The following is a 113,941-nucleotide window of genomic DNA, read 5'->3' on the forward strand; positions in this document are numbered from 1 at the left end:
ACCCAATACTTTCGAGCAACAATCGGCATTCAAACTACCTATCGGCTTGTGCGAAATAACTTGACCAGCACAGTGTCCCAGTCTAACGTCGGGTATCGAGTCTTCAGGTATTCATCTAGGTAATGTTCAATGATGAGATGACAGGACAGGACAGAAAGTAGCCGAGCAACTCATAGTCCACGTTCTCAAGGCGTTGCCATGTGACATTGCCGTCTCGGATGTCACCCACCAGCGGAGGAAGACCGGTTCGCTTCATACGATGTCTATCACGTGAAATGACCGGCCGCCGATCGGCGGTCGTCCTTGATGGATGGGTTGGGCCGCATTACTGTGAAATGTCTGAGCCGACTGGAGAGGGGGCGCGTTCTTGGTCATGACCGGCGCAGTTTAGACGTCAAGCAGTTATTCTGCAATTTCCCAGCATCAAATCGGCCTCGAGCCCCCCTACCGCCTTCGCAAGCAGCTATCAAAACAGAGCGAACGAAAACAGGTGGCAACCCTCAGTGCCCCATCTTCGACGCGACCAGAAACCTCGACACCATGTTGCAGGCGTCAATGGTGACCATCACGTTCACGGTCTGACGATCGTCCGGATAGCTGGGCAACGGGTCGAAAAGTGCGTCACGCCACCGAAGCATGCAGCCGCAGTCCAAGCGCCTGTGCGACCTTGAGAACGGTGGCAAAGCTAGGGTTTCCGTTTTCGCTCAGCGCCTTGTAGAGGCTTTCGCGACTGAGGCCGCTGTCGCGAGCGACCTGTGTCATTCCTTTTGCACGTGCCACGTCGCCCAAGGCGCGGGCGATGCCGGCGGCATCGTCGGGCGCATCGGTGAGCCATGCGTCCAGGTAAGCCGCCATCTCCTCGGGCGTCCGAAGTTGCTCGGCCACGTCGTAGGGAACCGTTTTGGTTTTTGCGGATGCGGTATTTGAAGCGGTGGGCATTTCAACAACTCCTAAAGATTTCTGGCAAGCGCTATCGCGGAACGGATGTCGCGCTGCTGGCTCGATTTGTCACCGCCAGCCAGAAGCACAATCAGTTCACCGTCGCATTCCGTGTAATACACCCGGTAGCCAGGACCGAGATCAATTTTCAGTTCCGATACGCCGTCGGACAAATGCCGATGTTGACCGGGGTTGCCATGCGCCAGGCGGTCAACACGCACCTGGATACGTGCGCGCACTGCCTGATCCTTGAGGGCGTTAATCCATTCCAGGTAAACCGCAGTGGTCTGCACGTTCATAAGAAATTGTATCCTATGGACTACATCAGTGATGGCAGCTATTTCAGGTATTAAAACCATTCAAACCCAACGGCCCTGTACGTATCGACGCTTGATGGGGAAATCAGCCCCTGCCCCCCGCCCCACCTACGCCAGAAGCTATCAAAAACAGAGCGAAATACGGCGATCCGGCCAGTATCTTGGGGCGGCCAAGGCAGCCCACTTCAAATCGCCTGGACACGCCCCATGTCCGGCCGCCGCAACCACTCCTGCAACTCATCCACCAGTTGCGCGCTCGCCATGACGGCGGTGCGCCAGGCTTTCATGCGGCTAGCCAGGTCGGTGCCGTAGCGCATAAAGTCGTTGCGATCGGGCGGCTTGCCGTTGGGCAGCGTTTTGACCCAAGCCGGATCGGGCGCCAGCAGCACCATGTTGTCCAGAAAGGGGGTGGAGCCGTGACGCCACTTCAGGCCTTTGTCGAGCCAGCCGGGCACCACGGCTTTCTGAAAGTGCGGGTACAGCACCAGGCCCGCCGGTTTCGAGTCATTTTTACCTGCAGCCCTCGTCCCGCTTGCGCTACCAGCTATAAAAAACAGAGCAAGTGGGCAGGCGGACAGCCCTCAGTGCCCCATCCCAAGCGCCACCAGAAACCTCGACACCATGTTGTAGGCGCCAATCGTGACCATCACATCCACAGTCTGGCGTTCGTCCAGGTGGCTGCGCACCTTGTCGTAGAGCGCGGTCGGTACCTCGATGTTGCGCGTCACCACGTCGGTCAGTGTGATCAGCGTGTGTTCCAGATCGCTCAGGCCAGGGCCCAGTTTTTCGGGATCGCCGAGTGCGTCAATTTTTTCCTGCGTGGCGCCGGCTTTTATCGCGATCGGCACATGGGCTTCGTACTCATAGGTGGCGCGGTTCAGCACGGCGACACGGATGATGACGAGTTCGCGCAAATCGGCAGGCAAGGTGTTCTTGTTGCGCACCGCCGTCAACAACTGCTCCCAGCCGTGGGCCATGGGTGGGCTGTTGAGCAGCACCTGGTACAGCGGTGAGACGCGGCCGCGCTGGGCGGCGATGGTGGCTTCCTGTTCGGCCAGTTCGGGCCGGGAGCCGGGGGTGATCGGTGCGATACGCATGGGAAATCCTTGAAATGAAAACGGTCAGTCGCAGCGCACGGACATGCCGCCGTCCACCACCAGTTCGGCGCCGGTGATAAAACGCGCTTCGTCCGAGGCCAGAAACAGGACCGCGTTGGCGGTGTCGCGGCCGTCGCCCATGAAAGGCAGTGGAATCCGCGCCTGGCGTTGTTTGAGGATGGCCTGCACGTCGCCGCCGGTGCGCTGTTTGGCCAGGCGCACATCGACCATGGGTGTGTAGAGCTGGCCGGGGATCACGGTGTTCACGCGTATGCCCTTGCCGGCGTACTGCACCGCCACCACGCGCGAGAACTGGATCACGCCGGCCTTGGCCGCGGCATAAGCGACTTGTGGCGCGCCGGTCCAGCGTGTGGCCGAGGTGGAGGCCAGGTTCACGATCGCGCCCTGCCCGGCCTGCTCCATCAGCGGCAACACGTGTTTGCAGGTGAGGAAGACACTTTTGAGGTTGCGGTCGATTTGTGTGGCCCAGACTTCTTCACTCATCTCGACCGGCCCGCCGGCGGCCGAGCCACCGACGTTGTTGACCAGGATGTCGATGCCGCCGAAACGCGCGACACAGGCCGCGACGGTCGCGGCGATCGATTCGCTGCTTGTCACATCACAGATGCCGGTTTCAATCTCGCCGCCGGCCGCGCGCGCCAGGGTGACGGTTTCTTCCATGCTTTCCGGGTTCAGGTCCACCGCAAAAACACGCGCGCCTTCTTCAGCCAGCCGCACCGCGATCGCGCGGCCATTGCCCCAGCCGGGACCCACGGAACCGGCGCCGGTGACCAGCGCCACTTTGCCTTCAAGTCTTTTGCTCATTGTTTATTCCAGAAGGGTTAACCGAAGGGCACTCATACCCTGCCCACAAAATCTGTCATCCCGGACTCGATCCGGGATCCATGCCGCACCGGACCACGAGGCATGGATTGCGGGTCAAGCCCGCAATGACAAAGTCAGGCCTCATACCACCATGGGTGTGTTGGCGCCGTCCATCGCGACGATGGCGCCAGTAACGTAGCTGGCGCGTGGCGAAGCCAGGAAAACCGCCACGTTGGCGATTTCCTCGGGCTCCGCCGGACGGCCCAACGGCAGATTGACGCCGGGTCGACCCGGCTCGGGCCGACCTTCGGTTTGCGCCAGCCGGGTTTCGGCGTCCAGCCGCGCGCGCAGCCGTTCGGTCAGCACCTGGCCCGGATTCAGCGCGTTGATGCGCACGCCCTTGCTCGCATAGGCGGCGGCCAGACCGGCGCTGACCAGCATCAGCGCGGCATTGGCGGCACCGCCGGCCAGGTGTGTGGGGTTGGCGACCTTGCCGCCGGCGCCGACGATGTTGATGATGACGCCGCTGCCGCGCTGGCCCATGCGCTTGACCAGCGGATCCATCATGTGGATGTAGGTGAAATACTTGGCCTGCATCGCGTCGTGCCAGGCCTGCGGATGCAAATCAGCCGGCGCCGTGCGTTTGGCCGCACCCGCGCAGTTGACCAGGATGTCCACCGGTCCATGCGCCGCTTCCACCGCATCGAGCGCGGCCTGGGCGGCGGCCGCGTCCTGCAGGTCGGCTGCAAAAAAGGCGATGCGCCAGCTGGCTTCAGGCAAAACCTGCTGCAGGCTGGACGCGGCAAGTTTGAGGCCGTCCTCGCTGCGCGAGACCAGGCTGACTCTAGCGCCCTCCTGGAGAAAACCCAGCGCGCAGGCGTAGCCTATACCCTTGCTGGCGCCGGTGACCAGCACATGTTTTCCGTCAAGCTCCAGATTCACAGCTCAGCCTCGCTTGACCAGCAGGCCACCGTCCACCGGGATCAGCACGCCGGTGATGTATTGCGCCTCGTCGGAGGCAAGGAACACCGCGGTATTGGCCACGTCCCAGGCCGTGCCCATGCGTTGCATCGGCACCAGCGCCTCGCGTTCGGCGCGCACCACTTCGCGCGAGACACCTCGCTCCTTGGCACGTCGCTCGATGGCCATGGGCGTGTCGATCAGGCCCGGCAGGATGGCGTTGGCGCGCACGCCAAAAGCCGCGTTTTCCATCGCGATGTGCTGGGTCATGGTGTTGACCGCGCCCTTGCTGGTTTTGTAGGTCAGGGTCGGGCGCGCAGCCATCGACGAGGTCGAGGAGATGTTGATGATGCTGCCGGATCTTTGCGCAATCATGTGCGGCAGCACGTGTTTGCAGGTCATGAACATGCCCTTGAGGTTCATCGCCATGATGGCATCCCAGATCGCCACTTCCAGGTCCACCGTTTTCTTGTCCCCACGCGACTGGCCGACGTTGTTATGCAGGATGTCGATGCGGCCATAACGCCCCACGCAGGTGTCGGCAATCTTTTTGCACTCGTCCTCCTGCGTGATGTCGGCCACCAGGATGGAGGCCTGGCCCCCGTAAGCCGCCAGTGCGTTGCCGGTTTCCTGGGCCCAGGCTTCGTTGATGTCCACCAGCAGCAGGATCGCGCCTTCCTGCGCAAAACGCTCCGCGGTGGCGCGGCCGTTGCCCACGGTGTCGCCGGGCTGCTGGCCCGCGCCGACGATGATGGCGACCTTACCGGCGAGCCGGCCCTTGCTTGTTGTCATATGCTGCTGTCTTTCAGGATGGGGACCCGGGTGCCGGGGCATGCACTCCGCGACCGTTCGTCGGAGCTTGTCGAAGGGGTTCGACAGGCTCAACCCGAGCGGGGAATACCAAAAATCAGTCGATGGTGAGCTTGCCTTCGAGCACGACCTTGCGCCAGCGAACTTCTTCTGCGCGCAAATAGGTCGTCAGTTCCTGCGGCGTGCCGACGGCGGCGACCAGGCCTTCACTCTCAACACGGGTGCGGAACACCGGCGCCTCGGTCGCCTTGCGGACGGCGGCATTGAGTTTGGCCACCACGTCGGGCGGCGTGCCGCCGCTGGCGAATACCGCGTACCAGACGTCGGCCTCGTAGCCCGGCAGGCCGGACTCGGCCATGGTCGGCACCTGTGGCCACTGCGGCGAGCGTGCGGTCGAGGTCACGGCTATCGCGCGCATCTTGCCGGCTTCGACAAACTTGCCGACGCCCGCGGCGGTGGCGAACACGAAGTCGATCTGGCCGCCCAGCAGGTCGGTATAGGCCGGGCCGGCGCCGCGATACGGCACATGGGTCAGGTCCACCTTGCCCATCATCTTGAATAACTCGCCGGCCAGGTGCACGGCCGTGCCGTTACCGGAGGAGCCGTAGGTCAGCTTGCCCGGGTTGGCGCGCGCGGCGGCCAGCACGTCCTTGATGGTTTTGTAGGGGCTGTCGGTGCGTGTGACCAGCATGTTGGGGCCGCGGCCGACCAGCGCCACATTGGCAAAGGACTTGTCGGTGCTGTAAGGCAGGTTTTTCACCAGGCTGGTGTTGATGGCATGCGCCGAGGTGGTCAACAACAGGGTGTAGCCGTCGCCGGGCGCCTTGGCCACCATGTCGGAGCCGATGACGGTGCCGCCCCCCGGTTTGTTCTCGACGATTACCGGCTGGCCCAGCTCCTTGGCCATGCCTTCTGCCAGCGTGCGGGCCACCAGGTCGGTGCCGCCGCCAGCGGTGAAGGGCGCGACGATGCGAATGACGCGGGACGGGAAGGCCTGCGCCGAGGCACTGGCGGGCGCCAGGGTCATCAAGGCCGGCAATGCGAAACTGGCAAAGCTGGCCAAACTGCTTATGGTCAGCAGGATGCGGCGACGGGCGCCGGTGTGCAGGGTGTTCATGTCTTTGTCTCCGTTGGAATACCGCGCAAAACAACTCACCCGGCTGGGACCCAGTCTAGACGTCCAAAAGACCTCGGTTATGAATTTTGGGAAAAGCTCTGTTTCCCGGCCTACACACCCGCCGTGGACAAAAGCTCACACAGCCAGCAAGTGCGCCAGCAGCGCACCGGCCTGGGGCGATAACGCATCGACGTCGCGCGCACATACATAGAGCTGGCGCGCCGCCCAGGCATCGGTCAGCGGCAACACCACCAGGCCGAGCCGCGCCTCGTAGTTGCGCGCAATGCCCTCCGGCATGATGGCCAGGCCCATGCCCTCACGCACCATGGCGCAACGCGCCTCGGGATTGGACACCTGGGCCCGCACCCGCAGCGGGCGCGAGATAGTCGCGCCGGCCAGCGTCAGGAACTCGTCCAGGCTGTGGCGTGGGAAATTGCCGAGGAAGTCGTAATCCAGCGCTTCGTCGAGACGCAGGCTGGTGCGTTGCGACAGCGGGTGCCCGACCGGGACCACCAGACCGAGACGGTCGGTGCGGTAAGGCATGGACACCACGCCCGAGGACGGGTGCTCGGCATGGTAGATGCCGATGTCGGCCTGGCCGTCGGCCACCATGCGCGGCACGTCGTAACTGAAGGCCTCGACCAGGTCCACGCGCGCGGCCGGCACCTTGCGCGCAAAGGCGCTGATATCAGCCGGCAGGAACTGAAGAACGGTAGAGGAATTGGCCACGAGGCGGATGTTGGGCACACCACTGCTCGCGAACGCAGCCAGCGATTGCCGGGCCTGCGCCACGTTGCGCAGGATGGCCTTCGCCTGCTGGTAGAGCATGGCGCCGGCCGGTGTCGGTTCTACGCCGCGGCCGTGGCGGCGCAGCAGCGTGGTGCCCAGCCGGCGCTCCAGTTCGGAGATGCGTTTGCTCGCGGCCGAGGTCACCAGGTGAACGCGTTCGGCCGCGCGCGAGAGGCTTTTTTCCTCAATCGCGGCAATCAGGATTTCAAGCGAGGACAGGTCCATGACAGATTATTGGCCTTGTGTGTAATTGCGCTGGATGCGCCGGTGGCAAAACGCTTCGTGCGGTGCGCCGCCCCGGAGCAGCAGCACAGCCGCGCTACACCTGCCTTGCAGGAAATTCCGGGATTTCGCATGCGAGCAGCCGTGCAATTCCGCACAAAACGTGCCTTTCGTCGTAGACGGTCGGGATCAGAAATTCTTGACAATTTTCTTGCGCAACGATTCCGGCAGGCTCAGGTTCGCCGGGTCCCAGCCTTCAATTTCCAGGATCCGGGTCAGGCATTGCTCCATGAGTTCATGAGATTGCGCGGCAGCGGCCGCTATGGTCTCGTGTACCAATCGGTCGTTGGCCATGTCATTGGCGCAGTTCATCTGGTAGTCATGCAACTCGCGCAATTCGAAGAGCGCGCGGCATACTTGCGCCGGGCAGGCGCATTGGTAAACCAGGGACTGATCAATCACTTTGCTCAGTTGAGCGGCGCTGTATGTTTCTTGCATGATTCAGATTCCAGTGGCAGTTTCGGTTTCGGTTTCTGGGGCAGGATTCAGGGCGACACAATCGACGCCTGCATCAAAGCCACGAATGGACACGCGTCCGATCGGCCTAGTGACGGGATGGGTGAAACGGGCCGCTGCGTAGGCTTGTTGGGTTGCGACGACCTCGCGGGCATTGGCCATGCTGCAAAGACGGGCAGCCAGATGCACGCTGGCCCCAATCACGTCGTATTGCTGCTTTTGCCCTGCCCGGCTGGAGTCGCCCACCAGGCCGGCCAGGATCAGCCCTCCCGCCACGCCAATTCCGTAGGGGAAAATCTGCTGGCATCCGTTGTCCGCCAGCTCCACGGCACAACGCATCGCCAGATAGGATTTCCCCATCCCGCGGAAAACGGCCAAAACGCCATCGCCAGTGAATTTGATGACAGAACCTTCATAGTCGCGCACCAGCCTGGCCTGGATGCTCAGGGTCTGATTGAGCTGCCTGAAAAACTCCCGTGGCGGCAGTTGGGTGATCATCTCGGAAGAGCGACGAATGTCGGTAAACAGCACCGTGCCTTCAAAAAGCTCGACCTCGCCGGAGGGATTACGGTCCATGGCGGACAACGCATCCTCGGGCAACAGGTTTTCAAGTCGCGCAGCCTTGATTTCCATCGCGCGGCTGGCCTGTTTTCCCTGGACCAGATTACCGAGTGCGCCCCTGAAACGCTGTATCAAAAACGGTTTTTCGAGGATGGCATCCACCGCGCCGGTGTCGCGGCTCCAGCTGCGCAGCCGCTTGATGGCCGGCCCCGCGGAAGCGATGGCCAGAATGGCCGTGTGCGGAGCGATCATCCTGATCAGTCGACAGCTTTCCAGGCTCTCAGGAAGATCGAAGTGGTAATTGAAAACCACCAGATCCGGCGTGTTGCCAGCCACTGACTGGGCCAAGCCGGAAACATCGGAGATGTGCACGACCCGGGTAAAGCCTTGCGCCTGGATGTCAGCCATCAACATGGCAGCCGTGACCGGATCGTGGTCCATCACCAGCAGTTGCATATTGTTTTCGCTTGCCATTGGCTTGGGGTCCGAACTCTCTTGGTGTCTTGGGCGTGAGGGATGTTTCCTGACTGCCCATGCTCTGAACGACCTTAGCACAGGGTCTGAAGCCGTGCTGGTTGCGCTGGGTCTGCCTGTGCAGAGAACATGCCGTTGCGGTGACTTACAGCTTGTGCAACTGTCCCATGTCCGGCCGCGCCAGCCATTCCTGCAACTCATCGACCAGTTGCGCACTGGCCGTGACGGCGCTGCGCCAGGCCTTCATGCGACCGGGCAGGTCGGTGCCGTAACGCAGAAAGTCATTGCGGTCCGGCAGCTTGCCGTTGGGCAGCGTTTTGACCCAGGCCGGATCGGGCGCCAGCAGCACCATGTTGTCCAGAAAGTGGGTGGCGCCGTGACGCCACTTCAGGCCTTTGTCGAGCCAGCCGGGCACCACGGCTTTCTGAAAGTGCGGGTACAGCACCAGGCCCGCCGGTTTCGAGTCATTTTTACCTGCAGCCCCCGTCCCGCCTGCGTGAGCAGCTATCAAATCAGAAGCGTAATTGAGGTGCAGGTGGTAGTCGGTGATGCCGCCGTCCCAGTAAGCGCCGGGCGGCGCGCCGGGAATGTCGCGCACCGAACGCAGCATGAAGGGGATGGAACAACTGGCCTGCAGCGCCGGGTTGAAGTTGGCCTCGCAAAGTGCCACCTGGCGCGTGCGGTAGTCGCTGGTGGCGAACGGCAAAGGCGCTTGCTGGCTGGAAAAAACCACCCGCTCCAGCCAGGCACCCATGGCCTTGCGGTGCACGCAGTTTGTCAAAAACGCGCCCAGGTAACCGAGCGGTGTGCGCAAGCTGTGTTCACGGCCCAGCAGATGGCGCCCGCGTGAAGTCACGATGTGCAGGCGGTAACGCGGGTGCTGCAGCACCTCCTGCACGCGGCCGCCGTAAAACACCGCCAGGCTCTGGCCGAACTGCTCGCTGACCAGCCGGGCGCTGGGCCGCTTGCGGCCGGGCTCGGGCGCAAAATCCTGCGCAATGTAGTCGTCTTCCAGTCGCTGGAAAGCTTCCACCGGGTTGGTCAGGCAGGCCGTCGCCATGCGCCAGGCGCCGATCGATGCGCCGACCAAGTGCACCGGCTGGTCACTGGCGGCCAGCCACTCTCCGAAGATGAAACGGTCCAGCGGGCCCAGCACCAGGCCCTTGGGGCCGCCTGCCGCGCCCGGCACCACCCGCACGTCCTGCGCTTGCAAGCCATGTTCGGCGATGTGCTGGCGCGCGGTGGGGCCGGCGTAAATGCGGAGGGCTGGCACGGGTCTGATTTCTGGTTGCTATTATTTTGGTAGCTGCTTGCGCCCGACTGTCATGGGCTGAGGGCCTATTTGACTATGAAAAGTGATTCATGGCTGTCTGCAGGGAGACTGCACTATTTCTTGAGTCCCGCCAGCTTGCTGAAGGCAGATTCCATGGCGGTTGATGCTGCGGGTTGCGGCGCCCGGTTCTGCCCGCCGCCGTAATTGCCGCCGCGGTTCGGGTTCTGGCCCGGCCGCACGCCCTCGAAGCGGTTGTCGCGCGGCGCGTCGCGGCGTGCCGGGGCGGCGTCCAGCTTCATGGTCAGGGCGATGCGTTTGCGGGCCACGTCGACCTCGGTCACGCGCACTTTCACGATGTCGCCGGTCTTGACGACTTCGCGGGCATCGGTAACAAACTTGTTGGACAACTGGCTCACATGCACCAAACCGTCCTGGTGCACGCCGATGTCGATGAAGGCGCCGAAAGCAGCCACATTGCTGACCGTGCCTTCCAGCGTCATGCCTTCTTTCAAATCCTTGATGTCTTCGACGCCGTCATTGAAACGCGCCACCTTGAAGTCGGGGCGCGGATCGCGGCCCGGTTTTTCGAGCTCGGCGATGATGTCCTTGACAGTGATCACGCCGAACTGCTCGTTGGCAAACAGCTCGGGTTTCAGCGTCTTGAGCATGTCGGCGCGGCCCATCAACTCGGCCACCGGTTTGCCGGTGTGCGCCATGATTTTCTCCACCACCGGGTAGGTTTCCGGGTGCACGCCAGTCATGTCCAGCGGGTTGCTGCCCGCGGCCTGGCTGCGCAGCCGCAAGAAGCCAGCGCTTTGTTCAAAGGTTTTGGCGCCCAGGCCGCTTACTTTCAGCAAGTCGGCCCGGCTGGCAAAAGCGCCGTTGGCGTCACGCCAGCGCACCACGGCCTTGGCCACGGTGTTGCTCAGCCCCGAAACCCGCGCCAGCAGTGGCACGCTGGCGGTGTTCAGGTCCACACCGACGCTGTTGACGCAATCCTCGACCACGGTGTCCAGGCTGCGCATCAGGTCGCTCTGGTTGACATCGTGCTGGTACTGGCCGACGCCAATCGATTTGGGATCGATCTTGACCAGTTCGGCCAGCGGGTCCTGCAGGCGGCGCGCAATACTCGCGGCGCCGCGCAGGCTCACGTCCACATCGGGCATCTCCTGGCTGGCGAATTCGCTGGCCGAATAAACCGAGGCGCCGGCTTCGCTGACCACGACTTTTTCGATCACCTGTTCGACTTTTGCCATGCCTTTGATCAAATCGGCGGCGAGTTTGTCGGTTTCGCGGCTGGCCGTGCCGTTGCCGATGGCGACCAGGTTCACGCCGTGTTTTTCGCAGAGTTTGGCCAGGGTGTGCAGCGAGCCGTCCCAGTCCTTGCGCGGCTCATGCGGGAAGACGGTGGAGGTTTCGACCAGCTTGCCCGTGGCGTCGACCACCGCGACCTTGACGCCGGTGCGTATGCCGGGGTCCAGGCCCATGACCACACGCGGGCCGGCCGGTGCGGCCAGCAGCAGGTCGCGTAGGTTGTCGGCAAACACCTTGATCGCGACTTTTTCAGCCTCTTCACGCAGGCGGCTGAACAGGTCGCGCTCTATCGACAGGCTGAGCTTGACCTTCCAGGTCCACCCCACGCATTTGCGCAGCAGGTCGTCGGACGCCCTGCCCTTGTGGCTCCAGCCGAGGTGGATGGCGATTTTTCCCTCCGCGATGCTGGGTTTGCCGGGCTCAGGGATCTCGGGCAGCAGCAGTTTGGCGTCAAGAATCTCCAGCCCGCGGCCACGGAACACCGCCAGCGCGCGGTGCGAAGGCACGCGGCCTATCGGCTCGTCGTAGTCGAAGTAATCGCGAAACTTGCTGTTGTCCGTGTTGTTTTCATCCTTGCCGGTGACCAGTTTGGACGCTAGCAGCCCGTCGCTCCACAACCACTGGCGCAGCATCTGCAGCAGCGTGGCGTCTTCGGCCCAGCGTTCACTGAGGATGTCGCGCACACCGTCGAGTACCGCTTGCACTGTGGTGAAGTCGTCGCCGCTTTCCATTTTTTCGGCCTTGACGAAGGCCAGGGCCTCGTCCGCCGGCACCAGTGAGGGGTCGGCAAAAAGTTTGTTGGCCAGCGGTTCTATGCCGGCTTCGCGCGCCATCTGACCCTTTGTGCGGCGTTTCTGCTTGAAGGGCAGATACAGGTCTTCCAGCTCCTGCTTGGTCGGCGCGGCGGCAATCGCGGCCGCCAGCTCCGGCGTGAGTTTGCCCTGCTCGGCGATGTTTTTGAGCACGGCTTCCCGGCGTTCTTCCAGTTCGCGCAGATAGCCGAGGCGGAACTCGAGTTCGCGCAGCTGGATGTCGTCGAGCCCGCCGGTGACTTCCTTGCGGTAACGCGCGATAAATGGCACGGTGGCGCCGCCATCGAGCAGCTCGACCGCCGTTTTGACCTGGTGCTCCTGGACCCTGATTTCTGCGGCGATCTGGCGAATGATTTTTTGCATGGAATTTCTGGAATGCGCTGGGAGAAAGGGGGCGAGTTTGCCACATGCCGCTGCACCGACCGGCGCCCAAAGTCCGCTACCATGTTCACCTCCCCCACCCACTCTTCTCCATCAAGCAGCACACAGGACATTCATGGCAGTCGAACAAGGCAGTGAGCTGGTCAAAGTGGTGGTTTTGCTGGGCGCCGGCGTGCTCGCCGTGCCGCTTTTCAAGCGCCTGGGCCTGGGTTCGGTGCTCGGTTACCTGGCCGCAGGCCTGGCCATCGGCCCCTTCGGCATGGGGTTTTTCAGCGAAGCCGCTACGATATTGCATGTCGCCAAATTAGGCGTTGTATGTTCCTGTTTGTGATCGGGCTGGAGATGCAGCCGACCCGGCTCTGGAAACTGCGTCGCGAGATTTTCGGCTTGGGCCTGATGCAGGTGCTGGTGTGTGGCGCGCTGCTGACGCTGGTCGGCGTGGTCGCTGGGCTCAAGCCGCCGGTGGCCTTTATTGCTGCCATGGGTTTTGTGCTCTCGTCCACCGCCATCGTGATGCAACTGCTCGACGAGCGCGGCGACACCTCGACACCGCGCGGCCAGCGCATGGTCTCCATCCTGCTGCTGGAAGATCTGGCCATCGTTCCGCTGCTGGCCATCGTCGCCTTCATGGAGCCGGACACCGCCGACGGCGTCTCGCGCTGGGTGACTATTGGTGCGGCGCTGGCCGCCATCGTCGGCCTGGTGGCGGTCAGCCGCTGGCTGCTGAACCCGCTGTTTCGCATCCTGGCCAAAGCCCATGCGCGCGAGGTCATGACTGCCGCGGCGCTGCTGGTGGTGCTGGGTTCGGCACTGGCCATGCAGTGGGGCGGGCTGTCCATGGCCATGGGCGCGTTTGCCGCCGGTGTGATGTTGTCGGAATCAACCTTCCGGCACCAGCTCGAAGCCGATATCGAGCCCTTCCGCGGCATCCTCCTGGGCCTGTTTTTCATGGGGGTCGGCATGTCGCTGGACATCCCGCTGGTGCTGGCCGACTGGCCGCTGATTCTGGGCGGTGTGCTGGCCTACATGGTGTTCAAGGGCATTGGCATCTACGCCGTGGCGCGTGTCACAAAATCCAGCCATGGCGATGCGCTGCAGCGCACGGCGCTGATGGCCCAGGGCGGCGAGTTTGCCTTTGTGCTGTATTCGGCTGCGGCGGCCGCCGGCATTGTCGAGGCCAGTATCAACGCGGTATTGACGGCGACCATCATCATCTCGATGGCGCTGACCCCGCTGGCGGTGTTTGCGCTGCGCTGGGTCACACCGGCCGAGCCCGAGCCCGACCTGGACGGCATCGAAAGTGTCGAGGAAGCGCGCGAGATCAAGGGCAGCGTGCTGATCATCGGTTTCGGCCGCTTCGGCCAGATCGCCAGCCAGGCGCTGCTGGCGCGCGGCATCGACATTGCGCTGATTGAAAACGATACCGACATGATCCGTAGCGCGGCGCAGTTCGGCTTCAAGGTGTACTACGGCGACGGCACACGCATGGACGTGTTGCATGCCAGCGGCGCCTCGCATGCGCGAGCCATCCTGGTTTGCGTGGACAAGAAAGACGCTACCACCCGCATCGTCGAGCAGGCCAAGCGCGAGTTTCCGCTGACGCCCATCCTGGCGCGCTCCTTTGACCGGCAGCACGCTATCGAGCTGATCCGCCGTGGCGTGGATTACCAGATGCGGGAGACCTTCGAGTCGGCCATGGCCTTCAGCAGCGCTGCCTTGCGCCAGCTCGGCGTGGCCGATGCCGAAGTCCTCGAGATCGCCGAGGACATCCGCCGCCGCGATGCCGAGCGCCTGCAGTTGCAACTGGCCGGTGACATCCAGAGCGGCATCACGCTGATGCACGGTGGCCGCTGGACCCCGACGCCGCTGACCAAACCCAGAAAAACCGCCAAAGCACTTAACGAAGAGGCCGCGGATGCGATGGAGGACCTGCCGAGGAAGAGCGCATCGCCTGCGGGGCAGTCCGCCAGCCGCTAACGGGGGGCCTGCAGACAGGCTTTTTTCCTACAGACACGCGCGCCTGAGCCGGGGGATGATGAAAGCTTTAATTTTTGGAGTTTCAGCATGCGTATCCGAACCATTGTGTTGATTGTTGCCATTGCGCTGATGGCGGGTTTTGCGGCGCTGAACCTTGACGAATTTACCCGGCCGTCGCTGTTGAGCCTGGGCTTCACCACGGTGCAGGCGCCGCTGGGCCTGGTTTTGCTGGTGCTGCTGGTGGCCGCGCTGCTGGTGTTTCTGGCGACCACGCTGTACATCCAGAGCGCCCATTTGCTTGAAACCCGCCAGACCTCGCGCGAGCTGCACGCCCAGCGCGAGCTGGCCGACAAGGCCGAGGTCTCACGGTTTACCGAACTGCGCAGCTACCTGGAAGCGCAGGCTGTCGCCGCCAACCAACGTGAAGCCACCCATGCCACGGTGCTGACCGAACGCCTGGCACAAACACAGCAGGCCATTGCAGTAAAAATCGACCAGTCCGGCAACACCCTTGCCGCCTACATTGGCGAGCTGGAAGACCGGCTGGAAAGCCGCGATGGTGTTCGCCGAGCGCCCGTGCGCTCAGATACACCGCCGCTAATTTAGTCACCTTGCGGCAGTAAGAAGGCGCCCCCTTTCGCGACCAACGGAATCACCCATCAAAAGGACTCCGGACATGGTTACATTTGCTCCTAAAATCATAGCTGCTTGCGCTTTATCAGCATGGCTGTATGCCACATTTCGGCTGCAAGACCTGTGCACCGCCAGTTCCGGGCCGCAAGTCACACCTGTGCTGGAGCTGGACACCTCCGAAGGCTGCAGTTCCTGCCCCCCCCGGCCGACAGATAGGCCTCGACTTTCAAGGGCAAAGACCTGGTCCTGCAGGCTCTTCACGTTGGCTACTGGGACTACATTGGCTGGGTGGACCGTTTTGCCGCGCCGGCCTATACCCACCCGCAATGCGAAGTCGCCGTCAACAACCGCATGCGCAACATCTACACGCCGCAAGTGGTGGTCAATGGCCGCGACTGGCCGCAATGGGGCAACGCTCAATCGCGCATTTAAGGGTACGCGCGACACCGCGCGTACCCACCTCAGCATCAAACGTCTGGCGGACGACCAGTTCGGGGCGACGGTGACGCTCACAGCCGCCCCGGGCGCCACGCAGCCCGGGGCTGCCTGCTGGACGGTGACCGAACACGGCCACAACTCGAAAGTCAAAACCGGTGAAAACGCTGGCGAATTTTTAAAGCACGACTTTGTGGTGCGCCAGTACATCCAGGCGGGCAAGTAAAAAAAACAACGCCTCACCCACAAAACTGGGCTTTCGCAGCATTGCCGCGACGCCCGGCCATGAGCGCCAGATCAACCTGGTGGTGTTTGAGCCACAAAGCGGCAAAACCCTGCAGGCGCTGAGCCTCCAATGCAAGGCTTGATAATCCGCCTATAAGAAAAACGCTTTTGTTGCTGGCCTCGCACCTGGCGGTGCTGCTGACCGGTTTTGCGCTGGGCATTTACCTGCTGCCCATCCTGACTGCGCCCATGACCCCTTCCGAGGCATTGGTCCAGTCGATTGCCGGCCAATCGCATTTTTGGGGCCAGTTTCGCCGTGACCTCACCGGCAGTAACCTGTTGCACTGGGGCGAAGGCGAAATCTCCGTGGACAAACAAACCATTGCGTTAATGAGCAAGGTCTCGCCCGGCCCCGACTACAAGCTCTACCTGGTGCCGGAGTTTGTTGAGAACGAAGCCCAGTTTCTCAAAGTCAAGGCCCGCTCCGCGCGGCTTGGCGACATCAAGACTTTCGAAAATTTCATCGTGCCGGTGCGCGACGGCGTGGATGTGGCGCAGTACACCATGGTACTGGTCTGGTGCGAGACGTTTTCGGAATTCATCTCGGCAGCAAAATACCGCTAAGCGGTCTCCTCTCCCAGAAGTTTGGGCGCAAATCATGCGTTTCTCAGGGTAAAGCCGATGCGCCTGGACGTGAAGCGGGGCTAATCTCTGGCGCTGACATTACCTTGATCGGATCCTCATGAGCACCTCCCCGCGCCTTTCTTTCACTTGGGCCACCGGCCTGGCCGCAAGCAGCCTGCTTGTTCTGGCGGGATGCGCCGCCTGGGCGCCGCCCGACCCCGTGGCAGTGATCCAGCGCGCCGAAACGGCCATGGGGGGCGGTGCAGCACTCAACACGCTTCGCTACGCAGGTAGCGGCACCGGAGCCACCTTTGGCCAGGCTTACCAGCCCGGCACCTCCTGGCCAAAAATCACCGTCAGCAGTTTCTCGCGGCTGGTGGACTACCGCAATGCCGCCCTGCGCCAGGATGCCGCTGTGACCCGCGCAGAGCCGGCCGGCGGCGGTGCCTTGCCACTGATGGGGCTGGGCGAGCAGCGCAGCACAGGCATGCTGCAGGGCGCCTGGGCCTGGAACATGGTGGGGCCAGCACCCGTGGCATCGCCGGTGGCGCTGGACGGGCGTATCCATGACCTCTGGACCACACCGCACGGCGTGCTCAAAGCGGCGCTCAAAAACAAGGCCACGGCCGGCACTCGCACTGTGGATGGCAGGACTTACACCACTTTGTCTTTTACCGAGCCGGGCCGGTTTGAGGCCACGGCTTACGTCAACGCGGAAAATTTGGTGGAACGTATTGACTCGCGCCAGCCCCATCCGGTGATGGGCGACACCGATTCGGTCATTGTTTTTTCGGCTTACAGAGACTATGCGGGCGTCAAATTTCCCGGCCGCATCCGTCAAACCATGGGGGGCTCGGATATTCTGGACCTTCAAGTGAGCGAGGTGCAGGTCAACCCGGCCAGCGATCTGGTGGCGCCCGAGTTGGTGCGCCAGTTTGCCGAGCGCGTCGCAGTTGAAAAAGCGGCCGAGGGTATCTGGTTTCTGGCCGGTGGCTCACACAACAGCGTGCTGATCGAAATGAAGGACCACACTGTGCTGGTCGAGGCACCACTGTACGACGGCCGTGCCGGCGCGGTGCTGGCCGAGGTGCGGAAACTTGTGCCAGGCAAACCCCTGCGTTATGTTGTCAACTCGCACCACCACTTTGACCATGCGGGTGGCCTGCGCACCGCTGTGGCTGAGGGCGCGACGCTGCTCACCAGTGCCAACGCCAAGCCCTGGTGGGACAAAACGATGGCCAATGCCAACCGCATCCGGCCCGATGCCCTGACCCGCTCAGCGCGCAGCGCCTCTGTTGAAGGCGTCACTGGCAAGCGCACCCTGAGCGACGGCGTGCGTACCGTGGAAATTCATGAAATTCAGGGCAGCGTCCATGCCCAGGGCTTTCTGATGGTGTACCTGCCCGCCGAGAAAATCCTGATTGAGGCCGATGCCTACACGCCCAGCCCACCCAACTCGCCCGCACCGGCCCAACCCAATGCCAACCACGTGAATCTGGTGCAGAACATCGAGCAGAACCGGCTTACGGTGGAGCGCATCCTGCCGCTGCACGGCCGCATGGTGGTTCTCGCTGATCTGATGACGGCGGTCGGCAGGAAATAAAGCCCCCACGGTCGCTCACTGCGTGTAGCCTGCGGCATCTCCCTGCCCCTTTCACAATCAAAGGGGCCACTGCGCCTACGGCCCGGCGAAGCCGGTTCCGCGGCCCTGGCTTGAAGGGAAAACTTCCACCCATGCCGCGCCCGACAGGTTTCAGGCTTCGCGCAGTGCTTTCTTCAATTCTTCGCCGAGCTCGGGCTTGTGCGCAAACGGGCTGGTCGGGTTGCGCGCCTGCATGATGTCTTCCAGCCGCGTCTGCACCGAACCGATCGCCTTGGGATGGCTGTAGATGTAGAACTGGTTGGCAGCCACCGCGTCAAACACCTTCTGGGCCACATCTGCGGCAGTCACCTTGCCGGACCCCACCGCCTTGTCGCTCATGGCCTGGCCGATGAGCTGGCTGCGCGTGGGTTTGGCCGCTTCCAGCTCTCCCGGCCGGTTGCGGTGGCTCTGGCTGATGCCGGTGGGCACAAAGAAGGGGCACAACACCGAGGCGCTGATCTGGTCAGTCACCAGCGCCAGGTCCTGGTACAAGGACTCGCTCATGCTGACCACCGCATGTTTGCTGACGTTGTAAATGCCCATGTTGGGCGCGTTCAGCAACCCGGCCATGCTGGCAGTATTGACGATGTGGCCTTGCCAGGCCGGGTCTTTTTTCGCGGCGTCGAGCATCATGGGCGTGAACACCCGCACGCCGTGGGCCACACCCATCAGATTGACGCCGATGACCCATTCCCAGTCTTTCAGCGTGTTCTCCCAGATCAGGCCCCCTGCCCCCACGCCGGCGTTGTTAAAGACAAAATGCGGCGCACCGAAACGCATAAACACCGCCTGACCCAAAGCTTCGACCTCGGCAGCTTTGGACACATCAAGCCGGAATGGCAGGACCTGCGCGCCAGTCGCTGATATTTCGGCCACCACCTTATCGAGTGCATCTTGCTGCACATCGGCCAGCACCAGGTTCATGCCCAGTCGGGCGCCTATGCGCGCGCACTCCAGGCCAAAGCCCGAGCCTGCACCCGTGAGAACTGCTGTTTTGCCTTTGAAATCCGTGATCATCACTAACTCCTCGATTAAGTCAAATGGGGCGCAGCATCTCGATGTGAGGAATGCCGTCTTCGATATAAGGCAGACCGGCCACCTGGAAGCCGTCTTGCAGGTAAAACTTTTCCAGCCGGGCCTGCGCCCCTATGCGTATCGGCTGCGAACCCCAGTGCTCAAACACACAGGCCACCGCTTGACCCATAAGCACGTGACCCGCACCCTGGCCGCGCAACGCCTGGCGCGTGATGACGCGCCCTATGCTGGCCTCGGAAAACTTCACACCAGGGGGAAAGCAACGCGCATAGGCCACCAGCTCGCCGTCCGCATTGCCCAGAAGATGCACGGCCTCATGGTCGGTGCCGTCCATATCCTGGAAAACGCAGTTTTGCTCGATAACAAACACTTCGGTGCGCAGCTGCAAGACCGCATACAAGTCGCGGGCACACAGGGCGTCAAAGGGCACGGCCCGCCAGTCCAACCCGCTCATGCCGGTGCGACGGCCTTCAGTGCATAACCGATGCGCGGAAAATGCACGTGTACCTTGCCGGCACGCTCATCGGTGCGGCCCAAGGTGTAATGCGTGCGGGTTGCAGCGATCAGTTCGCCCTCGGTCGGCTCGGGTCCAAAAATTTCAGCCGTGATGCTGACGCGACTGCCCAGCGCAATGCCGTGATCGTCCTGGAAGGTGCTGTCGCGCAGCAAACCGCGGCCCACCGCCATGGGCTGCGCCGCGGCCGCAATGGCAATCGCACTGGTGGCGTCAAATTTTTCCATCGTCCCCGGTCCGATGGCGTTCATGCGGGCCATCCATTCGAGCACTGCCGGCGTGTGCTCCAGAATATCGGCGACCACGGGTGTACGTACTTTGGTAAACCACAGCGGGTGATAGGCTGAAAAGTCAGCGATACACGGCACCTGGCCCAACAGGAAAGGCTGGTCGTCGAGCATGTCGGACAGGCGCCGCAAGTAGGACTTGTAAGCTGCTGCCGCGTCCGCCGGGCGCAGGCGTGTCATGTTGAGGCTCATGGCCTTGCGGTCTTCGCCAAAGGCTTGGGCGGCTTCGGGCGGCGCTCCGGCAAACATGTGCGCCGCACCCTTGGGGCCGAGGTTGTGCGCCATGGCAGCCCAGAACAGCGTGCCGTCCGCCCACTGCGCGATGGTGCGCGCCAGACCCTTGGACGGCTCGGGGTAGATCGAGGGCGTGGGCTGCAGGTGCTCCAGCACGTCACAGATCAGCGCGCTGTCGCAATAGATGTCGGCGCCGACCTGCAAGAACGGTGTCTTGCGGTAGCCGCCGGTCAGGGCCAGCACATCAGGCTTGGGCATGATGCTCGGGATCACCACCGACTTCCAGGCGAGCTTTTTGTAGCCGAGGATCAGGCGGACTTTCTCCGAAAAGGGTGAAGTTGGGTAGTGGTGAAGAATCAGATCGGCCATGGGAGCTCCAGTTGTCCGTCATCCCGGGCTTGACCCGGGATCCATGACGGTAGGTGAAAAATGGATTGCGGATCAAGTCCGCAATGACAAGAACCCGTTTTCATTGCGGCATGGCGCGCTGGACCAGCGCGTCGAAATCCACACCTGCGCCCAGCGTGCCAAAGGCTTGTCCCCAGTTGCCGGCCAGGCGCGAATCGCAGAAGGCGCCGAACACGGCGGCGGGTGCGGTCTGGTACAGCAGCGCTGCCTGAACGGCAAGTGCCACGTCCTGCGCCAGCCGGCGCGCCTCGATTTCAGTGGCCATCTCTTCCGCACGTGTTGGCAAGGCAGCGGTCAGGCGGTCCAGCGCGGGGTGCCCGCCTTTGACCGGCGCCAGTTCGTGCGCCAGCGCGGCGGCGGCATCGCCCTTGCGCAGCGCGCGCAGCAGGTCCAGCGCCATGATGTTGCCGGCGCCTTCCCAGATCGAGTTAAGTGGCATCTCGCGGTAGATGCGGGCCATGATGCCTTCTCCGCCCGCCTCCACATAACCGTTGCCGCCCAGGCACTCCATGGCTTCCTGGGCGAAGTGGCTGCCGCGTTTACATATCCAGAACTTGGCAACCGGCGTGAGCAGCCGTGCCATGGCTTGCTCATGGGGGTCGGCTGGATGGTCAAAAGCACGCGCCAGACGCATGGACAGCGCGGTGGCCGCTTCGGATTCGAGTGCCAGGTCGGCCAGCACGTTGCGCATCAGCGACTGGGCGATCAGCGGTTTGCCGAAGGCCTGGCGTTGGGCGCAGTGATTGAGCGCAATGCTCAGCGACTGCCGCATCAGGCCGCTGGTGCCCAAAGCGCAATCGAGCCGCGTCATCGTCCCCATTTCGAGGATTTGCGGAATGCCGCGCCCTTCTTCGCCGACCAGCCAGGCGGTGGCGCTTTCAAACTCCACCTCAGAGCTCGCGTTGGCCTTGTTGCCGAGCTTGTCTTTCAGCCGCTGGATGTGAATGGCGTTGAGGCTGCCATCGGGCAATACCCGCGGCAGGAAAAAACAGCTCAGTCCAGCCGGCGCCTGCGCCAGCACCAGGAAGGCGTCGCACATGGGTGCCGAAAAAAACCATTTATGCCCAGTCAGCCGGAAGCGCCTGCCCCAGTGGTCGCTGCCGTCCGGCACGGCCTGCGTCGTGTTGGCGCGCACGTCGGAGCCGCCCTGCTTCTCGGTCATGCCCATGCCCATGGTCACACCGGTTTTTTCGGAGAACAACTTCAGGGCTGGGTCGTAGTGGCGGCTGGCGAGTTTGGGCGCCCAATCGGCGTGAAGGGCGGCATTGCTGCGCAAAGCCGGTGTGACCGCGTAGGTCATCGAGATCGGGCAGAGTGTCGAGGGCTCGAGCTCGGTAAACAGCATGAACCCCGCTGCCCGCAGAGTATGCGCCCCCACGCTTTTCGCTGCGCGTAATGCGCTGCCCCCCGCGGGGGCTGTACTTGCTTGGGGCGGCCCAGCGCGGCGCACGTCGGTGGTTCCTACGCTTTCCGCCTGGCTTGCCCACGGTGTGCCATGCAAGCCCGCGCCCACGGACAACTTCATCAGCTCGTGATAGCCCGGGTGAAACTCGACCTGGTCCACGCGTCGGCCAAAACGGTCATGGCTGTGCAGCACAGGTGTGTGGAGGTTGGCCAGGCGCGCATGGGCCTGCATGTCCGCGCTGCCGAGTCTGGCGCCCAGTGCCGACAGCTCGGCGGTCGCCAGCGATGGCGCGTTGAATTTCAGTGCATCGCGCAGCGGCCGGTTGGTCTCGAACAGCTTGTAGTCGACCAGCGGCGCTGGCTGGTTGAAGACGTCGTGGGTCATGTGCACATCCTTTCGGCCGCGCAGTAGCCGATCAGACGAGTTTGACCAGTTGCTTGCCGAAGTTCTTGCCTTTGAGCAGGCCCAAAAAGGCCTCCGGCGCGGCGGCAAGTCCTTGTGCAATGGTTTCGCGCGGCTTGAGCTTGCCGGCGCCGACCATGGCGCCGAGCTCCTTCAGCGCTTCGGGCCAGACTTCCATGTGTTCGCTGACGATAAACCCCTGGATCTTCAGCCGGTTGGTCAGGATCAGCTGCGGGTAGCTCATGGGCAGCGGCTGGCCGTCATAGCCCGCGATCATGCCGCACAGCGCGATGCGGCCGAATGCGTTCATGCGCGACAACACGGCGTCAAGGATCATCCCGCCGACGTTTTCAAAATAACCGTCGATGCCGTCGGGGCAGGCTTGCTTGAGCGCTTTGGACAGCGACGCCGCATCCTTGTGCTCTTTGTAGTCGATACAGACATCGAAGCCGAGCTCATCGACGGCGTATTTGCATTTGTCCGGACCACCGGCAATGCCGACAGCGCGGCAGCCTCTCGCTTTGGCCAATGCGCCGAAAGCACTGCCCACCGCTCCTGTCGCGGCGCTGACCACGACCGTCTGCCCGGCTTTCGGTTCTATGATTTTCACCAGGCCGTACCATGCGGTCACGCCGGGCATGCCAACTGCGCCGAGGTAATGCGAAAGGGGCACATGGGTGGTGTCCACCTTGCGCAGCGCACCAGGCTGGTTGGCATCCACCACGCTGTACTCCTGCCAGCCGCCCATGCCAACGACCTTGTCACCCGCGGCGAATTTCGGATTCTTCGACTCGACTACCTCACCGGCGGTGCCGCCGCCCATGACCTGGCCCAGCGCCTGCGGCTGGGCATAACTCTTGGCGTCGTTCATGCGGCCGCGCATGTAGGGGTCCAGACTCATGAAATGGTGGCGCACCAGCACCTGGCCGTCCGCTAAAGCCGGCGTGTCGCTGCTGACAAGCTTGAAGTTTCCCGCGACGGCTTCGCCCGATGGGCGGTTGTCGAGAAGGATTTGCTGGTTGCTGGGCATGGGAGTCTCCTGAAATGCTATAAATTTAAGAGCTGCTCACGCCCACTGGATATGGGCTGGAGCACGATTTGTCTAGTTAAAGACATGGGCTGACTAGTCCGTCGAAATCACGGCATGGAGCGGGTTGACGCCCTTTCCCACGGCCAGGCGCTTGACGTATTTGAAGGTGCCGGTGGCATGCGAACAAATCCGGCCTTCAGCGTCGTACACCGTGCCTTCGGTAAACGCCATGGTCGCGGTGCGGTGGATCAGCCGGCCTTTGGCCGTCAGCTTGCTGCCGTCGCCGGGCGCCGGCCGCATGAAGCTGGTTTTCATTTCGATGGTGACGACCCCCATGTCCTGCTGGACACTTCTAGCAGCCGTCGCCATCACCACGTCCTGCAAGGTCATCAAGGCGCCGCCGTGTGTTACATGAAAGGAGTTCAGATGTTCGGGCAAAGGTGTGTAGTCGATCTGCGAGGCCCCGCCCTCGAACAGCACGAGCTCGAACCCGAGGTGATGAACAAAGGGAATCTCGACGCCGAAGTTCATTCCTAGCCGCCCGTTACAGAAGAAACGCCGCCGTCTACTGCCAGCCACTGCGCGGTGATATGTTTGCCGGCGTCCGACGCATAGAGGACACACAGGCCCTTGAGGTCCTCGTCGTCGCCCAGGCGACCCAGCGGTGCATGGGCAGCTAGTTTTTCCTCGCCCAGGGCTTTGAGCGTGCCGACCGTCATTCGGCTCGGAAAAAAGCCCGGGCAGATGGCATTGACCGTGATGTTGTACTTGCCCCATTCGCAGCCGAGCGCACGCGTGAAGTTGATGACCGCGCCCTTGGATGTGTTGTAGGCCACGGTGGTCATCTCGGGCGGGTTGCCGCCCAGGCCCGCGATGGAGGCGACGTTGATGATGCGGCCGGAGCGGCGCGCAATCATGCTGTGTTTGGCGATGTGCTGGCTCAGTATGAAGTAGCCGCGGATGTTCAGGTTCATGACCTTGTCCCAGGCCTCCACAGGGTGGTCTTCAGCCGGTGCGCCCCAGGCTGCACCGGCGTTGTTGACCAGAATGTCCACCTGCCCCATGCGCTTGATCGTCTCGTCAGCCAAGCCCCGGATATCGGCTTCTTTCGAGCAGTCGGCGGCAATCCAGTCCACCGCGATGCCGGCAGCTTTGAGCGTGGCGGCCGATTCCTCAAGGTCTTCGGCCTTGCGCGAGCTCAGCATGATTTTTGCGCCGGCCTCGCCCAGCGCCTGCGCCAGTTGCAGGCCCAGTCCGCGCGAGCCGCCGGTGACCAGGGCGGTTTTTCCGGTCAGATCAAACAGTTGCTGAATGGTACGGGTCATGGTCGGATTCCTTGCTGTTTGAAAAAGTAGCAGTGAGTGTCGTGCAATACGCCTTGCCCGGCTGTCGCAAGGTGGACGGTGACGGGCTCAGTTTCCGGAGGTCAGGCGTGAGCGCACATAGATCAGCGCGAAGCCGATGGCGGCAACGATCCCGCCACCCACCACCATGGACCAGCCCAGCGCGTCGTCCATGCGCTGCACCGACAGGCCCAGCACCAGCGTGAGCAGGCCGCCATAGATCAGGGCCCAAATCAGCTGTTGCAGCCGGGCAATGGTCTTGCTCGGTGTGGTGCTGCCGGCTTCCTTGAAAAACGCCACTAGAAGGCATCCTCTGGCAGGTCGACGCAGGTCAGGTCACGGTCGCTGACCACCTGGAACCAGGCGCCGATCTTGGGCAATTCGTAGTGATAAAAGTAGCGCACAGCCGCCATCTTACCTGCGGTAGCTGCTATGGATTTTGTAGTATCCGACCGAAGGGTGGCGAGCGCCACGTCCAGCCAGATCCAGGCCAGCACGGTGTGGCCGAAGCCCTGCATGTAGGGCACGGCATTGGCCAGCGCATCCTGCGGATTGCCAGTGGCCCAGGCGGCTTTTGTGACTGCGCCCACCTGATACACGGCTTTGTCCAGCGCGCCGGCATAGGTGGCCAACTCGGGCACCTGCAGGGCACGTTCAATCGTCGCGCTGATGCGGGCCGCCAGCAAGGCAAGGCCTTTTCCACCTTCCATCAGCACCTTGCGGCCCAACAGGTCGGTGGCCTGGATGCCGTGGGTGCCTTCGTGGATCATGTTGAGCCGGTTGTCGCGCCAGTACTGCTCGACCGGGAAATCGCGTGTGTAGCCGTAGCCGCCATGGATCTGGATTGCCAGCGAGTTGGCTTCCAGACACCATTCGCTGGGCCAGCTTTTCGCGATGGGCGTCAGAACCTCCAGCAGCAGGCGCGCATCATCGGCCGCCTGCGCGTCGGCGGTGTGTTGCTCGTCCACCAGACGTGCGCAGTACAGCTCAAGCGCCAGGGCGCCTTCGCAATAGCTTTTCTGGGCCAGCAGCATGCGTTTGACATCGGAATGTTCGATGATGCGCACCTGCGGCTGCGCTGCATCCTTGCCTGCGGGTCCCATGAGCCTGCCTTGAGGACGGTTCTTCGCATAGTCGAGCGAAGCGTAATAGCCGGCCATGCCCAGCATGACAGCCGCCGTGCCGACACCGATTCGCGCCTCGTTCATCATGTGGAACATGCAGCGCAGGCCCTCGTGCGGCTTGCCGACCAGGTAGCCGACAGCGCCGGCAGCCCCGTCCACCGGGTACTTGCCTTCACCGAAGTTGAGCAAGGTGTTGGTGGTGCCGCGCCAGCCCAGCTTGTGGTTCAACCCGGCCAGCGCCACATCATTGCGTACCCCGGTCAGCTGGCCGTCCGCCCCCACCATCTTCTTGGGCACGATGAACAGCGAGATGCCACGCGTGCCGGGAATCAGCTTGCCGTCCGGCCCCGGAATCTTGGCCAGTACCAGGTGGATGATGTTTTCGGTCAGCTCGTGTTCGCCCGATGAAATCCACATCTTGTTGCCGGTGAGCCGGTAACGCGGTCCCAGTGCTTCAGCCTCAAAATCGTAACCATCCGGCACAGCGCGTGTGGTGATGTCGCTCAGCGAGGAGCCGGCCTGCGGCTCGGACAAACACATGGTGCCGGAAAACCTCCCCGCAAACTCATTGCGCGCAAAGACTTCTTTCTGCGCCTCAGTGCCATGCACCAGCAGCAGGTTGGCATTGCCCTTGGTCAGCAGGCTGGAACCTATGCTGACCGAAGCCATGGCGAAAAAGCAGTTGGCCGCCGCTTCAATTGTGTAGGGCAACTGCATGCCGCCTTCGTCGTAATCCTGCGCGGCACTGAGCATGCCTGAGCCGGCATACGCCTTGTGTGCCTCGTGTGTGGCCTGCGGCAGGATGACGGTCTCGCCGTCGAAATGCGGTTCCTGGGTATCGACCAGGCGGTTGAAAGGCGCGTATTTCTCGCGCGCAATACGTTCGCAGGTGTCGAACACCGCGTCAAAGGTTTCGCGCGAATGGTCGGCAAAACGCTCGCGCTGGTTCAGCGATTCGGCGTTCAACCAGTTGTAGAGCAGGAAATCCAGGGTGGGACGAAGAGACATAGACCAAACTTCCTAACTTGTCATTGCGGGCCCGACCCGCAATCCATGCTGCGCAGACCCGTCAATCTGCGTTGTGCCAGCATGGATCCCGGATCAAGTCCGGGATGACAGGACGACAGGCCGTGGATCAGGTTTTACAAAACTTCGAAGATGCCGGCTGCGCCCATGCCGCCACCAATACACATGGTCACACAAACACGTTTGGCGCCGCGGCGCTTGCCTTCGATCAACGCGTGGCCCGTCAAACGCTGGCCGCTGACACCGTAGGGGTGACCAACCGCAATCGCGCCGCCGTTGACGTTGAGCTTGTCCATCGGAATCCCCAGCTTGTCGCGGCAATAGATTACCTGCACTGCAAACGCTTCGTTGAGCTCCCACAGGTCGATGTCGCTGACCTTCAGGCCCAGACGCGCCAGCACCTTGGGAATCGCATAGACGGGGCCAATGCCCATCTCATCAGGCTCGCAGCCGGCCACCGCAAAGCCAAGGAAACGGCCCAGTGGTTTCAGCCCTTTTTTCTCGGCCAGGGTTTCGTTCATCACCACCACGGCGCCGCCGCCGTCGGAGAACTGGCTGGCATTGCCGGCAGAGATCACGCCGCCAGGAATGGCGGGTTTAATGCCGCTGATGCCTTCTTTGGTGGTGCCTTCGCGGATGCCTTCGTCTTTGCTGACAGTCACTTCTTTGGTGGTCAGACCCATCACCGCATCGGCCACACCCATGGTAACGGTGATAGGGGCAATTTCGGCATCAAACAGGCCGGCGGCCAGTGCAGCCGTGGCTTTTTGCTGGCTGGCCGCGCCATATTCGTCCATTTGCTCGCGCGAAATGCCGTAACGCTTGGCGACCTGCTCGGCGGTCTGCAGCATGTTCCAGTAAATCTCGGGCTTGTTCTTGGCGAGCCAGGAATCGGCCAGCATGTGGGTGTTCATTTCCTGCTGCACGCAGGAGATGCTTTCAACGCCACCCGCCACATAGATGTCGGCTTCGCCGGCGATCACGCGCTGTGCAGCCAGCGCGATGGTTTGCAGGCCGGACGAACAAAAGCGGTTGACGGTCACGCCCGACACGGTGATCGGGCAGCCGGCACGCAGGGCCACCTGACGGCCGATGTTGGCACCGGTCGCGCCCTCGGGATTGGCGCAGCCCATGATCACGTCATCCACCTCGCCCGCTTCGATGCCGGCGCGTTTGATGGCATGTTCGACCGCGTGGCCGCCCAGGGTCGCGCCGTGGGTCATGTTGAAGGAGCCCTTCCAGCTTTTGGCCAGGGGGGTACGGGCGGTGGAAACGATTACGGCTGAAGTCATGTGAATCTCCGGAATTAATTAAACGTCTTGCCTTCGGCGGCCAGTTTGGCCAGCAGTGGCGCCGGTTGCCAGAATGCCGCGTCGTCCAGAGGGTTCTGGGCAAACCGCTGCATGCTTTGCACCACATTGAACAGGCCGACCTGGTCGGCGTAGTTCATGGGGCCACCACGGTAGATCGGGAAACCGTAACCCATCAGGTAAACCATGTCGATGTCGCTGGCTTTGGATGCAATGCCTTCTTCGAGGATGTGGGCGGCTTCGTTGACCAGCGCATAAACCAGGCGCTGGACAATTTCTTCGTCGGATATCTTGCGCGGCGTGATGCCCAGCGATGTGCGGTGATCTTCAATCATCTTGATGACCTCGGCATTCGGAACGGCGTCGCGTTTGCCGGGCACATAGTCGTACCAGCCCGCGCCGGTTTTCTGGCCAAAGCGGCCTTTCTCACACAGCAAATCGGCGGTCTTGCTGTATTTCATGCCCGGTTTTTCGGTGTGGCGGCGCTTGCGGATGGCCCAGCCAATGTCGTTACCGGCCAGGTCGCCCATGCGGAAGGGGCCCATGGCCATGCCGAATTTCTCCATGGCTTTGTCCACCTGCGCGGGAGTGCAGCCTTCGTCGAGCAGGAAACCGCCCTGGCGGCCGTACTGTTCGATCATGCGGTTGCCGATGAAGCCGTCGCAGACGCCAGAAACCACGGCGGTTTTCCGGATCTTCTTGCTGACGGCCATCACGGTGGCCAGCACGTCCTTGGCGGTTTTTTCACCGCGAATGACTTCGAGCAGCTTCATCACATTGGCCGGGCTGAAGAAATGCATGCCCACCACATCTTGCGGGCGTTTCGTAAACGAGGCAATCACGTTGACGTCCAGCGTCGAGGTGTTGGAGGCCAGAATCGCGCCGGGCTTCATCACACGGTCGAGTTCCTTGAAGACTTTTTCCTTGACACCCATTTCCTCAAACACCGCCTCGATCACCATGTCGGCGTCCTTCAGGTCGTCGTAGCTCAGCGTGGTGCTCAGCAGGCTCATGCGCTGCTCGTATTTGTCCTGCTTTAGCTTGCCGCGTTTGACCTGGGATTCGTAGTTCTTGCGAATGATGCCGATGCCTTTGTCCAGCGCTTCCTGTTTCATCTCCAGCATCTTGACCGGGATGCCGGCGTTCAGGAAGTTCATGGCAATACCGCCACCCATGGTGCCAGCGCCGATGACGGCGATGGACTGGATGTCGCGCTGCGGCGTGTCTTGCGGCACATCCGGAATTTTGGAAGCGGCACGCTCGGCCATGAAAATGTGGCGCAGGGCGCGGCTTTCCGGCGTGAACATCAGGGCGGTGAATATCTCGCGCTCAAAAGCCATGCCGTCGTCAAATTTCTTCTTGGTGGCTGATTCCACGGCATCGACACACTTGCCCGGTGCCGGGAAGTTTTTAGCCATACCCTTGACCATATTGCGCGCAAACTGGAAATAGGCGTCGCCATTCGGGTGTTTGCACGGCAAGTTGCGCACCAGTGGCAAAGGTCGGGTGTCGGAGATGGCCTGGGCGAAAGCCAAAGCCTCCTCGGCCAGGGATTCGGCAGACGCCGCCATCTTGTCAAACAACTTCTGGCCAGGGATCTGCGCCAGCAGTTCGCTCTTGACGGGCTCGCCACTGACAATCATGTTGAGCGCGGGCTCCACGCCCAGTGCGCGCGGCAAGCGCTGCGTGCCGCCTGCGCCCGGAATCAGTCCGAGCTTGACTTCAGGCAAGGCGACGCTGCAATCAGGTGCAGCAATGCGGTAGTGGCAACCGAGCGCCAGCTCCAGACCGCCGCCCATACACACCGAGTGAACCGCAGCCACCACAGGTTTGGAAGAATTTTCCAGGGCAAGAATCACGCTCAGCAGATTCGGCTCTGCGAGCGCTTTGGGGGAGCCAAATTCCTTGATATCGGCCCCGCCAGAAAAGGCCTTGCCGGCACCCGTCAGCACGATCGATTTGACGGTGGAGTCAGCATGGGCCTTTTGCAGACCGTCCGTGATGCCCACGCGGGTGGCATGACCCAGGCCATTGACAGGCGGGTTCTCAAGTGTGATGACCGCCACACTGCCGTGGACTTCGTATTTCGCTGTCATGTGTTTTTCCTTTGTTGCGTGATTCTCAGCTACTGATCGCCGAAGCCCTGACAGAGCCGGACTGATAGAAATAGTACGACCGTTCTTTTCTTATTGTAGAGAGCTTATGTTGCAGTGCAACCCTGAGGGCCGCCTGCATTGTCCCTGCCGCGACAAAAACCGGCTTGCTGGCAAAGGCTGTGACGATTTTGGCAGCGAGAGAGCCGAGGTGGCCTCGGGGGAGCGGAACCGTACCAAAATACGGTGAGCACCGCAGGCGTCAGATCAGCCCGCGCAGTAGAAAGATTCATAGTCTCTCAGACTTCCAGCCATTCCTTGCGGATATAGGCATCGGCCCGCAGGCTGTCGGGCGTGCCCTGGAACACGATGCTGCCGTGGCCCATGACCAGCGCGCGGTCCGAAATCGCCATGGCAATGGTCAATTTTTGCTCAATCAGCAGTACCGAAATCCCTTTGGCTTTCAGGGTTTGCAGATACTGGCCCACCAGCTCGACAATTTTGGGCGCCAGCCCTTCGGTCGGCTCGTCGATGATGATCAGGTCCGGATCGCCCATCAGCGCGCGGCACAGGGTCAGCATCTGCTGCTCGCCGCCGGACAACACACCGGCCTCGTTATGCTGCCGCTCCCTGAGGCGCGGAAACATCTGGTACATGTCCTCAAACGACCAGCGGCTGCCTTTGCCCTTGCCTTTTTGCCCGAGCATCAGATTCTGGTGAACCGTCAGCGTCGGGAAGATGTCGCGGTTCTCGGGCACATAGCCAATTCCCAAGTGGGCAATCTCGTAGGCCTTGCGGCCGGCGATCTGCTTGCCTTTCCACTGGATGTCGCCCTGGCAATCGACCAAGCCCATGATGGCCTTGGCGGTGGTGGAACGGCCGGACCCGTTGCGCCCCAGCAAGGCTACGATCTCACCGGGCTGGACGTCGAAATGAACGCCATGCAGCACATGGCTCTTGCCGTAGTAGGCGTGAAGGTTTTCTATTTTCAGCATGAAAGGCTCCGACGGGCAGTCCCCAGAAACATGGCCCCCGAGGGGCTGGAGCCTGCGGCTCCACAGCTACTTGAGCAGCTTTGGACAGGCGACAGAGGCGAAGCGTCTCGTGAGCCGCGGCCTGCAAGGCCTCGCGCAGTACACGAAGTGACAAGTGTGGGGGTCATATCAATGGCTCCCCGCCTGAGTGTCGGCGACATGGGAGCCCAAATAAGCCTCCTGCACGCGCGGATTGGCACGCACCGCGTCCGGCGTGTCGAAAGCCAGCACCTCGCCGTACACCACCACGGCAATGCGGTCGGCCAGGCCGAACACCACACCCATGTCGTGCTCCACCGTCAGCAGGGTTTTGCCCACGGTCACTTCCTTGATCAGGTTGATGAAGCGGCTGGTTTCGCTGCGGCTCATGCCTGCCGTCGGTTCGTCTAGCAGGATGACGCCGGCGCCACCGGCAATGGTGATGCCGATTTCCAGCGCGCGCTGCTCCGCATAGGTCAGGTTGATGGCCAGTACATCGCGCTTTTTATCGAGCTTGATCATTTTCATGAGCTCGTCGGCGCGGTCATTCGCGTCGTCCAGGTCGGCGAGAAACTTCAGGAAGGTGTATTTGTAGCCCAGGCTCCAGAGCACACCGCAGCGCAGGTTTTCAAACACACTGAGCTTGGGGAAGATGTTGGTGATCTGGAAACTGCGTGACAGGCCCAGCCGATTGATCTCGAACGGCTTTTTGCCGTTGATGCGTTGGCCACCGAGCAGCACGTCACCACTGCTGGGCTCGAAGCGCCCGCTGATCAGGTTAAACAACGTCGACTTGCCGGCGCCGTTAGGGCCGATGATGCCAACGCGTTCGCCAGCATTCACGGCCAGATTCACGCCGCGGATGATCTCGGTCTTGCCGAAACTCTTGCGCAGGTCTTTCAGTTCAAGTGCGTAGGTCATATTGTTTTCCGCCGGTTCAGCGCGCCGTACAAGACGGAACCAGCGTAAGGATGATCGGCCGCCGCGCAGGGCCGCCCCAAGCAAGGCCAGCCCCCTCGGGGTGCAGCGAAGTACACGCAGTGACAAGCGTGGGGGCTCATAGATTTTCCCTGCGCTTGATTTCTTTTTCGATGTACTCCTGAATGTCGCCCCACTCGACCAGGAACTGGCGTCGCGTGACTTCAAACAGGCCCAGCCCGGTCAGCATCACAAACGCCGAGCCGAACCAGCTATTAAGGTTTTTGACGTCGAGCGTGACGCCCAAAAACTTGAGCTGCGATCCCAGCGTGGTGTTGAGTTGCATGTGGTAGACCATCTCTATCATCGCGCCAGCGCCCGCCAGTAAGACCAGCACCGTGACCGTCATCGCCAGGTAGCTGACCCACAGTTGACGGAGCTTGCCGAAAGCCGCCACGCGCAGGTTCATCATGATCAGGCTTGCGATGCCGCCGGGCGCATACATCACCATGAACAGGAACACCAGGCCCAGGTAGAGCAACCAGGCATTGGTGAACTCGGACAGCAACACCGTTGCCAGCACCATCAGAATGCCGCCGATGATTGGACCGAAGAAAAAGGTGGCGCCGCCCAGGAAGGTGAACAACAAATACCCGCCCGAGCGTGCTGCGCCCACAACCTCGGCCGTGACGATCTCGAAATTCAGCGCCGCCAGGCCACCGGAGATGCCGGCAAAAAAGCCGGCAATGATGAAAGCCATGTACCGCACTTTTTGGGTGTCATACCCGACAAACTCGACCCGCTCGGGGTTGTCTCGCACGGCATTGAGCATGCGTCCCAACGGTGTGCGGGTAAAAGCGAACATGAGACCCACAGCGACAAAGGTATAGCAGGCAATCAGGTAATAAACCTGAATTTGCGGGCCGAAGTTGACACCCATCACGGCTTTGCCGGTGACCCGGTTGCCCGATACGCCGCCCTCACCGCCAAAAAACTCCGGAATCATCAGCGACAGCGCGAAGACCAGTTCGCCCAGCCCCAGCGTGATCATCGCAAAGGTGGTGCCCGATTTGCGTGTGGTGACATACCCGAACAACACCGCAAACCCGACACCGGCCAGACCGCCCACCAGCGGCACGACGGACACCGGTAGCGGCAACGCGCCGTTGCCTACGCTGTTGAGCGCATGAATGGCGAGGAAGGAGCCGAGGCCGGTATAGACCGCATGTCCGAAGCTCAGCATGCCGCCCTGCCCCAACAACATGTTGTAGGACAGGCAGGCAATGATGGCAATACCCATCTGGGACAACACGGTCAGGCTCAGGCCGCTGCCAAATACCATGGGGGCGACCACGAGAAGCACTGCGAACAGCCCCCAGGTTAGCCAGCGCCCGATGTTGAGTGGCTTGAATTGGTAGTGGGTTTTCATGGGTTAGCCCTCCCGCTTGCCGAGCAGGCCGCGCGGCCTGAAGATCAGGATGAGCACCAAAAACAAATAGGGAAGGATAGGCGCCACCTGCGACAACGTGAGTTTGATATACGAGTTGTTGGCCACAGCAGCGCTGAGCGGCAAACCGATCTGCTCGGCCAGGGTGACCAGCGAATAATCGAAAGCCACGGCGAAGGTCTGGATCACACCGATCAGCACAGAGGCCACAAATGCGCCGGACAGCGAACCCATGCCGCCCACCACCACCACCACGAAGATGACAGAACCCACCGTGGCGGCCATGGCCGGCTCGGTCAGGAAGGTGCTGCCACCGATCACTCCAGCAAGACCAGCCAGCGCCGAACCCGCGCCAAACACCAGCATGAACACGCGCGGCACGTTGTGGCCCAGGGACTCTACCGCCTCCGGGTGCGTCAGCGCGGCCTGAATCACCAGGCCGATGCGGGTGCGGGTCAGCAACAACCAGACCGACGCCAGCATGATCACTGCTACCAGCATCATGAAACCGCGGGTGGCGGGAAACGGAGAGCAAACAATGCGCACCGCCGCGTCGGCTGTACTGCACAGCTCGGCGGGCGCGGCGCCCCAGAACAGGCTCAAACCCTTGATCGAATCATTGATCAAGGTGAAAGCCGGTCCCTGGAGGAGTTCGGGCGGGCGGAATTCCACCGCGATGCGGCCCCAAATCAGCTGAACCAGTTCAACGATCACGTAGGACAGCCCGAAGGTGATCAGTAGTTCGGGAACATGGCCGAACTTGTGGACCTTGCGCAAACACTGGCGCTCAAACAACGCGCCCAGTGTGCCGACCACCAGCGGGGCGATCAGCAAGGCTGGCCAGAATCCGACGAATTGGGCCACGGTGTAGCCCACATACGCGCCCAGCATGTAAAAGCTGGCGTGCGCGAAATTCAGGACCCCCATCATGCTGAAAATCAGCGTGAGTCCCGAACTCAGCATGAACAGCAAGAGCCCGTAGCTCAGCCCGTTCAGCATCGAGATGATGAAAAACTCCATTCAGCGTGACCTTCCTCGTCGGTAAAAGTAAAAGAGCCCGATACGGCGACCCGCTCGGGCTCTGTCTTGAGGCGTCGGAATTTACGGACGCTTCATCTGGCAGCTGGTGGGCGTGCTCGACACGTAGTTCGGATACTCCTTGAGCATCGCCAGCGTCATGCCGGTTTTTTCAGGGCTGTACGGGCTCTTGGCATCTGCCTTTTGCCACACCGACATGTAGAGCGGCTGCTGCAACTGATGGTCAGTCTTGCGCATTTCGACTTCGCCGTTGAAACTCTTGACCTTCAGGCCTTCCATGGCGGCCGCCACCTTCACCGGGTCGGTGGATTTGGCCTTGGCCATGGCCGCGCCCAGCATCTCGAAAATGCGGATGGTCGAGCCGGTGTAGAAGTCGTCGTTGTACTTGGTGTTGAATTCCTTCATCCACTTTTCCATCTGCCCACCCATGTTGTAGTGGTTGTAGGCGATCTGGTAGACGCGTCCGGCGCCGTTCTGGCCCAGGGCGGTTGGCGTGCCCGTGACGCCGGCGTAGTAGGTGAAAAACTTGCCGTTGTAGCCATTTTCATTGGCGGCCTTGATCAGCAGCGACAGGTCGGAGCCCCAGTTGCCGGTGATCACGGTGTCGGCGCCCGAGGCTTTGATCTTGGCGATGTACGGTGCAAAGTCACGCGTTTGTGCCAGCGGGTGCAGATCTTCGCCAACAACCTGGATGTCCGGGCGCTTGCGGGCCAGGGACTCTTTGCCGAACTTCACGACCTGATGCCCGTGCGAGTAGTTCTGGTTCAGGAAATAGACCTTCTTGATATCAGGCTGGGTAGCTATGAAGCTCGACATCGCCTCCATCTTCATCGATGTATCTGCGTCAAAACGGAAGTGCCAATAGTTGCACTTGCTGTTGGTCAGGTCTGGGTCCACGGCCGAGTCGTTGAGGTAGATCACCTCCTTGCCGGGGTTGCGCTCATTGTGTTTGGCGACGGCGTCGCTCAAGGCCAGAGCCACCGAGGAACCATTGCCCTGGATGATGTAGCGCGCACCCTGGTCAATCGCGGCTTTAAGGGCGTTGAGGCTTTCCGCAGGACTGAGTTTGTTGTCGATGGTCGAGAACTCAAACTTCACGCCCGCCGGGTTGCCAGCGCCACTAAATTTTTCAGCAAAAAACTGATAGCCCTTGGCCTGGCTGACGCCTACCGGCCCGAGCAGCCCGGTCAGGGGATCGATCCTGACCACTTTGACGGTTTCGCCCTTCTGGGCAAAGGACATGCCAGCGGCCATCATCATGGCCGATGCTGCAACAATTTTCATGGTCAATTTCATCAATGTCTCCTGGTTAACTGATAAGGGCAGCGTACAAGTTTTTGTGCGCTGCAGCGTAGGGGATTGCCCGTAAAAAAATGCTTGGCTATCGCACAGGCGACAAGCCAGGTGCAACGGGTGAATTCGTCATTCCGCCAAGCGGAATGACGCCGCGACCTACACACCGGGCAAGGTGTAGTCCTTGAGCTGTTCGCGCAGCCGTGTCTTGAGCATTTTTCCTGTGGCGCCCAGCGGAATCGCATCGACGAACACCACATCGTCCGGAATTTGCCATTTGGCGGTTTTACCTTCATAAAACTTGATCAACTCCTCGCGCGTGACCTCGGCGCCGGGCTTTTTCACCACGGCGATGATGGGGCGTTCGTCCCATTTCGGGTGCCGCACGCCGATGCAGGCTGCCATGGCCACGGCGGGGTGAGCCACGGCGATGTTTTCGATGTCGATGGAGCTGATCCACTCGCCACCGGACTTGATCACATCCTTGCTGCGATCGGTGATCTGCATATAACCATCGGCGTCGATTGTGGCCACGTCGCCGGTTGGAAACCAGCCGTTGATCAGCGGGTTGCCGCCCTCCCCCTTGAAATACTCGCCGACGATCCAAGGGCCTTTCACATGCAGGTCGCCATAGGCCTTGCCGTCCCATACCAGCTCCTTGCCGTCCTCGCCGACGATTTTCATGTCCATGCCATAGATCGCCCGCCCCTGCTTGAGCCGAATCTTCATCTGCTCGTCTTTCGACATGCCCAGGTGTTTGTTCTTCAGGGTGCAGAGTGTTCCGAGCGGCGACATTTCAGTCATACCCCAGGCGTGCAGCACCTCAACGCCGTAGTCTTCCTGGAAGGCATGAATCATGGCCGGCGGGCAGGCCGAGCCGCCAATCACCGTGCGTTTGAGGGTGGAAAATTTCAGACCCGCCGGTTTCATGTGGCCCAGCATCATCTGCCAGACGGTAGGCACGCCGGCGGCATAGGTCACCTTCTCGTTCTCGATCAGCTCGTACACCGACTTGCCGTCCAGGCCGGGGCCCGGAAACACCAGCTTGGCGCCGGTCAGCGCAGCCGAGTACGGAATGCCCCAGGCATTGACGTGGAACATGGGCACCACGGGAAGAATTGAGTCACGCGCGCTCAGGCACATGACGTCGGGCAGTGCTGCGGCATAGGCATGCAGGATGGTTGAACGGTGGCTGTACAGTGCCGCCTTCGGGTTGCCGGTGGTGCCGCTGGTGTAACACATGCTCGACGCCGAATTTTCATCAAAACTGGGCCAGCTGTAGTTGGCAGAATGCGGGGCGATCCAGGCTTCGTAGCTGCTCAGGTTCGGAATGCCGCTGTCAACCGGGAGCTTGTCAGCGTCACACAGTGCGATGTAGTGTTTGATGGTGGTGCATTTCGCATGAAAGGCCTGGACCAGCGGCAAAAAGGACAAGTCAAAAAACAGCACCTGATCTTCGGCGTGGTTGGCAATCCAGGACACCAGGTCGGGATGCAGGCGCGGATTCAACGTGTGCAGCACGCGGCCGGAGCCGCTGACGCCGAAATACAGCTCAAGGTGCCGGTAGCCGTTCCAGGCCAGAGTGGCAATGCGGTCACCGAACTGCAGCTTCAGCGCATCCAGCGCCCTTGCCACCTGTCGCGAGCGGCTCGCCACGTCACGGTAGGTATAGCGGTGAATATCGCCCTCCACACGGCGCGAGACGATTTCTGCGTCGCCGTGATGGCGCTCCGCAAAATCAATCAGCGACGAAATCAGCAGCGGCTGGCTTTGCATCAAACCCAACATGGTCGTATTCCTTTTTTATCCGGTAAAAAAATCGCTGTTCTGCGACAACGCCGTGGCTGCATGGTAACGCCCACACTCTCCACGTCGCACCGGTAAATCCTTATTTCGCAAGGCTGCGGCTAACGCTGACTATGGCCCGGCACGCGCTGCCGGGCAAGGGATGTCGCCGGTCCGACAATTTCTAGGTACAAACCCGTGACACGGCCTGCTTGCACTGTTTGTGCAAATGTGAACAGGCCCGGGCCCAGCCGGGTGCTGCGGCTGCGGGACAATCAAGCCTATGCTCCTTGAAGAAGCCGCCTTTCCTCACCACCGTTTTCTGCGCGGCCAGCCCTGGTTTGCTGCCTTGCCGGACGACAGCCGCGCCCGCCTTCTTGAGCGCACCCTGACGCAGTCAGGCCGTAAGGGGGATGTGATGCTGGCAGCGGGCACGCCGGTCAAAGGCTGGTACGCGGTGCTGTCCGGCCTGGTCAAGCTGCAAAGCACCTCGTCCGAAGGCCGCGTCTCGGCCTTCCTCGGCGTGCCGGACGGCGAGTGGTTCGGCGAAGGCTCGGTGCTGAAAACCGAGCCCCGGCGTTACGACGTGATCGCGCTGCGCGACACTGTGCTGCTGTGCCTGCCGCGCACCGAGTTCGATGCCCTGCTGGCCGACTGCCTGCCCTTCAACCATTTTCTGGTCACACACCTGAACCGCCGCCTGGGCCAGGCCATGACCATCATCGAGGCCGGGCGGCTGCGTTCGCCCGAGCAGCGGGTGGCCCTGTACCTGAGCCGTGTGTTCTGGCAGGGCCGGCGCCGGCTCGTGCTGTCCCAGGAAGAACTCGGCCATCTGGCGGGCCTGTCGCGGCAGACGGTCAACCGCGCCCTCAAGTCCATGGAGCAACTGGGCTTGGTGTCGCTGGAGTTCGGGCGGGTGGCCATGCTCGACGAGCAGGCGTTGGCGGCTTATGCCACCCGACCCGGCACTGCGCCGGACAAGCCGTCCCCAGCCGCGCCTGATGTTTAACCCTGAAGCCACGGGGCTGTTGGCGACGGGGGACAATCTGAACATGAATGCTGTCATCACAGTTCCCGCTGCGGCCATTCCGGGCCTCACATGGCGCAACCGCTTCGCGGCGCTGGGACCGGACTTTTTCACCGAGCTCCAGCCGACACCGCTGCCCTCGCCTTATTGGGTTTCCCGCAACCAGGCGCTAGCGCGCGAGCTCGGGCTGGACGAGCAGTGGTTTACGTCGCAGGAAGCACTGGCCCTGTTCACCGGCAACAAAGTGGCCGAGAGTTCGCAGCCCTTGGCCAGCGTCTACAGCGGCCACCAGTTCGGGCAATGGGCCGGACAACTCGGTGACGGCCGCGCCATCCTGCTTGGCGAACTGCAAACCGCCGCCGGGCCGCAGGAAACCCAGCTCAAAGGCGCTGGCCTGACGCCCTACTCCCGCATGGGCGATGGCCGCGCGGTGCTGCGCAGCTCGATCCGCGAGTACCTGTGTTCGGAGGCCATGCATGGCCTGGGCATTCCGACCACGCGGGCCTTGTGTGTCACCGGCTCGGATGCCAAAGTGCGCCGTGAAGAAATTGAGACCGCAGCCGTGGTCACCCGTACCGCGCCCAGCTTCATCCGCTTCGGGCATTTCGAACATTTCAGTTACAGCGATCAGCACGAACAGCTCAAAACCCTGGCCGATTTTGTGATCGACAGCTTTTACCCCGAATGCCGCGATGCCGACCAGCCCTACGCGGCACTGCTGCAGGCGGTCAGCGAACGCACGGCCATCATGGTGGCTGCCTGGCAGGCCGTTGGCTTTTGCCACGGCGTGATGAACACCGACAACATGAGCATCCTGGGCCTGACCATCGACTACGGCCCGTTCCAGTTCCTCGATGCCTTCGATCCCGGCCACATCTGCAACCACTCCGACACCCAGGGCCGCTACGCCTACAACAAGCAGCCGAACATCGCTTACTGGAACCTGTTCTGCCTCGGTCAGGCGCTGCTGCCGCTGATGGACGGGCAGGAACAGGCGCTGGCCGCTCTGGAGTCTTACAAAACCGTATTTCCTCAAGCGCTGGAAGGCCGCATGCGCGCCAAGCTGGGGCTGTCCGACATGCTTCCCGGAGACAAGGCGCTGATCGAGGGCGTCTTCAAACTGCTGGCCGCCGACAAGGTGGACTACAGCATTTTCTGGCGCCGGCTAGGCACATTTGAGCCCGGCGCGGCCAACGAGGCAGTGCGCGACCTGTTCCTGGACCGGCCTGGCTTTGATGTCTGGTCGCTACTGTATTCAGAGCGCCTCATGCAGGCAGATAAAGGGCTGCGGGCCGATTTGATGCTTAAAACCAACCCGAAATACGTGTTGCGCAACCATCTGGGCGAGCAAGCCATCCGCGCGGCGAAACTTCAGGACTTTTCCGGAGTCGATACCTTGCTGATGCTGCTGCAAGCCCCATTTGAGGAGCATCCGGGCCAGGAAAAATTCGCCGGGTTCCCGCCCGACTGGGCGTCCTCGATTGAAATCAGCTGTAGTTCGTAAGCAGACTTAAAGATCATCTCAAAAGGTAGCACCATGACCGGTAAAATTCAAAAAACTGACGCCGAATGGAAGGCCGTGTTGGCTGAAAAGGGCGCAGAGCGCGGGGCCTTCGAGGTCACGCGACACGCCGCCACCGAACGCCCCTTTACCGGCAAATTTGAGTCGGTGTGGGACGACGGCAGCTACCACTGCGTGTGTTGCGGCAACGAGCTGTTCGACGCCAGCACCAAGTTCGATGCCGGATGCGGCTGGCCCAGTTTTTCCCTGGCGGTGCCCGGCGCCATCACCGACATTGTCGACCGCAGCCATGGCATGACCCGCACCGAAACCGTCTGCAGCCAATGTGGTGCGCATCTGGGCCATGTTTTTCCCGACGGCCCCACCGACACCGGCCTGCGTTATTGCATGAACTCGGCGTCGCTCGATTTCAAAACAAAATAAGGCCTCCACGCTTGTCACTTTGTGAGCCTGCGGCGGTGCGCTGCTCCTTGGACGAAGAAGAGGGGCGCTGCGCCTGCGGACCTGCAAAGCCGGTTGCGCGGCCCCTGTTGAAAGGGATGGATTCAGCCAGCGCTTCTTTCTCGTTTTTTGCCCGCGATAATTAGATTATGAAAATTCTTTTCGACTTCCTCCCCATCATCCTGTTCTTCGGCATGTTCAAGTACGCCGAAGGCAACACCGAATGGGCTGCGCGCACCGCCACCGAGTGGTTGGGCTTCATGGTTTCCGGCGGTGTGGTCGGCACCGCCGAGGCGCCGGTGCTGCTGGCCACCATGGTGGTGATTGTGGCAACCCTGGCGCAGATCCTCTGGTTGGTCGCACGTGGCCGCAAGATCGACACCATGCTCTGGGTCAGCCTCGGGCTGGTCACGCTGTTGGGCGGCGCCACCATTTATTTCCACAGCGAGGCTTTCATCAAATGGAAACCCACCGTGCTGTACTGGGTCATGGGCGGCGCCTTGCTGGTCGGCCAGCTGGTGTTCAAGAAAAATGGCATCCAGAAACTGATGGGCGCGCAACTGAGCCTGCCCGATGACGTGTGGCGCAAGGTCAACTACAGCTGGATCGCTTTTTTCGCGCTCATGGGTTTGCTGAATCTCTGGGTGGCCTTTAGCTTTTCGACCGCAACCTGGGTCAACTTCAAGCTGTTTGGCGGCATGGGCCTGATGCTGGTCTTCGTCATGGCACAGGCAGTGTTCCTGAACAAACACGTCAAGGCCTGATGATGCAGCTGACCGCCGCGCCGCAACCCGTCCACGCCGTTCGCATTGAGGAACAATTGCGCACCCGCCTGAGTCCCACCCACCTGGAAGTGATTGACGAAAGTGCTTTGCACGCGGGCCACGCCGGCGCAAATGCGCAGGGCTTTGGCAGTCATTTTCGCGTGCGTATTGCCAGCCCAGCCTTTGCCGGCAAAAGCCGCGTGGCACGCCACCGGCTTGTGTATGATGCACTGCAAAATTTCATTGATGAGGGCTTGCATGCACTGGCCATCGAGATCATCGAATCACCCTGACTTTTCGCCACCCGCCGTGCGGGCTGCGATAACCACCCCGATTACCCAAGGAAACTCATGAAAAAACACCTTTTATTCGCTGGCGCCCTGAGCGCCCTGATGACTGTCGGTGCGGGCAGTGCCTTTGCGCAAAACGTCGCCATCGTCAACGGCAAGGCCGTGCCCAAGGCCCGCGTGGACGCACTGGCACTGCAACTGTCGCGGTCCGGCCGCCCAGTCACACCCGAAATGCAGGGCCAGATTCGCGAGGAAGTGATCGCCCGCGAAGTCTTCATGCAGGAAGCCGAGAAACTCGGCCTGTCGTCCACCGACGACTTCAAGACCCAGATAGAACTGGCGCGCCAGGCGATCCTGATCCGGGAGCTGTTTGCCGACTACCAGAAGAAAAATCCGGTGACCGATGCCGACCTCAAGGGTGAGTACGACAAGTTTGTCGCAGCCAATGGCGGCAAGGAATACAAGGCACGCCACATCCTGGTGGAAAAGGAAGACGAAGCCAAGGCCATCGTTGCCAGCTTGAAAAAAGGCGGCAAGTTTGAGGACATCGCCAAGAAGCAGTCCAAGGACCCCGGCTCCGGTGCCAACGGCGGCGATCTGGACTGGGCCAACCCGAGCAGCTATGTGCCCGAGTTTGCCGAGGCCATGGCCAAGCTCAACAAGGGCCAACTGACAGACACTCCCGTGAAAACCCAGTTCGGCTACCACGTGATCCGCGTCGATGACATCCGTACCGCCAAGCTGCCGCCGTTCGAGGAGCTCAAGCCGCAAATTACCCAGCAGATGCAGCAGCAGAAGCTGGGGGCCTTTCAGCAAGGCCTGCGCGACAAGGCCAAGGTGGAATAGATCTCGCCGGGCTTCCCGCCCGGACCCCAAAAAAAGCGGCCCTCAGGCCGCTTTTTTCATGTGCTTATGTAATCACACCCGTGGCGGGTCGGTCTCGCGTGCCGTATGGCGGGGACCGCCGACCGCATTGACAAACGCCTCCAGTGCCTGGTCTGCGCCGCCGTCGGCAAACATCAGGCCCGGATCGGGCTGGCCGTCCGGCAGTGCTGCCGATACGCCGGCTTTGTCGATCAAGGCCCTGGATGCGCCCAGCACCAGAATAGTCTTGCAGTGCCGGTACTGGTCCTTGATGAACTCCATGGTGTGTCCATCCTTGGCCAGGGCGGCCACGGCCGCCTCGCCGTCCGGCAGCACCAGGGCATCGAACAGGAAGCCAGGCTCGTTCTCCAGCGAAGCATCGGCATCCAGCATGTCGCCTTCGTCGCTTGTCACCGGCCCGATGTGCGGAGCGACCAGGCGTGCTACCGCACCCTGCGCCAGCAAGGCCTCCTGAACAGCGACGATAGAAGCGCCGATCACTCCCGGAGCGACCAGAATCGCGACCTTGCGTCCTCTGGGGGAACCATCACCCGGCCGGGCCATCAGCGACAGCGTAGGCGACTTGCTGACTTCGGCCCGCGCCGGTTTGGCCAGTGCGCGTGGCATGGGCGCCGGCATGGTGTCCATGCCCAAGCCGTCGGCCACCTTGCGCGCCAGGTCCTCGGATGCATTGCGCAGCGAGGACACCATGCGCTCACGGATGGCTGGCACCGTCAGTTTGCTGAGTTCGAAACGGAAAGCCGCAGCAATGTGGGCCTGCTCAACCGGCGTCTGGCTTTCGTAAAACAACGTGGCCTGGGTGTAGTGATCAGCAAACTTTTCAGGCTTGCCGCGCACCTTGGCCTGCTCCTCCTTGGCCTGCAACCCCGCTGCCACCGTCACAAAGCCCTGCGCGGAGCCGGCCTGGAAAGGGCAGCCGCCGCCCAGCGAATTGGGCTCGTAAGAAACCCGACCCCGGTGGATCGCCTGGCGGTGCATCCCGTCGCGCTGGTTGTTGTGCACGGGCGCAATCGGCGCGTTGATCGGAATTTCGTGGAAGTTCGGGCCGCCCAGTCGGGAGATCTGGGTATCCACATAGGAGTGAATGCGGCCGGCCAGCAGCGGATCGTTGGAAAAGTCAATCCCAGGCACTACATGCGCCGTGCAGAAAGCGACCTGTTCGGTTTCCGCGAAGAAATTGTCGGGGTTGCGGTTAAGCACCATGCGCCCGACCTTCTGTACCGGAACCAGCTCTTCAGGGATGATCTTGGTTGCATCCAGGATGTCGAAGCTGAAGTTCTCGGCCTGCTCTTCGGTGAATATCTGCAAGCCCAGTTCCCACTCGGGGAAGGCACCGGACTCGATGCGCTCCCACAGGTCGCGGCGATGGAAGTCAGGATCAGCGCCGGAAATTTTCACCGCTTCGTCCCAGACCAGGGAGTGCGTGCCGTATTTCGGTTCCCAATGGAACTTGACGAACACCGACTCGCCGGCTTCGTTGACCAGCCGGTAGCTGTGCACCCCAAAGCCCTGCATGGTGGCGTAGCTGCGCGGAATGCCCCGGTCGGACATGGCCCACATCATCATGTGGGTCGATTCAGGCATCAGTGAAATGAAGTCCCAGAAGGTGTCGTGGGCGCTGGCGGCCTGCGGCATGGCATGGTGCGGCTCGGGTTTGACGGCATGCACCAGGTCGGGGAATTTCATCGCGTCCTGGATGAAAAACACCGGCATGTTGTTGCCCACCAGATCCCAGTTGCCCTCGTCGGTGTAGAACTTGACCGCAAAACCGCGCACGTCGCGTGCCGTGTCCTTGGAGCCGCGCTCGCCCGCAACGGTGGAGAAGCGCACAAACACCGGCGTGATCTTGCCGGCTTCCTTGAATGGCGCGGCCTTGGTGTACTGGGCCAGCGGCTCGTAACACTCGAAAAAGCCGTGCGCGCCGGAGCCGCGCGCATGCACGATGCGCTCGGGAATGCGCTCATGGTCAAAGTGCGTCAGCTTTTCACGCAGAATGAAATCTTCCAGCAAAGCCGGGCCGCGCAGGCCGAACTTCAGCGAGTTCTGGTTGTCGGCGATCGGCACGCCCTGGTTGGTGGTGAGCACCTGGCCACCTGAATCGACGCGCACACGGTCCAGCGGTTCGATGGTGGCGTTCAATCCCTCCAGCGCAGTGCTGCCGGTTTTTTCGGTGCCGTTTTCCTCTGACAGCGTGCTGCCAGTGGCCAGCCGGGACGGCGAATCGACGGTGGCGCCACGCTGGGGGTTGATGGCATTGTCAAAACCGTGTTCGAGCGGTTTGCTGACGTTGTGGGGCATGGCCCGCGCCAGGGCCTGGACTTCGGCCATCTTGCGGGACGGCAGGTCGCCGGCGTCAATGGGTGGGGCTGCAGCGGAACCGCTGTCGGTGTTGCGGGCGGCAGCCTTGGCTGCCGCATGGGGTTTGGGTGATTTAGGCATGGTTTAGGTTCAGGAGGGCAAGAGGCAAAATTGCCAGTACCGACGTTAGGAGGCGATGCGCGGACGCCTTGTAGGACGCCGCCTATGTACGAGGCGGGAATCAGCGAAGCCCTCCGCCTTCCCGCACTTCCCCGGTTGACGGATGTAGCGCCAACCGCTCCAATAGATGGCATACCAACCAACCAGGAGATCGCATGTCCCAGCCCTCGCCTTCCACCACCCGACTGTTGCGCAAACTGCTTGCCGCAGCCGCCTTGTGCAGCGCGACGGTGGCGTTTGCCCAGAATGGAAAGACCGAGGTGTTGTGGCTGGGTCAGGCCGCCACCCGCATCACCACACCCACCGGCAAAGTCATCATGATTGATCCCTGGCTGACGTCCAACCCCAAGACACCGGCCGACTTCAGGGCGCTTACCGGCGTCGGCAAAGTTGACCTGATCCTGGTCACGCATGCGCATTTCGACCACTTCGCCGACGCGCCCGCGCTGGCGTTGATGCACAAAGCCCCGATGTATGGCCCCGCCGGCATGAACCAGACCGTCACCGCCCTGGGCATCCTTCCGGCGGAACTGGCACCGCGTTTCGGCAAGGGCGGCACCATCATGCCCTTCGGCCCCACGGGCGTGAAAATCACCGCCGTGCGTGCCGAACATTCGTCCGAGCTGGCCTATAAAAACCCGGCCACCGGCAAGGATGAGGTGCATGTCGGCGGCGAGCCGGTCGGCTTCATCCTGGAAATGGAAAACGGCTTCAAGATTTGGCACATGGGTGATACCGGGGTGTTCGGCGACATGCGCCTGATTGGCGACATGTACCGTCCCGACCTGGTGCTGATCCCCATCGGCGGCCACTTCGTGATGAATCCCGCAGACGCCGCCATGGCGGTGCGCGACATGATCAAACCAAGATTCGCGCTGCCCATCCACTACGGCACCACCCCCGTGCTGCGCGGCACGCCGGCTGAATTCCTGAGCGCCCTGGGTACGGCCCCCGGCACAGCCCGCATGTTGGTCGGCGAGCCTGGTCAGAAATTCGACTTCTGATGCACTACCTTCTCCGCCCCCTCCTCTGCCTGGGACTGGTCGCCACGCTCGCAGCCTGCGCCACGTCTTCGCCGCCACCCGTCGCCGAGCTGGCGCCTACCGGCAAGCTGCGTGCTGCCATCAACTTCGGCAACCCCATCCTCGCGTTGCGCAATGCCGATGGGACGCCACGCGGCGTGTCGGTCGATCTGGCCAATGAGCTGGGCCGACGCATCGGCGTGCCCGTGGAACTGGTCACCTTCACCTCCGCCGGCGTCTCGGTGGACGCAGTCACCAAGGGGCAGGTGGACATCGGTTTCGTTGCCATTGATCCGGTGCGTGGCGCGGGCATGTACCAGACGGCACCCTATGTGGTGATCGAAGGCGCCTACCTGGTGAAAAACGCCTCGCCCATCACACGCAACGAGGACGTGGACAAGCCCGGCGTGCGAATTGTGGTTGGCAACGCCAGTGCCTACGACCTCTACCTGACGCGGGAGTTGAAAAACGCCAAGCTGGTGAAGGCGCCCACCTCACCGGCCGTGACGGATGTCTTCCTCGCACAGAATGTGGAAGTGGCGGCCGGTGTCAAGCAGCAGCTGGAGGCCGATGCCAAACGCGTGGGCGGCGTGCGCCTGCTGCCCGGCCGCTTCATGGTGATTAATCAGGCCATGGGTCTTCCCAAAGGCCGCGATGCGGCAGCGAGATACGTGGAAAGCTTCATTGAGGAGATGAAGGCCTCGGGTTTTGTGGCTGAGGCCTTGGCGCGGCACAAGATCGAAGGCGCGGCGGTGGCCGGCCCTCATCGCTGAAGCGCCCTGCCTTCAAAACACGCGTTCCCAGCGTCTGAACACGGGGCCGGCCTGGCCAACGCGGGCCGGCTTTTTTTTTCGTGGCCCTGCTACTTTCCTACTTTCCTACTTTTCTTTTCCTCTGCCCCTTATGACATCTGATACCTCCGCCTTCTGGGACTTCCCCTACACCTCCCAACGCATGCCGCTGCTCGCGCGCAACGTGGTCAGCACCTCGCAACCGCTGGCGTCGGCCGCCGGGCTGCTGATGCTGGCGCGCGGCGGCAATGCGGTTGATGCCGCGCTGGCCACGGCCATCACGCTGACGGTGGTGGAGCCCTGCATGAACGGCATAGGCGGCGATGCGTTTGCCATCATCTGGGATGGCCAGCGCATGCACGGCCTGAACGCCTCCGGGCGCGCGCCGCGCCGCTGGACACCGGAACATTTCTCTCGCTACGAGGCCATGCCGTCGCGCGGCTGGGACTCGGTCACCGTGCCCGGCACGGTCTCGGCCTGGCGTGCACTGTCGGACCGATTCGGCACGGTGCCGTTTGCCGAACTGTTCGAGCCAGCGCTGCGTTACGCACGCCACGGCTACATGGTATCGCCCACGGTGCACCGGCAGTGGCAGGCTCAGGTGGTCGAGCTCATGCCGCAGCCGGGCTACCGCGAAGCCTTCGCACCCCAAGGACGCGCGCCCCTGCCGGGAGAGCAGTTCATTTGCCCCGGTCAAGCGCGGACCCTGGAGCGCATTGCCGCCAGCAAAGGCGACGACTTCTACCGGGGCGATCTCGCCAAAGCCATCGCCGACCATGCGCGTAACACTGGCGGGCTGATTGATGAGCATGATCTGGCCGCACATCAGGCCGACTGGGTGGAGCCGATTTCGGTGCGTTACCGCGAGCTCACCTTGCATGAAATCGGCCCCAGCGGTCAGGGCATAGGTGCCCTCATGGCACTTGGCATGCTGCAGCACTTTGACCTGAAGGCGGCCGGCGTGGACTCGGCGCTGTCGCAGCACCTGCAGATCGAAGCCATGAAGCTGGCATTTGCCGACCTTCAGGAGTTCGTCGCCGACCCGGATGCCATGCACACCGTATCGGCTGCTGATTTGCTGAGCAGGTCCTACCTGGCTGCGCGCGCCAAACTCATCGACCCCGAGCGCGCCGCCCCTGCGCGCGCCGGCTCACCGCACAGCGGCGGCACGGTCTATCTGACCGCAGCCGACGAGCGCGGCATGATGGTGTCTTTCATCCAGTCCAACTTCAAGGGTTTTGGTTCCGGCGTGGTGGTGCCCGATACCGGCATCGCCCTTCACAACCGCGGTTGGGGCTTTACCCTCCGGCCCGGCCACCCCAACCAGGTGGCACCGGGCAAACGCCCCTTCCACACCATCATTCCCGGCTTTTTGACCCGCGACGGTCTGCCCCTCATGAGCTTTGGGCTGATGGGTGGGTCGATGCAGGCGCAAGGCCATCTGCAGGTCACCAGCCGCATTGCCGACTACGGCCAGAACCCCCAGGCCGCCAGCGATGCGCCGCGCTGGCGCGTGATGGACGACAACAGCTCGGTGGCGGTGGAATGGAATTTTTCGCAGGAAGCCGTAGCCGGGCTGCGCGCGCGCGGCCATCAGGTCACGGTGGCTCCGCGTTTCAACACCGAGTTCGGCTGCGCGCAAATGGCGATGACCACGCAAAACGGCTACATTGCCGCGTCGGACCATCGCAAGGACGGCTACCCCGTCGGCCTGTGAGCTGCCGTCTGGTCAAGACAGGACTGATTACTCGACGACGATCTTGCGGTCGCGAATCAGCTTGCTCCAGCGGGCGGTGTCGGTTGCCACCATCTTGCCCATCTGCTCAGGCGTGCCGCCAGCAGGCGTGGCGCCCAGGGTGGCAAGCCGCTTTTGCATCTCTGGATCCTGCAATGCCTGATTGAAGGCGGCATTGACGCGGCTGACGATGTCGGCGCCCGCGCCCTTGGGTGCATAGATGCCAAACCAGTTGCTAACGTCGAAACCCTTGAGACCCTGTTCGGCGAGCGTTGGCACGTCGGGCAGGAAAGGCACGCGCTGCGGCGTGGTCACACCCAGCACGCGCAGCTTGCCCTCCTTGATGTTGCTCTGGGAGGTCACATAGTTGTCCATCAACATGTGGACCTGGCCGGACATCATGTCGTTGAAGACCAGTCCGGTGCCGCGGTAGGGAATGTGGGTGATGAACACCCCGGCCTGCGCCTTGAACAACTCGCCGCTGAGGTGGCTGTTGGTGCCGTTGCCGCTGGAGCCGAAATTGAGCTGGCCGGGCTTGGACTTGGCCAGCGCAATGAACTCGGCCAGGTTCTTCACCGGCAGGCTGGCCGGCACCACCAGCACGCTGCTGGTTTGAGCCACATAGACCACCGGCACAAAATCCCGCTCGACGTTGTACGGAATCTTCGGATTGATGATGGGCCCGATGGAATGTGTGCTGCCGGTGGCAATCAGCAAGGTGTAGCCGTCCGGTGCGGACTTGGCCACATGGTCCGAGCCGATGGTGCCGCCAGCGCCGGGCCGGTTGTCGATGACGATTTGCTGGCCCAGTTTTTCCGACGCTTTCAGGCTGATGGTGCGCGCCAGGATGTCGGTGGCACCGCCGGCCGGGAAAGGTACGACCAGGCGCACAGGTTTGACCGGGTAAGTCTGGGCGTTTGCCCCGACACCGATGAAGACCGCGCCCAAACCTACAAACACGCTCAGTAAATATCGCTTCATCGTTGATCGCTCCCGGTTTAAATTGCCTGAAATGAGTAGCATGCTAACTCATCCCAGCCATCATCCCACCCAGCGGCGGGCGTTGTGCCAGAGTTGCATCCACGGGCTGGGCGCGTTGCTGTCCAGCGGCGTCCAGCTCATCTGGATGTTGCGGAACACACGTTCGGGGTGCGGCATCATGGCTGTGAAACGACCATCGGCGGTGGTCACCGCCGTCAGGCCACCGGCACTGCCGTTGGGGTTGGCTGGGTAAGCCTCCGTCGGTTGGCCGTGGTTGTCGGTGAAACGCATGGCAGCAATCGCTTTGGCTGCGTCGCCGCGGTGCGCAAAGTTTGCGTAGCCCTCGCCGTGCGCCACGGCAATCGGCAGGCGGTAACCGGCCATGCCGGCAAAAAACAGGCTGGGCGAATCCAGAACTTCCACTTGACTCAGTCGCGCCTCGAAGCGTTCGCTGCGGTTGGTGGTGAAACGCGGCCAGGCTTCGGCGCCCGAAATGATGTCGGCCAGCTCGGCAAACATCTGGCAGCCGTTGCACACGCCCAACCCAAAGGTGTCTGTGCGGCCGAAGAAAGCCTGAAACTGCGCCGACAGCGCCGGGTTGAAAGTGATGGAGCGGGCCCAACCGATGCCGGCGCCCAGCGTGTCGCCATAACTGAAGCCGCCGCAGGCGACGACGCCGGTGAAGTCGGCCAGTTGCGCGCGGCCAGTTTGCAGGTCGGTCATGTGCACATCGAAAGCCTCAAAGCCGGCCTGGTTGAAGGCGTAGGCCATCTCGATGTGCGAGTTGACGCCCTGCTCGCGCAGGATGGCCACTCTGGGGCGTGACAACATCAGAGCCGGGCTTGCTATTGATTCAGTAGCTACTTGCGTAGTCGGGACATGGGCTAGAGCCGGATTTGATGCCAAAAACACATGCAAACCCGGGTTCAGCGGGTCGCCGGCAGCGGTATGTTCCTGGTCGGCGCAGGCCGGGTTGTCACGCTGCTGGTTGATCTTCCAGCTCACGTTGTCCCAGACCTGATGCAGGTCCTGCAGCTTGGCGCTGAACACCGTTTTGGTGTCGCGCCAGACCTGGACCTGACCCTTGCCAACCTCCAGCGAGGCGTGTTGCGGTCGGGTCTTGCCGATGAAGTGGCTGAACTTCGAAAGGCCATGATCGCGCAAGGTCTGCATGACTTCGTTGCGCACCTCGGTAGACACCTGGATCACGGCGCCCAACTCCTCGCTGAACAGCGCCTTCAGCGTCAACTCCTCGCGGCGCGCGCCGACCTGCGATGCCCAGTTCTTGCTGTCACCACTGTCCATGCGGCTGTCGGAGATGCCGTCGCCTTCGAGCAGCAGCATGTCAATGTTGAGTGACACGCCGACCTGGCCAGCAAACGCCATTTCGCAGGCGGTTGCGAACAGGCCGCCGTCGCTGCGGTCGTGGTAGGCCAACAAGCGGCCCTGGCGGCGCAGGGTGTTGATCGCATTGACGAGGTTCACCAGGTCCTGCGGTTCGTCGAGGTCGGGCACGTCGCCGTCTTCGAGCTCCAGCGTTTGCGCCAGGATGGAGCCGCCCATCCGGTTTTTGCCTTTGCCCAGGTCGATCAGGATCAGCGTGGTGTCAGCTTCCTCGGCGTTCAGTTGCGGCGTCAGCGTGCCGCGCACGTCGGGCAAGGTCGCAAAGGCGCTGACGATCAGCGAGACTGGCGAGGTGACCTTCTTGCTGGCGCCGTTTTCTGACCAGACCGTGCGCATGGACAGCGAATCCTTGCCGACCGGAATCGACACGCCCAGCGCCGGGCACAACTCCATGCCGACGGCTTTCACAGTTTCGTACAGTGCGGCGTCCTGGCCGGACTCGCCGCAAGCGGCCATCCAGTTAGCGGACAGTTTGACCCGTGGCAACTCGATGGGCGCGGCCAGCAAATTGGTGATGGCCTCGGCCACCGCCATGCGGCCAGACGCGGCAGCGTTCATGGTCGCCAGCGGCGTGCGTTCGCCCATGCTCATGGCCTCGCCGGCAAAACCGGCGTAGTCGGCCAGGGTCACGGCGCAATCGGCCACCGGCACCTGCCAGGGACCCACCATCTGGTCGCGGTGCGTCAGGCCACCGACGGTGCGGTCGCCAATCGTGATCAGGAAGCGTTTGGAGGCGACGGTCGGGTGGCTCAGCACGGCAATCGCGCTGGCCTGCAGGTCCACGCCGGTCAGGTTGATGGGCTTGATTTCCTTGTGGAGCGAGGTCACATCCCTGTGCATCTTGGGCGGCTTGCCCAAAAGCACATTCATGGGCATATCTACCGGTAAGGCCTGATCGGCATCCGACAACACCAGCTGCCTTTCCTCAGTCGCCACACCAATCACCGCAAACGGGCAACGCTCACGCTCACAAAAAGCCTGAAACACCGGCAACGATTCCGGCGCGATCGCCATCACGTAGCGCTCCTGGCTCTCATTGCTCCAGATTTCCTTCGGAGAAAGTCCGCTTTCTTCCAGCGGTACCGCGCGCAGGTCAAAACGCGCGCCGCGCCCGGCGTCGTTGACCAGCTCCGGGAAGGCGTTGGACAAGCCACCAGCGCCCACGTCGTGAATTGCCAGAATCGGGTTGGCGGTGCCGAGCTGGGCGCACTGGTTGATGACTTCCTGGGCACGGCGCTCGATCTCGGGGTTGCCGCGTTGCACCGAATCGAAGTCGAGCTGGGCCGCATTGGCGCCCGAAGCCATGGAACTGGCCGCGCTGCCGCCCATGCCGATGCGCATGCCGGGGCCGCCGAGCTGGATCAGCAGCGTGCCGGCCGGGAACAGGATTTTTTGGGTCAGGCGCGCATCGATGGTGCCGACGCCGCCGGCGATCATGATGGGTTTGTGGTACCCCCAGCGCTGGCCGCCGACGGTCTGTTCGTACTCGCGGAAATAGCCCGCCAGGTTCGGCCGGCCAAACTCGTTGTTGAAGGCGGCACCGCCCAGCGGGCCCTCGGTCATGATCTGCAGCGGGCTGGCGATGTGCTCGGGCTTGCCGTAAGACGTATCCGGGCCGTCAAACAGCCGGGAGACGGTAAAACCCGTCAGACCGGCCTTGGGTTTGGAGCCGCGGCCGGTCGCGCCTTCGTCACGTATCTCGCCGCCCGCGCCAGTGGACGCGCCGGGAAAAGGCGAGATCGCCGTAGGGTGGTTATGCGTCTCGACCTTCATCAACACGTGGGTCAACACGCCCTCGGATGTGCTATAACTTTGATAGCTTGCACCCCTTTCTGCATAATGGCTAGAGGCCGATTTGGCATAAAAGCGCTGGACCGGCAGACCTTCCATGACGGAGGCGTTGTCCGAATAGGCGACCACCGTGTGTTGCGGGTGTATTTTTTCGGTGTTGCGGATCATGCCGAACAGGCTTTTGTCCTGGGCGACGCCGTCGATGGTGAAGTCGGCGTTGAAAATCTTGTGGCGGCAGTGTTCGCTGTTGGCCTGGGCAAACATCATGAGTTCGACGTCGGTCGGGTTGCGCTGCAAGCCGGTGAAAGCATTGACCAGGTAATCAATCTCGTCGCCAGCCAGCGCCAGGCCGAACTCGCTGTTGGCGGCCTCAAGCGCGGCCGTGCCGCCGGCCAGCACGTCAATCGTCTGCAGGGGCGCGCCCTGCAGCTCGGAAAACAGGCCCGCGGCCTGCGCCCGGTCGGCCATCACGCTTTCAGTCATGCGGTCGTGCAACAGGGCAGCGACTTCGCTGCGCTGGGTATCGCTCAGGGCGCCCTTGCTGAAAAAACCGGTTTTGAAGCTGACGCGGTACTCGGTAATTCGTTCTATGCGTTTGACGGCCAGCCCGCAGTTGTGGGCAATGTCGGTGGCCTTGGAAGCCCAGGGCGATACCGTGCCGAACCGCGGCGAGACGATGAACAGCAGACTGTCCGCGCCGGCCGCCGCAGCGGGTTCGCCATAACTGAGCAGCGCGCCCAGACTGGCTCTGAGATCGGCAGCCGGCGGGGTTTCGGTGGCCACCAGATGCACAAAACGGGCGCTGATGCCGCTGATTTTGGGTTCGATGGCCTGCAGGCGGGGAAGCAGTTGCTGGACGCGGAAGTCGCTCAGGGCGCTGATACCGTGGGCGTCGCCCTCGAAAGTCGTCAGGTGCAGGGTCACGGTGGCGGTGGCCTTGTGGTTGTCGGCAGGACGCGGGCCCCGCCAAGGGTTTGGCAGCGCTACAGGCCTGCCGGGGTGCTCGTTAACCCTGAATTTTATCAGCGATGCCGGCGCGCCCTGCCTCTGCAATGCTCAGGTGGGATAATCGCAGCATGAGTATTACGTACAAAGATGCAGTGGGCATTGAGGGCATGCGCGTTGCCTGCAAACTGGCGTCCGAGGTGCTGGACTACCTCACGCCTTTCGTGAAAGCCGGCGTCACCACGCGCGAGATCGACAAACTCGCTAACGATTACATGGTTAACGTGCAGGGCACGGTCTCGGCCACGCTGGGTTACCAGCCGTCGGGCTACCCGCCCTACCCGGCTTCGCTGTGCACCTCGCTGAACCACGTGGTCTGCCACGGCATCCCGAACGACAAGCCACTGAAAAAGGGCGACATCATGAACATTGATGTCACCGTGATCACGAAAGGTGGCTGGTTCGGCGACAACAGCCGCATGTACATGATTGGCGATGTCTCGATTGCCGCCCGGCGCCTGTGCAGGGTCACCTACGAAGCCATGTGGCACGGCATCATGCGTGTCAAACCCGGTGCGCGGCTGGGTGACATCGGGCATGCCATCCAGGTGTTTGCGGAAAAACAGGGTTTCACCATCGTGCGCGAGTTTTGCGGCCACGGCATTGGCCAGCGCTTCCATGAAGAGCCCCAGGTGCTGCATTACGGCCGCCCCGGCACACTCGAAGCGCTCAAGCCCGGCATGACCTTCACCATCGAACCCATGATCAACGCCGGCAAACGCGACATCAAGAACGGCGCCGAAAAAGACGGCTGGACCATCGTCACGCGGGACCATTCGCTGTCGGCGCAGTGGGAACACACCGTGCTGGTGACCCCGACCGGCTACGAAGTGCTGACGATGTCGGCCGGCAGCCCGGCCACGCCGGACTTTGTGGCGGCCTACCACGCGGCGTCTGAGCCCGCCACGGCCGACTCGGCCGCCTGAACCGGCGTCGCCGAACCCCGCCGCACGCAGATGCTGTCCGCGCTGCCTTCCTCGCCTGCCATGACCGAAGCGGCCACTTTGCGCGAGCACTACCGCGCTGGTAAAAATGCGCTGCTGGCCTCGCTGGCCGGTAGCGGCTCCTCCACACGCGGCATCCACAGCCTGCTGCGCCGGCTGGCCCGGCACACCGATGCCACCCTGCGCCAGATCTGGCAACGCGCCGATTTTCCGGTCGGCTGCGCGCTGGTGGCGGTCGGCGGATTTGGCCGCGGCGAGCTGTTCCCGAACTCGGACGTGGATGTGCTGCTGCTGCTGCGCGATGACTCGCGGGTGGATGGCAACCCGGCGCTCAAAGGCAAGATTGAAAACTTCATAGGCGCCTGCTGGGACAGCGGCCTGGAGATCGGCTCCAGCGTGCGCACGGTTTCGGGCTGCGTCGAGGAAGCCGCCAAGGATGTGACGGTGCAGACCTCGCTGCTGGAGGCGCGCCTGGTGGCTGGCTCCACCAAGATTTTTGCGGCGCTGGTCACCGAGCTGGACGGCGTACTGGACCCGCAGGCCTTTTTCGTGGCCAAAACGCTGGAGATGCGCCAGCGCCACAACAAGTTTGAAAACACACCTTATGCGCTGGAGCCCAACTGCAAGGAGTCGCCCGGCGGCCTGCGGGACCTGCAACTCGTGCTCTGGGTAGCCAGTGCCGTCGGTTTGGGCAAGACTTGGGACGATCTCGCCCGCAACGGCCTGGCCACTGCTTTCGAGGTGCGCCAGATCAAGGCCAATGAGGCGCTGCTGAGCCTGATCCGCGCGCGCCTGCACCTGATCTCGGGCCGACGCGAAGACCGCTTGGTGTTCGACCTGCAGACCGCGGTGGCGGAATCCTTCGGCTATCACAGTGCCCCCACGCTCGGCACTGGCGTGTCTTCGCTGCCCCCCGAGGGGGCTGTTTCGCCTCGGGGCGGCCCGTCGGCGAAACGGCCCATGGTGCGAGCCAGCGAAGCACTGATGAAGCGTTATTACTGGGCCGCCAAGGCGGTGACCCAGCTCAACCAGATCCTGCTGCTCAACATCGAGGAGCGGATCCACCCGCACACCGCTCCAATGCAGGCCATCAACGAACGCTTCTTCGACAGGGGCGGCATGATCGAAGTCGCCAGCGACGACCTGTACCAGCGCGAACCCCACGCGATCCTGGAAACCTTTTTGCTGTTCCAGACCACGCCCGGCATCCAGGGCCTGTCAGCCCGCACTCTGCGCGCCTTGTACAACACGCGCAGCATCATGAACGCGGGCTTTCGCAGCGACCCGGTCAACCGAAACACCTTCCGCCAGATCCTGCAGCAGCCTGCGGGCATCACGCACGCGATGCGCCTGATGAACCAGACCTCGGTGCTGGGCCGCTACCTGTGGGTGTTCCGCAAAATTGTCGGACAGATGCAGCACGACCTGTTCCACGTCTACACGGTGGACCAGCACATCCTGATGGTGCTGCGCAATGTGCGGCGCTTCTTCATGGCTGAACATGCACACGAATACCCGTCCTGCTCGCAACTGGCCGCCGGCTGGGACAAGCCCTGGATTCTGTATATCGCTGCGCTGTTCCATGACATCGCCAAGGGCCGCGGCGGCGACCATTCCGAGCTCGGCTGCCTGGACGTGCGGGTGTTCTGCCGCCAGCACGACATTCCGGCCGAGGACGCCAAACTGATTGAGTTCCTGGTTGGTGAACATCTGACCATGAGCCGCATCGCCCAAAAGGAAGACCTGAGCGACCCGGAAGTCATTGGCGCCTTTGCCAAACGCGTCGGTAATGAGCGTTACCTGACGGCGCTTTACTTGCTGACGGTGGCCGACATCCGCGGCACCAGTCCCAAGGTCTGGAACGCCTGGAAAGGCAAGCTGCTCGAAGACCTCTACCGCTACACCTTGCGTGTGCTGGGCGGCCGTGCGCCGGATGCCGACGCCGAGGTCGAGTCGCGCAAACGCGAGGCGCTGGCCATGCTGGCCCTGCATGCCGAGCCCTTTGAGGCGCACAAGGCGCTGTGGGACACGCTGGACGTCAGTTATTTCATGCGCCACGAGGCTGGCGACATCGCCTGGCATGCGCGCCATCTGTCGCGCCACGTCGGCACGGCCACCTGCGTGGTGCGGGCGCGCCGCTCGGCCGCCGGCGAAGGCATGCAGGTGCTGGTCTACACACCCGACGCGCCGGACCTGTTTGCGCGCATCTGCGGCTATTTCGAGGAAGCAGGTCTGAGCATCCTGGACGCCAAGGTGCACACGGCAAAACCCCACAAAGGCTCGCCCGGTTATGCGCTGGATACCTTCCAGGTCGTCAGCCCGACCCTGGCCGACCACTACCGCGAACTGGCGGCCATGGTCGAGGCCGACCTGGACCGCACGATTGAACAAAACAAGCCCTTGCCGCCGCCCGGCAAAGGCCGGGTGTCGCGCCGGGTCAAAAGCTTCCCGATTGCGCCGCGTGTTGATCTGCGACCCGACGACAAAGGCCAGCGCTGGCTGCTCAGCGTCTCGGCCAGCGACCGGGTCGGCCTGCTGTATTCGATTGCGCGCGTGCTGGCGCACCACCGCATCAACCTGCAGCTCGCCAAGGTCACCACCCTGGGCGAACGGGTCGAAGACACCTTCCTGATTGACGGGCCGGAACTGCAGCAAAACAAGGCGCAGATCGCGATCGAGACTGAAATTCTGGAAGCGCTCACGGCCTGATTTCACAGTAGCAGCCACTCGGACAGAGGCTCTTGTTTGTTAATTTACTATTTAAATCAATAAGTTAATTGATTTTCTTAAAGTTACACATCATCACTCTTTGAGGCTTGTATGAGGCTGTCAGAGGCAGACAATGAATCCACTGCGGAGGACGCCAGAAAAACATTTGGCAGCCTAGCCTCATCGAACATTGCCACCTCAAGGAGCTTGCCATGCATGCCCAGACCCAAACCCTCTTAAGCCGCGAGCAGCAACTGCTTGTTTCCGGTGAATGCGACGACGACGGCCGGCCATTGGCCCGCCAGGTCTTTTTTGAACCCGACAACTGGCTGGTACCCGAAATCTATGGCGATCTGCTGGCCACCCATGCCGCCTGGCTGGGCAACCGGCCCGAACAGGTCGTGCTGGTTTCCGGTCACAGTTACGGCACCGGCAGCCACCGTTTTTTTTGGCTGATGGGCGACCGCCGCGCCATCGCCGTTCGATCGGCACTGATGAAGGCCGGCGCCGGCGCCAAGCAGGTACTGATCCAAAGCCGGGGGGCCGCCCGACCACTGATCGAGCTTGCCGGTGAGGAGGTCGCGCAGTACCGGCGCCGCGTCACACTGGACTACCTGGACGCGCATGCCGTGACCAGCTCGCCCCTGCCTCTGGAAGGCTCGGCCGACTGGTGGCGCTCCGTCTTCGGCCCTGGCGGCAAGGCGAGGCTGCCGGCTGACCTCCCGGCGCCGCACGGCGGCTGACGCGCGGGGACACAGAACTCAATCGTCTTCGGACGCATCCAGTCCCGGAAACAGCACCTCGGTGAATCCGAACTGGGTGAAATCGCGGATGCGCATCGGGTAGAGCTTGCCGATCAAGTGGTCACACTCATGCTGCACCACCCGGGCATGAAAACCATCGACAGTGCGGTCTATGGGGTCGCCATAGGGGTCGAAGCCGGTATAACGAATGCGTGAATAACGCGGTACCAGCCCGCGCAGGCCGGGCACCGACAGGCAACCTTCCCAGCCGTTTTCCTCTTCATAGGACAGCGGCGTGATCACCGGGTTGAGCAGTACGGTGCGCGGCACCAGTGGCGCGTCCGGGTAACGCGGATTAAGCGTGTCGGTGCCAAAAATCACCAGTTGCAGGTCCACGCCGATCTGCGGCGCGGCCAGGCCAGCGCCTTTGACGGAACGCATGGTGTCGAACATGTCGGACACCAGCAAATGGATCTCGTCGGTGTCGAACTCGGTCACTGACGGGGCAATACGCAGCAGGCGCGGATCGCCCATTTTGAGAATCTCGCGGATGGTCATGGAAGTGTGAAGGTGACGCCAAAACCGCAAGCATACAGAGGACGCGCACCGCGCACGGCAAAATGGGGCATGTCCGAGCCCTTGTCCCCGCCGCCTGCCACCGCCCGCGCCCCACTGCCCGCCGTCGCGCGCTGGTTGTTGCTAGCCGTGGCGGTGCTGAGCCTGGCGCTCGGGTTGATCGGCATTTTCATGCCGGTCCTGCCAACCGTCCCTTTTATCCTGCTCGCGGCCTGGGCTGCCGGGCGCAGTTCCCCGCGTTTGCTGGCCTGGCTGGAAAGCCATCCCAGCTTCGGACCAATGCTGGTGGACTGGCGGCAAGGCGGCGTGGTTGGAAGGCGCGCCAAGTGGCTGGCCACCCTGACGATGAGCGGCAGTGCGGTCCTGATGTTTTTCACCATGCCCAAACGCTGGATGGCCTTGCTGCTGATTGCCAGCATGGCCTGCGTGCTGGTGTGGTTGTGGCGGCGGCCGGAAAATACCAAAGCCGGCGTGCCGCCCGCCTGAAGCGCAGATAGCGCTAAGGCGCTTCCAGTAAGAGCAGCAAACCGGTCTCATCGATCACGGCTATGCCCAACGCCTGCGCCTTGGTCAGCTTGCTGCCGGCTTCCGTTCCGGCCACCACGTAATCGGTTTTCTTGCTGACCGAGCCGGCCACCTTGCCGCCGGCGGCCTCTACCTTGTCTTTGGCCTCGTCGCGACTCAGCGTCGGCAGGGTGCCGGTGATGACAAAGGTTTTTCCCGACAGCGGTTGCGGAGCGCGCGCGGCCGGCTCGCCCTCGGTCCAGTGAACGCCACAGGCACGCAACTGCTCGACCACTTCACGGTTGTGCGGCTGGTCGAAGAAAGTTCGCAGGCTGGTGGCCACGATGGGCCCGACATCGCTCACTTCAAGCAGTTGCTCTTCGCTGGCCTCCATGATCGCGTCCAGCTTGCCGAAGTGGCGCGCCAATTCCTTGGCCGTTGCTTCGCCCACATGCCGTATGCCCAGGCCAAACAGGAAACGCGGCAGGGTAGTTGCCTTGGACTTTTCCAGTGCCTGCAACAGGTTCTGCGCCGACTTGTCAGCCATGCGCTCCAGCCCTGCCAGCGCGGTCAGGCCCAGCTTGTAGAGGTCTGGCAGGGTGCGGATGATGTTGGCATCGACCATTTGCTCGACCAGCTTGTCGCCCAGGCCTTCGACCTCGACGGCGCGGCGATGCGCATAGTGCAGGATGGCCTCCTTGCGCTGGGCACCGCAGAACAAACCGCCGGTACAGCGGTAGTCGGCTTCGCCCTCCTCCCGCACTGCGTCGGAGCCGCAGACCGGGCAGGTGCGCGGCATGGTGAATTGCGGCGAGTCCTTCACGCGTTTGTCGGCCAGCACACTGACCACCTCGGGAATCACGTCGCCGGCGCGGCGCACGATCACCGTGTCGCCGACCCGCACGTCCTTGCGCCTGGCCTCGTCCTCGTTGTGCAAGGTGGCGTTGGTCACGGTCACGCCACCCACAAACACCGGTGCCAGCTTGGCCACCGGTGTCAGTTTGCCGGTGCGGCCGACCTGCACGTCGATGGCCAGTACGGTGGTGATCTGCTCCTGGGCCGGGTATTTGTGCGCCACGGCCCAGCGCGGCTCACGCGTGACAAAACCGAGTTTTTTTTGCAGGGCCAGGCTGTTGACCTTGTAGACCACGCCGTCGATGTCGTAGGGCAACTGATCGCGTTCGCGTGCAATCTTCTGATGAAACGCTATTAATTCAGGAGCGCCTTGCGCAGACTGGGTATGGGCTGCAACCGGAAAACCCCATGATTTCAGGGTCAGCAGCATCTGGAAGTGGGTCTCGAACTGCGGACCGCCTTCTTCCTGCGGCGTGACTTCGCCCAGACCGTAGGCAAAAAAGCTTAGCGGACGCTGCGCCGCGATGCCTGGGTCCAGTTGCCGCACTGCACCGGCCGCGGCGTTGCGTGGATTCACAAAGGTTTTTTCGTTTTTTGCGCCCTGGGCGATTTTTTCGCGCTGCTTCTCGTTGAGCGATTCGAAGTCATCACGCCGCATGTAGACCTCGCCCCGAACTTCCAGAACTCGGGGCGCATCCTCAAGCAGCCGCAGCGGTATCTGCCGGATGGTGCGGATGTTCTGCGTCACGTCCTCGCCGACTTCGCCGTCGCCTCGTGTGGCCGCCTGCACCAGCACACCGTTCTCGTAGCGCAGGCTCATCGCCAGGCCGTCGAACTTGAGTTCAGCGACGTACTCGACCGATGGATCGGACGCGGCCAATCCCAGCTCCTTGCGCACGCGGGTGTCGAAGTTCTGCGCGCCGGTCGCTTCAGTGTCGGTTTCGGTGCGTATGCTGAGCATGGGCATCGCGTGGCGCACGCTGGCGAACTGGTCCAGCGCCGTTCCGCCTACACGCACCGTCGGCGAATCGAGGCTGGCCAGTGCCGGGTGTGCAGCCTCCAGCGCCTGCAGCTCCTGAAACAGCCGGTCGTACTCGGCATCAGGAATGCTCGGCTCGTCCAGCACGTGGTAGCGGTGGGCGTGTTGGTGGAGTTCGCTGCGCAACTCGGCGATACGGTCGGCAGGCGACAGCCCGGGCGACGCAAACAGGTCAGGGGTGGCCATGGCGAAGAAAAAGCAGGTTCAGGAAAACAGCCGCCGGCCCAGCGCCGAGCCGGCCGGCATGTCGCGCTCTTCCAGCGTGTTGTAGAGCTGCTCCAGGTCAGCGTGGATGGCTTCCATGGCTTCTGGCCGTATCGGTTGGCCCTGATCGTCGATGATCACGCCGTCCATGCTGGCGGCCAGCGCAATCGCCGCTTCGCACATGCGCTCAAAGGGCTGCTCGGCGCGCAGCACTTGCGGCACATCCAGCGACAGCGTCAGCTCGCGCAGCGCGGTTTGTTCCGGGTCTTCGGCCATAGCGGCCTGGGTGTCAAAAGACAGGCCCAGTACCGGGGGTGCATGCGGGCCGGACTGGCTGGCCGGCAGCACCATGCGGCCCGGGACGGAACCGGCCACAAAACCAAGCTTGGCCGCGTTTTGCTGCACATAACCGGGGCTCCATGCCGTGTGTTTGGCGCGCAGGGTGAAGCCCAGTTGGGCGTCATGGGCGCTGGCAAAGTTATCGAGTTCGCGCGCGCGCGCCACCTCGTCCATCATGTCGGGGAACTCCGGCTGGCCGTCAATCGCGTCGGCAAACGCCTGCGCTTTCATGACAAATTCCGAAAATTCAATCTGGTTCAGCGCGCCGGTGCGGTTGGCCAGTTGCACGCCGGCCTGAAAGGCACTGTATCGCTGGCCGGCGGCCGGGGTTTCCCAGGCGCCGCTGGCCGGGCTCAGGCCCTCCACCGCAAAGGGTTTGCTGCCCGCGCGGCGCGAGCCAGGCATGGCGGCCAGTGCCGCTTCACCGGACACCACCGAATCGACCCCGATGGGCGCAATCACGTCAATCAACGCGTCCAGGCCCGGCTTTTTCTCGGGCACGGTCAGCGCCGTGAGGGCATCGAGGCTGGAGTCGGTATCGAAGCCGGGTTCCAGGCGCTCGGGCTGCGTGTCCAGAGGCAGGTCACCGCCGGTGGGATCGATGGCGGGGGCCACCGGGTCGGGGGTGGGCTGCATCGGCAGGTTTTTGCGGGCCGACCATGCGCTGTGGGCCACCACGATGGCCAGCAGCAAGCCGCCGATGATCGCCAAACTGATCTGGAGTGTGCTCATGCTGAGATTGCCCCCACGTTCGCCCACTGCGTGTGGCTCTCTGCCCCCTTGGGGGGCCGCTGCGCCTGAGGTCCGGCGAGCCCGGTTCCGCGGCCCCGGCTGGTCTTAAAGCCCATGAGTTGCCTTGCTTTAACGGTCATGCTGCCTCCGCAAACCCAAGGGCTGCTTCCATGTCGACCGCGACGATGCGCGAGACGCCCTGCTCCTGCATGGTCACGCCTATCAATTGTTCGGCCATTTCCATGGCGATCTTGTTGTGGCTGATGAACAGGAACTGCGTTTCCTTGCTCATGCTGGTCACCAGCTTGGCATAACGCTCGGTGTTGGCATCGTCCAGCGGCGCGTCGACCTCGTCCAGCAGGCAGAACGGCGCGGGGTTCAATTGGAAAATCGCGAACACCAGCGCAATCGCTGTCAGGGCTTTCTCGCCGCCTGACAACAGGTGAATTGTCTGGTTTTTCTTGCCCGGTGGCTGGGCCAACACCTGAACGCCAGCGTCCAGAATTTCCTCACCGGTCATCATTAATTTTGCGTTGCCGCCGCCAAACAGGCGCGGGAACATCTCCCCGAAGTGGCGGTTCACCGTCTCGAAGGTCGATGACAGCAGCTCGCGCGTTTCTGCGTCGATCTTCTTGATCGCATCTTCCAGCGTGTTCATGGCCTCGTTCAGGTCGGCCGACTGCGCGTCGAGGAACTGTTTGCGTTCGCGCGCGCTGGCCAGTTCGTCGAGGGCTGCCAGATTCACGGCGCCCAGCGACTGGATCTCGCGGTTGATGCGGTCGATCTCGCCCTGCAGGCCGGTCAGGCGCACATTGCCGGTCTGAATCGACTGCTCGACCGCTGCCAGGTCGGCCTGGGCGTCGCCCAGCAACTGCGCGTACTGCTCTAGCCCCAAGCGAGCGGCTTGCTCCTTGAGCTGAAACTCGGTGATGCGCTGGCGCAGCGGCTCAAGTTCGCGCTCGAGCTGCAAGCGCCGCTCGTCGCTGGCGCGCAGCTTGGTGGTCAGGTCGTCGTACTGGCTGCGTTTGGCGCCCAGGTCGGCCTCGCGCTCCAGCTTCACATTGAGGGCGTCCTGCAGGCCGGCCTTGGCGGCGGCGTCGCTCAGGCGCGAAAGCTCTGCTCTGGCGCGCTCTTCCTCGCTGGCGATCGATGCGGCCTGCTGCGCGGCGATGTCTATGGAACGTGCCAGTTCGTCACGGCGCGAAGCCAGGCTGCGCAGCGCGAACTGCGCCTCCTGCGATTGGCGCTCAAGAGCGCGTTGCTGTTCGCGTGATTCGTTCAGTTTCCGCTCGGCCTCGATGACGCGGTCGTCAAGCTGCGCATGGCGCTCCTGGCTGTCGGCCAGTTGCATGTCGAGTTCTTCGAAACGTGCCTCGGCCGTGACCTTGCGCTCCTGCAAGTCGGCCATTTGCGCGTCGATCTCGCCGAGATCGGCATTGATCTGTTCGCTGCGGGCCCGGGTTTGCTCGGCCAGCTGGGTCAGGCGCAAAACCTCGACCTGCAGCTCGTGCGTGCGGCTCTGGCCTTCGGCAGCTTCGCGGCGCGCCGTTGCCAGACGCTGGGCAGCGTCGGCATAGGCGGCTTCGGCACGAATCAAGGAGCTGCGTACCTCGTCGTTGATCAGGGTCTGGCCGCGTAATTGTTTCTCGAGGTTTTCAATTTCCTGCGCGCGCGCCAGCAAACCCGCTTGTTCGGAGTCCTGGGCGTAAAAACTCACGCTGTGTTGTGTCACCGCATGGCCGGTCTGGACAAAAATTACCTCACCGGCCTGCAACTGCGGGCGCGCGGCCAGGGCTTCGTCGAGACTGGCGGCGGTCAGGCAGCCGTGTAGCCAGTCGCCCAACAGCGCCGCCTGGCCGGCGTCATTGAGGCGCAGCAAGCCGGCCAGAGGTTTCAAGCCGGTGCGCGAGGCCGGTGCCGGCGCTGCAGCTGAAGGCGGTGAATAAAACGAGAGTTTGGCCGGCGGTGTATCACGGCCATCGGTGCCGGCAAAACCACGCACCATGTCGAGACGGCTGACCTCCAGCGCGCCCAGGCGTTCGCGCAGTGCAGCTTCAAGGGCGTTTTCCCAGCCTTGTTCGATGTGGATGCGGCTCCACAGGCCCTGCAGCCCGTCCAGGCCGTGTCTGGCCAGCCAGGGCTTGAGCTTGCCGTCGGTTTTGACTTTTTCCTGAAGCGCCTTGAGTGCTTCCAAACGCGCCGACAGCTCGGCTTGTTTGGCCGACTCGGTGTTGACGGTCTGCTGCCTGGTGCGTCGGTCTTCGTCGAGTTGCGGCACGCTGTCGGTCAGCTCGTGCAGGCGGGCCTCTACCATGTCCTGGTTTTCCTGCGCCGCGCTGAACTGGGTATTGAGGTTGGTCAGGCGCGCTTCGTCAGGCGCATTGAGCGCATTTTTGTCGGCGCTCAGGCGTTCATGGCGCAGGCTGAGGGCACGTGATTGCTCCTCGATGTTGCGCTGGTCGGCGGCCAGCACCTGGATCTGTTGCTGCACCTGGCCGACGCTGGAACGCTGTTCATTGGCTTTGGACTGCGCGGTGCGCAGCGCCTCCTCAAGTGCCGGCAACTGGCCGGCCTGGTCTTCGGACTGCGCGGCCAGCAGTTCGGACTGCTCTTCAGCCTGCAACGCCTGCGCGGCGAGGTTTTCGGTTTCCAGTGTCGCGTCATCCTTGCGGGCGGCCCATTGCGCGGTCTGCTCCTTGAGCTGTTGCAGGCGCTGCTCGACGCGCTGCCGGCCCTCCACCACAAAACGGATTTCGGACTCCAGGCGCCCGACTTCGGCGCTGGCTTCATAAAGCTTGCCCTGGGCCTGGTTGACCTGGTCGCCGGCGGCGTAGTGCGCCTGGCGGATGGTCTCGAGGTCGGCCTCGATGTGGCGCAAATCGGCGATGCGGCTTTCGAGGTCGTTAACCGATTTTTCCGCATCGCCCTTCACCTTGGCCTGATCAGCCTCGCTTTCGGCACGCTTCAAAAACCACAACTGGTGTTGCTTGAGCGTTGCATCGGCGTGCAGCGCGTTGTAGCGCAACGCCACCTCGGCCTGCTTTTCCAGTTTTTCGAGGTTGGCATTGAGCTCACGCAGGATGTCCTCGACGCGGGTCAGGTTCTCGCGCGTGTCGCTCAGGCGGTTGGCGGTTTCGCGGCGGCGCTCCTTGTATTTGGAGACTCCGGCAGCTTCCTCGAGAAACAGGCGCAGCTCCTCGGGCTTGGATTCGATGATGCGGCTGATCGTGCCCTGACCGATGATGGCGTAGGCGCGCGGGCCCAGGCCGGTGCCGAGGAACACGTCCTGCACGTCGCGCCGGCGCACCGGCTGGTTGTTGATGTAGTAGCTGCTGGTGCCGTCGCGCGTCAGCACGCGCTTGACGGCGATTTCAGCAAACTGGCCCCACTGGCCGCCGGCGCGATGGTCGGCATTGTCGAACACCAGCTCGACGCTGGACCGACTGGCCGGTTTGCGGATGTTGGTGCCATTGAAGATCACATCCTGCATTGACTCGCCGCGCAGTTCGGAGGCGCGGCTTTCACCGAGAACCCAGCGCACGGCGTCCATGATGTTGGACTTGCCGCAACCGTTGGGGCCGACCACGCCGACCAGTTGGCCGGGCAACACAAAATTGGTTGGTTCGGCAAACGACTTGAACCCGGATAACTTGATCGAATTGAGACGCACGGCAAACCCTGTTTTTTTATTCGCGCTTTGGAGCTAAGTCATTGATTTTTATAGCGCTTTTTGGATGCGCTGAACCTGCTTCCAGCAATGCAGAGCCTGTAATGTTACCCGAGGCGGGCGGGCGGGCCGCTGTAAAAAAGGGGGATTGTTGCCTCATTGGCTGGCTGCGTAGCCTGCCAGTTGCGGTCCTTTGTCGATTTATGCGAAAAATCGACCTCCAGCCCATGCCCCATGGGCGTGGGCAGCTATGAATTTTGTAGCGTTTCACGGATCGTGCAACTGATGCGCTACGCACACTGGATAATCCGGGCCATGAATCCTCTGTTGAAACGCCTGCAGCCCTACCCCTTCGAGCGGCTGCGCTTGCTCCACGCCGGCGTCACGCCCAACCCCGCCTACCGTCCCATCAGCCTGGGCATTGGCGAGCCCAAACATGCGACGCCGGAACTGATCAAGACCGCGCTCAGCGCCAGCCTGGCCGGGCTGGCGAGTTACCCGGCCACGGCCGGCGAACCGAAACTGCGGCAGTCCCTGGCCGGCTGGATGAATCGCCGTTACGGCCTGGCGCTGGACCCGCTAACGCAGATCCTGCCGGTCAACGGCTCGCGCGAAGCCTTGTTTGCGCTGGCACAAACCGTCATTGATCCCACCCAGCCCGGCGCGACCGTGCGCCGCGCTGGGCCGCCCCAAGCAAGCACAGCCCCCTCGGGGGGCAGCGAACCACACGAAGTGGGGATCGTGGGGGCTCTTGTAGTTTGTCCCAATCCGTTCTATCAAATCTACGAAGGCGCGGCGCTGCTGGCCGGCGCCGACACCTGGTTTGCACCGAGCGATCCGGCGCGCAACTTCGCGGTGGACTGGGCTGCTGTACCGCAAGCGGTCTGGCAAAAGACCCAGTTGCTGTTTGTTTGTTCACCCGGCAACCCGACCGGCGCGGTCATGGGCCTGGACGAGTGGAAGCTGCTGTTCGAGCTCAGCGACCGCTACGGCTTTGTGATTGCCTCGGACGAGTGTTACAGCGAGATCTATTTCCGGGACGAGCCGCCGCTCGGTGGCCTGCAGGCTGCCGCGCAACTCGGTCGCCACGATTTCAAAAACCTGATCGCGCTGACCAGCCTGTCCAAACGCAGCAACGTGCCCGGCCTGCGCAGCGGTTTTGTAGCCGGTGATGCGGCATTGATCAAACCCTTTTTGCTCTACCGCACCTACCACGGCAGCGCCATGAGCCCCATCGTGCAGGCCGCCAGCATCGCCGCCTGGGACGATGAAGCGCATGTGATCGCGAATCGCGCCATGTACCGCGAGAAGTTTGCCAAAGTCACACCGTTGCTGGCCGCCGTGATGGACGTGGCGCTGCCCGACGCCGGCTTTTATCTGTGGGCACAGGTTCCCGCGCATTTTGGCGGCGACGACGCGGCTTTCTCGCGCGAGTTGCTCGCTCTTTACAATGTCGTGGTGTTGCCTGGCAGTTACCTGGCCCGCGAAGCCCGCGGCCACAATCCGGGCGCCGGCAGAATCCGCATGGCCCTGGTCGCTGAAACCGCCGAGTGTGTCGAAGCCGCTGAAAGAATCGTTCAATTTATCCAATCCAACGCCAATCCAAAATGAAACAAGACCAACTCGAAAGCATCATCAACGCCGCCTGGGACGACCGCGCGAACCTCTCGCCGCAGGCCGCTTCGAAAGAAATCCAGGATGCGGTGGAGCACACGATCTCCGAACTCAACGCCGGCCGCCTGCGTGTCGCCACGCGCCAGGGTGTGGGCCAGTGGACCACGCACCAGTGGATCAAGAAGGCCGTGCTGCTGAGCTTTCGCCTGAAGGACAACGTGATGATGCGCGCCGGCGACCTCGGCTTTTTCGACAAGGTGCCGACCAAGTTTGCGCACCTGAGCGAAGAGGAAATGAAGGCCAGCGGCGTGCGTGTGGTGCCGCCTGCGGTAGCGCGCCGCGGCAGCTACATCGCCAAGGGCGCGATCTTGATGCCCAGCTACGTGAATATCGGCGCCTATGTCGATGAGGGCTCCATGGTCGATGCCTGGGCCACAGTCGGCAGTTGCGCGCAGGTCGGCAAAAACGTCCACCTGTCCGGCGGTGTCGGCTTGGGCGGCGTGCTTGAGCCGTTGCAGGCGAACCCGACCATCATCGAGGACAACTGCTTCATCGGCGCACGCTCCGAGATCGTCGAAGGTGTGATCGTCGAAGAAAACTCAGTGGTCTCCATGGGCGTTTACATCGGCCAGAGCACGCCGATTTACGACCGCGAGGCAGACACCGTGACCTATGGCCGCATTCCGGCCGGCTCCGTGGTGGTGTCGGGCAACCTGCCCAAGGCCGGCGGCAAATACTCGCTGTATTGCGCCGTGATCGTCAAGCGTGTTGACGCCAAGACCCGCGCGACCACCAGCCTGAATGACCTCCTTCGTGACTGACTGATTGATTGATCGGAACCCGACGATGACTGCGCCGACCATGAGCACGATGGAACGAATCCTGCGTTTGATGGCCGATAAAAAGGCCTCCGACGTCTATCTGTCGGCACATTCTCCGGCCCTGATCAAGATCAACGGAGAGGCGATCCCGATCAACAACCAGGTGCTGCCGCCCGACGCGCCACGCAACCTGCTTGCCGAGGTGCTGCCACCCGAAAAAATCGAGGAACTGGAGGAGCTTGGCGAGCTCAACATGGCGTTTCCGCTGGCCGGCGTCGGCAACTTCCGCATCAGCGGCTTCAGGCAACGCAGCACCTACGCAGCCGTGATCCGCTATGTGCCCAATGAGATTCCCCGGCTTGACAGCCTGAACGTGCCGCCCATCTTGAGCGAGCTGATCATGGAAAAACGCGGCCTGCTGCTGATGGTCGGCTCCACCGGCGCCGGCAAAAGCACCACGCTGGCTTCCATGATGGACCACCGCAATGCGACCCAACCAGGTCACATCCTGACCATCGAAGACCCGGTCGAATTCTTGTTCACCAACAAGAAGTCGGTGGTGAACCAGCGCGAGGTTGGCAGCGACACCCAATCGCTGCAGGTGGCGCTGAAAAACGCGCTGCGCCAGGCACCCGACGTCATCCTGATCGGTGAGATTCGTGACCGTGAAACCATGTCCGCTGCGATCGCCTATGCGCAGTCCGGCCACCTCTGCCTGGCCACCATGCATGCCAACAACAGCTACCAGGCGCTCAACCGTATCCTGAGCTTTTACCCGGTCGAAGTGCGCAGCACCATGCTGGGCGACCTGGGCGCAGCCATGAAGGCCATCGTCTCGCAGCGCCTGTTGCGCACCCAGGCCGGCGGCCGCGCGCCGGCCGTGGAAGTGATGCTCAACACCAAACTGATTTCCGAGCTGATCGAAAAAGGTGACTTTTCCGGTGTCAAGGAAGCCATGGAAAAATCCATGGCCGAAGGCTCGCAGACTTTCGAGCAGGACATCGCCAAACTGATCGTCAACGGAACTGTCACGCGAAAGGAAGGCATTCTGTACGCCGACTCCCCGACCAACCTGATGTGGCGTCTGGAAAACGATTTTTCCGTGGCTGCCAAAGCGGCCGAGCCGCAAGAGGATCCGGACGACGAGCCTTCGTTCACCGAGATCACTTTGGATGTGAAACACTGAAGATGTCCAGAACGCTTCAGCTCGCCGAGCAACTGATTTCGCGCCCCTCCGTCACGCCCGACGATGCGGGCTGCCAGGCCATCCTCACCGCGCGGCTGCAGTCGCTCGGCTTTGAATGCGAGACCATCATCAGCGGGCCCGACCACTTCCGCGTCACCAATTTGTGGGCAAAGTTTAAAGGCTTCAGACCTGTAGCCCATACCAGTCTTGCGCAGACAGCTCCCGATTTGATAGCAAACGGAGTGCCCCGGACGTTGGTCTTCGCTGGCCATACTGACGTGGTGCCAACCGGCCCGCTCGAACAATGGACCAGCCCGCCCTTCACACCCAGTCACCGAGACGGCGTGTTGTACGGCCGCGGCGCCGCCGACATGAAACCCTCGATTGCGGCCATGGTGGTCGCCGTCGAGGAGTTTTTGGCGGCCAAGCCGCAACCGAATCTGTCCATCGCCTTCCTGATCACCAGCGACGAGGAAGGCCCTTCCGTGGACGGCACGGCCGTCGTGGTGCAGCAGCTCAAGGCGCGCGGCGAGGTGCTGGATTACTGCATCGTCGGCGAGCCGACCTCGGTGGACCGGCTCGGCGACATGATCAAAAACGGCCGGCGCGGCACCCTCAGCGGCAAGCTGAGCGTCAAGGGTGTGCAGGGCCACATCGCCTACCCGCATCTGGCCGACAACCCCATCCACCGCTTTGCACCCGCCCTGGCCGAGTTGGTGGCCACAGAATGGGACAAGGGCAACGAATTTTTCCCGGCCACCAGCTGGCAAGTCTCGAATGTGCACGGCGGCACCGGCGCGTCCAACATCATCCCCGGTGAACTCGTGGTGGACTTCAACTTCCGTTTTTCGACCGAATCGACGGCCGACGACTTGAAAATGCGGTTGGAAGCCATCCTGCAGAAACACCGGCTCGACTACGCCCTGAAATGGACACTGGGCGGCCAGTCCTTTCTGACCACACCGGGCGAGCTGGTGCAAGCAATCAGTGAATCCATCAAGGCCCAGACCGGCGTGGTCACCGAACTGTCCACCACCGGCGGCACCAGCGACGGGCGTTTCATCGCCAGCATTTGCCCGCAACTGATTGAGTTCGGACCGATCAACGCCTCCATCCACAAGATCGACGAAAACGTGCGGGTCGATACGCTGGACCCGCTGAAAAACATCTACAAAGGCGTGCTGGAGCGCCTCGCCGCGCTGTGAGTCCTGCGCAGCCGACGACCGTCATCGCACTGGTCGAATACTGGGCCGACCGACTCGAATCGGCCGGCCTCACGCAGGCTGACGGCTTTGGCCAGGGCACGCTGACGGCCTTTGACGAAGCCGCGTGGCTGGTGTTGTGGTCGCTGGGACTGCCGCTGGACGAGCTCGATGAAGAGGAGAACACCTCTGTCACCCCCGCCGATGCTGAAAAAGTTGCTCTCCTTCTGGAAGCACGCATCAACACCCGCAAGCCCGCCGCCTACCTGACGCGCGAAGCCTGGTTGCAGGGTGTGCCTTTTTACGTCGATGAACGCGTGATCATTCCGCGTTCACTGATTGCAGAGCTGCTGGTTGATGAAAGCATAGACCCCTGGCTCAGCGAGCCGAGCGCCGCGCCGGGCCGCCCCCAGCAAGCGAACGCCCCCTCGGGGGGCAGCGCAGCACACGGAGTGGCAAGCGTGGGGGCTCCAGTTTTTCGCGTGCTGGACCTGTGCACCGGCAACGGCAGCCTGGCCATTCTGGCGGCCATGGCGTATCCGGACGTGGCCGTCGATGCCGCCGACATCAGCACCGACGCGCTGGCTGTGGCCCGCATCAATGTAGACGTCCATGGGTTGCAATCACGCATCACGCTGATCGAATCTGACGGCCTGGCTGCCTGCCCCGGCCCCTATGACCTGATTCTGTGCAATCCGCCCTATGTCAACGCGGCCACCATGGCCGCGCTGCCGGCCGAATTCAGGGCTGAACCGGCGCTGGCGCTGGCCGGCGGCGAAGACGGCATGGACTTCATCAGAAGCCTTTTTCTAAACGCCGCCCGCCATATGAGCGAAAATGCGGTTTTGGTGCTGGAAATCGGCAACGAGCGCGAGAATTTTGAACGCGTCTTTCCCGGGCTGGAGCCCCTGTGGTTCGAGACCAGCGCAGGCCCTGACCAGGTATTACTGCTCACCCGCCAGCAACTGGCCTGAAACCTGCATCCTGGCTTCCACGGCTGTGAATGCCGAACAATTTGTCTGTTTTAAATGATTACCCTTAAAAATGTGGTGCTGCGTCGCGGCGCCAAAGTGATTCTCGACAGCGCGTCTGTCAGCATGAACCCCGGTGAAAAAATCGGCCTGGTGGGGCGCAACGGCGCGGGCAAGTCCTCGTTGTTTGCCATGCTCAATGGCACGCTTCACGAAGACGGCGGGGAGTTTTACATCCCCGCGCAATGGCGTATGGCGCAGGTCGCCCAGGACATGCCAGAGACCGAACAAAGCGCCACAAGTTACGTGATCGAAGGCGATGTGGTGCTGTTGGCCGCGCAGGCTGAGGTCGATGCGTCCGAGGCCAGCGGCGACGGCGACCGCATGGCCCATGCCTACATGGACTTGTACGACTCCGGCGCCCATGACGCGCAGGCGCGTGCACAGGCCCTGATCCTCGGTCTGGGCTTCAAGGTTAGCGAACTCGACAACCCGGTCAACAGCTTTTCGGGCGGCTGGCGCATGCGGCTGCAATTGGCGCGCGCGCTGATGTGCCCGTCCGACCTGCTGCTGCTCGACGAGCCGACCAATCACCTGGACCTGGACGCCCTGGTCTGGCTCGAAGCCTGGCTGCAGCGCTACCAGGGCACCATGCTGGTCATCAGCCATGACCGCGAGTTTCTCGACGCCGTGACCGACGTCACGGTGCATATCGAACGCGCCAAACTCACGCGTTATGGCGGCAACTACAGCAAGTTTGAAGACCTGCGCGCCGAACAGATGGCGCTGCAGCAAGGCGCGTATTCCAAGCAGCAGGACAAGATTGCCCACCTGCAAAAGTTCATCGCGCGTTTCAAGGCTAAGGCCAGCAAAGCCAAGCAGGCACAAAGCCGGGTCAAAGCGCTGGACCGCATGGAGAAAATCGCGCCGCTGCTGGCCGAAGCCGACTTCACCTTCGAGTTCAAGGAACCGGCGAACCTGCCCAACCCCATGCTCTCAATGCAGAACGCGTATTTCGGCTATCCGCCGCCGGAAGACGCGCCTGAAGGCACGCCGCCCACCACCATCGTGCAAAACGTCAGCAAGTCGGTGCTGGCTGGCCAGCGCATCGGCATCCTGGGCGCCAACGGCCAGGGCAAGTCAACACTGGTCAAGACCATTGCGCGGGCCCTGGCCCCCATCAGTGGTGAGATGACCGAAGGCAAGGGCCTGAATATCGGCTACTTCGCCCAGCAGGAGCTCGACGTGTTACGCCCGGTCGACAATCCGCTGGAGCACATGATCCGCCTGGTCAAGGAAGTCACCGCCGCCGGCAAGATGGGCAACCAGCCGACGCGCGAGCAGGACTTGCGCAGCTTTTTGGGCAATTTCAACTTCAGCGGCGACATGGTCAAGCAATCAGTCGGCAGCATGAGCGGCGGCGAAAAAGCCCGGCTGGTGCTCTGCATGATCGTCTGGCAGCGCCCCAACCTCTTGCTGCTTGATGAGCCAACCAACCACCTGGACCTGGCCACGCGCGAAGCGTTGTCAATGGCGCTTAACGAATTTGAAGGCACGGTCATGCTGGTCAGCCACGACCGCGCCTTGTTGCGTGCGGTGTGTGACGAGTTCTGGATGGTGTCCCAGGGCGGTGTGGCGCCGTTTGACGGTGACTTGGACGACTACCAGAAGTATTTGCTGGATTACGCGAAGCGCCAGCGCGAAGAAGCCAAGAAGGCCGGCAGCACACCCGCTGCAGTGGCAGACGCCAGCAAATCAGTCGCTGCCAGCGCACAGCCGACGGCGGTTTCGGGCATTTCTGATACGAAGAAATCGGCCGATAAAAAAGGCGATGCCCAGCGCCGCCAGCAGCAATCGGACAGCACGAAGCCGCTGCGCAAGGAGCAGGAAAAGATTGACCAGCAAATGCAGGCCCTCAGCACCGAGCGTGACAAGCTGCAGGCAGGACTGGCCGGCAGCACCGCAGCCCTTGAGCTGGCCCAGACCGGCAAGCGCCTCAAAGCCATTGACAGCGAGCTGGGCACACTCGAAGAACGCTGGCTGGAGCTGACCGAGCAGATCGAAACGGCGGCGGCCTGACAGCGCTCGGCTTGCGTCGCGCACCTACACCGCTGCGCGGCATTTCGGGCTAAAGTGGCGCCATGCCTACCGCACTTCAAATGGCCTCTGACGACGCCGCCCTCGCTGCTGCCGTCACCCGTAGCCGAAAATTGCTGCACAAACGCGCTGTGGTGGCCGCGGCAGCCAGCGCTGTGCCGGTACCCGGCCTGGACTGGGCGGTCGATGCAGCCATGCTGTCGCGGCTGATCCCCGAGATCAACCGGGAGTTCGGCTTGACGCCGCAGCAACTCGACCAGCTTGATCCGAAAAAACGCGACCAGATTCAGAAAGCCGTCACCATGGTCGGCTCGGTGCTGATCGGCAAACTCATCAGCCGCGACCTGATCCTCAAGGCCGCCACCAAAATCGGCATGCGCCTGACCACCAAACAACTCGCCAAGTACGTGCCCTTCGCCGGCCAGATCGTTGCAGCCACGGTCGGTTATGCAGCGATTCGCTACCTCGGTGAGGAGCACATGAAGGACTGCATCCGCGTCGCGCGCGAGGCGCAGCTTGAGGTGCCCTTGCTCGGGTACTCGGCTTGAGCGCGGCGCGGCATAGCCAGGTGCCATACTGAAACGACAAAGAAAAAAGCGCCTGACTTTACAGTCAGGCGCTTTCAAATTTTGGTGGGGCCTGCGGGGGTCGAACCCACGACAAACGGATTAAAAGTCTCAAAATACCGGCTTTTGGCGCACTCCGGCGAACTGTCACCAGTTCTCAAGTACTTGATTTATATTAATTAATGTTCGCATAAGTCCGTTGACGTTCTTTCTCATTCGCGCTTAAACTGTCACCAGACTGTCACCGTGACAGCCAAACGGACTAAAAAATGAGCGCAGTAAAGACCATCGGACAAGTAATCAATGAGCTGATCCCCGGCAAGTTTGCCAACCTTGGAAAAGTCCTTCCAAGCGGATCACTTGAGGTCAGAAGGCTGAAAAGCAGGGCCGTTCTCTTTTACTGGCGCTCGACCATCGGCGGCAAGACTGAGCGCGTGACTATCGGCCATTACGATTCGGACGCATCGCCCAAAGCCCTAAAACCGACCATCAAGGGCTATTCAATCGCTGCTGCCATGCGGGCCGCTGAAACGCTGGCGCAAAAGCATCAGGACAATAAACCGGCGGGGGGCTACCCTGCCCTAGTCGCCGCCCAAAAGGAAAGCAAGCAAAAAGCCGCCGCTGACAAGCATGAGGCTGCAAAACAGACGCTGCAAAACCTGCTTAATGACTACTGCCACCACCTGGAGGCATTGGGCCGCGTGGCCTTCAAAGATGCCCGCTCGATTTTCAAGCTGCACGTTATCGAGGCATGGCCCAAAATTGCCGCCCTGCCTGCCAACGAGGTGACCGGCGAACAGATCGCCGACATGATGCGCCGCGTGTTGGAGCTTGGGAAAGGCCGCACGGCCAACAAACTGCGCTCCTACGTGAGAGCCGCCTACCAGACCGCCCGCGCCGCCCGCTCTAAGGCCAGCATCCCCGTGCACTTCAAGGCTTACAACGTGGTGACCAACCCCGCCGCCGATACCGAGCCGGACGAAAGCCAGAACAAGGCCGACAAAAACCCGCTGACAGTGGATCAATTACGCACCTACTGGAATGCCATCAAGGCCGCGCCAGGGTTCCGTGGTGCTGTCCTACGCCTGCACCTGCTGACTGGTGGGCAACGCATCGAACAACTGGTAAATCTGCTATCCAGCAACGTGACGGGCGATTCAATCCTGCTTTATGACGGCAAGGGCAGACCCGGCAAACCGCCGCGCCCGCATACGGTGCCACTGATCCAGACCGCTGCCGCCGCGTTGCTCGACTGCAAGCCGCAAGGACACTTTGCCCTATCCACTGACGGCGGGAAAACCCACTTAGGGGCCGTGACCCTGAGCGCCTGGGCCGTCGAAGCCGCCGCCGACATTCCCGACTTCCAAGCTAAGCGCATTCGTTCCGGCGTGGAAACGCTATTAGCCAGCGTAGGGGTTTCGACTGAGATTAGGGGCCGCTTGCAGTCGCACGGGATTGCTGGTGTGCAGGCCCGCCACTACGATGGCCACGACTATCTGGCAGAAAAGCGCAAGGCACTGGAGACGCTGCATAAGCTGCTGAACCAGAAGCCAGCCAGCAACGTGACACCGATAAAGAAACGCGCCTGACGAATCAGGCAACCGGCACCGCAGCGGCCTCTGCGGTAAGACGGATGGCTAGTCGTATCGAGCAACTAGCCACCCTAACCAAAAAAGAAAGCGAGTTCAATCATGGCTACTCAAATTATCACCCCGATATTTTGTGATGATCAAATTCGGGTAGAGAAAAAGTCGGGCGGGTTAGCGAATGGCTACACCAGAGAATGGGCCATCTACATCGTTCACGGACGCATGCAGACCCTTATTGACGCTGGATTGTGTGACCTGAGCCTCTTTCCAGAGGGCAATAAAAGAACTAAGGGCACTTTCTTTCGGGATGACCCAGAAAGACGTGATTCTTTCTGTACGACAAAAAAACGCAATGGTTATTTTGAGCTGGTTATAAGAGAACCCAAGGAGGCGCTTGCAAACAAGCTGGAGCTCCTGTTGAACAAGAACCAAAAAACTCGCGGACACCTGCGCCTTGTCTGGTCAGCACCTGTCTAAGCCACCGACGCGCCTACGGGCGTAGCCACAAAAAATGCAGAGGGCCGCAATCCATGATTATTGAGATGCACAGAGACGGTGATGGCGTTTGGATTTATCACGACATCACGCAAGCTGAAATATGTCTCACAGTGAATGCACTCACTGGATGGGAGATTACAGGTTTTGATGACTGGATAAATACCGATTCTCATTGGACAGATACCGAGTTTCAAGGCAAAGAAAATCGCAATGAGTTGATCCAACTACGGCACAGATTAACCCGGACGTTTCACGACTACCACCACGATAACTACGTCATTCAATTGGAGGCCGAACGGCTCTACGCTGTGGCGCAATGGATAGCGTCTCACATTGCCGGCTACAAACTGGCAAAACGTGCGCAGCCACTACTCGACCAACACGGCAAAAAAGAGCCAAAACTCAAGACAAAACTATATGAAGAATATGCCGCACTCCACCCCAGGAGCAACAAAATCGCAGTTGATGCATTGCGGCTTGCCTGCCCAATCGGCGATGGTGGGATGGCCCCATTCTTTTGGCGCGACCGCGACTTAATTGAACGCGAAACAGGCAAACGTATTGCCGTTTGTGAAATGATTTCACAGCTTCAAAAAGCACGTCAACGGATGAAAAATCGCGGCAAGTAGAAACATCAAAAAGACAGTGGGCCGAGCGTCTTAAGACAGTGGGCCGAGTGTCTTAATCAACAGGCCAAAACAGCTAGATTTCAGAGGGGGAAATTTTTAGACTGAGTGCACGGCGATTCGATGAGTAGTTCAACGAACACCGGCAAGCACGAAAGGCTAAAAGATGACACAGCTAGCATTCAGCATTCCCGAGTTTTTGGCACACTTCAAAGTGGGCCGCACCACCGCCTATCAAGAGATTGGAAGCGGCCGACTCCAAACCTATAAATGTGGTCGCCGCCGCTACATCAGCGCACACGCCGCCGCTGAATGGCAGCGCAAGCTGGAAGCTGAAACATCGGGCGCAACGCTTGATGAAGCCATCCGTAACCCTATCAGCGCGTGAGGTACGGCATGGCAAAACGTACCCCACAAAAGGCGATGGCCCCGACTGTTAGCGCAGTTGGAGCCATCCGGAAAAATCAAAAGCACCTGAAGTTTAGCGCAAAGTCCACCGCGACGGAAGCGCAGCGGGAACGAATTGTGCGGGCACTACGCCGCCGCCCGCAAACATCCTATGACCTGCGCCGCCTGGGCTGCTATCAAGCCCCTGCCCGTGTCAAGGAGCTACGCGACCGATTCGGCTACAGCATCACCACCGACCGGGTGACGCTGTACGACCGCGACGGCTTCGCGCACCCAAGGGCAGCGCTTTACACGCTGGTATCAGAGCCGAATGGCGAACGGCCGCAATAGCGGCAGGAAGGGCGACTCAGGGCGTGATTCAGGCGGGTTTGTAGCCCTGCCCTGGTCCGTGCTGGATTGCCCCGCCTATGCCCGCCTGAGCCATCCGGCGCGCTCTCTACTTTTTGAGCTGGCGCGGCAATTCGTGCGCGACAACAACGGGCGATTGCTGGCGTCCGCCGCCTACCTGTCCAAACGAGGATGGAAAAGCGCGGACGTGATTACACGGGCAAAGCGTGAGCTTATCGAAGCCGGTTTTATCCATGAGACGGTGAAGGGTCACCGCCCAAACAAAGCAAGCTGGTACGCCGTCACCTGGAGGGCTTTAGACAAGCTGCCCGGATATGACGCGGGCGCGCCTGAATTGTTTGAGCGTGGGGCCTACCAAAAAAACGCAACCCTTAGACCGTCTCACGGCGTAGAGAGGCCCCTTATTGCACCGTCTCACGGCGTAGTGATAGTCCCCCCTACACCGTCTCACGGCGCTATCAGGCCAGTTTTAGGGGTTCGCTCTACGCCGTCTCACGGAAACCATCTAGAGATGCCATCTACTGCCATTCAATCAACACACTGAAAGCAAACAATGACCACCTTCACCGATACCATCCCGCACCTGAACATTGAAGTTTTACCGGATGGCCTTATCCGACTTGAAAACGAAAGCATGGGCGACAGCTACGCCGTTGACATTCACTTGATCCAACTACAGCACATAGCCGAAAAGGTAGGGCTTGTCCGCAAAATGTCCGCATCCGAAGCGGACGCGATGCGGACGGTGATCGAACTACAGCGCAGGCTGCTGGCACTGAAGGACCGCATAGACCACCTGGGCGAATATCTGGCGCTGCACTCCGACCACCGACATGCAGACCTGAACTATGAAACCAACTACGCCACGGCGACCGCTGATATTTGCGATGCGTATTGCAGCGACTTCGGCAGTAACACTGTGACACCACCGAACGAGCAAAGCCAAGTAACGCCAGATAACGCCAGCGGTAACGCCGCTAGCGTTACCTCTCCGTTACCAAGTGCGCAATTTGATCTGGTGGCCTGACATGCAACACCTCAAACGCCTATGGCTGCGACTCTTTCCCGGTGGCCGTCGCGCCCTTGAAAAGCGACGCCTTGAAAGACTTTTGCGCGATTCCGGCCTGTCTAAATCTGAAGCCCTGGGCATTGTGCATCGGTACTTCAACGGCTGAAATTGGCGAACTTGCAACGCTCTTTTGTGCGTGCATGTTCGCCTCTGACTTAACCGCATTAGACCCCTTTCAATGTCTCGCACGCGCGGTTATACATGGGCTTATTACCAACCTGCCCACCGATTAAATGGGCAATCTCAAGAAAGCCCATTCCATGACCATCGCCGCAATCCGGGAACAACGCGCCACCAAAGTGGCAGACATGCGCCGCCTGCTGACCACCGCCGAGGGTGAAAAGCGCAGCCTCAACGCCGCCGAACAATCGGCCTTTGACGCCATCAAAACGCAAGTGCAAGACCTTGAAGGCCAGGAAGGCCGCGCACAATTCCTGGAAGACATGGAGCGCCGCGCCGAGGGTTCGCCAGTCGGTGACAAGTCATTTAACACGTTGCAGCGTGCCGTCAACGTGGTGGAAGTCATCCGCGCCCAAATGGAAGGCCGCTCGCTGTCTGGCGCTGCCCTTGAGTACAGCCAGGAAACCGAGCGCCGCACTGGCCGCAAGGCTGAGGGCTGCTTCGTGCCTATGGCTGCACTTGAAAAGCGTGTTAACACCACGACCAGCGCAGCTCAACTGGCTACCACCGAAAGCCGCCCTGACCAGTACATCGACACCCTGCGCAATTCGCTGCTGGCCCGCAAGCTGGGTGCGCGCGTCCTGTCCAACCTGACGGGCGCAATCACGGTTCCAAAGTACGGCACCGGCACCACGTCCGGCTGGGTTGCTGAAAACACCGCCCTGACGCCGGGTGACATGGCTTTTAGCGCCGTCACGCTGGCACCCAAGCATGCCGGCGGAATCTCGGAAATGAGCCGTGGACTTATCCAGAGTTCAAGCCCGGATATCGAGCAGCTCATTCGTGATGATCTTTCCGCCATGCTGGCAAAAGCCATTGATAGCGCCCTGATCATGGGAGGCGGCACCAACGAGCCGACCGGCGTATTGGCAACGGCTGGCATACAAACCGCCAATCTGGCCACCTTGTCATGGCCCAACATCGTGGTGATGCTGCAAAAATTGGAATTAGTGAACGCAACGCCAAACGCATGGTTGATGGGCACCAAGCCAAAAGCCAAACTCATGAGTATTTTGGACACGACCGGCCTGCCCGCAAAGTTCCTGGATAACGGTGTGATGGCCAATATCCCGGCCTTCTCCACCAATCAAGTAGCCGACAAGACCAGTGTTCTGGGCAAAGTGATCCTGGGTGACTGGAGCCAGGTGCTGCTTGGTATCTATTCCGAGCTGGATATTTTGGTCAACCCTTTCGCCGAAACCGCCTACAGCAAGGGCAACGTGCTTGTCCGCGCCATGAGCACGGTAGGCATTGCCGTTCGCCACCCTCAAGCATTCGTAGTCGCTGAAGACGTGGCTATCTAAGAAAGGTTGCGAATGTTGGAAATCCGCAGCCAAGGCACGCTGACTGCAAAGGGCAAAACCCTTTCAGGCTATGCGGCCGTCTTCAATTCTGAAGCCAACCTGGGCGACTTCCAAGAGTTGATCCGCCCTGGTGCTTTCGCCAAATCGCTGGCGACGGGTTCCAACGTTCGCGCCTTGTACCATCATCAAGGCGATGCACTGCTAGGCACTACCAAAGGCAATACGCTGCAACTTCGTGAAGACTCGCACGGGCTGGCCTTCACGCTGTCATTGCCCGATACAACTCATGGCCGTGATCTGGCCATCCTGGTGGATCGTGGCGACGTGTCGGGCTGCTCCTTTGGTTTCCGTGTTGCCCCTGGTGGCGACCGCTGGGAACAACGCGGTGCGCAGCTTGTCCGCGAGCTGCTTGCTGTGGATCTGATGGAAGTCACGCTGACCGCAGACCCGGCCTATCAAGATACGACCGTTGCCATGCGCAGCCGACCGCACCAACAAACCCACGTTGACCTTAACGCCCTCTGGCTTCAAACCGCATGAGCCTCATTACCCGCGCCCTGTCTGCCATCGGCCTGGAGCGCCGCTCCGTGTCCGGAGGTGACCCCTATTGGTCAAACTTCGCCAGCTTGCAAGGCGGGCCGGTAAACGCTGCCACCGCGCAAGGCGTGAGCGCCGTTTATGCGTGCGTGTCGGCAATCAGCGAGACAATCGCCAGCCTGCCGCTGGTCCTGTATCGGCGCGACGGTGAAGGCCGCAGCCCTGCCCCGGATCATTCGCTGTATCGCGTCCTTCACGACCAAGCCAACGAAAACCAGACCGCGCTGGAATTTAGGGAATGGATGCAAGCGGCCGTTTTGCTGCGTGGCAATGCCTTTGCGCGAATCATTCGCGGCAATGATGGCCAGGTGCGCGAACTGCTGCCCGTGTCGCCTGACCGGGTTACGGTGCTTCGCGTGGGCGACAAGATCGCCTATGACTACACCGACTTAAAGGGCGTGGTGCATCGCCTGCTGTCTGGTGAAGTCCTGCACCTACGCCACCGGGCCGGTGATGATGCGGTGCTGGGTGTAAGCCCTATCGCCGCCGCTAAAGGCGTGGTGGAACTGGCAATCAGTGAGCGGGATCATGGCAACGCAACATTTAAAAACGGGGCGCGGCTGTCCGGCATCCTGAAGTTTCCCCAAACACTGAAGGCCGAACAGCGCACCGCCCTTAAAAACTCCTGGGATAGCCAATATTCTGGAGGTGCCAACTCAGGCAAAACCGCCATCCTTGAATCTGGCGTGGAATATCAGACCGTCAGCATGACCCTAGAAGATGCTGAATGGATCGCCGCCCGCCAGTTCTCCGTGGAGGAAGTGGCCCGCCTGTTCCGCGTGCCGCCTACCGTCATCGGTGACTTGAGGCATGGCAACTACTCCAACAGCGTGGAGATGGCCCGCCAGTTTGTCACGCTGACCCTCAAGCGCCATATGGTGATGTGGGAACAGGCCATTGCGTCCAAGCTGCTGACCGAAGCCGGACGACGCACCTACTTTGCAGAACATGCCGTGGAAGGTTTGTTGCGTGGCGACAGCGTGAACCGAGCCGACTTTTACGACAAGGGCATTAGCTCCGGCTGGTTGCTGCCGTCCGAGGCCCGCCGCCTGGAGAACCTGCCCGTTATCGAAGGTATCGACAATGCCCAACGCAATCAAGCGGCATAAGCTGCCCATGCTTCAGCCGCGCCTGAAGGAGCTGCCACCGCGACTAAAGGTGCTCAGTAGCAGGACACTCAAGCAAAAGCAGGAAGCCAACGGGCGAACCCTTGCGCTCGACGGCGCGGCATGGCGCAAGCTGCGTGCATCGGTGCTTTCAAGTGAGCCACTATGCAGGCACTGCACCGCCCGAGGGTTGACCGTGATAGCGACCGACCTCGACCACCGGGACAACAACCCGGCAAACAATGATCTGATAAATCTGGTCCCGCTGTGCCATGAGTGCCACTCACGCAAGACAGCCAAGGACATGGGCCATAACGTGCGCATGGGCTGCGATATGCAGGGGATGCCACTAGACCATGACCACCCTTGGTTTAACGCGGCTCAGGCTGATCTGATGCGTACTGCTGGCCTTGACGGTGAAAAATCACCAGCAACCGAGGGGCCACAAACCGACTGGTTCCCCTCCGTTTCACCCTAACTGCAAAAGTCAGCCATGAAAATGACCGCCCGCCGCAAACGCTCAGACAGCATTACCGCCGCTGTGGCCGCTGCGCAGGCCGTGGCATTGGGACCGCTTGACCCGCCCGCCCATGTTGCATTGCGCACTGGTGACCGTCCTTTCTGGGATGCCATCGTTACCGCCCGCGCCCGTGATACCTGGACCGCTATCGACCTGACCACCGCCGCCAACTTGGCCAGGACGCAAGCCGACATTGAACGCCTGCAATCTGACCTTGATAAGTCTGGTTATGTGATCGAAGGTAAGGCCCATCCCGCCGCTGCGCTGGTGGAAACCTTGACCCGCCGATGTGTCGCATTATCCCGCGCCCTGCATGTTCATGCTCAGGCCACCGTGGGCCGCTCTGCTGACGCATCCAAAGCGCTGGCCAATGAAAAAAAAGCCGCCGCTGAAGATGATGACCTGATCCCGACCCTGCGCGTGGTGAAGTAATGAGCCGCGCCGCCCGCGTCATTGCCTTCATTGAACGGCACTGCCTGACGCCTGACGGCGCGCAAGTCGGTAAGCCGATGGTGCTGGCAGACTTTCAAAAAGAGTTCATTCGGGCCGTGTATGACAACCCGGCCGGCACGCGCCGCGCCATCCTGAGCGTGAGCCGGAAAAACGGCAAGTCCGGCCTGATCGCGGGCCTGCTGCTGTGCCACCTTGTCGGGCCTGAAGCGAAACAAAATAGCCAGCTTGTGAGCGGTGCCATGAGCCGGGATCAAGCCGCGCTTGTCTTCAATCTGGCCAGCAAAATGGTGCAGTTGTCGCCCGTCCTGTCCAGTATCGTGCGGATCGTGCCATCCGGCAAGCGCCTGCTGGGTTTGCCCTTGAACACGGAATATAGGGCGCTGGCTGCTGACGGCAAAACCGCCCACGGCCTAAGCCCTGTCTTTGCTGTGCTCGACGAAACCGGCCAGGTGCGCGGGCCGCAATCTGACTTTATCGACGCCATTACCACCAGCCAGGGCGCACACGCTGAGCCGCTGCTGATCGTCATATCGACGCAGGCCGCGAACGATGCCGACCTGTTATCGGTTTGGATTGACGACGCAAAAGACAGCAAAGACCCGCGCATCGTGTCGCATGTCTATCAAGCGCCTGCCGGTTGCGACCTCCTGGACGAAAGCGCATGGGCTGCGTCTAACCCGGCACTGGGCCAATTCCGCAGCCTGGACGATTTACGCGAACAATTGACGCAAGCGCAGCGCATGCCGAGCATGGAAAACACCGCACGCAATCTGCTGCTGAATCAGCGGGTATCGACGGTAAGCGCCTTCATAAGCCCGAACGTCTGGCAGTCCTGCGCTGGCCAGGTTCTGCCCTTTGGTGACGCGCCCGTCTGGTGTGGCCTGGACTTGTCGGCACGATGCGATTTAACCGCCCTTGTCATCATTGGCAAACTGGCTGGCGTGTGGCATGTAGTCCCGCATTTTTGGACGCCAGAGCAAGGTTTGATTGATCGCGCCAGGCGTGACCGTGCGCCCTATGACGTGTGGCACCGGCAAGGCTACTTGCACTCGACACCGGGCGCGACGGTTGACTATGAGTTTGTTGCCACCGACATGGCCGCGATTCTGTCCGGCCTGAACGTGCAGGCCGTGGCCTATGACCGCTGGCGCATCGACCTGATGAAAAAAGAACTGGACAAAATCGGCTCCGACGTACCGCTAGTTCCTCACGGCCAGGGTTTCCGCGATATGGCACCAGCCCTGGACGGCCTGGAGGCAGAACTACTAAATGCCCGCGTGGCGCATGGTGGGCACCCTGTCCTAGCCATGTGTGCAGCTAATGCCATCGTGGTGAAAGACCCAGCGGGAGGCCGCAAGCTGGATAAGTCCAAGGCTACCGGACGCATAGACGGCCTGCAAGCGATGGCCCAAGCCTTTGGCGTAGCTGCGCTGTCTGTAGAGCAATCGGAGGTTTACGCCGATGGCGCTTTCACTTTTGTTTAACCCGTGCCTGCCGGGCCGCATGAGCGGATATTGCAGGACAAGGATTATTCGGGCCGTGCCTTGCATTCCAAAACCCCGAAACGCCAGCGGCATGGGACGCCGGGACTAATTACCCGCTGCACTTTCACTCGTGCGCGGCTGGCACCTATTTATTGAAGGACTGACATGGCCGCGAGTACATCGCAGCCGCAGCCGCCGTGTCCGAAGTCACAACTCGCATACGCCTGCGTTACCGGCCAGGCATCACGCCAGCCGACCGCGTGAACCATGAAGCTACGCTGTACGGTATCGCCGGCTTGATCGACTACAAAAGCGCAAACCGTGAGCTGATTTTGATGTGTCGCGGGTGATCCTGTCACCAGCTAGAAAACTGTCACCAGACTGTCACCAGCACCAGAAACAAAAAAGCCCGCTATCTTTTCAGTAGCGGGCTTTCTATAGCCAATAAGGCGTATTTGGTGGGGCCTGCGGGGGTCGAACCCACGACAAACGGATTAAAAGTCCGCTGCTCTACCAACTGAGCTAAGGCCCCAAGGAGTAGCTTTCGATACTTCCCGGTTTTTGCTGCAGCGTGTGCAGCAAAGCCTTGAATTATAGCGTTATTTTTTCGGGCTTTGCAAACTCACGCTGCAATTTTGTCGAGCACCCAGCCTGCCGCACACAGGCCGAAGGTCGAGGTCACACTGACGACCGATCCGTAGCCGTGACAGTTGAGGCTGCCGTCGGCTTGCGTGTCATCAGGCAGCACGCAGGCTGCCGCTTCATCGCCCGCGACAAGCGCGCTGTCAGACGCTTGCAGGGCCGCAGCAGGCTGCATCACAGCCTCGCGGCTGAACACGCAGGCCACGCCAATTTTTCCCTTGCGCGCAGCGCCCTGCTCCTTGCGCAGCCGGTAACGCAGTTGCGCCAGCAAGGGGTCGTGCGTGACCAGCGCGAGATCGTCGATGTCGACCTTGTGCGCGTGGCGCTTGCCGCCGGCTGCACCGACGCTGATCAAATTAATTTTGTTTTTAATGGCCCAGGCAGCCATCGCAGTTTTGGCCTTGACCTGATCACAGGCATCGATCACGGAAACGCGCTCGCTGCCCTGCAGCCCGGCGATCACCGGCCAGTTGGCGGCATCGACAAACTCTTCAACACAAGCCACCTGGCAGCCGGGGTGGATGTGCGCGATGCGTTCTCGCATGGCCTCTACCTTGGCCTGGCCCAGCGTGTTATCCAGCGCATGGATCTGGCGATTGATGTTGGACTCGGCGATGTGATCAAGGTCGATCAAGGTGAGCCGGGCTACACCGCTACGCGCCAGCGCTTCGGCGGCCCAGGAGCCGACGCCGCCGAGTCCGACCACGACCACATGGGCGACCCGAATCTTTTGTGCGCCGGCGACGCCGTACAGGCGCGTCAGGCCGCCGAAACGGCGCTCCAGATCAGCATCCACTAGACGCTGCGCTCCAGCCGCCAGACCTGGTAACGCACACCGGCCACGCAACCCGCCAGGATGGCGGCCACAGCCACAAAGCTGGTCGCGCTCAAGGTCGAGATGCCCGACAAACCCTGGCCGATGGTGCAGCCCATGGCGGTCACGCCGCCCACCCCCATCAACATCGCACCCACCAGGTGGTTGCCGGTGTCTTCAGCGTCGCGAAACCCTTCCCAACGGAAGCTGCGCGACAGCAGCGAATACACGGCCGAGCCGGCCACCACGCCAAACACCGACACGATGCCGATGGTCAGCAGCTTGCTTTTGTCGCTGAAAAACATGAGCCAGTCCACCGTGTAGGCCACGGGCGAGACAAAACTCAGCGCTTCCATGCGGCCCGAGTTGGTGGCCAGAAAGGTTTCCTGCAGGGTGTCGGGATGTTCGGCCACATAACCCAGATGGCCGCTGACCCACCACATGGCCGCAATCACCGCCCCAATGCCGAGGCCGGCCAGCAGGTTATCGAAACGGCGGAATTCCGCGCCCATCAGCGCCCACACAATCAGGCCGCCACCGAGCACAACTGCAATGACCAACCCGGCCAATGCGGGGGATATTCCTGCCGCGCCACCCGCCCAGTTCGAAAGTGCCGCGTTGCTGGTGAAATCGATGGCCACGCGGTCCACCGTAGCCACTCGCAGGACGGCCGTGATGCCCTTGAGCGTGGCAAAAGCGGCCACACCCATAACCAGAAACACCACCAGCGATTTAAGATTGCCGCCGCCTATGCGCACCAGTGTCTTGCTGCCGCAACCCGAGGCCAGCACCATGCCGAAGCCGAACAGGCCACCGCCCACCAGCGCGGACAGCCATATGAAGCGGTTTGATGCATACAGTGTTTTGGAGGGGTCAATCAGGCCGGCTGCGGCCATGCCGTAAAAACCGATCATGGCCACACCGATGGCCATGCCCCACATGCGCATGCGGGTCCAGTCACCCATATTGAGGATGTCGCTGACCGCACCCATGGTGCAAAAATGTGTGCGCTGGGCGATGGCGCCGAACAGCATCGAGAGGAAAAAAGCCGCCCAGAGAACCTGGGTGGTGAGGGTATTGAGCTGGGAGGTGTCCATCCTTCCGATTTTAGGGGTGAACAGCGGGCGCTGCCGCGCCCTGCTCCCGGTCTACTTCAGTTTACTGAGGCGATCTTTGGCCACCGCGGCAGCTTCCGACTGGGGATAGGCTTTGAGCAGATCCTGAAGCGTCTTGCGGGCGCCGTTGATGTCCTTGAGCTCGACCTGGCAATTGGCCACGGCCAGCACCGCCTCGGGCGCACGTACGTGCTCCGTATCGGTGGCCACCAGTGCGCGGAAATTGATGATGGCATCGCGGTAGTTGCGCAGCGCATACTGTGCGTTGCCAAGCCAGAACAAGGCCGGCGCCTTGTAGCCGCTTTGGGGGTAGCGCTTAAGGAAATTGCTGAAGGCTGTCTGCGCTGGCGCAAATTCGCCTTTGCGTAGAACGGCCAGAGCGGTATCAAACTCCTGCTTTTCAGCCGGCTCCGCAACAAACTCCCTGCCATCGACCGTGACCTTGGACGGCTCGAATTTGCTGAGCCGGTTATCCAGCCCCTGGGACAGATCCTTCTGAAGGCGCTGGACCTCGGACAACTGGCGTGTCACCTGTTCGCTCTGACCGCGCATTTGTGCCATCTCATTGCGTAGTGCATCGATCTGGCCGGACAGCTCCAGCAGGCTGCGCCTGAGCTGCGCGTTGTCCTCGTTGGCCTTGCGCAAATCCTCGCTCATCCGCTGTTGCGACACGTCAAGGCGCTGACGCATCTCGAGAATCGCCTTGCGGGCCTCGTCATCTTCGAACAGGCCGGCGTGCGCATTGATCGCCAACACGCAGGCCATGGCGGCCAGGACAATCCGGAAATTCTTCAAGATCGGGGCTCCGGCTTAACGGTAGTTAAATTCAGCGCGGCGGTTCTTGGCGAAGGAGTCTTCGTCGATGCCGGTCGCTACGGGTTTTTCTTCACCGAAGCTGACGGCTTCAACTTGCGCGTCTGTCGCACCCAACAAACCCAGAGCGCGACGCACGGCCTCGGCACGTTTCTGGCCCAGCGCAAGGTTGTATTCGCGACCACCGCGCTCATCGGTGCTGCCTTCAATAACCAGTTTACGGGCTTTGTTGGCGCTCAGGAAGCGGGCATGGGCCTCGACGGTGCCCTGGGCTTCGGGTTTGATGACAAAGCTGTCGTAGTCAAAATAAATCACGCGGGCGGCACCGGCAGGCCCGGCAAGCGAGGGATCGGTGGCACCAATCAGCACCGGGGCCACGTCACGCCCGGCGACGCCAGAGGCATTGCCCGTGCCACCTGGAGCGATCGCGACCGGTGCCCGGTTTTCGACCGGAACATCATTGAGCTTGACGCCCGAACTGCAAGCGACGATGGTTGCAGTCAGGGCGATGATGGCGATGAGAGAAAGGATGCGTTTCATAGGTACCTTGGCTAAGAATTGAAAAGGAGGAGCATCAAGGCTGCTGGTTTACTTCTGAAAAGGACCCCAGTCAGGCTCGCGTATATCTCCGGTAGACCCGGTCAGGCGGGCTTTGATTTTTCCGTCCAGCGTGGTGGTCAGCAGGGCCTCGCGACCTTGCTGCTGCGTGGCGTAAACGATGAGACGGCTGTTAGGCGCAAAACTCGGGCTTTCGTCGCCGCTGGTGTCAGTGAGGGCCACTGCAGTTCCCTTGCCCAGTTCCATGACGTGCAGCTTGAAAGCGCCGCCTATGCGTGAAATATAGGCCAGCCAACGGCCGTCCGGACTGATGGCGGGCGATATGTTGTAACTCCCCGTAAAGGTGACTCGCTCCACATTGCTGCCGCTTGCACCCATGCGGTAAATCTGCGGCGAACCACCGCGGTCGCTCACAAAATAAATGGACCGGCCGTCCGGCGAAAACGCAGGTTCGGTATCGATGCTGGCCGATTGGGTAAGGCGACGCGGCTCACCACCTGCAGCAGCAATCGCATAAAGTTGCGAGCCCCCATCACGGCTCAAGGTAGCCACCAACTGGTTGCCATCGGGCGACCAGGCCGGTGCGCTGTTGGAGCCGCGAAAATTGGCCAGCAGGCGGCGTTTGCCCGAGGCCACATCGTGGGCGTAAATCACCGGCTTGCGCGACTCAAAGGACACATAGGCCAGCTGGGAACCGTTGGGCGACCATGATGGAGAAATAATCGGCTCCGGACTGGCCAGCGCTGACTGCGCGCCTTCACCGTCGGAGTCTGCCACCCACAGGTTGTAGCGCGTACCCGCCTTGGTCACATAGGCGATGCGGGTGGAAAAAACGCCCTTCTCGCCCGTCAGCTTTTCGTAGACAAAGTCGGCGATCCGGTGCGCGGACAGGCGCAGATCACTCTGCGGCACCACATAACTCTGGCCGCCCAGATCCTGCCCGCGCACCACGTCCCAAAGGCGGCAACGCACGTCGTAGCGCCCATCGGCCAGACGTGTGACGCTGCCGGTCAGCAAAGAGTCGGCGGCGCGCTGGCGCCAGACCGACAGATCCGGTCGGGAGCTTTCGTCGAGCGGGTTGCCGCTGGCGTCCACCGCACGAAACTGGCCGCTTCTTTCGAGATCGGCCTGCACGATCGCTGCAATTTTTTGCGGGGACTGGGCATCGCCGCGAAAGGCGGCAATGGCAATCGGCAACTGGGTCAGGCCCACGCCGGAGACTTCAACCCGGAACTGGGCCCAGGACGGCGGCACCATGGCAAGCGCGCCCAGGCCGGTCAAGCCTGCGATCAGGCCGCGTCGTCCCGCCAGGCGAGACGCGGGCAGGAAACTATCAGGTTTTTTTGAGTGCATTTTGCTGGTTCAAACAATACAAGGTGAAGTATTTGCCGAAGGCCGCCTGGGCCTGCATGGCGCAGACGGCAAAGCCCATGCTGCCGTCCAGGATGCCAAGGCGGAAAATATAACTTTTCAGGAAGGCCATCAGGCCCGATGTTACCGCCCGCAGCATTGAGCTGGTTCTGCCGCGCGCATGGGCCTGCTGGGCCCAGGCCAGGCTATATTGCTCCAGCTTGCGCCAGTAATGTGCGGGGGTCGGGTAGCTGTAATGCAGCAGCCGATTATTCAAACGCACCACGGCGCCGGATTTGAGGATGACACGTTCGTGCACCAGGTCATCGCTGAAGCCGGCCTGACCGCGTCGGAACAGGCGCAACACAGGGTCAGGGGTCCAGCCGCAATGATGGATCCATTGTCCGCAAAACTCGGTGAGACGCGGAATTTCGAAGGCATCGGCGGCGCGGTTTTGCATGGCTTTTTGAATCTCCAGCGCGAGTTCCGGTGTGACACGTTCGTCGGCATCGATGGAAAGGACCCAGTCGTGTCTGGCCAGGCTCAGGGCGAGGTTCTTTTGGGGGCCAAAACCAGGCCAGGCTTGCGTTTGCGTCACCTCCGCCCCGAAGGCGTTTGCAATGGCGCGCGTGTTGTCCGTGCTAGCGTTGTCAACCACGACCCATTGATCTGCAAATCGGACGGACTCCAGGCATGCCTGCAAATTGGCCTCTTCGTTTTTGGTGATGATGATGGCGGAAAGGCTCATGGTGCGTGATGTGTTGAAAGTCTCACCAGCCGCTGCCATCCACCTGCGTGATCAAGTGGACGATTGTGAATGCTGCGAGCAAGGGAGCTTGTAGGAATTGGCCTTCAATTGTTCCACGATAATGCAGGCTTGTTGACTCCATGGTTCACCAGGCGGCATCCATGCCAAAAATTGCAGCGAACTTTACCCGTGTACTTGAGCGGCCGATACAAACTCCGGTCGGCCCGACGGCTTCGGAGTCCGGGGTTTCAGCTTGACACGCGGCACCAATCCCGCCAGCGAAACAGTGTCGCCAGCGCCCATCAGGCAACGCCTGCGACGCATCTGGCCTTATTTCAACCAGTCCCGCAGCGCCTGGGCCATTGCCATAGGCGCCACCGTGGTGGCGTCCGCCACCGAGCCACTGGTGCCGGCCTTGCTGCAGCCCTTGCTGGACAAGGGTTTCCAGAAAGGCGGTATTGACTTGTGGGTGATTCCCGTGGCGTTGATTCTGTTGTTCGGCGTGCGCGGGTTTGCCGGTTTTGTGGCGCAAATTGCGCTCGCCAAGGTCACAAATCTGGGTTTGCTGGAACTGCGAAAGGCCATGTTCGGCAAGCTGCTGTCGGCGCGGCTGGATCTGTTTTCGAGCCAGTCGGCCAGCGCCCTTGCCAACACGGTGGTCTATGAGGTTCAAAACGGCTCTTCCATGCTGGTCAATTCAGTCATGAGCCTGACGCGTGACACTTTGACCCTGTTGGCTCTGTCGAGTTATCTGTTGTATCTGAACTGGAAGCTGACCTTGATTGTTACGCTGCTGATCCCAGCCGTGGCCTGGGTCATGCGTGTGCTATCCCGCCGTCTTTACCGGCTCACCAAGGCCAGCCAGAGCGCGACCGATTCGCTGGCTTATGTGGTCGAAGAAAACGTGCTGGCACACCGCGATATCCGGCTGCATGCGGCGCAGGCCGATCAGGCCACGCGTTTCGCGCAGCTCAGCGATGCGTTGCGACGCTTGTCCATGAAATCCATCGCGGCATCTGCGGCCATGACCCCCACCACACAGATGCTGGCGGCCGTGGCACTGTCCGCCGTGATTACGGTTGCCCTCATGCAAAGCGCGACCGACGGCACTTCGGTCGGCTCCTTTGTGGCGTTTGTGACCGCCATGCTGATGCTGGTCGCCCCCATCAAACATTTGTCGGAAGTCGCCAGCCCCATCACCCGCGGCTTGGCGGCGCTGGAGCGCGGACTCGATCTGATGGAGAAGACCCCGGATGAACAAGGCGGCAGTTATTCCAAGCCCCGGGCTGACGGACTCATCCGGTTCATCAACGCCCGCGTGGCCTATGGAAACGAGGGTGCGACGGCCGTGGACTCGGTGAATCTGACCATCCACCCCGGTGAAACGGTGGCGCTGGTAGGCGCTTCGGGCGCCGGTAAAACCACGCTGGTCAATCTGTTGCCGCGTTTTGTAGAGCCCACGTCCGGAGCCATCGAACTCGATGACCACGACCTGCGCGAGTGGCAGATGGATGCGCTGCGCAGCCAGTTTGCATTGGTCAGCCAGCATGTGGTGATGCTCAATAACAGCATTGCCGTGAATGTGGCGCTGGGTGCCAAGCTGGACCGCGAACGCGTGCAGCGCTGCCTGCAGGCCGCCAACCTGGAGCGTTTTGTGGCCAATCTGCCGCATGGCATGGACACCCTGGCCGGTCACAACGCGACGCAGTTGTCCGGCGGCCAACGCCAGCGCCTGGCGATTGCCAGGGCGCTCTACAAGGACGCGCCAGTCCTGATCCTCGACGAAGCCACCTCGGCGCTTGACACCGAATCCGAACGCGCAGTGCAGGAAGCGCTGCAGCGCCTGATGCGCAACCGCACAACGCTGGTCATCGCGCACCGCTTGTCCACGGTGCAGCATGCCAGCCGGATCGTCGTCATGGACGCCGGCCGGATTGTGGAGACCGGCACCCATGCCGAGCTGATCAATCGCGACGGCCCCTATGCCCGCCTGTACAAGCTGGGTTTGTACGACTCCGGTCTTTCGCAAAGCGCACCGGTGGTGCAACTGTCATGACAATTTCCATCAGTGGCTTTACTTTTATCCGCAACGGTGTCGAACTGGGCTTTCCTTTTGAAGCATCGATTCGTTCGCTGCTGCCGCTGGTGGATGAATTCGTGGTGGCAGTCGGTCGCGGCAATGACGACACACTGGCCCGGGTGCTGGCCATCAGTGACCCAAAAATCCGTGTGATCGAAACCGTCTGGAACGAACGCATGGCCGACCGGGGCTTTGTGTATGCCCAGCAAAAAATGATTGCGCAGTACGCCTGTACCGGCGACTGGGCGTTTTACCTGGAAGGCGATGAGGTGGTGCACGAGGACGACCTGCCCGCCATCCGCGCCAGTGTCGAAAAGCATCACACCAACCCCGAAGTGGAAGCGCTGGTGTTCGACTATCGCCACTTTTATGGGTCGGCGCAGTGGGTGTCAGTCAGCCCCGGTTGGTACCGCCGCGAATGCCGGCTGATCCGCAACACCATTCGCTCCTATGCGCCCGACGGCCAGTACTGGCTGGTCACGACCGACCATAAAAACCCCCGCAATCCCCAAGCTGCGCTGGCCAACGCGCGCATTTTTCATTACGGCTGGATTCGCCGCAACGAAGACATGCAGAAAAAACTCGATCAGGTCAGCAAATACTGGGCGAGTTCGACCAAGATGGAAGTGCATTACAGCCAGTTCGACGCACGCGCACTGGAGGCTTTCAAGGGAACCCACCCCCAAGTCGCACAGGAATGGCTGCTCACGGGTGCCGAGCAGGCGTTGCGGATAGATTCGGCCTACCAGCCCACCCGCAAGGAAAACAAATACCACCTGATGCGCAGGATCGAACTACTGACGGGCCTGGACTTCAGTCGCAAGCACTTCAAGCTGGTCGCCTGAGCGCAGTCTGGCCTCAGTTTTTTGAGGCAGCCAGCGACGAGAAGTACACCGCCTCCTGTTGGCGTGCGATGTCTTCCCAGCGATAACAACTCGCAAAAAGTCGCCCTTGCCCGCCCAACTCCCGGCGCAAGTCCTCGTCCCCGGAGAGGAGTCGCAGTGCTGCATCCAGCGCTTGCGCACTGCGCGGGTCATCAAGTAGCAGTGCATTCACGCCATGGCTCAGCAAACTGGAAATGCCGCAGTAGGCCGCGCTGCTGACGACCACCGGCAAGCCGTGTGCCATAGCCTCCAGCACCACCATCGCAAACGTATCCTCGAGTGTTGGGTGCACCAGCACGTCCGCCGCTCGGTAGGCGGGCGCAACGTCCTGCAGCGCACCCAGGAAGAACACCCGACCGGTGATGCCGAGCGACTCCGCCCGCCGCCTGAATTCGGGAATAGGCGCAGGGTTGCCGATGACAGCAAGCACCACCTGATCTGGCAATGTCGCCAGCACCTGGAGCAAAGTGTCCAGCCCCTTTTTGCGGTAATCGTTGCCGACAAACAGCAGGCAAAAGCCCTGCGCCGGCAAGCCCAGGGCCTGCCGTGCCTTGCCTTTGCCGTCTTCGCCAGCAGCTAGCTCGGGAAAGCTGACCCCCGGCGTGATGACACTTGTCATCCCTGATGAATCCGGGTAGGTCGCAGCCATTGTTTCGCCCAGGCTGGCCGAGGTCACCACCACGCGACGCGCCTTCAGCGCCCTGAATCTCAGGCGCTCCAGTCCTAGGTAGGTCAGCAGCCGCGGGCTGGTCACCACCTTGACCCAGCGCAGCACACGCCGCAGGCCAGTGCGTCCCTGGAAAAGGTTGTGCCTGACCGGCACCACATGCACGGTCTGCACCTGGCCATGCCAGGTGTTTTCATGGGAGTGCACGATGTCGAAACCCGTGCGTGTGGCGCGCCAGGTGGCAAAGGCATACCAAAGCTGGTTCAGCCAGCGCGGTTTGCGCATCGGCATGGCCACACGGTGGTAATTGACGCCAACGGCCTGGTGGTTGATCTGCTGGGCAAAGACGTGAACTTCATGGCGCATTGCCAGTTGCTCGACCAGCGCGATGGAATAACGCTCGGCCCCCCCGCCGGTGCTGTCAAAAACCCGGTTCAGCACCGCAATGCGGAGCCGTGGCTGTACCCACGGGCTCAAGCGCGCTCCCGGTCTTCGTAAGCCGTGGCAATCTTGAGCCAGAACACCGGCAGGCTGGTCGAGCGGACGACCGGTACACGTGGCAGTTCCAGCAAATTGCCATTGACGGCGCTGCGGCCACGGCGTGTGGTGGTCACGGTATGAAACCCGGCCCGGCGTGCCATTGCGACATGTTCCGGCGCGTATTCGCCATAGGGGTAGCAAAAGTGCTGAACCGGCGCGGCCAGCAGACCTTCAAGGGCGGCCCTGTCCTGCGTCATCTCGCCCAGCGCCGTAAGTGCATCACTTTGCAGCAAACGCGCATGGTTCTGCGTGTGCGAACCCACCTCCTGTCCGCCGGCGACCCACAGGCGCAACTGCTCGGCATCCATCAGCGGCACCTGCGCGATACCGATGTCGCGGTCCCAGACGTTGGTCTGACCCAGTAGATTGCTGACGGCATAACAGGTCGAAGAAAAACCATGGCGCTGCAGCACCGGCAGCGCATGGGTGAGGTTGTTCAGGTAGCCATCGTCGAAGGTGATGCCAACCACCTTGCCACGCCGCTCACCCTTCAGATACGGCAACAGTGCGCTCATGGCCAGGCCCTGGTAGCCGAGCAGCTTGAGCAAGACCATTTGCCGGGCGAATGCGTCTGGCGCCACGTACAGGCTACGAAACGGTGCCCCTTTGGGTGGCGCTTCGCTGATCTGGTGATAAACCAGGATGGCGATGGACGGCGATGGGCTGGCGGAATCAAACATACGGGACGCTGTTTTTTGCGGCAATTTATAACAAAACGATATCGTATTGTTCCTGCGCCATCGCTGCTTCGGCTTGCAAGGAAATCGGCTTGCCAATGAAGTCACTCAATCCCGCCAGGTGCTGGCTTTCCTCGTCAAGAAACAGCTCGATGACCTTGGGCGATGCAATGACCCGGAACTCGCGGGGGTTGAACTGGCGCGCCTCACGCAGAATTTCACGCAGGATGTCGTAACTGATGCTGCGTGCCGTCTTGACCACGCCTTTGCCCATGCAGGCGCTGCACGGTTCGCACAACTGGTGGGCCAGTGACTCGCGGGTGCGCTTGCGGGTCATTTCGAGCAGACCCAGTGCCGAAAAACCATTGACGTGTGTCTTGATACGGTCACGCGCCAGTTGCTTCTGGAATTCGGCCAGCACCGCGTCGCGGTGGCTGGCCTGCACCATGTCGATGAAATCGACAATCACAATGCCGCCCAGGTTACGCAGGCGAAGCTGACGTGCAATCGCCAGCGAGGCCTCGAGATTGGTTTTGAAAATGGTGTCGTCGAAATTGCGGGCACCGACATACCCGCCGGTGTTGACGTCCACGGTGGTCAGCGCTTCAGTCTGGTCGATGATCAGGTAGCCGCCGGATTTGAGGTCCACGCGCCGACCCAGGGCCTTGGCGATTTCCTCATCGATGTTGAACAGATCAAAAATCGGTCGCTCACCGCTGTGCAATTGCAGCCGATGCAGGGTGGCCGGCATGAACTCGGTGGCAAACAGCTTGAGTTTGTCGAACTGATCGCGCGAATCGATGCGTATGCTCTGGGTATTCTCCACCACCATGTCGCGCAGCACGCGCTGCAGCAGGCTAAGGTCCTGGTGCAACACCGACGTCGGCGGCAACCGCAGAGCCGCATCCTTGATGCGGGCCCAGGTCTTGCGCAAGTAGGCGATGTCCTCGCCCAACTCCGCAACCGTCGCGTCCTCGCCATTGGTACGCAGGATAAAGCCACCCCCCATATCGCCGGTCAGGGCCTGCAAACGCTGACGCAGTTCCTCGCGCTGAGCCGCGGGAATCTTCTGCGACACGCCGATGTGGTTGTCCTGCGGCAAAAACACAAGCAGCCGGCCCGCAATGCTGATCTGCGCCGTCAGACGGGCCCCCTTGGTGCCTATCGGATCCTTGAGCACCTGCACCATCATGGCCTGGCCCTCGAACAACTGTTTTTCTATCGGCAGTGGAGCCGCCGGACTGGAGGCGCTATCGGCATCCGCATGGCGGCTGTTGATGCTGCTCATCAGGTCGGCCACATGCAAAAATGCGGCCCGCTCCAGCCCGATGTCAATAAAGGCAGACTGCATGCCTGGCAGCACGCGCACTACCTTGCCGAGGTAGACGTTGCCAACCAGTCCCCGCTCCAGGGTGCGCTCGACGTGCAACTCCTGCACAGCACCGTATTCGACCACCGCCACGCGGGTTTCCTGGGGTGACCAGTTGATCAGGATGTCTTGTTGCACGCTGTTGTCTCTATATTTTCAGGCCGGCTGCGCGCAGCAGCCCGGCCGTTTCATGCAGGGGCAATCCCATGATGCCCGAATAACTTCCGCTGATATGGCTGATGAACATCGCCACCCTGCCCTGCACCGCGTAGGCGCCGGCCTTGCCCATCGGCTCGCCCGAAGCTACATAAGTTCGTATCTGCGCCGGGCTCATGGGCGCGAAGGTCACGCGCGACACACTCAGGGCCTGCAGGCGTTCGCTTCGATGCTGCACCGCCACGGCGGTCAACACGCGATGCGTAGTACCGGCCAGCTCGCCGAGCATGCGCACGGCATCGTTTCCATCGTCGGGTTTGCCATAAATGCGCCTGGCCAGCGCGACCGTGGTGTCCGAGCACAACACAAGCGCCGGTGGCAGCCCGCGCCTCTTCAGGCGTGCCACAGCGGCGTCCAGCTTCAGTTGTGTCACGCGCTGCACATAGGCGGTGGGCGACTCGCCGGCAAGCACGGCTTCCAGCGCCTCGCTGTCCTCGCTGGCGTCCGCCAGCAACAGTTCGCAAGAAACGCCGAGCTGCTCCAGCAACTGCCGGCGTCGGGGACTTTGGGAGGCGAGATAGATGAAATCGGTCATGGGTGACATCAATGTAGCAAGCCGTTATCCCGACCTCCGAGCCGGGATCCATCGCTGCATTCCATAGGCCTCACTTTGTGCAGGACATGGATCCCGGATCGAGTCCGGGATGACACTCTACTTGGCATCATTCGCGATGGTACGGGTGATTGACCGTGATGCTCCACGCGCGGTACAACTGCTCGATCAGCAACACACGCACCATGGCGTGCGGCAGGGTCAGGTCCGACAGGCGCAGGCGCTCGTGCGCCGCTTGCTTGAAGGACGGGTCCAGTCCGTCCGGCCCGCCGATGACGATGGCCACATCGTCCCCGCCCAGTTGCCAGCCCGTGAGCCTGGCCGACAGCGCCACCGTGGTCACGGCCGTGCCGCGCTCGTCCAGCGCCACAATGCGAGTGCCTCTGGGGATCACGGCTTCAATGCGCTGGCGTTCGGCGGCCAGCAGGTTGTCAAGGGTCTTGGACGCGCGTGGCTCGGTCTTGACGGCCTTGAGTTCAACCTTGAGTTCAGGCGGAAAACGCTTGGCGTAGTCGTCGTAGGCAGTCTGCGCCCAGTCGGGCACCTTCTGGCCGACGGCGACAATCGTCAGCCTCATTGGCTCCGGGTGGTGGTTTTCCGGGCGGCAGGTTTTTTGGCTGCGGTTTTGGCCGCAGTCTTGGCGGCAATTTTCCTGGCCGCCACTTTTTTGGTGGCAGGAATCTTCACGATCGGTGTCTTGGCCGCTGCTTTCTTCGCAACCGGTTTGGCCGCCGGCTCGGTCGCCGGTGCGGTGGCATTGCGTTTGGCGGTCCAGTCGTTGGTCTTGCCGACCCGACCGACATAAGTGCCATCATCGGTGCGGGCGGACTTTTTCGCAGCGGGTTTGGCCGCCACTTTTCCAGGCACCTTCGCCGATTTGGCGGCAGGCTTGCCAGTTGCGCGGCCCTTCGCGGGTTTCGGCACTTCCTCGGGTTCAGGTTTGGACGCCTTGACCAGCGGCGCCGGCGCACCGAGCTTGAGCTTCACCGGCTTGTCGCCCCACAGTTCTTCCAGGTGGTAATACTGGCGTATGGTGGGCTGCATGATGTGGGCCACGGCGGCGCCGCAATCCACGATGATCCATTCGCCGTTTTCTTCGCCCTCGATACGCGGCTTCGAAAAACCGGCATCCCGCACCGCATCACGCACGCTGGCGGCCAGCGCCTTGGTCTGCCGGTTGGAAGTGCCCGACGCGATGATCACGCGCTCGAACAAGGAAGTGATGTGTTCCGTGTCAAATACCTGGATGTTCACCGCTTTCACATCTTCCAGGCCGTCGATGATGGCTCGCTGCAATTTCTGGACGTCTTTTTTGGCAGCGGTGGTGTTGGCGGAGGTGGAGGTCATGCGGTGTGGGCTTCAATAAAAAAAAGTGTTCGAATCAGGGTGAAATATAGAGACGATGGCGCTCAATATAACGCGCAACGGGCTCGGGAACCAGCCGGGCCAGGCCTTGCGGGGTCGCGGCGCCCAAGGCGATTTGCCGCCGGATGTCGGTGGCGCTGACGTGCATCAGGGGCAACTGGAGGGGCACAAGCGGGTGTGGCAGCCTGATTTGAGGGTCAAATCCGGCCTCAGCCCTTGCGGAATGTGCACGGTCTGCTATACAAATTATAGCTATTTGAATCAGGTCCTGCCAACGGTGCCAGCTTTTCAGTGTCGCAAACTGGTCTTTGCCAATGATCAGGTAGAGCTGGGCACCCGGATTTTCGGCCTGCAGCGCCTCCAGCGTGTCGATGGTGAAGCTCGGCCCGGCCCGCTGGAGCTCGCGCGCGTCGACCTGCACCCGCTCCAGGCCGCCAAACGCCAGCTCAGCCATGGCCAGTCGGTGCCCGGCCGCGCTGAGCGCCCTTTCCTTGTACCAGGCCTGCCCGGTGGGAACAATGTGCAGCACATCGAGCTGCAGTTGCGCGACGGCAGCGCCGGCCAATGCGACATGGGCCAGGTGCGGCGGGTCGAAAGAACCGCCGAACATGCCGATGCACGGGCCGCTGGCTGCGGTTGCACTCAAAGCCAGTCCCGCCGGATCAAAAAGTCTTTGTACAGGCACTCCTCGGCCGAACCAGCCTCCAGCGGCCGTTGATAAGACCAGCTCACCAGCGGCGGCATGGACATCAGGATGGACTCCGTGCGCCCACCAGACTGCAGGCCGAAATGGGTGCCACGGTCCCAGACCAGGTTGAACTCGACGTAGCGGCCGCGGCGATAGAGCTGGAAATCCCGCTCACGCTCGCCATAAGCCATCGCCTTGCGGCGCTCGACGACTGGCAGATAGGCCGGCAGGAAGGCGTTGGCAACTGACTGCATCATGGCCAGGCTGCCGTCCAGGCCCAGTTCCTGGAAGTCATCAAAAAACACGCCGCCTATGCCGCGCTGCTCGCCCCTGTGTTTCAGGTAAAAATAATCGTCGCACCAGGTTTTGAAGCGCGGGTACTTGTCCTCGCCGAATGGCGTCAGTGCATCCTTGCAGGTCTGGTGGAAGTGGCGCGCATCCTCTTCAAAGCCGTAATAGGGCGTCAGGTCCATGCCGCCGCCGAACCAGCAGGCTGGCTGCCCCGAAGCTGGTGTGGCAACCAGCATGCGCACATTCATATGCACCGTCGGCACATAAGGGTTGCGCGGGTGAAACACCAGCGATACGCCCAGGGCTTCAAATGGTGCGCCGGCCAGCTCCGGCCGGTGCTGCGTTGCCGAGGGCGGCAGGCGCGGACCTTGCACATGCGAGAAGCCGCAGCCCGCACGCTCAAACACCTCGCCGCCTTCCAGAATCATGGTGATGCCATTGCCCTGCAGCGTTTCGCCGGGCGCCTTCTCCCAGGGATCAACAGCAAATACGCCGCCGTCAATCGCGGCGATGCTGCCTGTGATGCGCTGCTGCAGCGCCAGCAGGTAGCTGCGGACACGGGAAGAATCGGCCATGGTCGTCATTTCACAATGATATCGGCCTGGGGGCGGCCCGAATTGATCAAGCGCACGGGGGCCGCGCGCTCCTGATGCCAGCCGCGGCAATCCTGCAGCGACAGCGCCATGCGTGGCAGGTCATGGTCTTGATCCCCCGTCAGACGCACAAAATCCAGAAACACCAGGCGCTTGCGCGAATAGTCGGGACCGGCCAATCCAACGGGGACATCGGCCGCCAGCGCCAGCCGGTAAAAGCCGCTGCGCCAACCCTTGGTGCGGCGGCGTGTACCTTCAGGCGCCAGCGCGAGCCAGAAATACTCGCCCCGTGCTTTTTTTTGTTGCATCAGCGCCGCCATCTGGCCGACCGTGCCCTGGGGTGCCGAGCGGCTGATGGGCACCCCGCCGACCCAGCGCAGCCAGGCACTAAAAAGGGGAGTCCGAAACAGGGTGTCCTTGCTCCAGAACTGCACCGAAATGCCGACGGCCCATTTCATCAGGATGCCGATCACAAAATCCCAGTTCGAGGTATGCGGATACACCACAATCACGCCCTGCCGTGTCGGCAGCCCTTCGAAATCAACGCGCCAACCAAGCAAACGCAACACCCATAGGGCCAGCCCACTCCCCTGAAACTGCACGGGGTGCGGCGGTAATAAATCCATGCCCATCAGGGCTTGATGGCCCGGAATCCAATGTCCTTGCGGTACTGCGCACCATCAAAATGGATGGTCCTGGCGGCATCGTAAGCTTGGTGCTGCGCCTCTTTCACCGAACTGGCGAGCGCTGTGACACACAACACCCGCCCGCCGGAGGTCAGCACGCTGCCCTTGACACCACCCCCTGCGGTGGCGGTACCGGCATGAAATACCACCGTGTCCTCGCTACCCGAGGTGCTGACTGGCGGCAGGCCGGTGATCACATCGCCCTTGCGCGGCTGCAGCGGGTAGCCGTGCGCGGCCATCACCACACCCAGCGCGACCCGGCGGTCCCATTCGAGTTCGACCTCGTCGAGCTTGCCCGAGGTCGCCGCAATCATCACGTCGTACAGGTCCGACTTGAGCCGCATCATGATGGGCTGGGTTTCGGGATCGCCCATGCGGCAGTTGAATTCCAGAGTCTTGACCTTGCCGTCGGGCGTGATCATGAGACCGGCATAGAGAAAACCAGTGAAGGGAATGCCGTCTTTTTCCATCCCCTTGATGGTCGGCAGGATGATCTCGCGCATGGCGCGGGCGTGCACCGTGGGTGTGACCACCGGCGCGGGCGAATAAGCGCCCATGCCCCCGGTGTTCGGGCCCTGGTCGCCATCCAGCAGACGCTTGTGGTCCTGGCTGGTCGCCATGGCTGCGACATTTTTGCCGTCGCACATGACGATGAAGCTGGCTTCCTCGCCGTGCAGAAACTCCTCGATCACCACGCGCGCACCGCCGGCGTTGTGCGTCACGCCCAGCGGATTGAAGCTGGGGTCAGGCGCCAGCATGAATTCAATCGCTTCGTGCGCTTCGTGCAGGTTCATGGCAACCACCACGCCCTTGCCGGCCGCCAGCCCGTCGGCCTTAACCACAATCGGTGCGCCTTTTTCGTCGACATAGGCGTGGGCCGCCACCGCGTCGGTGAAGGTTTCGTACTCGGCTGTCGGAATGCCATGGCGCTTCATGAAGGCCTTGGAAAAAGCCTTGGAGCTTTCTAGTTGTGCGGCAGCTTTGGTCGGGCCGAACACCCGCAGGCCATGCAGGCGGAACTCGTCGACGATGCCGGCCGCCAATGGCTGCTCGGGGCCGACCACGGTCAGGGCGATTTTTTCAGCCAGTGCCCACTCGCGCAGCGCTTTCACGTCGGTGATGGCGATGTTTTCCAGGCGCGCGTCCAGCGCGGTCCCGCCATTGCCAGGCGCGACATACACCGCCTGCACCTTGGGGGACTGCGCGAGCTTCCAGGCCAGCGCATGCTCACGGCCACCGCCGCCAACCACTAAAACTTTCATGCGAGCACTTTCATATGCATTTCCAAACAAGCGTAAGCCCCTCGGGCGGCAGCGCAGTACGCAAAGCGACAAGCGGCCGCGCCCCCTCTTGACCAGCCAGGGCCGCGGAACCGGCTTCGCCGAACCGCAGGCGCAGCGCCCCCTCGGGGGGCAGCGACGACACGAAGTGCGGAGTGTGGGGGCTCATGAAATGGCGGCATTGTGAAAAACGTCCTGGGTATCGTCCAGGTCTTCCAGTATGTCCAGCAGCCGCTGCATTTTTTCACCCTCCGCGCCGGACATCTCGATCATGTTGTCGGCGCGCATGGTGACTTCAGCCAGCTCAGGTTTCAGGCCGGCGGCCTCCAGCGCGTTCTTGACGGCCTCAAAGCCCGTGTAAGGCGTCAGCACCTCGATGGCGCCGTCCTCGTGCGTGATCACGTCGTCGGCGCCGGACTCCAGCGCCACTTCCATGATTTTGTCTTCGCTGGTGCCGGGCGCAAAAATCAGCTGGCCACAATGCTTGAACTGGAAGGCTACCGAGCCTTCAGTGCCCATGTTGCCGCCGTGCTTGGAAAAGGCGTGCCGCACCTCGGCCACGGTGCGCACCTTGTTGTCGGTCATGCAGTCCACGATGATGGCCGCGCCGCCTATGCCGTAACCTTCGTAGCGGACTTCCTCGTAATGCACACCTTCCAGACTGCCGGTGGCCTTGGCGATGCCGTACTTGACGTTTTCATTGGGCATGTTGGACGCCTTGGCCTTGTCCACCGCCAGCCGCAAGCGCGGATTGGTGCCCAAATCGCCGCCGCCCATGCGGGCCGCAACCATGATTTCGCGCATCACACGGGTCCAGATACGCTGGCGTTTCTCGTCCTGCCGCCCCTTGCGGTGCTGAATATTCGCCCATTTACTGTGACCAGCCACGGAAATCCTTTGGAATTGATTTAATCTACAAAACGTATTTTACTTTTTCACTCAGAGGACACCTCATGGCCGAGCCGTTTTTGATTGCCCGGAATGCTTTAACTACCTGTGAGCTGCTCCCGGCGCTGGCCAACCGCCACGGTCTGATCACCGGAGCCACCGGTACCGGCAAGACGGTAACGCTGCAAACGCTCGCGGAAAACTTCTCGAAAATTGGCGTGCCGGTCTTCATGGCCGACGTCAAGGGTGACCTGGCCGGCATCAGCCAGGCCGGCAGCATCGGCGAAAAAATGGCGGCCATCCTGAAAGAGCGCGGCATCGACACCCCGCAGCCCTTCGCCTGCCCAACCACGCTGTGGGACGTCTTCGGCGAACAGGGCCACCCCGTGCGCGCCACCGTATCCGACATGGGCCCGCTGCTGCTGGGTCGCATGCTCGGGCTCAACGAGACCCAGGCGGGCGTGATCAACCTGGTGTTCAAGATTGCCGACGACAACGGCATGCTGCTGCTGGACCTGAAAGACCTGCGCGCCATGCTGCAGTATGTGGGCGACAACGGCAGCCAGTTCACCACCGAGTACGGCAACATCAGCGCCGCCAGCGTGGGCGCCATCCAGCGCGGTCTGATGCAGATCGAGACCCAAGGCGGCGACAAGTTCTTCGGCGAGCCCATGCTCAACATCAGCGATTTCATGCAGACGGACAACGGCAAGGGTGTCATCAACATCCTGGCCGCCGACAAACTGATGAATTCGCCGCGCCTGTACGCCACCTTTCTGCTCTGGATGTTGTCCGAGCTGTTTGAGCAGTTGCCCGAGATCGGCGATCCAGAAAAACCCAAGCTGGTGTTTTTCTTTGACGAAGCCCACTTGTTGTTTACCGACGCGCCCAAGGCGCTGATTGAGCGGATTGAACTGGTGGTGCGGCTAGTGCGTTCCAAAGGCGTCGGCGTTTATTTCGTCACGCAGAACCCGCTGGACATTCCGGATTCGGTGCTGGCCCAGCTCGGTAACCGGGTGCAGCACGCGCTGCGCGCCTTTACCCCGCGCGATCAGAAGGCCGTCAAGGCGACGGCCCAGACCATGCGGCAAAAACCTGGGCTCGACATCGAAACCGCGATCACCGAGCTGGCCGTGGGCGAGGCGCTGGTGAGTTTTCTGGACAGCAAGGGCCGGCCCAGCATCACCGAGCGCGTGTATGTATTGCCGCCCGGAAGCCAGATCGGCCCGATCACGCCGCAGCAGCGTCAGGCCCTGATACAAAACTCGCTGGTCGCCGGCGCTTATGAAAAACACGTGGACCGCGAGTCGGCCTTCGAGATGCTGAAGGCACGCACTGTGGCGGTGCAAGCAGAGGCAGCAAAAACAGCGGAAGCGGCCGATGGAGGGCTGATGGGCAGTATCAGCGATGTGCTTTTCGGCTCGAAAGGTGCACGCGGCGGCCAGCGCGATGGACTGGTGCAGTCGGTGCTGAAGTCAGAGGCCCGCGCCCTTGGGCGGCAAGTGCTGCGCGGGGCGTTGGGCACTATCTTCGGTGGCAAGAAAAGGTAAACCGACGCATGATTCTTCCAACTTATGACGACGTAGTAGCCGCTGCCGCACGGATAGCCGGCCGCGCCCACAAGACGCCCGTGCTGCGCTCCCGCACCGCCAACACCATGCTGGGCGCCGAGGTTTTTTTCAAATGCGAGAATTTCCAGCGCATGGGCGCTTTCAAGTTTCGCGGCGGCTTCAACGCGCTCGCCCGCTTCACACCAGAGCAAAAGAAACGCGGCGCCCTGGCTTTTTCATCGGGCAACCATGCTCAGGCGATTGCGCTATCGGCACGTATTCTGGGCATGCCGGCAGTCATCTTGATGCCGCAGGACGCACCCGCCGCCAAACTCGCCGCCACGCGCGGCTACGGCGCGGAGGTCATCACCTTTGACCGCTTCAAGGAAGACCGCGAAGCCTTGAGCCGCCAGCTTGCCGAAGAACGCGGCATGACCCTGATCCCGCCCTTTGACCACGCCGACGTGATCGCCGGCCAGGGCACAGCCGCCAAGGAGCTGTTTGAAGAAGTGGGTGAGCTGGACCACTTTTTTGTCTGTCTGGGCGGCGGCGGGTTGCTCAGCGGCAGCGCGCTGTCGGCCCGCGCCCTGTCACCCAGGTGCAAGGTGTATGGCGTGGAGCCCGAAGCCGGCAACGACGGCCAGCAGTCGCTGCGCAGCGGCCAGCGCATCAAGATAGCTGTGCCGCAAACCCTGGCCGACGGCGCCCAGACCCAGCAGCTGGGCCATCTGACCTTTGAGATCATTCGCAGCAAGGTAGACGATATTTTCACCGCCACCGACGGCCAATTGGTGGACAGCATGCGCTTTTACGCCGAACGCATGAAGATGCTGGTGGAACCCACCGGCTGCCTGTCGCTGGCCGGTGCCGCCAGCAGCGGCCTGGATCTGCGCGGCGCGCGTGTCGGCGTGCTGATCAGCGGCGGCAACATCGATCTGTCGCGTTTCGCACAACTGGTGTCAGGCTGAAAGCAGCCCGCGCTTGCCAGTCCCAGAACGGCTCTGTACATTGTTGTTTTTGAGGGCCTTCCATGTCTGCAGACCCCACGATTCCCGCTCGGGAAAATCCGCCGCGCCATATCCGCCTGACCTCCCACGCCGGTGGTTACGGCGCCCTCCCCATCCGCTGGGCCGCTGCCACCGCCGCTGAACGCGGGCCGGTGGTCGGCACCACCACCAACCGCAGCCATCGCAACGTCATAGGCACCCACAGCGGCTCCTACAGCGTGTACCGTGCGCTGGCGGTGGCTTCCGGCGCCCTGTCGGCCAGCCACAAGGCCGACCTGACCAACACCTCGCCGACCGACATCATCGGCCCTTACCCGCAGTGGAGCGAGCCCGGCCGCATCGTTGCCATGGACCCCTGGGGCGCCACCATCGCAGATGTGTTTGGCACCGAACTGGCCGCCGGCTACGACATCCGCCCCACAATTGCCGTGACCCAGGCGCATGTGATCCTGCCCGAGGTGATCGAGGCACTGCAGTCGGGACGCCTCAAGGCCGACGGCAAATACCTGACGGCTGGCGGCGCGGCTATGGTCACCAAAGTCGCTGTCGAGCCGGTCTGGTTTTTGCCCGAAGTCGCCAAACGGTTCAACTGCAGCGAGACCGACCTGCGCCGCGTGTTGTTCGAAGAAACCGGCGGCATGTATCCCGAGCTGGTGACGCGCAGCGACCTCGAAGTTTTTTTGCCGCCCATCGGTGGCCTCACCGCCTATATCTTCGGCAAGCCGCGCGACCTGGCGAACCCTGAGATCGAACTGACTGCCCGCGTGCACGACGAATGCAACGGCTCGGACGTTTTCGGCTCGGACATCTGCACCTGCCGGCCCTACCTGACGCACGCGATCGAGGAATGCATTCAGGGCGCGCAGCGTGGCGGCGTCGGTCTGGTCTCCTACTTCCGCAAGGAGGGCCGGGCGCTCGGCGAAGTCACCAAGTTCCTGGTTTACAACGCGCGCAAACGCCAGGTCGGCGGCGACACGGCTGACCAGTATTTCAACCGCACCGAATGTGTGGCCGGCGTGCAGGACATGCGCTTCCAGGAGCTGATGCCCGACGTGCTGAACTGGCTGGGCATACGCAAGATCCACCGGCTCGTCTCCATGAGCAACATGAAGTACGACGCGATCACGGCCGCTGGCATCGAGGTGGTCGAGCGCGTCAACATCCCCGAGCACATGATTCCCGCCGACGCGCAGGTCGAGATGGACGCCAAGATGGCGGCCGGCTACTTCACACCCGGCGCCGTACCGACGGCCGAAGAACTGAAAAAAGCCAAAGGCCGGGGGCTGGATGCCTGAATCCACCCTCGCCAACGCTACAAATTCAATAGCTGTTGGCGCAATACAGTCAAGGGCTGCAGCCGAATTACGCTCTACAGCCACGATACGCAGCCGCGCACAGGCCCTGCTGGCGCGGGCGCGGCGTGGCGAGTCGACCTGGTTCAGTGTCAATGACGGCGCCCTCTTGACCGCCGCCGCACTGGTGGCCGAGTTCACACGAGTCCGCTATCCGGACCTGGTGATTCCGTACCACAGCCGCTGGCGGCATTTCGAGGCCGGCGGTGTGGACCGGCTGGCGCAGCTCAATACCGCGCTGGGTTCTGCCAGCCTCGCCGAACGGGCCCGCGCCCAGATCGACCTGGCGCTGGTCAGCGTGCTGCTGGACGCCGGCGCCGGGCCCGACTGGTGTTACCGCGAGGGCGCCGCCGGCGAGCACCCGGCCCAAGAGTTCAGCCGATCCGAAGGCCTGGGCGTGGCGAGTTTTCATGCTTTTATGGATGGGCTGTTCTCCAGCGACCTCGCGCGCCCGCTGCAGGCCGATGCCGCCGGACTGCAGGCCGTGACGGCAGAACGCCTCGCCGACGCGTTTCAGGTCAATGCTGACAACCCGCTGATCGGTCTGGACGGCCGCGCCGCCCTGCTGCGCCGCCTCGGCCAGGCGCTGCAGGACGACCCGGCAACTTTCGGCCAGCCCGGCCGGCCCGGCCACCTGTTCGACCGGCTCGCGCCCGCGGGCAACGACACGGTGCAGGCGCATGATGTGCTGACGCTGTTGCTGACCGGCCTGGCACCAATCTGGCCCGCGCAGAACACGCTTGACGGCGAGCCGCTGGGCGACTGCTGGCGCCACCCTGCCGCCGGCGACGAGGCCGACGGCCCCAGCCGTGGCTGGATGCCCTTCCACAAACTCTCGCAGTGGCTGACCTATTCGCTGCTCGAACCGTTTGAATGGGCCGGTGTGCAGGTCGAAGGCCTGGACGCGTTGACTGGCCTGCCCGAGTACCGCAACGGCGGCCTGTTTCTCGATGCAGGCGTGCTGCTGCTCAAGAACCCGGCGCTGTCGGAGCGGCTGCACGCACCCGGTGATGAGCTGATCGTCGAATGGCGCGCACTGACGGTGGCACTGCTGGACGAGCTGGCACCGCTGGTGCGCGAGCAGTTAGGATTGAGCGCAGAGCAGATGCCACTGGCCTGTGTGCTCGAAGGCGGCACCTGGGCCGCAGGCCGCGCGCTGGCGCAGCAATTGCATGGCGGCCAGCCGCCGCTGAACATCATCAGCGACGGCACCGTATTTTGACCATCCACCACACACCATGACCACCCCAACAAGCAAAGTCCACCTGATCGACCACCCGCTGGTGCAGCACAAGCTGACTCTGATGCGGCGCAAGGACGCCTCCACCAACACCTTCCGCACCCTGCTCAACGAGCTCAGCATGCTGATGGCCTATGAGGTCACGCGTGACATGCCGATGCAGGACATCGAGATCGAAACGCCGCTTGAAAAAACGATGTCCAAAGTCATCGACGGCAAGAAACTGGTGTTTGTCTCCATCCTGCGTGCCGGCAACGGCATCCTCGAAGGCATGCTCAGCGTGGTGCCGGGCGCGCGCGTCGGCCACGTCGGCCTGTACCGCGACCCGAAAACCCTGACCGCCGTCGAGTACTACTTCAAGATGCCGCACGACATGGAAGCACGCGACATCGTCATCGTCGACCCGATGCTGGCCACCGGCAACTCGGCGATCGCGGCCGTGGATCGGCTCAAGGAACTCAATCCCAAGTCCATCAAGTTCGTCTGCCTGCTGACCTGCCCCGAAGGCATCGCCGCGCTGCAAAAGGCCCACCCCGACGTGCCGATCTACACCGCTGCCATTGACCGCGAGCTGAACGACCACGGCTACATCCTGCCGGGCCTGGGCGATGCCGGTGACCGCATCTTTGGAACCAAATAGACCTCCAGCCCATAGCCTGAAAGCGTAAGCAGCTCTTAATTTGATAGCAATCTAGTCGCCGGTTTGCGGCATCTAACCACGAGGCTGACCCATGCTCGACCTCCTGATCACCAACGCCGCCCTGCCCGACGGACGCACCGGCATGTCCATCGCCGTGCAGAACGGCAAGATCACCGAAGTGACGGCAGACCCCCTCTCCGGTGCGCAGGCGGCCGAGATCGTGGACGCCGGCGGCTACCTGCTGAGCCCGCATTTTGTTGACCCGCACTTCCACATGGACGCGGCGCTGAGCTACGGACTGCCGCGTGTCAATGAAAGCGGCACGCTGCTGGAAGGCATCGCGCTATGGGGCGAACTGAAACCCACGCTCAAGGCCGAGGCCATCATCGAGCGCGCCCTCGCCTACTGCGACTGGGCGGTGGCAAAGGGCCTGCTGGCTATCCGCAGCCATGTGGACACCAGTGATGCCAGCCTGCTGGCGGTGGACGCGCTGATGGAAGTCAGAAAACAGGTAGCGCCCTACATGGATCTGCAACTGGTCGCCTTCCCGCAAGACGGCGTGTTGCGCAGCAAAGGCGGTGTTGAGAACCTCAAACGCGCACTGGACAAAGGCGTGGACGTGGTCGGCGGCATCCCGCATTTCGAGCGCACCATGGCCGAAGGGGCGGCCAGCGTGAAGCTGCTGTGCGAGATTGCCGCCGAGCGCGGTCTGCTCACCGACATGCACTGCGACGAGTCTGACGACCCGCTATCCCGCCACATTGAAACCCTGGCCTTTGAAACCCAGCGCCTGGGCTTGCAGGGCCGCGTCACCGGCAGCCACTGCACATCGATGCACAGCATGGACAACTACTACGTTAGCAAGCTGCTGCCACTGATCGCCGAATCCGGCGTCAGCGTGATTGCCAATCCGCTGATCAACATCACCCTACAAAGCCGCCACGACAGCTACCCCAAACGCCGCGGCATGACCCGCGTGCCCGAACTCATGGCCGCCGGCGTCAACGTCGCCTTTGGCCACGATTGCGTGATGGACCCTTGGTACAGCATGGGCAGCGGCGACATGCTTGAAGTCGCGCACATGGGTTTGCATGTGGCGCAAATGACCAACCAGAAAGGCATACGCCAGTGTTTTGATGCTGTGACAGTCAACGCCGCCAAGGTGATGCACCTTCAGGGCTATGGGCTGGAAGTCGGGTGTGATGCAAGTTTTGTGCTGCTGCAGGCGCGGGATGCTGTGGAGGCCATCCGCTTGCGGGCGAATCGGTTGAAGGTGTGGAAGAAGGGGCAGTTGCTGGCACAGACACCAGAGGTGGTGGCAAGCTTGACCGTCGCCAACCGACCCAGCCAAACCGCCTTCTTCAACGTAAGTTATTGATGTTTTCGTAATTCATGACACCACACCGTTCGGGCTGAGCCTGTCGAAGCCTGTCCTGAGCAAGGACGAAGGGCCCTTCGATCCTTCGACAAGCTCAGGACAGGCCGAACTCAGGGCGAACGGCAGTAAGTCGCCCATCATGATTTATGGAAGTATCAATAAAAACTTCCGACTTCTAAGGTGAAGCGCATGCGCCTCAGGGCACCGGCAACACGATGTCCACCCGCGCGCCGCCCATCAAGCTGCGCACGAGCTTCAGTTCCCCTTGATGGCTTGCCACCAGGTCACTGACCACTGCCAGCCCCACGCCATGCCCGGGCACGCGCTCGTCGCCCCGCACGTGCAGGCGCAGCACCGACTCGGTATCGGTGAATCCTGGTCCATCGTCCTCAATGCAGATGCACAAGCGCCCGGCATCACGCCACACCCGCACCCCCACCCGGCTGCGCGCCCACTTGGCCGCGTTGTCCAGCAGATTGCCCAGCATCTCGAACAGGTCGCCCTCATCAATACGCCAGGCTAAATCTGGCGGGCACTCGACGCTGAAGTCCAGGGCTTTTTCGGCATAAACCTTGGCGAGTGCATCGCGAATGCGCTCCACGACAGGCGCCAGCAAAAGCGGCGGCGCAAAACGCGCAGCGCCCCCCGCGATGGCGCGCCCCAGCTGGTGTTGCACGATGTCGTCCATGCGGCTTACCTGCTGGGCCACGGTGGCTGGCAGATGCGCCGGCTCGGCCAAAGCGCTGCGCAGCACGGCCAACGGCGTCTTCAGGCTGTGGGCCAGAAAACTCAATGCGTCGCGATGCCGGGTCTGGCGCACGCGCTCCTGCTGGATCAGCGTGTTCAGGTTGTCTGTCAGGCCGGAAATTTCGGCAGGGTATCGCCCCTCGATGCGCGATTGCTCGCCCTCTTCGATACGCCGTATCTCGCTGGCCACGCGCCGCAGCGGCGCCAGACCCCAGCGCAACAGCCACAGCTGGGCCAGCAGCAGCAGCACGGAAGCGGCGCCCAGCCAGAGCCACAAGGTGCGAGTGAAGGCGCCGACTTCGCGGTTGAAGGCGGCGCGGTCTTCCAGTACCGTCAGCACCAGTGGCGCCTCACGTGCAGAGGCCTTCCAGGTGACGGCATAACTGACCGACAGGAAGGACCCGCCGGCCTCGTCCAGCGTCTCGTTACGCCACTGACCAGCTTGCAGGCTGCGCCGGAACGGCAGCTGTTGGCCCAAGGCCGAGGCCGATTGCCACCGATCCCCACGCAGCACGTTGTAGATACCGGCATACAGGCCCGAACCTGGCAGCGACAGACGTGGCTCGGCAAAAGCCTGCGGCATCACCAGCGCACCGCTGGCATCAAGTTCAGCCGCTGCCAGCAGCAGGTAAATGGTGCTCTGCAACCGGCCAAAATAGGCCGCCTGAACGCTCTCGGCATTTGCGCGCTGAACCGCCAGCCCAGCACCCGTCAAAAAGGCCAGCAGCACCAGGGCGGCTCCAAGAAGCAGTCGGACACGGATGGAGATGCCGCCCTTCATTCCAGTGTGAACCGGTAACCCCGCCCACGCACCGTCTCAATCAGACCCACACCGCCGTCGGGGTTGAGCTTGCGCCGCAACCGGCCTACCAGCACCTCCAGCACATTGCTGTCACGGTCTTCACCGTGCGGGTAAAGGTAGTCTGACAGCGCCTGTCGGGTGACAACACCCGGGCGCTGGCGCACCAGGGTTTCGAGCAGACGGTACTCGTACGCCGTGAGCTCCAGCGCCGCGCCGTTGAGCCGCACCGCCTGCGCCGTCAAATCGATGCTCAGGGGACCGAGTGTCAGCACGTCAGATGCGGTCTTGAGCGAGCGCCGCAGCAAGGCCTTGAGCCGCGCTGCCAGCTCCGGGTATTCGAATGGTTTGACCAAGTAGTCGTCGGCCCCGGCTTCCAGGCCCACCACCTTGTCTTGCCAGCTGCCGCGCGCGGTAAGGATCAGAATGGGCAGAACTTTGCCCTCCTGGCGCAGACGCTGCACGATGGTCAGCCCGTTCAGCTTCGGCAGCCCCAGGTCAACAATGATCAGATCAACCGGGTACTCGCGCGCCAGAAACAGGCCCTCTTCACCGTCTTTGGCCTGATCGACCCGGTGGCCATCGGCCTCCAGCTGGCGGGCCAGCGTAAGCCGCAGCGCCGCATCGTCCTCAATGAGCAACAGGCGCATAGGCTTAAACCTAGAAACGGCAGTTGGACGCGCCCGAGTGGGCCGTCGTGGGGTGCACTGGCAAGGCGCGACAACGACGCAGGCTAATGCCTGCTAGGCGGAGCAACGCAGTCAGCGCGCGCCAGGGCGGCTCAATCGGGTGCGTAGCGCTCTCATCCAAGCCGTGAGGCGCTTCAAGACGACAAATGCCGGTGTTCATGCGCTCTGGCCCAGGGATACAAGCGGTCAAGTGCCGTTTCTAGGTTAATGCTGCCGCAAGCCGGCCCTAACGGACCTGGCCGGTCGCGACGTCCACCTGGATCACGCGGACCTCACCAGCCGCCGTGACCACCTTGACGCGCCACACCGGCTGGCTCGAGGACTCGGACTTCTCGACGGACAGCACACGGCCGCCACTGGCGCGCTGGGCCACTGCGGCCGCGTCGTCGCGGGTCAGGTTGGCCCAGGCCAGGTTGGACGCCACCAGCAAGGTGGCGCAGAGCAGTTTGGCAAATACATTCATCGCTTGTAAGCGCCATAGTACTCGCGCTCGTCGCGGTCATCCCGGTCATCGCGCCGACCCTGGTAATTGCGTCCATCCTGGTAGTTGCGTCCATCCTGGTACTCGCGCTCCGCCGGCGCAAATGAAACGCGTATCGGCAAGGTGCGGCCCGGGTTCTCGCGAGTTACCGTTTTGTAGACCTGGCCACGGTACTCGTACTCAACCTGATAGCCAGTAAGGCGGGACTGAACGTCATTCACAGTGCGGCAGTTCTGCACCTGGCGCTGCTGCGGCTGGGAGGCTTGCTGGTAACCCCCACCACCCCAGTTGTTCTGGTTGGCAAAGTGCTCGCCAGCCAGCGCGCCGACCACGGCACCAACGGCGGTAGCAGCTTGGCGGCCGCGGCCCCCGCCGACCTGGTTGCCCAGCACCGCGCCGGCCACACCGCCGATCGCCAGTGCGCCGTAATTGCGCGAAGACACCGCCGGTTGCTGCTCCGTCACCCACTGGTTGGTGCACTCATTGCGCGGAACAGAGACGTTTTC

General features: G+C 61.9%; 104 protein-coding genes, 1 tRNA gene and 3 pseudogenes (1 of these 108 cut by a window edge). 48 read left to right on the forward strand and 60 right to left on the reverse strand.

Annotation, left to right across the window (positions count from 1 at the left end; all coding sequences use genetic code 11):
• Window positions 1–621 precede the first annotated feature (621 nt).
• The 13 genes and pseudogenes from IEX16_RS12700 to IEX16_RS12760 all read right to left on the reverse strand — a co-directional run bounded on the left by IEX16_RS12700 (window position 622) and on the right by IEX16_RS12760 (window position 12,389).
• Complete coding sequence (locus tag IEX16_RS12700; RefSeq protein ID WP_188708859.1) at window positions 622–939, reverse strand: addiction module antidote protein; 318 nt, start codon at window positions 937–939, stop codon at window positions 622–624.
• Window positions 940–950: 11 nt separating this feature from the next.
• On the reverse strand, window positions 951–1,238 hold the full coding sequence (locus IEX16_RS12705; protein ID WP_188708860.1) for a type II toxin-antitoxin system RelE/ParE family toxin: 288 nt from the start codon (window positions 1,236–1,238) through the stop codon (window positions 951–953).
• A gap of 203 nt (window positions 1,239–1,441) precedes the next feature.
• A pseudogene (locus IEX16_RS12710) lies at window positions 1,442–1,747 on the reverse strand (phospholipase); the annotation flags it as partial.
• 90 nt (window positions 1,748–1,837) lie between these two features.
• On the reverse strand, window positions 1,838–2,353 hold the full coding sequence (locus IEX16_RS12715) for a carboxymuconolactone decarboxylase family protein (protein ID WP_188708861.1): 516 nt from the start codon (window positions 2,351–2,353) through the stop codon (window positions 1,838–1,840).
• A gap of 24 nt (window positions 2,354–2,377) precedes the next feature.
• Window positions 2,378–3,178 carry an SDR family NAD(P)-dependent oxidoreductase gene (locus IEX16_RS12720; protein WP_188708862.1) on the reverse strand — a complete coding sequence of 267 codons (801 nt, stop codon included), beginning with the start codon at window positions 3,176–3,178 and terminating at the stop codon, window positions 2,378–2,380.
• 141 nt (window positions 3,179–3,319) lie between these two features.
• On the reverse strand, window positions 3,320–4,120 hold the full coding sequence (locus IEX16_RS12725) for an SDR family NAD(P)-dependent oxidoreductase (RefSeq protein WP_188708863.1): 801 nt from the start codon (window positions 4,118–4,120) through the stop codon (window positions 3,320–3,322).
• 3 nt (window positions 4,121–4,123) lie between these two features.
• Window positions 4,124–4,930: an SDR family NAD(P)-dependent oxidoreductase gene (locus IEX16_RS12730; protein ID WP_188708864.1), complete on the reverse strand. Its 807-nt coding sequence runs from the start codon at window positions 4,928–4,930 to the stop codon at window positions 4,124–4,126.
• Window positions 4,931–5,045: 115 nt separating this feature from the next.
• Window positions 5,046–6,065 carry a tripartite tricarboxylate transporter substrate binding protein gene (locus tag IEX16_RS12735; protein ID WP_188708865.1) on the reverse strand — a complete coding sequence of 340 codons (1,020 nt, stop codon included), beginning with the start codon at window positions 6,063–6,065 and terminating at the stop codon, window positions 5,046–5,048.
• A 135-nt stretch (window positions 6,066–6,200) separates the two neighbouring features.
• Window positions 6,201–7,079, reverse strand: coding sequence for a LysR family transcriptional regulator (locus IEX16_RS12740; RefSeq protein WP_188708866.1), 879 nt, complete (start codon window positions 7,077–7,079; stop codon window positions 6,201–6,203).
• Between the two features lie 186 nt (window positions 7,080–7,265).
• Window positions 7,266–7,574: a hypothetical protein gene (locus IEX16_RS12745; RefSeq protein ID WP_188708867.1), complete on the reverse strand. Its 309-nt coding sequence runs from the start codon at window positions 7,572–7,574 to the stop codon at window positions 7,266–7,268.
• A 3-nt stretch (window positions 7,575–7,577) separates the two neighbouring features.
• On the reverse strand, window positions 7,578–8,627 hold the full coding sequence (locus IEX16_RS12750; protein WP_188708868.1) for an adenylate/guanylate cyclase domain-containing protein: 1,050 nt from the start codon (window positions 8,625–8,627) through the stop codon (window positions 7,578–7,580).
• A 145-nt stretch (window positions 8,628–8,772) separates the two neighbouring features.
• Window positions 8,773–9,900: a patatin-like phospholipase family protein gene (locus tag IEX16_RS12755; RefSeq protein WP_188708869.1), complete on the reverse strand. Its 1,128-nt coding sequence runs from the start codon at window positions 9,898–9,900 to the stop codon at window positions 8,773–8,775.
• Between the two features lie 113 nt (window positions 9,901–10,013).
• Entirely contained in the window at window positions 10,014–12,389 is a 2,376-nt protein-coding gene (locus tag IEX16_RS12760) for a Tex family protein (RefSeq protein ID WP_188708870.1), read from the reverse strand.
• Window positions 12,390–12,522: 133 nt separating this feature from the next.
• Here IEX16_RS12760 and IEX16_RS12765 point away from each other — a divergent pair.
• The 6 genes and pseudogenes from IEX16_RS12765 (at window position 12,523) to IEX16_RS12785 (ending at window position 17,904) form a co-directional block, all read left to right on the forward strand.
• A pseudogene (locus tag IEX16_RS12765) lies at window positions 12,523–14,384 on the forward strand (monovalent cation:proton antiporter-2 (CPA2) family protein).
• Between the two features lie 87 nt (window positions 14,385–14,471).
• Complete coding sequence (locus IEX16_RS12770) at window positions 14,472–14,990, forward strand: hypothetical protein (protein ID WP_188708871.1); 519 nt, start codon at window positions 14,472–14,474, stop codon at window positions 14,988–14,990.
• A gap of 315 nt (window positions 14,991–15,305) precedes the next feature.
• Window positions 15,306–15,449, forward strand: a complete 144-nt coding sequence (locus IEX16_RS20430; RefSeq protein WP_229676327.1) for a DUF1223 domain-containing protein — start codon at window positions 15,306–15,308, stop codon at window positions 15,447–15,449.
• Window positions 15,403–15,678, forward strand: coding sequence for a DUF1223 domain-containing protein (locus tag IEX16_RS20035; RefSeq protein WP_229676328.1), 276 nt, complete (start codon window positions 15,403–15,405; stop codon window positions 15,676–15,678). Before IEX16_RS20430 ends, IEX16_RS20035 begins: the two co-directional genes overlap by 47 nt.
• A gap of 170 nt (window positions 15,679–15,848) precedes the next feature.
• Window positions 15,849–16,301: a DM13 domain-containing protein gene (locus IEX16_RS12780; RefSeq protein ID WP_229676329.1), complete on the forward strand. Its 453-nt coding sequence runs from the start codon at window positions 15,849–15,851 to the stop codon at window positions 16,299–16,301.
• A gap of 118 nt (window positions 16,302–16,419) precedes the next feature.
• Window positions 16,420–17,904: an MBL fold metallo-hydrolase gene (locus IEX16_RS12785; protein WP_188708872.1), complete on the forward strand. Its 1,485-nt coding sequence runs from the start codon at window positions 16,420–16,422 to the stop codon at window positions 17,902–17,904.
• A 150-nt stretch (window positions 17,905–18,054) separates the two neighbouring features.
• Here the strand turns inward: IEX16_RS12785 and IEX16_RS12790 are convergent, their stop codons facing one another.
• The 17 genes from IEX16_RS12790 to IEX16_RS12870 all read right to left on the reverse strand — a co-directional run bounded on the left by IEX16_RS12790 (window position 18,055) and on the right by IEX16_RS12870 (window position 37,651).
• Entirely contained in the window at window positions 18,055–18,960 is a 906-nt protein-coding gene (locus IEX16_RS12790; protein WP_188708873.1) for an SDR family oxidoreductase, read from the reverse strand.
• A gap of 19 nt (window positions 18,961–18,979) precedes the next feature.
• The gene (locus IEX16_RS12795) at window positions 18,980–19,432 is read right to left on the reverse strand and encodes a GNAT family N-acetyltransferase (RefSeq protein ID WP_188708874.1); all 453 of its coding nucleotides are present in this window, start codon (window positions 19,430–19,432) and stop codon (window positions 18,980–18,982) included.
• On the reverse strand, window positions 19,429–20,382 hold the full coding sequence (locus IEX16_RS12800) for a glutathione S-transferase family protein (RefSeq protein WP_188708875.1): 954 nt from the start codon (window positions 20,380–20,382) through the stop codon (window positions 19,429–19,431). Before IEX16_RS12800 ends, IEX16_RS12795 begins: the two co-directional genes overlap by 4 nt.
• Window positions 20,383–20,482: 100 nt before the next feature.
• Window positions 20,483–22,216 carry an acyl-CoA dehydrogenase family protein gene (locus IEX16_RS12805; protein WP_188708876.1) on the reverse strand — a complete coding sequence of 578 codons (1,734 nt, stop codon included), beginning with the start codon at window positions 22,214–22,216 and terminating at the stop codon, window positions 20,483–20,485.
• 25 nt (window positions 22,217–22,241) lie between these two features.
• Window positions 22,242–23,258: an NADP-dependent oxidoreductase gene (locus IEX16_RS12810; protein ID WP_188708877.1), complete on the reverse strand. Its 1,017-nt coding sequence runs from the start codon at window positions 23,256–23,258 to the stop codon at window positions 22,242–22,244.
• 93 nt (window positions 23,259–23,351) lie between these two features.
• Window positions 23,352–23,789, reverse strand: a complete 438-nt coding sequence (locus IEX16_RS12815) for a PaaI family thioesterase (RefSeq protein WP_188708878.1) — start codon at window positions 23,787–23,789, stop codon at window positions 23,352–23,354.
• A 2-nt stretch (window positions 23,790–23,791) separates the two neighbouring features.
• Entirely contained in the window at window positions 23,792–24,583 is a 792-nt protein-coding gene (locus IEX16_RS12820; protein WP_188708879.1) for an SDR family oxidoreductase, read from the reverse strand.
• Window positions 24,584–24,670: 87 nt separating this feature from the next.
• The gene (locus IEX16_RS12825) at window positions 24,671–24,901 is read right to left on the reverse strand and encodes a hypothetical protein (protein ID WP_188708880.1); all 231 of its coding nucleotides are present in this window, start codon (window positions 24,899–24,901) and stop codon (window positions 24,671–24,673) included.
• On the reverse strand, window positions 24,901–26,733 hold the full coding sequence (locus IEX16_RS12830; RefSeq protein ID WP_188708881.1) for an acyl-CoA dehydrogenase: 1,833 nt from the start codon (window positions 26,731–26,733) through the stop codon (window positions 24,901–24,903). The genes IEX16_RS12825 and IEX16_RS12830 overlap by 1 nt, the downstream gene beginning before the upstream one ends.
• Window positions 26,734–26,867: 134 nt before the next feature.
• Entirely contained in the window at window positions 26,868–28,043 is a 1,176-nt protein-coding gene (locus IEX16_RS12835; RefSeq protein WP_188708882.1) for an acetyl-CoA C-acyltransferase, read from the reverse strand.
• A gap of 14 nt (window positions 28,044–28,057) precedes the next feature.
• A complete protein-coding gene (locus IEX16_RS12840) occupies window positions 28,058–30,157 on the reverse strand; it encodes a 3-hydroxyacyl-CoA dehydrogenase NAD-binding domain-containing protein (protein ID WP_188708883.1) in 2,100 nt (699 codons plus the stop codon).
• 296 nt (window positions 30,158–30,453) lie between these two features.
• Window positions 30,454–31,149, reverse strand: a complete 696-nt coding sequence (locus IEX16_RS12845) for an ABC transporter ATP-binding protein (protein ID WP_188708884.1) — start codon at window positions 31,147–31,149, stop codon at window positions 30,454–30,456.
• Window positions 31,150–31,317: 168 nt separating this feature from the next.
• The gene (locus IEX16_RS12850; protein WP_188708885.1) at window positions 31,318–32,088 is read right to left on the reverse strand and encodes an ABC transporter ATP-binding protein; all 771 of its coding nucleotides are present in this window, start codon (window positions 32,086–32,088) and stop codon (window positions 31,318–31,320) included.
• A 136-nt stretch (window positions 32,089–32,224) separates the two neighbouring features.
• Window positions 32,225–33,514 (reverse strand): branched-chain amino acid ABC transporter permease, encoded by a 1,290-nt coding sequence (locus IEX16_RS12855; RefSeq protein ID WP_188708886.1) that lies wholly within the window; start codon window positions 33,512–33,514, stop codon window positions 32,225–32,227.
• Between the two features lie 3 nt (window positions 33,515–33,517).
• Complete coding sequence (locus IEX16_RS12860; RefSeq protein ID WP_188708887.1) at window positions 33,518–34,552, reverse strand: branched-chain amino acid ABC transporter permease; 1,035 nt, start codon at window positions 34,550–34,552, stop codon at window positions 33,518–33,520.
• An 81-nt stretch (window positions 34,553–34,633) separates the two neighbouring features.
• Entirely contained in the window at window positions 34,634–35,866 is a 1,233-nt protein-coding gene (locus tag IEX16_RS12865) for a branched-chain amino acid ABC transporter substrate-binding protein (protein WP_188708888.1), read from the reverse strand.
• 156 nt (window positions 35,867–36,022) lie between these two features.
• On the reverse strand, window positions 36,023–37,651 hold the full coding sequence (locus IEX16_RS12870; protein ID WP_188708889.1) for a 3-(methylthio)propionyl-CoA ligase: 1,629 nt from the start codon (window positions 37,649–37,651) through the stop codon (window positions 36,023–36,025).
• Window positions 37,652–37,931: 280 nt separating this feature from the next.
• Between IEX16_RS12870 and IEX16_RS12875 the strand changes: the two genes are divergently transcribed.
• The 6 genes from IEX16_RS12875 to IEX16_RS12900 all read left to right on the forward strand — a co-directional run bounded on the left by IEX16_RS12875 (window position 37,932) and on the right by IEX16_RS12900 (window position 42,538).
• The gene (locus IEX16_RS12875; protein WP_188708890.1) at window positions 37,932–38,657 is read left to right on the forward strand and encodes a Crp/Fnr family transcriptional regulator; all 726 of its coding nucleotides are present in this window, start codon (window positions 37,932–37,934) and stop codon (window positions 38,655–38,657) included.
• A 43-nt stretch (window positions 38,658–38,700) separates the two neighbouring features.
• Entirely contained in the window at window positions 38,701–40,179 is a 1,479-nt protein-coding gene (locus tag IEX16_RS12880) for a protein adenylyltransferase SelO (RefSeq protein WP_188708891.1), read from the forward strand.
• Window positions 40,180–40,212: 33 nt separating this feature from the next.
• Entirely contained in the window at window positions 40,213–40,620 is a 408-nt protein-coding gene (gene msrB / locus IEX16_RS12885) for a peptide-methionine (R)-S-oxide reductase MsrB (RefSeq protein ID WP_188708892.1), read from the forward strand.
• A gap of 167 nt (window positions 40,621–40,787) precedes the next feature.
• A complete protein-coding gene (locus IEX16_RS12890; RefSeq protein ID WP_188708893.1) occupies window positions 40,788–41,402 on the forward strand; it encodes a septation protein A in 615 nt (204 codons plus the stop codon).
• Window positions 41,403–41,404: 2 nt separating this feature from the next.
• Window positions 41,405–41,695 (forward strand): BolA family protein, encoded by a 291-nt coding sequence (locus tag IEX16_RS12895; protein WP_188708894.1) that lies wholly within the window; start codon window positions 41,405–41,407, stop codon window positions 41,693–41,695.
• Between the two features lie 57 nt (window positions 41,696–41,752).
• Window positions 41,753–42,538 (forward strand): peptidylprolyl isomerase, encoded by a 786-nt coding sequence (locus IEX16_RS12900; RefSeq protein WP_188708895.1) that lies wholly within the window; start codon window positions 41,753–41,755, stop codon window positions 42,536–42,538.
• 72 nt (window positions 42,539–42,610) lie between these two features.
• On the opposite strand, the gene IEX16_RS12905 is transcribed toward IEX16_RS12900, so the two are convergent.
• Window positions 42,611–45,016, reverse strand: coding sequence for a catalase (locus IEX16_RS12905; RefSeq protein WP_188708896.1), 2,406 nt, complete (start codon window positions 45,014–45,016; stop codon window positions 42,611–42,613).
• Between the two features lie 194 nt (window positions 45,017–45,210).
• On the opposite strand from IEX16_RS12905, the gene IEX16_RS12910 reads away from it, so the two are divergent.
• From IEX16_RS12910 to IEX16_RS12920, 3 genes are all read left to right on the forward strand, one after another.
• Window positions 45,211–46,059 (forward strand): metal-dependent hydrolase, encoded by an 849-nt coding sequence (locus IEX16_RS12910; RefSeq protein ID WP_188708897.1) that lies wholly within the window; start codon window positions 45,211–45,213, stop codon window positions 46,057–46,059.
• Window positions 46,059–46,850: an ABC transporter substrate-binding protein gene (locus tag IEX16_RS12915; protein WP_188708898.1), complete on the forward strand. Its 792-nt coding sequence runs from the start codon at window positions 46,059–46,061 to the stop codon at window positions 46,848–46,850. The genes IEX16_RS12910 and IEX16_RS12915 overlap by 1 nt, the downstream gene beginning before the upstream one ends.
• Before the next feature lie 130 nt (window positions 46,851–46,980).
• The gene (locus tag IEX16_RS12920; protein ID WP_229676330.1) at window positions 46,981–48,585 is read left to right on the forward strand and encodes a gamma-glutamyltransferase family protein; all 1,605 of its coding nucleotides are present in this window, start codon (window positions 46,981–46,983) and stop codon (window positions 48,583–48,585) included.
• A gap of 27 nt (window positions 48,586–48,612) precedes the next feature.
• On the opposite strand, the gene IEX16_RS12925 is transcribed toward IEX16_RS12920, so the two are convergent.
• Together IEX16_RS12925 and purL are read right to left on the reverse strand one after the other, a co-directional pair.
• Window positions 48,613–49,584 carry a Bug family tripartite tricarboxylate transporter substrate binding protein gene (locus tag IEX16_RS12925; RefSeq protein WP_188708899.1) on the reverse strand — a complete coding sequence of 324 codons (972 nt, stop codon included), beginning with the start codon at window positions 49,582–49,584 and terminating at the stop codon, window positions 48,613–48,615.
• Window positions 49,585–49,644: 60 nt separating this feature from the next.
• Window positions 49,645–53,703 carry a phosphoribosylformylglycinamidine synthase gene (gene purL, locus IEX16_RS12930; RefSeq protein WP_188708900.1) on the reverse strand — a complete coding sequence of 1,353 codons (4,059 nt, stop codon included), beginning with the start codon at window positions 53,701–53,703 and terminating at the stop codon, window positions 49,645–49,647.
• A 152-nt stretch (window positions 53,704–53,855) separates the two neighbouring features.
• On the opposite strand from purL, the gene map reads away from it, so the two are divergent.
• The 3 genes from map to IEX16_RS12945 all read left to right on the forward strand — a co-directional run bounded on the left by map (window position 53,856) and on the right by IEX16_RS12945 (window position 58,180).
• Complete coding sequence (gene map, locus IEX16_RS12935) at window positions 53,856–54,710, forward strand: type I methionyl aminopeptidase (protein ID WP_188708901.1); 855 nt, start codon at window positions 53,856–53,858, stop codon at window positions 54,708–54,710.
• A gap of 60 nt (window positions 54,711–54,770) precedes the next feature.
• Window positions 54,771–57,437, forward strand: coding sequence for a [protein-PII] uridylyltransferase (locus tag IEX16_RS12940; protein WP_188708902.1), 2,667 nt, complete (start codon window positions 54,771–54,773; stop codon window positions 57,435–57,437).
• Window positions 57,438–57,649: 212 nt separating this feature from the next.
• Window positions 57,650–58,180 (forward strand): OmpA family protein, encoded by a 531-nt coding sequence (locus tag IEX16_RS12945; protein WP_188708903.1) that lies wholly within the window; start codon window positions 57,650–57,652, stop codon window positions 58,178–58,180.
• Window positions 58,181–58,198: 18 nt separating this feature from the next.
• Here IEX16_RS12945 and def read toward each other — a convergent pair whose 3' ends face one another.
• Entirely contained in the window at window positions 58,199–58,738 is a 540-nt protein-coding gene (gene def / locus IEX16_RS12950; protein ID WP_188708904.1) for a peptide deformylase, read from the reverse strand.
• Window positions 58,739–58,807: 69 nt separating this feature from the next.
• On the opposite strand from def, the gene IEX16_RS12955 reads away from it, so the two are divergent.
• The gene (locus IEX16_RS12955; protein ID WP_188708905.1) at window positions 58,808–59,242 is read left to right on the forward strand and encodes a YbaN family protein; all 435 of its coding nucleotides are present in this window, start codon (window positions 58,808–58,810) and stop codon (window positions 59,240–59,242) included.
• Window positions 59,243–59,255: 13 nt separating this feature from the next.
• On the opposite strand, the gene ligA is transcribed toward IEX16_RS12955, so the two are convergent.
• From ligA to smc, 3 genes are all read right to left on the reverse strand, one after another.
• Window positions 59,256–61,340 carry an NAD-dependent DNA ligase LigA gene (gene ligA, locus IEX16_RS12960; RefSeq protein WP_188708906.1) on the reverse strand — a complete coding sequence of 695 codons (2,085 nt, stop codon included), beginning with the start codon at window positions 61,338–61,340 and terminating at the stop codon, window positions 59,256–59,258.
• 18 nt (window positions 61,341–61,358) lie between these two features.
• The gene (locus tag IEX16_RS12965) at window positions 61,359–62,429 is read right to left on the reverse strand and encodes a cell division protein ZipA C-terminal FtsZ-binding domain-containing protein (protein ID WP_188708907.1); all 1,071 of its coding nucleotides are present in this window, start codon (window positions 62,427–62,429) and stop codon (window positions 61,359–61,361) included.
• A gap of 136 nt (window positions 62,430–62,565) precedes the next feature.
• Window positions 62,566–66,099, reverse strand: coding sequence for a chromosome segregation protein SMC (gene smc, locus IEX16_RS12970; protein WP_188708908.1), 3,534 nt, complete (start codon window positions 66,097–66,099; stop codon window positions 62,566–62,568).
• A 312-nt stretch (window positions 66,100–66,411) separates the two neighbouring features.
• On the opposite strand from smc, the gene dapC reads away from it, so the two are divergent.
• The 14 genes from dapC to IEX16_RS13040 all read left to right on the forward strand — a co-directional run bounded on the left by dapC (window position 66,412) and on the right by IEX16_RS13040 (window position 79,197).
• Window positions 66,412–67,707 carry a succinyldiaminopimelate transaminase gene (gene dapC, locus IEX16_RS12975; RefSeq protein WP_188708909.1) on the forward strand — a complete coding sequence of 432 codons (1,296 nt, stop codon included), beginning with the start codon at window positions 66,412–66,414 and terminating at the stop codon, window positions 67,705–67,707.
• Window positions 67,704–68,531, forward strand: coding sequence for a 2,3,4,5-tetrahydropyridine-2,6-dicarboxylate N-succinyltransferase (dapD, locus tag IEX16_RS12980; protein ID WP_188708910.1), 828 nt, complete (start codon window positions 67,704–67,706; stop codon window positions 68,529–68,531). Before dapC ends, dapD begins: the two co-directional genes overlap by 4 nt.
• Window positions 68,532–68,571: 40 nt before the next feature.
• Window positions 68,572–69,717, forward strand: a complete 1,146-nt coding sequence (locus IEX16_RS12985; protein ID WP_188709015.1) for a PilT/PilU family type 4a pilus ATPase — start codon at window positions 68,572–68,574, stop codon at window positions 69,715–69,717.
• A gap of 2 nt (window positions 69,718–69,719) precedes the next feature.
• Window positions 69,720–70,922, forward strand: coding sequence for a succinyl-diaminopimelate desuccinylase (dapE, locus tag IEX16_RS12990; protein WP_188708911.1), 1,203 nt, complete (start codon window positions 69,720–69,722; stop codon window positions 70,920–70,922).
• On the forward strand, window positions 70,919–71,893 hold the full coding sequence (locus IEX16_RS12995; protein WP_188708912.1) for a HemK family protein methyltransferase: 975 nt from the start codon (window positions 70,919–70,921) through the stop codon (window positions 71,891–71,893). Before dapE ends, IEX16_RS12995 begins: the two co-directional genes overlap by 4 nt.
• 54 nt (window positions 71,894–71,947) lie before the next feature.
• Complete coding sequence (locus IEX16_RS13000; RefSeq protein ID WP_188708913.1) at window positions 71,948–73,969, forward strand: ABC-F family ATP-binding cassette domain-containing protein; 2,022 nt, start codon at window positions 71,948–71,950, stop codon at window positions 73,967–73,969.
• Window positions 73,970–74,031: 62 nt separating this feature from the next.
• Entirely contained in the window at window positions 74,032–74,535 is a 504-nt protein-coding gene (locus tag IEX16_RS13005; RefSeq protein WP_188708914.1) for a hypothetical protein, read from the forward strand.
• A gap of 287 nt (window positions 74,536–74,822) precedes the next feature.
• The gene (locus IEX16_RS13010; RefSeq protein ID WP_229676331.1) at window positions 74,823–76,142 is read left to right on the forward strand and encodes a tyrosine-type recombinase/integrase; all 1,320 of its coding nucleotides are present in this window, start codon (window positions 74,823–74,825) and stop codon (window positions 76,140–76,142) included.
• Window positions 76,143–76,244: 102 nt separating this feature from the next.
• Window positions 76,245–76,619: a hypothetical protein gene (locus IEX16_RS13015; protein WP_188708915.1), complete on the forward strand. Its 375-nt coding sequence runs from the start codon at window positions 76,245–76,247 to the stop codon at window positions 76,617–76,619.
• 53 nt (window positions 76,620–76,672) lie between these two features.
• The gene (locus IEX16_RS13020; RefSeq protein WP_188708916.1) at window positions 76,673–77,269 is read left to right on the forward strand and encodes a hypothetical protein; all 597 of its coding nucleotides are present in this window, start codon (window positions 76,673–76,675) and stop codon (window positions 77,267–77,269) included.
• 163 nt (window positions 77,270–77,432) lie between these two features.
• Window positions 77,433–77,654: a helix-turn-helix domain-containing protein gene (locus tag IEX16_RS13025; RefSeq protein WP_188708917.1), complete on the forward strand. Its 222-nt coding sequence runs from the start codon at window positions 77,433–77,435 to the stop codon at window positions 77,652–77,654.
• 8 nt (window positions 77,655–77,662) lie between these two features.
• A complete protein-coding gene (locus IEX16_RS13030) occupies window positions 77,663–78,004 on the forward strand; it encodes a helix-turn-helix domain-containing protein (RefSeq protein ID WP_188708918.1) in 342 nt (113 codons plus the stop codon).
• A 571-nt stretch (window positions 78,005–78,575) separates the two neighbouring features.
• On the forward strand, window positions 78,576–79,049 hold the full coding sequence (locus IEX16_RS13035) for a hypothetical protein (RefSeq protein WP_188708919.1): 474 nt from the start codon (window positions 78,576–78,578) through the stop codon (window positions 79,047–79,049).
• 1 nt (window position 79,050) lies between these two features.
• Window positions 79,051–79,197, forward strand: a complete 147-nt coding sequence (locus IEX16_RS13040) for a hypothetical protein (protein WP_188708920.1) — start codon at window positions 79,051–79,053, stop codon at window positions 79,195–79,197.
• A 58-nt stretch (window positions 79,198–79,255) separates the two neighbouring features.
• Here the strand turns inward: IEX16_RS13040 and IEX16_RS20040 are convergent, their stop codons facing one another.
• Entirely contained in the window at window positions 79,256–79,486 is a 231-nt protein-coding gene (locus IEX16_RS20040) for a hypothetical protein (protein ID WP_229676346.1), read from the reverse strand.
• On the opposite strand from IEX16_RS20040, the gene IEX16_RS13045 reads away from it, so the two are divergent.
• The 7 genes and pseudogenes from IEX16_RS13045 to IEX16_RS13075 all read left to right on the forward strand — a co-directional run.
• Complete coding sequence (locus IEX16_RS13045; protein ID WP_229676342.1) at window positions 79,400–80,575, forward strand: phage major capsid protein; 1,176 nt, start codon at window positions 79,400–79,402, stop codon at window positions 80,573–80,575. The genes IEX16_RS20040 and IEX16_RS13045 overlap by 87 nt on opposite strands.
• 12 nt (window positions 80,576–80,587) lie before the next feature.
• Window positions 80,588–81,115, forward strand: a complete 528-nt coding sequence (locus IEX16_RS13050) for an HK97 family phage prohead protease (RefSeq protein WP_188708922.1) — start codon at window positions 80,588–80,590, stop codon at window positions 81,113–81,115.
• A complete protein-coding gene (locus IEX16_RS13055; RefSeq protein ID WP_188708923.1) occupies window positions 81,112–82,281 on the forward strand; it encodes a phage portal protein in 1,170 nt (389 codons plus the stop codon). Before IEX16_RS13050 ends, IEX16_RS13055 begins: the two co-directional genes overlap by 4 nt.
• Window positions 82,256–82,756, forward strand: a complete 501-nt coding sequence (locus tag IEX16_RS13060) for an HNH endonuclease signature motif containing protein (protein ID WP_188708924.1) — start codon at window positions 82,256–82,258, stop codon at window positions 82,754–82,756. Before IEX16_RS13055 ends, IEX16_RS13060 begins: the two co-directional genes overlap by 26 nt.
• A gap of 15 nt (window positions 82,757–82,771) precedes the next feature.
• The gene (locus IEX16_RS13065; RefSeq protein WP_188708925.1) at window positions 82,772–83,230 is read left to right on the forward strand and encodes a phage terminase small subunit, hendrixvirinae-type; all 459 of its coding nucleotides are present in this window, start codon (window positions 82,772–82,774) and stop codon (window positions 83,228–83,230) included.
• Window positions 83,230–84,735, forward strand: a complete 1,506-nt coding sequence (locus tag IEX16_RS13070; protein WP_188708926.1) for a terminase large subunit — start codon at window positions 83,230–83,232, stop codon at window positions 84,733–84,735. The genes IEX16_RS13065 and IEX16_RS13070 overlap by 1 nt, the downstream gene beginning before the upstream one ends.
• Window positions 84,736–84,911: 176 nt before the next feature.
• Window positions 84,912–85,085: pseudogene (locus IEX16_RS13075) on the forward strand (phage head closure protein); the annotation flags it as partial.
• Window positions 85,086–85,191: 106 nt separating this feature from the next.
• On the opposite strand, the gene IEX16_RS13080 reads toward IEX16_RS13075, so the two are convergent.
• The 7 genes from IEX16_RS13080 to IEX16_RS13110 all read right to left on the reverse strand — a co-directional run bounded on the left by IEX16_RS13080 (window position 85,192) and on the right by IEX16_RS13110 (window position 90,775).
• A tRNA-Lys gene (locus IEX16_RS13080) sits at window positions 85,192–85,267 on the reverse strand.
• 90 nt (window positions 85,268–85,357) lie between these two features.
• A complete protein-coding gene (locus tag IEX16_RS13085) occupies window positions 85,358–86,173 on the reverse strand; it encodes a tRNA threonylcarbamoyladenosine dehydratase (protein ID WP_229676333.1) in 816 nt (271 codons plus the stop codon).
• Window positions 86,173–87,288 (reverse strand): YeeE/YedE family protein, encoded by a 1,116-nt coding sequence (locus tag IEX16_RS13090; protein ID WP_188708927.1) that lies wholly within the window; start codon window positions 87,286–87,288, stop codon window positions 86,173–86,175. Before IEX16_RS13090 ends, IEX16_RS13085 begins: the two co-directional genes overlap by 1 nt.
• Before the next feature lie 51 nt (window positions 87,289–87,339).
• Entirely contained in the window at window positions 87,340–88,101 is a 762-nt protein-coding gene (ybgF, locus tag IEX16_RS13095; RefSeq protein ID WP_373288339.1) for a tol-pal system protein YbgF, read from the reverse strand.
• A 15-nt stretch (window positions 88,102–88,116) separates the two neighbouring features.
• Window positions 88,117–88,659, reverse strand: a complete 543-nt coding sequence (gene pal, locus IEX16_RS13100) for a peptidoglycan-associated lipoprotein Pal (protein WP_188708928.1) — start codon at window positions 88,657–88,659, stop codon at window positions 88,117–88,119.
• A gap of 48 nt (window positions 88,660–88,707) precedes the next feature.
• Complete coding sequence (gene tolB, locus IEX16_RS13105) at window positions 88,708–89,934, reverse strand: Tol-Pal system beta propeller repeat protein TolB (RefSeq protein WP_229676343.1); 1,227 nt, start codon at window positions 89,932–89,934, stop codon at window positions 88,708–88,710.
• Between the two features lie 76 nt (window positions 89,935–90,010).
• Complete coding sequence (locus tag IEX16_RS13110) at window positions 90,011–90,775, reverse strand: glycosyltransferase family 2 protein (protein WP_188708930.1); 765 nt, start codon at window positions 90,773–90,775, stop codon at window positions 90,011–90,013.
• A gap of 253 nt (window positions 90,776–91,028) precedes the next feature.
• Between IEX16_RS13110 and msbA the strand changes: the two genes are divergently transcribed.
• Complete coding sequence (gene msbA, locus IEX16_RS13115) at window positions 91,029–92,831, forward strand: lipid A export permease/ATP-binding protein MsbA (protein ID WP_188708931.1); 1,803 nt, start codon at window positions 91,029–91,031, stop codon at window positions 92,829–92,831.
• Window positions 92,828–93,700, forward strand: a complete 873-nt coding sequence (locus tag IEX16_RS13120; RefSeq protein WP_188708932.1) for a glycosyltransferase family protein — start codon at window positions 92,828–92,830, stop codon at window positions 93,698–93,700. Before msbA ends, IEX16_RS13120 begins: the two co-directional genes overlap by 4 nt.
• Window positions 93,701–93,713: 13 nt before the next feature.
• Here IEX16_RS13120 and IEX16_RS13125 read toward each other — a convergent pair whose 3' ends face one another.
• The 11 genes from IEX16_RS13125 to IEX16_RS13175 form a co-directional block, all read right to left on the reverse strand.
• A complete protein-coding gene (locus IEX16_RS13125) occupies window positions 93,714–94,883 on the reverse strand; it encodes a glycosyltransferase family 4 protein (RefSeq protein WP_188708933.1) in 1,170 nt (389 codons plus the stop codon).
• Entirely contained in the window at window positions 94,880–95,626 is a 747-nt protein-coding gene (locus IEX16_RS13130; RefSeq protein WP_188708934.1) for a polysaccharide deacetylase family protein, read from the reverse strand. The genes IEX16_RS13125 and IEX16_RS13130 overlap by 4 nt, the downstream gene beginning before the upstream one ends.
• Window positions 95,627–95,651: 25 nt before the next feature.
• Window positions 95,652–97,130, reverse strand: coding sequence for a ribonuclease G (rng, locus tag IEX16_RS13135; RefSeq protein WP_188708935.1), 1,479 nt, complete (start codon window positions 97,128–97,130; stop codon window positions 95,652–95,654).
• Between the two features lie 10 nt (window positions 97,131–97,140).
• Entirely contained in the window at window positions 97,141–97,743 is a 603-nt protein-coding gene (locus IEX16_RS13140) for a Maf family protein (RefSeq protein WP_188708936.1), read from the reverse strand.
• A gap of 127 nt (window positions 97,744–97,870) precedes the next feature.
• Complete coding sequence (gene rlmH / locus IEX16_RS13145) at window positions 97,871–98,338, reverse strand: 23S rRNA (pseudouridine(1915)-N(3))-methyltransferase RlmH (protein WP_188708937.1); 468 nt, start codon at window positions 98,336–98,338, stop codon at window positions 97,871–97,873.
• A complete protein-coding gene (gene rsfS / locus IEX16_RS13150) occupies window positions 98,335–99,108 on the reverse strand; it encodes a ribosome silencing factor (protein ID WP_188708938.1) in 774 nt (257 codons plus the stop codon). The genes rlmH and rsfS overlap by 4 nt, the downstream gene beginning before the upstream one ends.
• Before the next feature lie 34 nt (window positions 99,109–99,142).
• On the reverse strand, window positions 99,143–99,736 hold the full coding sequence (gene nadD, locus IEX16_RS13155) for a nicotinate (nicotinamide) nucleotide adenylyltransferase (protein ID WP_188709020.1): 594 nt from the start codon (window positions 99,734–99,736) through the stop codon (window positions 99,143–99,145).
• Between the two features lie 32 nt (window positions 99,737–99,768).
• Complete coding sequence (hemF, locus tag IEX16_RS13160) at window positions 99,769–100,689, reverse strand: oxygen-dependent coproporphyrinogen oxidase (RefSeq protein WP_373288340.1); 921 nt, start codon at window positions 100,687–100,689, stop codon at window positions 99,769–99,771.
• A complete protein-coding gene (locus IEX16_RS13165) occupies window positions 100,686–101,324 on the reverse strand; it encodes a 1-acyl-sn-glycerol-3-phosphate acyltransferase (RefSeq protein WP_188708940.1) in 639 nt (212 codons plus the stop codon). Before IEX16_RS13165 ends, hemF begins: the two co-directional genes overlap by 4 nt.
• 5 nt (window positions 101,325–101,329) lie before the next feature.
• Complete coding sequence (gene purD / locus IEX16_RS13170; protein ID WP_188708941.1) at window positions 101,330–102,646, reverse strand: phosphoribosylamine--glycine ligase; 1,317 nt, start codon at window positions 102,644–102,646, stop codon at window positions 101,330–101,332.
• A gap of 183 nt (window positions 102,647–102,829) precedes the next feature.
• The gene (locus IEX16_RS13175) at window positions 102,830–103,552 is read right to left on the reverse strand and encodes a YebC/PmpR family DNA-binding transcriptional regulator (protein ID WP_188708942.1); all 723 of its coding nucleotides are present in this window, start codon (window positions 103,550–103,552) and stop codon (window positions 102,830–102,832) included.
• A 65-nt stretch (window positions 103,553–103,617) separates the two neighbouring features.
• Here IEX16_RS13175 and IEX16_RS13180 point away from each other — a divergent pair, with 65 nt between their 5' ends.
• The 6 genes from IEX16_RS13180 to IEX16_RS13205 all read left to right on the forward strand — a co-directional run bounded on the left by IEX16_RS13180 (window position 103,618) and on the right by IEX16_RS13205 (window position 110,719).
• Window positions 103,618–105,102 carry a helicase HerA-like C-terminal domain-containing protein gene (locus IEX16_RS13180; protein WP_188708943.1) on the forward strand — a complete coding sequence of 495 codons (1,485 nt, stop codon included), beginning with the start codon at window positions 103,618–103,620 and terminating at the stop codon, window positions 105,100–105,102.
• 8 nt (window positions 105,103–105,110) lie between these two features.
• Window positions 105,111–106,070, forward strand: coding sequence for a threo-3-hydroxy-L-aspartate ammonia-lyase (locus tag IEX16_RS13185; RefSeq protein WP_188708944.1), 960 nt, complete (start codon window positions 105,111–105,113; stop codon window positions 106,068–106,070).
• Window positions 106,071–106,132: 62 nt separating this feature from the next.
• Window positions 106,133–107,404, forward strand: coding sequence for a GTP cyclohydrolase II (locus IEX16_RS13190; protein ID WP_188708945.1), 1,272 nt, complete (start codon window positions 106,133–106,135; stop codon window positions 107,402–107,404).
• The gene (locus IEX16_RS13195; protein ID WP_188708946.1) at window positions 107,397–108,683 is read left to right on the forward strand and encodes a URC4/urg3 family protein; all 1,287 of its coding nucleotides are present in this window, start codon (window positions 107,397–107,399) and stop codon (window positions 108,681–108,683) included. Before IEX16_RS13190 ends, IEX16_RS13195 begins: the two co-directional genes overlap by 8 nt.
• A 16-nt stretch (window positions 108,684–108,699) precedes the next feature.
• A complete protein-coding gene (gene upp / locus IEX16_RS13200) occupies window positions 108,700–109,341 on the forward strand; it encodes a uracil phosphoribosyltransferase (protein WP_188708947.1) in 642 nt (213 codons plus the stop codon).
• Window positions 109,342–109,432: 91 nt separating this feature from the next.
• Complete coding sequence (locus IEX16_RS13205; RefSeq protein ID WP_188708948.1) at window positions 109,433–110,719, forward strand: amidohydrolase family protein; 1,287 nt, start codon at window positions 109,433–109,435, stop codon at window positions 110,717–110,719.
• Window positions 110,720–110,915: 196 nt separating this feature from the next.
• Here IEX16_RS13205 and IEX16_RS13210 read toward each other — a convergent pair whose 3' ends face one another.
• The 4 genes from IEX16_RS13210 to IEX16_RS13225 all read right to left on the reverse strand — a co-directional run.
• Window positions 110,916–112,247, reverse strand: a complete 1,332-nt coding sequence (locus IEX16_RS13210; protein ID WP_188708949.1) for an ATP-binding protein — start codon at window positions 112,245–112,247, stop codon at window positions 110,916–110,918.
• Window positions 112,244–112,915: a response regulator transcription factor gene (locus IEX16_RS13215; RefSeq protein WP_188708950.1), complete on the reverse strand. Its 672-nt coding sequence runs from the start codon at window positions 112,913–112,915 to the stop codon at window positions 112,244–112,246. Before IEX16_RS13215 ends, IEX16_RS13210 begins: the two co-directional genes overlap by 4 nt.
• 265 nt (window positions 112,916–113,180) lie before the next feature.
• Window positions 113,181–113,417: a PepSY domain-containing protein gene (locus IEX16_RS13220; RefSeq protein WP_188708951.1), complete on the reverse strand. Its 237-nt coding sequence runs from the start codon at window positions 113,415–113,417 to the stop codon at window positions 113,181–113,183.
• On the reverse strand, window positions 113,414–113,941 hold the 3' portion of the coding sequence (locus IEX16_RS13225; protein ID WP_188708952.1) for a glycine zipper 2TM domain-containing protein. It continues 105 nt past the right edge of the window; the window shows 528 of its 633 coding nt (coding positions 106–633); the start codon falls outside the window, past its right edge; its stop codon occupies window positions 113,414–113,416. The genes IEX16_RS13220 and IEX16_RS13225 overlap by 4 nt, the downstream gene beginning before the upstream one ends.

Source organism: Polaromonas eurypsychrophila, from assembly GCF_014641715.1.
Classification (GTDB): Bacteria; Pseudomonadota; Gammaproteobacteria; order Burkholderiales; family Burkholderiaceae_C; genus Polaromonas; species Polaromonas eurypsychrophila.

Coding starts and splice junctions, on each gene's coding strand:
- IEX16_RS12700 (WP_188708859.1), bottom strand. CDS start 939: ATGCCCACCGCTTCAAATACCGCATCCGCAAAAACCAAAACGGTTCCC.
- IEX16_RS12705 (WP_188708860.1), bottom strand. CDS start 1,238: ATGAACGTGCAGACCACTGCGGTTTACCTGGAATGGATTAACGCCCTC.
- IEX16_RS12715 (WP_188708861.1), bottom strand. CDS start 2,353: ATGCGTATCGCACCGATCACCCCCGGCTCCCGGCCCGAACTGGCCGAA.
- IEX16_RS12720 (WP_188708862.1), bottom strand. CDS start 3,178: ATGAGCAAAAGACTTGAAGGCAAAGTGGCGCTGGTCACCGGCGCCGGT.
- IEX16_RS12730 (WP_188708864.1), bottom strand. CDS start 4,930: ATGACAACAAGCAAGGGCCGGCTCGCCGGTAAGGTCGCCATCATCGTC.
- IEX16_RS12735 (WP_188708865.1), bottom strand. CDS start 6,065: ATGAACACCCTGCACACCGGCGCCCGTCGCCGCATCCTGCTGACCATA.
- IEX16_RS12740 (WP_188708866.1), bottom strand. CDS start 7,079: ATGGACCTGTCCTCGCTTGAAATCCTGATTGCCGCGATTGAGGAAAAA.
- IEX16_RS12745 (WP_188708867.1), bottom strand. CDS start 7,574: ATGCAAGAAACATACAGCGCCGCTCAACTGAGCAAAGTGATTGATCAG.
- IEX16_RS12750 (WP_188708868.1), bottom strand. CDS start 8,627: ATGGCAAGCGAAAACAATATGCAACTGCTGGTGATGGACCACGATCCG.
- IEX16_RS12760 (WP_188708870.1), bottom strand. CDS start 12,389: ATGCAAAAAATCATTCGCCAGATCGCCGCAGAAATCAGGGTCCAGGAG.
- IEX16_RS12770 (WP_188708871.1), top strand. CDS start 14,472: ATGCGTATCCGAACCATTGTGTTGATTGTTGCCATTGCGCTGATGGCG.
- IEX16_RS20035 (WP_229676328.1), top strand. CDS start 15,403: ATGGCCGCGACTGGCCGCAATGGGGCAACGCTCAATCGCGCATTTAAG.
- IEX16_RS12785 (WP_188708872.1), top strand. CDS start 16,420: ATGAGCACCTCCCCGCGCCTTTCTTTCACTTGGGCCACCGGCCTGGCC.
- IEX16_RS12790 (WP_188708873.1), bottom strand. CDS start 18,960: ATGATCACGGATTTCAAAGGCAAAACAGCAGTTCTCACGGGTGCAGGC.
- IEX16_RS12795 (WP_188708874.1), bottom strand. CDS start 19,432: ATGAGCGGGTTGGACTGGCGGGCCGTGCCCTTTGACGCCCTGTGTGCC.
- IEX16_RS12800 (WP_188708875.1), bottom strand. CDS start 20,382: ATGGCCGATCTGATTCTTCACCACTACCCAACTTCACCCTTTTCGGAG.
- IEX16_RS12810 (WP_188708877.1), bottom strand. CDS start 23,258: ATGCCCAGCAACCAGCAAATCCTTCTCGACAACCGCCCATCGGGCGAA.
- IEX16_RS12815 (WP_188708878.1), bottom strand. CDS start 23,789: ATGAACTTCGGCGTCGAGATTCCCTTTGTTCATCACCTCGGGTTCGAG.
- IEX16_RS12820 (WP_188708879.1), bottom strand. CDS start 24,583: ATGACCCGTACCATTCAGCAACTGTTTGATCTGACCGGAAAAACCGCC.
- IEX16_RS12830 (WP_188708881.1), bottom strand. CDS start 26,733: ATGTCTCTTCGTCCCACCCTGGATTTCCTGCTCTACAACTGGTTGAAC.
- IEX16_RS12835 (WP_188708882.1), bottom strand. CDS start 28,043: ATGACTTCAGCCGTAATCGTTTCCACCGCCCGTACCCCCCTGGCCAAA.
- IEX16_RS12840 (WP_188708883.1), bottom strand. CDS start 30,157: ATGACAGCGAAATACGAAGTCCACGGCAGTGTGGCGGTCATCACACTT.
- IEX16_RS12845 (WP_188708884.1), bottom strand. CDS start 31,149: ATGCTGAAAATAGAAAACCTTCACGCCTACTACGGCAAGAGCCATGTG.
- IEX16_RS12850 (WP_188708885.1), bottom strand. CDS start 32,088: ATGACCTACGCACTTGAACTGAAAGACCTGCGCAAGAGTTTCGGCAAG.
- IEX16_RS12855 (WP_188708886.1), bottom strand. CDS start 33,514: ATGAAAACCCACTACCAATTCAAGCCACTCAACATCGGGCGCTGGCTA.
- IEX16_RS12860 (WP_188708887.1), bottom strand. CDS start 34,552: ATGGAGTTTTTCATCATCTCGATGCTGAACGGGCTGAGCTACGGGCTC.
- IEX16_RS12865 (WP_188708888.1), bottom strand. CDS start 35,866: ATGAAATTGACCATGAAAATTGTTGCAGCATCGGCCATGATGATGGCC.
- IEX16_RS12870 (WP_188708889.1), bottom strand. CDS start 37,651: ATGTTGGGTTTGATGCAAAGCCAGCCGCTGCTGATTTCGTCGCTGATT.
- IEX16_RS12875 (WP_188708890.1), top strand. CDS start 37,932: ATGCTCCTTGAAGAAGCCGCCTTTCCTCACCACCGTTTTCTGCGCGGC.
- IEX16_RS12880 (WP_188708891.1), top strand. CDS start 38,701: ATGAATGCTGTCATCACAGTTCCCGCTGCGGCCATTCCGGGCCTCACA.
- msrB (WP_188708892.1), top strand. CDS start 40,213: ATGACCGGTAAAATTCAAAAAACTGACGCCGAATGGAAGGCCGTGTTG.
- IEX16_RS12890 (WP_188708893.1), top strand. CDS start 40,788: ATGAAAATTCTTTTCGACTTCCTCCCCATCATCCTGTTCTTCGGCATG.
- IEX16_RS12895 (WP_188708894.1), top strand. CDS start 41,405: ATGCAGCTGACCGCCGCGCCGCAACCCGTCCACGCCGTTCGCATTGAG.
- IEX16_RS12900 (WP_188708895.1), top strand. CDS start 41,753: ATGAAAAAACACCTTTTATTCGCTGGCGCCCTGAGCGCCCTGATGACT.
- IEX16_RS12905 (WP_188708896.1), bottom strand. CDS start 45,016: ATGCCTAAATCACCCAAACCCCATGCGGCAGCCAAGGCTGCCGCCCGC.
- IEX16_RS12910 (WP_188708897.1), top strand. CDS start 45,211: ATGTCCCAGCCCTCGCCTTCCACCACCCGACTGTTGCGCAAACTGCTT.
- IEX16_RS12915 (WP_188708898.1), top strand. CDS start 46,059: ATGCACTACCTTCTCCGCCCCCTCCTCTGCCTGGGACTGGTCGCCACG.
- IEX16_RS12920 (WP_229676330.1), top strand. CDS start 46,981: ATGACATCTGATACCTCCGCCTTCTGGGACTTCCCCTACACCTCCCAA.
- IEX16_RS12925 (WP_188708899.1), bottom strand. CDS start 49,584: ATGAAGCGATATTTACTGAGCGTGTTTGTAGGTTTGGGCGCGGTCTTC.
- map (WP_188708901.1), top strand. CDS start 53,856: ATGAGTATTACGTACAAAGATGCAGTGGGCATTGAGGGCATGCGCGTT.
- IEX16_RS12940 (WP_188708902.1), top strand. CDS start 54,771: ATGACCGAAGCGGCCACTTTGCGCGAGCACTACCGCGCTGGTAAAAAT.
- IEX16_RS12945 (WP_188708903.1), top strand. CDS start 57,650: ATGCATGCCCAGACCCAAACCCTCTTAAGCCGCGAGCAGCAACTGCTT.
- def (WP_188708904.1), bottom strand. CDS start 58,738: ATGACCATCCGCGAGATTCTCAAAATGGGCGATCCGCGCCTGCTGCGT.
- IEX16_RS12955 (WP_188708905.1), top strand. CDS start 58,808: ATGTCCGAGCCCTTGTCCCCGCCGCCTGCCACCGCCCGCGCCCCACTG.
- ligA (WP_188708906.1), bottom strand. CDS start 61,340: ATGGCCACCCCTGACCTGTTTGCGTCGCCCGGGCTGTCGCCTGCCGAC.
- IEX16_RS12965 (WP_188708907.1), bottom strand. CDS start 62,429: ATGAGCACACTCCAGATCAGTTTGGCGATCATCGGCGGCTTGCTGCTG.
- dapC (WP_188708909.1), top strand. CDS start 66,412: ATGAATCCTCTGTTGAAACGCCTGCAGCCCTACCCCTTCGAGCGGCTG.
- dapD (WP_188708910.1), top strand. CDS start 67,704: ATGAAACAAGACCAACTCGAAAGCATCATCAACGCCGCCTGGGACGAC.
- IEX16_RS12985 (WP_188709015.1), top strand. CDS start 68,572: ATGAGCACGATGGAACGAATCCTGCGTTTGATGGCCGATAAAAAGGCC.
- dapE (WP_188708911.1), top strand. CDS start 69,720: ATGTCCAGAACGCTTCAGCTCGCCGAGCAACTGATTTCGCGCCCCTCC.
- IEX16_RS13000 (WP_188708913.1), top strand. CDS start 71,948: ATGATTACCCTTAAAAATGTGGTGCTGCGTCGCGGCGCCAAAGTGATT.
- IEX16_RS13005 (WP_188708914.1), top strand. CDS start 74,032: ATGCCTACCGCACTTCAAATGGCCTCTGACGACGCCGCCCTCGCTGCT.
- IEX16_RS13010 (WP_229676331.1), top strand. CDS start 74,823: ATGAGCGCAGTAAAGACCATCGGACAAGTAATCAATGAGCTGATCCCC.
- IEX16_RS13015 (WP_188708915.1), top strand. CDS start 76,245: ATGGCTACTCAAATTATCACCCCGATATTTTGTGATGATCAAATTCGG.
- IEX16_RS13020 (WP_188708916.1), top strand. CDS start 76,673: ATGATTATTGAGATGCACAGAGACGGTGATGGCGTTTGGATTTATCAC.
- IEX16_RS13025 (WP_188708917.1), top strand. CDS start 77,433: ATGACACAGCTAGCATTCAGCATTCCCGAGTTTTTGGCACACTTCAAA.
- IEX16_RS13030 (WP_188708918.1), top strand. CDS start 77,663: ATGGCAAAACGTACCCCACAAAAGGCGATGGCCCCGACTGTTAGCGCA.
- IEX16_RS13035 (WP_188708919.1), top strand. CDS start 78,576: ATGACCACCTTCACCGATACCATCCCGCACCTGAACATTGAAGTTTTA.
- IEX16_RS13040 (WP_188708920.1), top strand. CDS start 79,051: ATGCAACACCTCAAACGCCTATGGCTGCGACTCTTTCCCGGTGGCCGT.
- IEX16_RS13045 (WP_229676342.1), top strand. CDS start 79,400: ATGCGCCGCCTGCTGACCACCGCCGAGGGTGAAAAGCGCAGCCTCAAC.
- IEX16_RS13050 (WP_188708922.1), top strand. CDS start 80,588: ATGTTGGAAATCCGCAGCCAAGGCACGCTGACTGCAAAGGGCAAAACC.
- IEX16_RS13055 (WP_188708923.1), top strand. CDS start 81,112: ATGAGCCTCATTACCCGCGCCCTGTCTGCCATCGGCCTGGAGCGCCGC.
- IEX16_RS13060 (WP_188708924.1), top strand. CDS start 82,256: ATGCCCAACGCAATCAAGCGGCATAAGCTGCCCATGCTTCAGCCGCGC.
- IEX16_RS13065 (WP_188708925.1), top strand. CDS start 82,772: ATGAAAATGACCGCCCGCCGCAAACGCTCAGACAGCATTACCGCCGCT.
- IEX16_RS13070 (WP_188708926.1), top strand. CDS start 83,230: ATGAGCCGCGCCGCCCGCGTCATTGCCTTCATTGAACGGCACTGCCTG.
- IEX16_RS13090 (WP_188708927.1), bottom strand. CDS start 87,288: ATGGACACCTCCCAGCTCAATACCCTCACCACCCAGGTTCTCTGGGCG.
- pal (WP_188708928.1), bottom strand. CDS start 88,659: ATGAAACGCATCCTTTCTCTCATCGCCATCATCGCCCTGACTGCAACC.
- tolB (WP_229676343.1), bottom strand. CDS start 89,934: ATGGTGCCGCCGTCCTGGGCCCAGTTCCGGGTTGAAGTCTCCGGCGTG.
- IEX16_RS13110 (WP_188708930.1), bottom strand. CDS start 90,775: ATGAGCCTTTCCGCCATCATCATCACCAAAAACGAAGAGGCCAATTTG.
- IEX16_RS13120 (WP_188708932.1), top strand. CDS start 92,828: ATGACAATTTCCATCAGTGGCTTTACTTTTATCCGCAACGGTGTCGAA.
- IEX16_RS13130 (WP_188708934.1), bottom strand. CDS start 95,626: ATGTTTGATTCCGCCAGCCCATCGCCGTCCATCGCCATCCTGGTTTAT.
- IEX16_RS13140 (WP_188708936.1), bottom strand. CDS start 97,743: ATGACCGATTTCATCTATCTCGCCTCCCAAAGTCCCCGACGCCGGCAG.
- rlmH (WP_188708937.1), bottom strand. CDS start 98,338: ATGAGGCTGACGATTGTCGCCGTCGGCCAGAAGGTGCCCGACTGGGCG.
- rsfS (WP_188708938.1), bottom strand. CDS start 99,108: ATGACCTCCACCTCCGCCAACACCACCGCTGCCAAAAAAGACGTCCAG.
- nadD (WP_188709020.1), bottom strand. CDS start 99,736: ATGTTCGGCGGTTCTTTCGACCCGCCGCACCTGGCCCATGTCGCATTG.
- hemF (WP_373288340.1), bottom strand. CDS start 100,689: ATGACGACCATGGCCGATTCTTCCCGTGTCCGCAGCTACCTGCTGGCG.
- IEX16_RS13165 (WP_188708940.1), bottom strand. CDS start 101,324: ATGGATTTATTACCGCCGCACCCCGTGCAGTTTCAGGGGAGTGGGCTG.
- purD (WP_188708941.1), bottom strand. CDS start 102,646: ATGAAAGTTTTAGTGGTTGGCGGCGGTGGCCGTGAGCATGCGCTGGCC.
- IEX16_RS13180 (WP_188708943.1), top strand. CDS start 103,618: ATGGCCGAGCCGTTTTTGATTGCCCGGAATGCTTTAACTACCTGTGAG.
- IEX16_RS13185 (WP_188708944.1), top strand. CDS start 105,111: ATGATTCTTCCAACTTATGACGACGTAGTAGCCGCTGCCGCACGGATA.
- IEX16_RS13190 (WP_188708945.1), top strand. CDS start 106,133: ATGTCTGCAGACCCCACGATTCCCGCTCGGGAAAATCCGCCGCGCCAT.
- IEX16_RS13195 (WP_188708946.1), top strand. CDS start 107,397: ATGCCTGAATCCACCCTCGCCAACGCTACAAATTCAATAGCTGTTGGC.
- upp (WP_188708947.1), top strand. CDS start 108,700: ATGACCACCCCAACAAGCAAAGTCCACCTGATCGACCACCCGCTGGTG.
- IEX16_RS13205 (WP_188708948.1), top strand. CDS start 109,433: ATGCTCGACCTCCTGATCACCAACGCCGCCCTGCCCGACGGACGCACC.
- IEX16_RS13210 (WP_188708949.1), bottom strand. CDS start 112,247: ATGAAGGGCGGCATCTCCATCCGTGTCCGACTGCTTCTTGGAGCCGCC.
- IEX16_RS13215 (WP_188708950.1), bottom strand. CDS start 112,915: ATGCGCCTGTTGCTCATTGAGGACGATGCGGCGCTGCGGCTTACGCTG.
- IEX16_RS13220 (WP_188708951.1), bottom strand. CDS start 113,417: ATGAATGTATTTGCCAAACTGCTCTGCGCCACCTTGCTGGTGGCGTCC.